The sequence below is a fragment of the Ruegeria sp. BK1 genome (assembly GCF_056535645.1).
Genome location: NZ_JBQFIS010000001.1, coordinates 1,468,050 through 1,578,441 on the forward strand (window position 1 = coordinate 1,468,050; position 110,392 = coordinate 1,578,441).

Annotated in this window: 118 protein-coding genes (2 of these 118 only partly in view); 51 read left to right on the top strand and 67 right to left on the bottom strand. The window is 58.5% G+C overall.

Annotation, left to right across the window (positions count from 1 at the left end; all coding sequences use genetic code 11):
• Both fabG and fabD read right to left on the bottom strand, forming a co-directional pair.
• Positions 1-297, bottom strand: the start of a protein-coding gene (gene fabG / locus ACR3E7_RS07295; protein ID WP_170782629.1) for a 3-oxoacyl-[acyl-carrier-protein] reductase. It extends 441 nt beyond the left edge of the window; 297 of the gene's 738 nt are visible here — the first part of the coding sequence; it begins with the start codon at positions 295-297; the stop codon falls past the left edge of the window.
• A gap of 41 nt (positions 298-338) precedes the next feature.
• Positions 339-1,277 carry an ACP S-malonyltransferase gene (gene fabD, locus ACR3E7_RS07300; RefSeq protein ID WP_480502567.1) on the bottom strand — a complete coding sequence of 313 codons (939 nt, stop codon included), beginning with the start codon at positions 1,275-1,277 and terminating at the stop codon, positions 339-341.
• Between the two features lie 171 nt (positions 1,278-1,448).
• Between fabD and ACR3E7_RS07305 the strand changes: the two genes are divergently transcribed.
• Positions 1,449-2,675 carry a cytochrome b/b6 domain-containing protein gene (locus ACR3E7_RS07305; RefSeq protein ID WP_480502568.1) on the top strand — a complete coding sequence of 409 codons (1,227 nt, stop codon included), beginning with the start codon at positions 1,449-1,451 and terminating at the stop codon, positions 2,673-2,675.
• A gap of 68 nt (positions 2,676-2,743) precedes the next feature.
• Here the strand turns inward: ACR3E7_RS07305 and ACR3E7_RS07310 are convergent, their stop codons facing one another.
• Together ACR3E7_RS07310 and ACR3E7_RS07315 are read right to left on the bottom strand one after the other, a co-directional pair.
• Positions 2,744-3,316 carry a YceI family protein gene (locus ACR3E7_RS07310; RefSeq protein ID WP_170770485.1) on the bottom strand — a complete coding sequence of 191 codons (573 nt, stop codon included), beginning with the start codon at positions 3,314-3,316 and terminating at the stop codon, positions 2,744-2,746.
• A 126-nt stretch (positions 3,317-3,442) separates the two neighbouring features.
• The gene (locus ACR3E7_RS07315; RefSeq protein ID WP_170770483.1) at positions 3,443-3,961 is read right to left on the bottom strand and encodes a hypothetical protein; all 519 of its coding nucleotides are present in this window, start codon (positions 3,959-3,961) and stop codon (positions 3,443-3,445) included.
• Positions 3,962-4,246: 285 nt separating this feature from the next.
• Between ACR3E7_RS07315 and rpsF the strand changes: the two genes are divergently transcribed.
• The 6 genes from rpsF (at position 4,247) to ACR3E7_RS07345 (ending at position 7,952) form a co-directional block, all read left to right on the top strand.
• Positions 4,247-4,600, top strand: a complete 354-nt coding sequence (rpsF, locus tag ACR3E7_RS07320) for a 30S ribosomal protein S6 (RefSeq protein ID WP_170354526.1) — start codon at positions 4,247-4,249, stop codon at positions 4,598-4,600.
• Between the two features lie 27 nt (positions 4,601-4,627).
• Positions 4,628-4,855, top strand: coding sequence for a 30S ribosomal protein S18 (gene rpsR, locus ACR3E7_RS07325; RefSeq protein ID WP_005608650.1), 228 nt, complete (start codon positions 4,628-4,630; stop codon positions 4,853-4,855).
• Positions 4,856-4,867: 12 nt separating this feature from the next.
• Positions 4,868-5,491: a 50S ribosomal protein L9 gene (rplI, locus tag ACR3E7_RS07330; RefSeq protein ID WP_170782632.1), complete on the top strand. Its 624-nt coding sequence runs from the start codon at positions 4,868-4,870 to the stop codon at positions 5,489-5,491.
• A 152-nt stretch (positions 5,492-5,643) separates the two neighbouring features.
• The gene (locus ACR3E7_RS07335; protein ID WP_480502569.1) at positions 5,644-6,120 is read left to right on the top strand and encodes a transglycosylase SLT domain-containing protein; all 477 of its coding nucleotides are present in this window, start codon (positions 5,644-5,646) and stop codon (positions 6,118-6,120) included.
• A gap of 175 nt (positions 6,121-6,295) precedes the next feature.
• The gene (locus tag ACR3E7_RS07340; RefSeq protein ID WP_170782633.1) at positions 6,296-6,997 is read left to right on the top strand and encodes a LuxR family transcriptional regulator; all 702 of its coding nucleotides are present in this window, start codon (positions 6,296-6,298) and stop codon (positions 6,995-6,997) included.
• A 97-nt stretch (positions 6,998-7,094) separates the two neighbouring features.
• Complete coding sequence (locus tag ACR3E7_RS07345) at positions 7,095-7,952, top strand: acyl-homoserine-lactone synthase (RefSeq protein WP_480502570.1); 858 nt, start codon at positions 7,095-7,097, stop codon at positions 7,950-7,952.
• A gap of 93 nt (positions 7,953-8,045) precedes the next feature.
• On the opposite strand, the gene tig is transcribed toward ACR3E7_RS07345, so the two are convergent.
• The 3 genes from tig to ACR3E7_RS07360 form a co-directional block, all read right to left on the bottom strand.
• A complete protein-coding gene (gene tig / locus ACR3E7_RS07350) occupies positions 8,046-9,377 on the bottom strand; it encodes a trigger factor (protein WP_170782635.1) in 1,332 nt (443 codons plus the stop codon).
• A gap of 184 nt (positions 9,378-9,561) precedes the next feature.
• Positions 9,562-10,686, bottom strand: coding sequence for a porin (locus ACR3E7_RS07355; RefSeq protein WP_170788827.1), 1,125 nt, complete (start codon positions 10,684-10,686; stop codon positions 9,562-9,564).
• A 290-nt stretch (positions 10,687-10,976) separates the two neighbouring features.
• Positions 10,977-12,572, bottom strand: coding sequence for an NAD(P)H-hydrate dehydratase (locus tag ACR3E7_RS07360; RefSeq protein WP_480502571.1), 1,596 nt, complete (start codon positions 12,570-12,572; stop codon positions 10,977-10,979).
• Between the two features lie 170 nt (positions 12,573-12,742).
• Here ACR3E7_RS07360 and ACR3E7_RS07365 point away from each other — a divergent pair, with 170 nt between their 5' ends.
• The 5 genes from ACR3E7_RS07365 to ACR3E7_RS07385 all read left to right on the top strand — a co-directional run bounded on the left by ACR3E7_RS07365 (position 12,743) and on the right by ACR3E7_RS07385 (position 17,226).
• Positions 12,743-13,081, top strand: coding sequence for a P-II family nitrogen regulator (locus tag ACR3E7_RS07365; protein ID WP_170354532.1), 339 nt, complete (start codon positions 12,743-12,745; stop codon positions 13,079-13,081).
• A 30-nt stretch (positions 13,082-13,111) separates the two neighbouring features.
• A complete protein-coding gene (glnA, locus tag ACR3E7_RS07370) occupies positions 13,112-14,518 on the top strand; it encodes a type I glutamate--ammonia ligase (RefSeq protein ID WP_170354533.1) in 1,407 nt (468 codons plus the stop codon).
• 100 nt (positions 14,519-14,618) lie between these two features.
• On the top strand, positions 14,619-15,248 hold the full coding sequence (locus ACR3E7_RS07375) for an MSMEG_1061 family FMN-dependent PPOX-type flavoprotein (RefSeq protein ID WP_480502572.1): 630 nt from the start codon (positions 14,619-14,621) through the stop codon (positions 15,246-15,248).
• 70 nt (positions 15,249-15,318) lie between these two features.
• Positions 15,319-16,107: a lytic murein transglycosylase gene (locus tag ACR3E7_RS07380; RefSeq protein WP_480502573.1), complete on the top strand. Its 789-nt coding sequence runs from the start codon at positions 15,319-15,321 to the stop codon at positions 16,105-16,107.
• A 198-nt stretch (positions 16,108-16,305) separates the two neighbouring features.
• Complete coding sequence (locus tag ACR3E7_RS07385) at positions 16,306-17,226, top strand: hypothetical protein (RefSeq protein WP_331252086.1); 921 nt, start codon at positions 16,306-16,308, stop codon at positions 17,224-17,226.
• 36 nt (positions 17,227-17,262) lie between these two features.
• On the opposite strand, the gene ACR3E7_RS07390 is transcribed toward ACR3E7_RS07385, so the two are convergent.
• Complete coding sequence (locus ACR3E7_RS07390; protein ID WP_480502574.1) at positions 17,263-18,003, bottom strand: heme-dependent oxidative N-demethylase family protein; 741 nt, start codon at positions 18,001-18,003, stop codon at positions 17,263-17,265.
• A 123-nt stretch (positions 18,004-18,126) separates the two neighbouring features.
• Between ACR3E7_RS07390 and dddP the strand changes: the two genes are divergently transcribed.
• A complete protein-coding gene (gene dddP / locus ACR3E7_RS07395) occupies positions 18,127-19,470 on the top strand; it encodes a dimethylsulfonioproprionate lyase DddP (protein ID WP_170788832.1) in 1,344 nt (447 codons plus the stop codon).
• Here the strand turns inward: dddP and ACR3E7_RS07400 are convergent.
• Positions 19,467-19,649 carry a hypothetical protein gene (locus ACR3E7_RS07400; protein ID WP_170788833.1) on the bottom strand — a complete coding sequence of 61 codons (183 nt, stop codon included), beginning with the start codon at positions 19,647-19,649 and terminating at the stop codon, positions 19,467-19,469. The two genes, dddP and ACR3E7_RS07400, sit on opposite strands and share 4 nt — an antisense overlap.
• Before the next feature lie 241 nt (positions 19,650-19,890).
• On the opposite strand from ACR3E7_RS07400, the gene ACR3E7_RS07405 reads away from it, so the two are divergent.
• Complete coding sequence (locus tag ACR3E7_RS07405) at positions 19,891-21,105, top strand: bifunctional alpha/beta hydrolase/OsmC family protein (protein WP_480502575.1); 1,215 nt, start codon at positions 19,891-19,893, stop codon at positions 21,103-21,105.
• 6 nt (positions 21,106-21,111) lie between these two features.
• Here ACR3E7_RS07405 and ACR3E7_RS07410 read toward each other — a convergent pair whose 3' ends face one another.
• From ACR3E7_RS07410 to ACR3E7_RS07430, 5 genes are all read right to left on the bottom strand, one after another.
• Positions 21,112-21,435: a hypothetical protein gene (locus ACR3E7_RS07410; protein ID WP_170770454.1), complete on the bottom strand. Its 324-nt coding sequence runs from the start codon at positions 21,433-21,435 to the stop codon at positions 21,112-21,114.
• An 11-nt stretch (positions 21,436-21,446) separates the two neighbouring features.
• Complete coding sequence (locus ACR3E7_RS07415; RefSeq protein WP_480502576.1) at positions 21,447-21,995, bottom strand: hypothetical protein; 549 nt, start codon at positions 21,993-21,995, stop codon at positions 21,447-21,449.
• A gap of 135 nt (positions 21,996-22,130) precedes the next feature.
• On the bottom strand, positions 22,131-22,718 hold the full coding sequence (locus ACR3E7_RS07420; protein WP_170770450.1) for a biotin transporter BioY: 588 nt from the start codon (positions 22,716-22,718) through the stop codon (positions 22,131-22,133).
• Positions 22,719-22,795: 77 nt separating this feature from the next.
• Complete coding sequence (locus ACR3E7_RS07425) at positions 22,796-23,218, bottom strand: DUF6314 family protein (protein WP_480502577.1); 423 nt, start codon at positions 23,216-23,218, stop codon at positions 22,796-22,798.
• Entirely contained in the window at positions 23,215-23,547 is a 333-nt protein-coding gene (locus ACR3E7_RS07430) for a hypothetical protein (RefSeq protein ID WP_170770446.1), read from the bottom strand. The genes ACR3E7_RS07425 and ACR3E7_RS07430 overlap by 4 nt, the downstream gene beginning before the upstream one ends.
• 89 nt (positions 23,548-23,636) lie before the next feature.
• On the opposite strand from ACR3E7_RS07430, the gene purB reads away from it, so the two are divergent.
• From purB to ACR3E7_RS07455, 5 genes are all read left to right on the top strand, one after another.
• Positions 23,637-24,944, top strand: coding sequence for an adenylosuccinate lyase (gene purB, locus ACR3E7_RS07435; RefSeq protein WP_480502578.1), 1,308 nt, complete (start codon positions 23,637-23,639; stop codon positions 24,942-24,944).
• Positions 24,945-25,059: 115 nt separating this feature from the next.
• Positions 25,060-25,212 carry an adenylosuccinate lyase gene (locus ACR3E7_RS07440; RefSeq protein ID WP_170788837.1) on the top strand — a complete coding sequence of 51 codons (153 nt, stop codon included), beginning with the start codon at positions 25,060-25,062 and terminating at the stop codon, positions 25,210-25,212.
• A gap of 103 nt (positions 25,213-25,315) precedes the next feature.
• Positions 25,316-25,858: a tetratricopeptide repeat protein gene (locus ACR3E7_RS07445; protein ID WP_170788838.1), complete on the top strand. Its 543-nt coding sequence runs from the start codon at positions 25,316-25,318 to the stop codon at positions 25,856-25,858.
• Positions 25,859-25,953: 95 nt separating this feature from the next.
• A complete protein-coding gene (locus ACR3E7_RS07450; protein ID WP_480502887.1) occupies positions 25,954-27,018 on the top strand; it encodes a flagellar motor switch protein FliG in 1,065 nt (354 codons plus the stop codon).
• A 106-nt stretch (positions 27,019-27,124) separates the two neighbouring features.
• Entirely contained in the window at positions 27,125-28,048 is a 924-nt protein-coding gene (locus ACR3E7_RS07455) for a lysophospholipid acyltransferase family protein (protein ID WP_480502579.1), read from the top strand.
• Between the two features lie 12 nt (positions 28,049-28,060).
• Here ACR3E7_RS07455 and ACR3E7_RS07460 read toward each other — a convergent pair whose 3' ends face one another.
• Positions 28,061-28,762 carry a DUF1223 domain-containing protein gene (locus ACR3E7_RS07460; protein ID WP_480502580.1) on the bottom strand — a complete coding sequence of 234 codons (702 nt, stop codon included), beginning with the start codon at positions 28,760-28,762 and terminating at the stop codon, positions 28,061-28,063.
• A 227-nt stretch (positions 28,763-28,989) separates the two neighbouring features.
• Here ACR3E7_RS07460 and acnA point away from each other — a divergent pair, with 227 nt between their 5' ends.
• Entirely contained in the window at positions 28,990-31,680 is a 2,691-nt protein-coding gene (gene acnA, locus ACR3E7_RS07465) for an aconitate hydratase AcnA (protein ID WP_170788841.1), read from the top strand.
• Between the two features lie 111 nt (positions 31,681-31,791).
• Here acnA and ACR3E7_RS07470 read toward each other — a convergent pair whose 3' ends face one another.
• The 10 genes from ACR3E7_RS07470 to yajC all read right to left on the bottom strand — a co-directional run bounded on the left by ACR3E7_RS07470 (position 31,792) and on the right by yajC (position 38,783).
• Complete coding sequence (locus tag ACR3E7_RS07470) at positions 31,792-32,331, bottom strand: DsbE family thiol:disulfide interchange protein (RefSeq protein ID WP_480502581.1); 540 nt, start codon at positions 32,329-32,331, stop codon at positions 31,792-31,794.
• Positions 32,324-32,482: a heme exporter protein CcmD gene (ccmD, locus tag ACR3E7_RS07475; RefSeq protein ID WP_170770430.1), complete on the bottom strand. Its 159-nt coding sequence runs from the start codon at positions 32,480-32,482 to the stop codon at positions 32,324-32,326. The genes ACR3E7_RS07470 and ccmD overlap by 8 nt, the downstream gene beginning before the upstream one ends.
• Positions 32,479-33,252 carry a heme ABC transporter permease gene (locus ACR3E7_RS07480; RefSeq protein WP_480502582.1) on the bottom strand — a complete coding sequence of 258 codons (774 nt, stop codon included), beginning with the start codon at positions 33,250-33,252 and terminating at the stop codon, positions 32,479-32,481. The genes ccmD and ACR3E7_RS07480 overlap by 4 nt, the downstream gene beginning before the upstream one ends.
• 61 nt (positions 33,253-33,313) lie before the next feature.
• Positions 33,314-33,970 carry a heme exporter protein CcmB gene (gene ccmB, locus ACR3E7_RS07485; RefSeq protein ID WP_480502583.1) on the bottom strand — a complete coding sequence of 219 codons (657 nt, stop codon included), beginning with the start codon at positions 33,968-33,970 and terminating at the stop codon, positions 33,314-33,316.
• Positions 33,967-34,581: a heme ABC exporter ATP-binding protein CcmA gene (ccmA, locus tag ACR3E7_RS07490; RefSeq protein WP_480502584.1), complete on the bottom strand. Its 615-nt coding sequence runs from the start codon at positions 34,579-34,581 to the stop codon at positions 33,967-33,969. The genes ccmB and ccmA overlap by 4 nt, the downstream gene beginning before the upstream one ends.
• 146 nt (positions 34,582-34,727) lie before the next feature.
• A complete protein-coding gene (locus tag ACR3E7_RS07495; RefSeq protein ID WP_480502585.1) occupies positions 34,728-35,081 on the bottom strand; it encodes an Mth938-like domain-containing protein in 354 nt (117 codons plus the stop codon).
• Between the two features lie 9 nt (positions 35,082-35,090).
• Complete coding sequence (locus tag ACR3E7_RS07500) at positions 35,091-35,849, bottom strand: sulfite exporter TauE/SafE family protein (RefSeq protein ID WP_480502586.1); 759 nt, start codon at positions 35,847-35,849, stop codon at positions 35,091-35,093.
• The gene (secF, locus tag ACR3E7_RS07505) at positions 35,830-36,798 is read right to left on the bottom strand and encodes a protein translocase subunit SecF (RefSeq protein ID WP_480502587.1); all 969 of its coding nucleotides are present in this window, start codon (positions 36,796-36,798) and stop codon (positions 35,830-35,832) included. Before secF ends, ACR3E7_RS07500 begins: the two co-directional genes overlap by 20 nt.
• 2 nt (positions 36,799-36,800) lie before the next feature.
• A complete protein-coding gene (gene secD, locus ACR3E7_RS07510; RefSeq protein ID WP_480502588.1) occupies positions 36,801-38,462 on the bottom strand; it encodes a protein translocase subunit SecD in 1,662 nt (553 codons plus the stop codon).
• 33 nt (positions 38,463-38,495) lie between these two features.
• Positions 38,496-38,783 (bottom strand): preprotein translocase subunit YajC, encoded by a 288-nt coding sequence (gene yajC, locus ACR3E7_RS07515; RefSeq protein WP_480502589.1) that lies wholly within the window; start codon positions 38,781-38,783, stop codon positions 38,496-38,498.
• 201 nt (positions 38,784-38,984) lie between these two features.
• Between yajC and ACR3E7_RS07520 the strand changes: the two genes are divergently transcribed.
• Positions 38,985-40,646 carry a mechanosensitive ion channel family protein gene (locus tag ACR3E7_RS07520; RefSeq protein WP_480502590.1) on the top strand — a complete coding sequence of 554 codons (1,662 nt, stop codon included), beginning with the start codon at positions 38,985-38,987 and terminating at the stop codon, positions 40,644-40,646.
• A 72-nt stretch (positions 40,647-40,718) separates the two neighbouring features.
• Positions 40,719-42,011, top strand: a complete 1,293-nt coding sequence (gene serS, locus ACR3E7_RS07525) for a serine--tRNA ligase (RefSeq protein WP_480502591.1) — start codon at positions 40,719-40,721, stop codon at positions 42,009-42,011.
• A 53-nt stretch (positions 42,012-42,064) separates the two neighbouring features.
• Here the strand turns inward: serS and ACR3E7_RS07530 are convergent, their stop codons facing one another.
• The 5 genes from ACR3E7_RS07530 to ACR3E7_RS07550 all read right to left on the bottom strand — a co-directional run bounded on the left by ACR3E7_RS07530 (position 42,065) and on the right by ACR3E7_RS07550 (position 47,414).
• Positions 42,065-42,637 (bottom strand): helix-hairpin-helix domain-containing protein, encoded by a 573-nt coding sequence (locus tag ACR3E7_RS07530; protein ID WP_480502592.1) that lies wholly within the window; start codon positions 42,635-42,637, stop codon positions 42,065-42,067.
• Positions 42,638-42,713: 76 nt separating this feature from the next.
• On the bottom strand, positions 42,714-43,700 hold the full coding sequence (locus ACR3E7_RS07535; protein ID WP_170782658.1) for a fatty acid desaturase: 987 nt from the start codon (positions 43,698-43,700) through the stop codon (positions 42,714-42,716).
• Positions 43,701-43,865: 165 nt separating this feature from the next.
• Positions 43,866-45,329 carry a ribosome biogenesis GTPase Der gene (gene der / locus ACR3E7_RS07540; protein WP_480502593.1) on the bottom strand — a complete coding sequence of 488 codons (1,464 nt, stop codon included), beginning with the start codon at positions 45,327-45,329 and terminating at the stop codon, positions 43,866-43,868.
• Positions 45,330-45,377: 48 nt separating this feature from the next.
• The gene (locus ACR3E7_RS07545) at positions 45,378-46,700 is read right to left on the bottom strand and encodes an outer membrane protein assembly factor BamB family protein (protein WP_480502594.1); all 1,323 of its coding nucleotides are present in this window, start codon (positions 46,698-46,700) and stop codon (positions 45,378-45,380) included.
• 42 nt (positions 46,701-46,742) lie between these two features.
• The gene (locus ACR3E7_RS07550) at positions 46,743-47,414 is read right to left on the bottom strand and encodes a hypothetical protein (protein ID WP_170770408.1); all 672 of its coding nucleotides are present in this window, start codon (positions 47,412-47,414) and stop codon (positions 46,743-46,745) included.
• Positions 47,415-47,641: 227 nt separating this feature from the next.
• On the opposite strand from ACR3E7_RS07550, the gene ACR3E7_RS07555 reads away from it, so the two are divergent.
• Together ACR3E7_RS07555 and ACR3E7_RS07560 are read left to right on the top strand one after the other, a co-directional pair.
• A complete protein-coding gene (locus ACR3E7_RS07555) occupies positions 47,642-48,874 on the top strand; it encodes an efflux RND transporter periplasmic adaptor subunit (protein ID WP_480502595.1) in 1,233 nt (410 codons plus the stop codon).
• Positions 48,871-52,659 (top strand): efflux RND transporter permease subunit, encoded by a 3,789-nt coding sequence (locus ACR3E7_RS07560; RefSeq protein WP_480502596.1) that lies wholly within the window; start codon positions 48,871-48,873, stop codon positions 52,657-52,659. Before ACR3E7_RS07555 ends, ACR3E7_RS07560 begins: the two co-directional genes overlap by 4 nt.
• Before the next feature lie 25 nt (positions 52,660-52,684).
• Here the strand turns inward: ACR3E7_RS07560 and ACR3E7_RS07565 are convergent, their stop codons facing one another.
• The 3 genes from ACR3E7_RS07565 to ACR3E7_RS07575 form a co-directional block, all read right to left on the bottom strand.
• Positions 52,685-53,080, bottom strand: coding sequence for a DUF2147 domain-containing protein (locus tag ACR3E7_RS07565; protein ID WP_480502597.1), 396 nt, complete (start codon positions 53,078-53,080; stop codon positions 52,685-52,687).
• A 36-nt stretch (positions 53,081-53,116) separates the two neighbouring features.
• Positions 53,117-54,922 carry an ABCB family ABC transporter ATP-binding protein/permease gene (locus ACR3E7_RS07570; RefSeq protein ID WP_480502598.1) on the bottom strand — a complete coding sequence of 602 codons (1,806 nt, stop codon included), beginning with the start codon at positions 54,920-54,922 and terminating at the stop codon, positions 53,117-53,119.
• Between the two features lie 78 nt (positions 54,923-55,000).
• Positions 55,001-56,356, bottom strand: a complete 1,356-nt coding sequence (locus ACR3E7_RS07575; protein ID WP_480502599.1) for a LysM peptidoglycan-binding domain-containing protein — start codon at positions 56,354-56,356, stop codon at positions 55,001-55,003.
• A gap of 126 nt (positions 56,357-56,482) precedes the next feature.
• Between ACR3E7_RS07575 and ACR3E7_RS07580 the strand changes: the two genes are divergently transcribed.
• Positions 56,483-57,046, top strand: coding sequence for an LOG family protein (locus tag ACR3E7_RS07580; protein ID WP_480502600.1), 564 nt, complete (start codon positions 56,483-56,485; stop codon positions 57,044-57,046).
• A 35-nt stretch (positions 57,047-57,081) separates the two neighbouring features.
• On the opposite strand, the gene ACR3E7_RS07585 is transcribed toward ACR3E7_RS07580, so the two are convergent.
• Positions 57,082-57,534, bottom strand: a complete 453-nt coding sequence (locus ACR3E7_RS07585; RefSeq protein WP_170788863.1) for a host attachment family protein — start codon at positions 57,532-57,534, stop codon at positions 57,082-57,084.
• Positions 57,535-58,252: 718 nt separating this feature from the next.
• On the opposite strand from ACR3E7_RS07585, the gene ACR3E7_RS07590 reads away from it, so the two are divergent.
• Positions 58,253-58,789 (top strand): calcium-binding protein, encoded by a 537-nt coding sequence (locus ACR3E7_RS07590; protein ID WP_480502601.1) that lies wholly within the window; start codon positions 58,253-58,255, stop codon positions 58,787-58,789.
• A gap of 192 nt (positions 58,790-58,981) precedes the next feature.
• On the opposite strand, the gene ACR3E7_RS07595 is transcribed toward ACR3E7_RS07590, so the two are convergent.
• Positions 58,982-59,581 carry a superoxide dismutase gene (locus ACR3E7_RS07595; RefSeq protein ID WP_480502602.1) on the bottom strand — a complete coding sequence of 200 codons (600 nt, stop codon included), beginning with the start codon at positions 59,579-59,581 and terminating at the stop codon, positions 58,982-58,984.
• A 121-nt stretch (positions 59,582-59,702) separates the two neighbouring features.
• On the opposite strand from ACR3E7_RS07595, the gene ACR3E7_RS07600 reads away from it, so the two are divergent.
• Positions 59,703-60,443 (top strand): FkbM family methyltransferase, encoded by a 741-nt coding sequence (locus ACR3E7_RS07600; RefSeq protein ID WP_480502603.1) that lies wholly within the window; start codon positions 59,703-59,705, stop codon positions 60,441-60,443.
• 23 nt (positions 60,444-60,466) lie between these two features.
• Here ACR3E7_RS07600 and ACR3E7_RS07605 read toward each other — a convergent pair whose 3' ends face one another.
• From ACR3E7_RS07605 to ACR3E7_RS07635, 7 genes are all read right to left on the bottom strand, one after another.
• Positions 60,467-60,772, bottom strand: a complete 306-nt coding sequence (locus ACR3E7_RS07605; RefSeq protein ID WP_480502604.1) for a hypothetical protein — start codon at positions 60,770-60,772, stop codon at positions 60,467-60,469.
• Positions 60,773-60,929: 157 nt separating this feature from the next.
• On the bottom strand, positions 60,930-61,409 hold the full coding sequence (locus ACR3E7_RS07610) for a hypothetical protein (protein ID WP_480502605.1): 480 nt from the start codon (positions 61,407-61,409) through the stop codon (positions 60,930-60,932).
• Between the two features lie 19 nt (positions 61,410-61,428).
• The gene (locus tag ACR3E7_RS07615) at positions 61,429-62,040 is read right to left on the bottom strand and encodes a hypothetical protein (RefSeq protein ID WP_480502606.1); all 612 of its coding nucleotides are present in this window, start codon (positions 62,038-62,040) and stop codon (positions 61,429-61,431) included.
• Between the two features lie 60 nt (positions 62,041-62,100).
• The gene (locus ACR3E7_RS07620; protein ID WP_480502607.1) at positions 62,101-62,667 is read right to left on the bottom strand and encodes a sarcosine oxidase subunit gamma; all 567 of its coding nucleotides are present in this window, start codon (positions 62,665-62,667) and stop codon (positions 62,101-62,103) included.
• Positions 62,660-65,689 (bottom strand): sarcosine oxidase subunit alpha family protein, encoded by a 3,030-nt coding sequence (locus ACR3E7_RS07625; protein WP_480502608.1) that lies wholly within the window; start codon positions 65,687-65,689, stop codon positions 62,660-62,662. The genes ACR3E7_RS07620 and ACR3E7_RS07625 overlap by 8 nt, the downstream gene beginning before the upstream one ends.
• A 43-nt stretch (positions 65,690-65,732) precedes the next feature.
• Entirely contained in the window at positions 65,733-66,062 is a 330-nt protein-coding gene (locus tag ACR3E7_RS07630) for a sarcosine oxidase subunit delta (protein ID WP_170788870.1), read from the bottom strand.
• An 87-nt stretch (positions 66,063-66,149) separates the two neighbouring features.
• Positions 66,150-67,394, bottom strand: a complete 1,245-nt coding sequence (locus ACR3E7_RS07635) for a sarcosine oxidase subunit beta family protein (RefSeq protein ID WP_480502609.1) — start codon at positions 67,392-67,394, stop codon at positions 66,150-66,152.
• 196 nt (positions 67,395-67,590) lie between these two features.
• Here ACR3E7_RS07635 and ccmI point away from each other — a divergent pair, with 196 nt between their 5' ends.
• From ccmI to ACR3E7_RS07650, 3 genes are read left to right on the top strand one after another with little or no spacing between them, the layout of a single operon-like run.
• Positions 67,591-68,811, top strand: coding sequence for a c-type cytochrome biogenesis protein CcmI (gene ccmI, locus ACR3E7_RS07640; RefSeq protein WP_480502610.1), 1,221 nt, complete (start codon positions 67,591-67,593; stop codon positions 68,809-68,811).
• Positions 68,808-69,272, top strand: a complete 465-nt coding sequence (gene ruvX, locus ACR3E7_RS07645) for a Holliday junction resolvase RuvX (protein ID WP_170788873.1) — start codon at positions 68,808-68,810, stop codon at positions 69,270-69,272. Before ccmI ends, ruvX begins: the two co-directional genes overlap by 4 nt.
• A 15-nt stretch (positions 69,273-69,287) precedes the next feature.
• Positions 69,288-69,521 carry a DUF1289 domain-containing protein gene (locus ACR3E7_RS07650; protein WP_480502611.1) on the top strand — a complete coding sequence of 78 codons (234 nt, stop codon included), beginning with the start codon at positions 69,288-69,290 and terminating at the stop codon, positions 69,519-69,521.
• Between the two features lie 249 nt (positions 69,522-69,770).
• Here ACR3E7_RS07650 and ACR3E7_RS07655 read toward each other — a convergent pair whose 3' ends face one another.
• From ACR3E7_RS07655 to ACR3E7_RS07680, 6 genes are all read right to left on the bottom strand, one after another.
• Positions 69,771-70,499: a SpoIIAA family protein gene (locus tag ACR3E7_RS07655; RefSeq protein ID WP_480502612.1), complete on the bottom strand. Its 729-nt coding sequence runs from the start codon at positions 70,497-70,499 to the stop codon at positions 69,771-69,773.
• A gap of 36 nt (positions 70,500-70,535) precedes the next feature.
• A complete protein-coding gene (locus tag ACR3E7_RS07660) occupies positions 70,536-71,315 on the bottom strand; it encodes a hypothetical protein (RefSeq protein WP_480502613.1) in 780 nt (259 codons plus the stop codon).
• Complete coding sequence (locus ACR3E7_RS07665; protein ID WP_480502614.1) at positions 71,315-72,139, bottom strand: sulfite exporter TauE/SafE family protein; 825 nt, start codon at positions 72,137-72,139, stop codon at positions 71,315-71,317. Before ACR3E7_RS07665 ends, ACR3E7_RS07660 begins: the two co-directional genes overlap by 1 nt.
• 39 nt (positions 72,140-72,178) lie before the next feature.
• A complete protein-coding gene (gene dusA, locus ACR3E7_RS07670; RefSeq protein WP_480502888.1) occupies positions 72,179-73,129 on the bottom strand; it encodes a tRNA dihydrouridine(20/20a) synthase DusA in 951 nt (316 codons plus the stop codon).
• A 210-nt stretch (positions 73,130-73,339) separates the two neighbouring features.
• The gene (locus ACR3E7_RS07675; protein WP_480502615.1) at positions 73,340-75,397 is read right to left on the bottom strand and encodes an adenylate/guanylate cyclase domain-containing protein; all 2,058 of its coding nucleotides are present in this window, start codon (positions 75,395-75,397) and stop codon (positions 73,340-73,342) included.
• Positions 75,398-75,585: 188 nt separating this feature from the next.
• Positions 75,586-76,188, bottom strand: a complete 603-nt coding sequence (locus ACR3E7_RS07680; RefSeq protein WP_170788878.1) for a TetR/AcrR family transcriptional regulator — start codon at positions 76,186-76,188, stop codon at positions 75,586-75,588.
• A gap of 142 nt (positions 76,189-76,330) precedes the next feature.
• Between ACR3E7_RS07680 and ACR3E7_RS07685 the strand changes: the two genes are divergently transcribed.
• The 6 genes from ACR3E7_RS07685 (at position 76,331) to ACR3E7_RS07710 (ending at position 83,825) form a co-directional block, all read left to right on the top strand.
• Positions 76,331-76,795, top strand: a complete 465-nt coding sequence (locus ACR3E7_RS07685) for a (2Fe-2S)-binding protein (protein WP_480502616.1) — start codon at positions 76,331-76,333, stop codon at positions 76,793-76,795.
• A 3-nt stretch (positions 76,796-76,798) separates the two neighbouring features.
• Complete coding sequence (locus ACR3E7_RS07690; RefSeq protein WP_480502617.1) at positions 76,799-78,985, top strand: xanthine dehydrogenase family protein molybdopterin-binding subunit; 2,187 nt, start codon at positions 76,799-76,801, stop codon at positions 78,983-78,985.
• Between the two features lie 111 nt (positions 78,986-79,096).
• Positions 79,097-80,416: a glutamine synthetase family protein gene (locus tag ACR3E7_RS07695; protein WP_480502889.1), complete on the top strand. Its 1,320-nt coding sequence runs from the start codon at positions 79,097-79,099 to the stop codon at positions 80,414-80,416.
• Positions 80,417-80,475: 59 nt separating this feature from the next.
• Entirely contained in the window at positions 80,476-81,156 is a 681-nt protein-coding gene (locus ACR3E7_RS07700) for a type 1 glutamine amidotransferase (RefSeq protein WP_170788881.1), read from the top strand.
• Entirely contained in the window at positions 81,156-82,514 is a 1,359-nt protein-coding gene (locus tag ACR3E7_RS07705; protein ID WP_170788882.1) for a glutamine synthetase family protein, read from the top strand. The genes ACR3E7_RS07700 and ACR3E7_RS07705 overlap by 1 nt, the downstream gene beginning before the upstream one ends.
• 6 nt (positions 82,515-82,520) lie before the next feature.
• A complete protein-coding gene (locus ACR3E7_RS07710; protein ID WP_480502618.1) occupies positions 82,521-83,825 on the top strand; it encodes an NAD(P)/FAD-dependent oxidoreductase in 1,305 nt (434 codons plus the stop codon).
• Between the two features lie 142 nt (positions 83,826-83,967).
• On the opposite strand, the gene ACR3E7_RS07715 is transcribed toward ACR3E7_RS07710, so the two are convergent.
• Complete coding sequence (locus ACR3E7_RS07715) at positions 83,968-84,957, bottom strand: formylglycine-generating enzyme family protein (protein WP_480502619.1); 990 nt, start codon at positions 84,955-84,957, stop codon at positions 83,968-83,970.
• Between the two features lie 184 nt (positions 84,958-85,141).
• Between ACR3E7_RS07715 and ACR3E7_RS07720 the strand changes: the two genes are divergently transcribed.
• Positions 85,142-86,356: a DegT/DnrJ/EryC1/StrS family aminotransferase gene (locus tag ACR3E7_RS07720; RefSeq protein ID WP_480502620.1), complete on the top strand. Its 1,215-nt coding sequence runs from the start codon at positions 85,142-85,144 to the stop codon at positions 86,354-86,356.
• A 3-nt stretch (positions 86,357-86,359) separates the two neighbouring features.
• On the opposite strand, the gene ACR3E7_RS07725 is transcribed toward ACR3E7_RS07720, so the two are convergent.
• The 4 genes from ACR3E7_RS07725 to ACR3E7_RS07740 form a co-directional block, all read right to left on the bottom strand.
• Positions 86,360-87,115, bottom strand: a complete 756-nt coding sequence (locus tag ACR3E7_RS07725) for a trypsin-like serine peptidase (RefSeq protein ID WP_480502621.1) — start codon at positions 87,113-87,115, stop codon at positions 86,360-86,362.
• A gap of 7 nt (positions 87,116-87,122) precedes the next feature.
• Positions 87,123-87,677 carry a polyhydroxyalkanoate synthesis repressor PhaR gene (phaR, locus tag ACR3E7_RS07730; RefSeq protein ID WP_170770347.1) on the bottom strand — a complete coding sequence of 185 codons (555 nt, stop codon included), beginning with the start codon at positions 87,675-87,677 and terminating at the stop codon, positions 87,123-87,125.
• Positions 87,678-87,811: 134 nt separating this feature from the next.
• On the bottom strand, positions 87,812-88,258 hold the full coding sequence (locus ACR3E7_RS07735; protein WP_170770646.1) for a phasin family protein: 447 nt from the start codon (positions 88,256-88,258) through the stop codon (positions 87,812-87,814).
• A gap of 131 nt (positions 88,259-88,389) precedes the next feature.
• Positions 88,390-90,192 carry a PHA/PHB synthase family protein gene (locus ACR3E7_RS07740; protein ID WP_480502622.1) on the bottom strand — a complete coding sequence of 601 codons (1,803 nt, stop codon included), beginning with the start codon at positions 90,190-90,192 and terminating at the stop codon, positions 88,390-88,392.
• A 112-nt stretch (positions 90,193-90,304) separates the two neighbouring features.
• Here ACR3E7_RS07740 and phaZ point away from each other — a divergent pair, with 112 nt between their 5' ends.
• Together phaZ and ACR3E7_RS07750 are read left to right on the top strand one after the other, a co-directional pair.
• The gene (phaZ, locus tag ACR3E7_RS07745) at positions 90,305-91,576 is read left to right on the top strand and encodes a polyhydroxyalkanoate depolymerase (protein WP_480502623.1); all 1,272 of its coding nucleotides are present in this window, start codon (positions 90,305-90,307) and stop codon (positions 91,574-91,576) included.
• Positions 91,577-91,581: 5 nt separating this feature from the next.
• Positions 91,582-92,166, top strand: coding sequence for a DUF6151 family protein (locus tag ACR3E7_RS07750; protein WP_480502624.1), 585 nt, complete (start codon positions 91,582-91,584; stop codon positions 92,164-92,166).
• On the opposite strand, the gene ACR3E7_RS07755 is transcribed toward ACR3E7_RS07750, so the two are convergent.
• The 4 genes from ACR3E7_RS07755 to ACR3E7_RS07770 all read right to left on the bottom strand — a co-directional run bounded on the left by ACR3E7_RS07755 (position 92,157) and on the right by ACR3E7_RS07770 (position 95,306).
• Complete coding sequence (locus ACR3E7_RS07755) at positions 92,157-92,873, bottom strand: alpha/beta fold hydrolase (RefSeq protein WP_170770339.1); 717 nt, start codon at positions 92,871-92,873, stop codon at positions 92,157-92,159. The two genes, ACR3E7_RS07750 and ACR3E7_RS07755, sit on opposite strands and share 10 nt — an antisense overlap.
• A gap of 68 nt (positions 92,874-92,941) precedes the next feature.
• Positions 92,942-93,556, bottom strand: coding sequence for a hypothetical protein (locus ACR3E7_RS07760; RefSeq protein ID WP_480502890.1), 615 nt, complete (start codon positions 93,554-93,556; stop codon positions 92,942-92,944).
• A gap of 20 nt (positions 93,557-93,576) precedes the next feature.
• Complete coding sequence (locus tag ACR3E7_RS07765; RefSeq protein ID WP_480502625.1) at positions 93,577-94,560, bottom strand: alpha/beta hydrolase; 984 nt, start codon at positions 94,558-94,560, stop codon at positions 93,577-93,579.
• Positions 94,557-95,306, bottom strand: a complete 750-nt coding sequence (locus tag ACR3E7_RS07770; protein WP_480502626.1) for an alpha/beta fold hydrolase — start codon at positions 95,304-95,306, stop codon at positions 94,557-94,559. Before ACR3E7_RS07770 ends, ACR3E7_RS07765 begins: the two co-directional genes overlap by 4 nt.
• Positions 95,307-95,523: 217 nt before the next feature.
• Between ACR3E7_RS07770 and thrS the strand changes: the two genes are divergently transcribed.
• The 5 genes from thrS (at position 95,524) to ACR3E7_RS07795 (ending at position 100,209) form a co-directional block, all read left to right on the top strand.
• Positions 95,524-97,482: a threonine--tRNA ligase gene (thrS, locus tag ACR3E7_RS07775; RefSeq protein ID WP_480502627.1), complete on the top strand. Its 1,959-nt coding sequence runs from the start codon at positions 95,524-95,526 to the stop codon at positions 97,480-97,482.
• Between the two features lie 220 nt (positions 97,483-97,702).
• Positions 97,703-98,005, top strand: a complete 303-nt coding sequence (locus tag ACR3E7_RS07780; protein ID WP_170770331.1) for a BufA1 family periplasmic bufferin-type metallophore — start codon at positions 97,703-97,705, stop codon at positions 98,003-98,005.
• A 73-nt stretch (positions 98,006-98,078) separates the two neighbouring features.
• Complete coding sequence (gene bufB, locus ACR3E7_RS07785; RefSeq protein ID WP_480502628.1) at positions 98,079-98,936, top strand: MNIO family bufferin maturase; 858 nt, start codon at positions 98,079-98,081, stop codon at positions 98,934-98,936.
• On the top strand, positions 98,933-99,691 hold the full coding sequence (locus ACR3E7_RS07790; protein WP_480502629.1) for an HvfC/BufC family peptide modification chaperone: 759 nt from the start codon (positions 98,933-98,935) through the stop codon (positions 99,689-99,691). The genes bufB and ACR3E7_RS07790 overlap by 4 nt, the downstream gene beginning before the upstream one ends.
• A complete protein-coding gene (locus ACR3E7_RS07795) occupies positions 99,691-100,209 on the top strand; it encodes a DoxX family membrane protein (RefSeq protein WP_170770325.1) in 519 nt (172 codons plus the stop codon). The genes ACR3E7_RS07790 and ACR3E7_RS07795 overlap by 1 nt, the downstream gene beginning before the upstream one ends.
• A 1-nt stretch (position 100,210) precedes the next feature.
• On the opposite strand, the gene ACR3E7_RS07800 is transcribed toward ACR3E7_RS07795, so the two are convergent.
• Genes ACR3E7_RS07800 through ACR3E7_RS07810 form a run of 3 tightly spaced genes read right to left on the bottom strand, consistent with a single transcriptional unit; the run spans position 100,211 to position 101,103 of the window.
• Positions 100,211-100,579 carry a hypothetical protein gene (locus tag ACR3E7_RS07800; RefSeq protein WP_170770323.1) on the bottom strand — a complete coding sequence of 123 codons (369 nt, stop codon included), beginning with the start codon at positions 100,577-100,579 and terminating at the stop codon, positions 100,211-100,213.
• Between the two features lie 41 nt (positions 100,580-100,620).
• Positions 100,621-100,938: an ArsC/Spx/MgsR family protein gene (locus tag ACR3E7_RS07805; RefSeq protein WP_170770321.1), complete on the bottom strand. Its 318-nt coding sequence runs from the start codon at positions 100,936-100,938 to the stop codon at positions 100,621-100,623.
• 30 nt (positions 100,939-100,968) lie between these two features.
• A complete protein-coding gene (locus ACR3E7_RS07810) occupies positions 100,969-101,103 on the bottom strand; it encodes a hypothetical protein (protein WP_269149773.1) in 135 nt (44 codons plus the stop codon).
• 50 nt (positions 101,104-101,153) lie between these two features.
• Between ACR3E7_RS07810 and ACR3E7_RS07815 the strand changes: the two genes are divergently transcribed.
• Positions 101,154-101,360, top strand: coding sequence for a cold-shock protein (locus ACR3E7_RS07815; RefSeq protein WP_008758035.1), 207 nt, complete (start codon positions 101,154-101,156; stop codon positions 101,358-101,360).
• Positions 101,361-101,472: 112 nt separating this feature from the next.
• Here the strand turns inward: ACR3E7_RS07815 and ACR3E7_RS07820 are convergent, their stop codons facing one another.
• Together ACR3E7_RS07820 and thyX are read right to left on the bottom strand one after the other, a co-directional pair.
• The gene (locus ACR3E7_RS07820; RefSeq protein WP_480502630.1) at positions 101,473-101,709 is read right to left on the bottom strand and encodes a hypothetical protein; all 237 of its coding nucleotides are present in this window, start codon (positions 101,707-101,709) and stop codon (positions 101,473-101,475) included.
• Between the two features lie 87 nt (positions 101,710-101,796).
• Positions 101,797-102,708 carry an FAD-dependent thymidylate synthase gene (thyX, locus tag ACR3E7_RS07825; protein WP_480502631.1) on the bottom strand — a complete coding sequence of 304 codons (912 nt, stop codon included), beginning with the start codon at positions 102,706-102,708 and terminating at the stop codon, positions 101,797-101,799.
• A 178-nt stretch (positions 102,709-102,886) separates the two neighbouring features.
• On the opposite strand from thyX, the gene ACR3E7_RS07830 reads away from it, so the two are divergent.
• From ACR3E7_RS07830 to ACR3E7_RS07840, 3 genes are read left to right on the top strand one after another with little or no spacing between them, the layout of a single operon-like run.
• Positions 102,887-103,315, top strand: coding sequence for a VOC family protein (locus ACR3E7_RS07830; RefSeq protein WP_170770314.1), 429 nt, complete (start codon positions 102,887-102,889; stop codon positions 103,313-103,315).
• The gene (locus ACR3E7_RS07835) at positions 103,312-104,016 is read left to right on the top strand and encodes a DUF1194 domain-containing protein (protein ID WP_480502632.1); all 705 of its coding nucleotides are present in this window, start codon (positions 103,312-103,314) and stop codon (positions 104,014-104,016) included. The genes ACR3E7_RS07830 and ACR3E7_RS07835 overlap by 4 nt, the downstream gene beginning before the upstream one ends.
• The gene (locus ACR3E7_RS07840) at positions 104,013-104,735 is read left to right on the top strand and encodes a DUF1194 domain-containing protein (protein WP_480502633.1); all 723 of its coding nucleotides are present in this window, start codon (positions 104,013-104,015) and stop codon (positions 104,733-104,735) included. The genes ACR3E7_RS07835 and ACR3E7_RS07840 overlap by 4 nt, the downstream gene beginning before the upstream one ends.
• Here ACR3E7_RS07840 and ACR3E7_RS07845 read toward each other — a convergent pair whose 3' ends face one another.
• The 3 genes from ACR3E7_RS07845 to ACR3E7_RS07855 all read right to left on the bottom strand — a co-directional run bounded on the left by ACR3E7_RS07845 (position 104,736) and on the right by ACR3E7_RS07855 (position 105,958).
• A complete protein-coding gene (locus ACR3E7_RS07845) occupies positions 104,736-105,233 on the bottom strand; it encodes a MarR family winged helix-turn-helix transcriptional regulator (protein WP_480502634.1) in 498 nt (165 codons plus the stop codon). It abuts the gene before it with no gap.
• Positions 105,234-105,311: 78 nt separating this feature from the next.
• Positions 105,312-105,569 (bottom strand): succinate dehydrogenase assembly factor 2, encoded by a 258-nt coding sequence (locus ACR3E7_RS07850; RefSeq protein WP_331252364.1) that lies wholly within the window; start codon positions 105,567-105,569, stop codon positions 105,312-105,314.
• Positions 105,566-105,958 carry a helix-turn-helix domain-containing protein gene (locus tag ACR3E7_RS07855; protein WP_480502635.1) on the bottom strand — a complete coding sequence of 131 codons (393 nt, stop codon included), beginning with the start codon at positions 105,956-105,958 and terminating at the stop codon, positions 105,566-105,568. Before ACR3E7_RS07855 ends, ACR3E7_RS07850 begins: the two co-directional genes overlap by 4 nt.
• Before the next feature lie 91 nt (positions 105,959-106,049).
• On the opposite strand from ACR3E7_RS07855, the gene ACR3E7_RS07860 reads away from it, so the two are divergent.
• Positions 106,050-107,252, top strand: coding sequence for a pyridoxal phosphate-dependent aminotransferase (locus tag ACR3E7_RS07860; RefSeq protein ID WP_480502636.1), 1,203 nt, complete (start codon positions 106,050-106,052; stop codon positions 107,250-107,252).
• A gap of 16 nt (positions 107,253-107,268) precedes the next feature.
• Positions 107,269-107,664 (top strand): hypothetical protein, encoded by a 396-nt coding sequence (locus ACR3E7_RS07865; protein ID WP_480502637.1) that lies wholly within the window; start codon positions 107,269-107,271, stop codon positions 107,662-107,664.
• Here the strand turns inward: ACR3E7_RS07865 and ACR3E7_RS07870 are convergent.
• A complete protein-coding gene (locus tag ACR3E7_RS07870; RefSeq protein ID WP_480502638.1) occupies positions 107,661-109,022 on the bottom strand; it encodes an MATE family efflux transporter in 1,362 nt (453 codons plus the stop codon). The two genes, ACR3E7_RS07865 and ACR3E7_RS07870, sit on opposite strands and share 4 nt — an antisense overlap.
• 102 nt (positions 109,023-109,124) lie before the next feature.
• Positions 109,125-110,048, bottom strand: a complete 924-nt coding sequence (ppk2, locus tag ACR3E7_RS07875) for a polyphosphate kinase 2 (protein ID WP_480502639.1) — start codon at positions 110,046-110,048, stop codon at positions 109,125-109,127.
• A 127-nt stretch (positions 110,049-110,175) separates the two neighbouring features.
• Between ppk2 and ACR3E7_RS07880 the strand changes: the two genes are divergently transcribed.
• Positions 110,176-110,392 carry the 5' end (the start) of an alpha/beta fold hydrolase gene (locus ACR3E7_RS07880; RefSeq protein ID WP_480502640.1) on the top strand. It continues 677 nt past the right edge of the window, so only the first 217 of its 894 coding nucleotides appear in the window; the start codon lies at positions 110,176-110,178; the stop codon falls past the right edge of the window.

Here is a 110,392-nt window from a genome sequence, read left to right on the forward strand (position 1 = left end):
CATACGCATGAACAGGTTGTCGCGGGTGATACCCGCGTTGTTGACCAGAATATCGACCGACCCCATCGCATCCGCCGCCTGCTTGGGCAGTGCGGCCACAGCCTCAGGGTCGCTCAGGTTACAGGGCAGCACGTGGGCACGGTCGCCCAACTCAGCGGCCAGCGCCTCAAGCGGTTCAATCCGTGTGCCGGAAAGCGCCACCGTAGCACCGGCAGCGTGCAGAGAGCGCGCGATCTCACCACCGATCCCGCCCGAGGCACCGGTGATCAGTGCGTTCTTACCTGTCAAATCAAACATTCTCTTATCCTTTAGCTACGCGCCACGCGACGCGCGGTGTCTTACGATTCGGCTTGTGTCACATTCTGCACGTCATCTGGCGTGCCGACAGCTTTACCCGCGATCGAACGGTCGATTTTGCGGATCATCCCGGACAGAGCTTTCCCTGCCCCGATCTCCCACGTCTCGGTCACGCCCTGCGCGGCCATAAACTGCACGCTTTCGCGCCAGCGGACCGAGCCGGTGACCTGCTCGACCAGTAACTGTCGGATCAGATCGGGGTCACTGACTGCTTCGGCGCGTACATTGGCAATCAGCGGCACGGCAGGCGCTTTGATTTCAACCCCTGCCAAAGCTTCGGCCATCACGTCGGCAGCAGGCTGCATCAGCGCACAATGGAAAGGCGCGCTGACAGGCAGCATGACGGCCCGCTTGGCGCCCTTTTCCTTAGCAATCTCGGCCGCACGTTCCACAGCGGCCTTCGCGCCCGAGACCACAACCTGCGTAGGGTCATTGTCGTTTGCAGCCTGACAAACCTCACCTTGCGCGGCCTCGTCCGCCACGGCGCGCACGGCCTCAAGGTTCAACCCAAGGATCGCCGCCATCGCACCTTCGCCCACCGGCACGGCGCTTTGCATCGCCTGACCACGGGTCCGCAGAAGACGCGCAGTATCTGCAACCGACAGCGCACCAGAAGCGGCCAGCGCGGAATATTCCCCCAGCGAATGCCCGGCCACAAAGGCTGCATCGGTGACTGAGACGCCCTCGGCCTCCAGCGCCCTCATTGCCGCCATTGACGTTGCCATCAACGCAGGTTGTGCGTTTTGGGTCAGGGTCAATTCAGCAATATCGCCGTCCCAAATCAGGCCGCTCAGCTTTTCGCCCAGGGCTTCGTCCACTTCGTCGAACACCGCCTGAGCAGCGGGGTAAGCCTCGGTCAGAGCTTTGCCCATTCCGATGGTCTGGGCGCCCTGCCCCGGGAAAACAAATGCGCGTGTCATTGCAACCTCTTGGATGACGTTAGGTTGCGGCGGGGTGTAAACTGTGTGATCGCGCGGCACAAGCATTGCCTGATCTCTGCACAAAGGCACCGTATCTGTGCGCCCTGCGCCCTTGAGTCCTGCCCTCACGGCGATAGGTTGAACCCAACCATCTTTTCGCCGGAGCACCCGATGCCCTCGACCAACACGTTTTCCAGCTATGGCAGCGTCACCAAGACCTTCCACTGGCTGACCGCCCTGCTGATCTTCACCGCCTTTCCGCTGGGCTATTTCGCCAATGATCTGGCGCAGGCCATATATGACCCGAACATCCCGACGACCGAGGATGACATCACCCGCGCGGCGCGCCTATTCTCACTGCACAAAACATTGGGCGTTGCCGTCTTTTTCGTAGCCCTTGCTCGCATTCTCTGGGCCCTGACCCAAACCAAACCCGGCCTACTGAACGCCGACAATAAGCCCGAGGCCTTTGCTGCCGAAACCGTGCATTGGCTGCTTTACGGCTCGTTGGTGCTGGCACCGCTGACCGGCTGGATACACCACGCCGCAGCCGAAGGGTTCGCGCCGATCCTTTGGCCCTTTGGTCAAAACCTGCCGCTAGTCCCCAAATCCCAGCATCTGGCCGAATTCACCGCCAGCCTGCACTGGCTGTTCGTCTGGACCCTAGGTGGCGCGCTTGTGCTGCATATTGCCGGGGCGCTGAAACACCACGTCATCGACAAAGACAGCACATTGCGGCGTATGCTGCCTGGCTCAGCCCAGGCCCCCGAGCCCCCGGCCCAACACCATTCGAAGACACCCGCGCTTGCCGCGCTCGTCGTCTGGGGTGCGGTTTTGGTCGGCGGCTGGGGCATCGGCGCGTTCAGCCATCACTCTTACGCTCAGGGCGAAGCCACGGCACTGGCCGAAGTCCAATCGGACTGGCAGGTTCAGGAAGGAACTCTGGGCCTTACCATCAACCAGCTGGGTAGCCCAGTCACCGGTAGCTTCCAGGACTGGACGGCCGCCATAGCCTTTGATGAGCCCGCCGAGCCCGGTTTGGCCGGTTCGGTCGAGGTGACGATCTCAATCCCGTCGCTCAGCCTAGGCACGGTCAGTGATCAAGCTATGGGCGCGGATTTTTTCGACAGCGCACAATATCCCACGGCGCTGTTTAAGGCAGATCTATTCAAAACCGAAACCGGGTATGAGGCACGCGGCCCCTTGACCATCCGCGACAAGTCCTTGGACCTTGTGCTGCCGTTCACTCTGGATTTGCAAGGTGACACCGCGACGGTTTCTGGTGAATTGGAGTTGAACCGCATGGATTTCGATGTGGGCACATCGCAACCCACCGAAGCTTCACTGGGCTTCGCAGTCACTGTAAGCGTCGAGCTGACTGCTACGCGCGGTGAATAGCGGCGAACAAACGAAAACCGCCGAGGCAAAAAGCTCCGGCGGTTTCGATTCTAGAATAGTAGCCTTATTTACTCGGCTTTCTGCGCCTCGACCGAGATCTGAACATTAACCTCGTCACCCACGAAGGGTGCGAACTGACCCAGATCGAAATCGCTGCGGATCAGAGTGGTCGTCGCGTCGAAGCCAGCCCACGGCTTGCCTGCCATCGGATGCTCACCCGCCTGGTTCAGCTTGGCGTCCAGTACGACCGATTTGGTTACACCATTCATGGTCAAATCGCCGGTGATATTGGCGGTGTTCTCGCCTGTCACTTCGATGCTGGTGGACGTGAAGGTGACAAGATCGCCTTCAGCGGCTCCGAAAAAGTCTTCGGTCATGAAGTGATCTTCGCGCGGTTTCCAGCCCGTGAACATCTCGATAACGGGCATCGAAACCGTCACGCTGGACGCAGCCGGGTTTTCCTTGTCGAACAGGATCTCGCCTTCAAAGCCCGAGAACATGCCATAGGTGGTCGAAAAACCAAGGTGGTTATAGTTGAAAATGACCTGGCTGTGGCTTGGGTCCAGAACGTATTTCTCGGCACTTGCAAACGCCGAAGTCGCCGACACGGCCAGTGCAGCAGCAAGAAGGATGGGTTTCATGACAAACTCCGCAATGTTGTGGATGCAAACCTGTTGGGTTGCTCGGCAACGAAAATGTGCCGCCAAGGGGCGGCACACAAGCTTTATTCGCTCACAACTTCTGTTCCTATATGAACAGAATAAAATTCAGGCGAAGATTGTTACACTTCCACTCAATTGACCCTTGAGCGCTCGGCTGACATCCGCCGACTGCAGGGGCAGCTTCATCAGCAGGCTGCCATCGACATCAAACAGTTCGACTTGATCATCGCTGAATTTGGCACCGCCTAGCGTGTCATAGCTGCGGCGCAGAACCGTTTGCGGGCGGCCGTTTTCGTTCTTTTGCAGAACGCGGACTTCGCGACGGATCGGGTCAAAATAGGCATCGGGACGCGAGTCCAGCATCTGAATGGTCAGCAGACTGACACCAACGATCAGGAAAGCAAGCGACGCTGCCATCTTGATCGGCCAAACTTCGGCGGCCATGGCCGAACCCGGTGCCAGCCACATGGAAAAGGACATCACGATCAGAAAGGCACCAACCATGCGCGCCAAAATCATGCGCACTTTCCAGTTCGGAGCGAATGTGATCAGAACTGGAACGGATTTCTCAAAACGCGCGCCGGTCGCCGACTGTTCAAGTGTATTCGTATTCATCGCGGTCATTTCTCTCACCCTGTTTCTCAGGTTGCCGTCGTGGGTCCGGTGTGTCCGGTCTGTCCCCGGTATGAAATTCAAGATCGACTTGAAAAGCGTCAGGAATTGGGCGGTGCAAAGGAAATAGCAGGACTTCACCAAGGCACGTGTGTCAGGTCTTGCCCCGCCGCCATAAACGTGTATACGGGGCCATCCTTCGCTAATCACATGAATCGCGCAGCCTCTCGTGGCAGGGTCGCGAAGGACCAAACGGCCCCGCCTATGAAATGCGCCTTGATATAAACAGGAGTGCACATGCCACTGTATGAGCATGTAATGATCGCGCGTCAGGATCTGTCCAACGCGCAGGCAGAAAGCCTTGTCGAACATTTCGGCACTGTTCTGGCTGACAACGGCGGCAACGTCGTCGAAAGCGAGTACTGGGGTGTCAAGACGATGGCCTACAAGATCAACAAAAACCGCAAAGGCCACTATGCCTTCCTGAAAACCGACTCGCCTGCTGGCGCGGTTCAGGAAATGGAGCGCCTGATGCGCCTGCACGAAGACGTCATGCGCGTTCTGACCATCAAGGTCGACGAACATGCCGAGGGCCCCTCGGTCCAGATGCAGAAGCGCGACGAGCGCGAAGGCCGCCGCGAGCGCCGCTGATCAACGCCTGACGAAAGGACATAAACCATGGCCGCAAAACCATTTTTCCGCCGCCGCAAGGTCTGCCCGTTCTCGGGCGAGAACGCGCCGAAGATCGACTATAAAGACACTCGTCTGCTGCAGCGCTACATCTCTGAGCGTGGCAAGATCGTTCCCTCGCGCATCACCGCCGTTTCGGCGAAAAAGCAGCGTGAACTGGCCCGTGCTATCAAGCGCGCCCGCTTCCTCGCCCTGCTGCCCTACGCCGTGAAGTAAGGAGAGACTGATATGCAAGTTATCCTGCTGGAACGCGTTGCGAAACTGGGTCAGATGGGCGACGTCGTTGACGTCAAGCCCGGCTACGCCCGCAACTTCCTGCTGCCCCAAGGCAAAGCTCTGAGCGCGTCCGAGTCGAACATCGCCTCGTTCGAAGCCCGCAAGGCGCAGCTTGAAGCGCACAACCTGGAAACCAAGAAAGAAGCTGAAGCACTGGCTGAAAAGCTGGACGGTCAGCAGTTCATCGTGATTCGCTCGGCGTCGGATGCCGGTGCTCTGTACGGCTCGGTCACTCCGCGTGACGCTGCAGAGGCCGCGACCGAAGCTGGCTTCACCGTCGACAAGAAACAGATCGCCCTGATCGCACCGATCAAGGAGCTGGGTCTGCATTCGCTGGCAGTCAAACTGCACCCCGAGGTCGAAGTTGAAATCAAGATGAACGTCGCCCGTTCGGAAGAAGAAGCCGAACTGCAAGCTTCGGGTAAATCGATCCAGGAACTGGCCGCTGAAGAAGAAGCCGCCGCTGAATTCGAAATCGCCGAGCTGTTCGACGATATCGGTTCCGCCGCGTCTGACGACGAAGACCTGATTGCCGAAGAAGCACCGGCTGCGGAAGAAGACGACGCGAAAGCGTAACCTTCAACCTGTGAACTTCGAAAAGGCCGCGCCATTTTGGGCGGCCTTTTTTCATTCACGAACTGGGCGGCATAATTCAGCCTGAATTTCCAGCTACCCTTGCGGCCAGAGACAAGTTTCCTAGTATTTCGTCCAAAACTCCGGAGCCCTTGATGACTCAGATCCCGCGCCGCAGTGTCTTAGCCCTTCTTCTTGCCGCACCGCTGGTGGCTTGCGGCACACCCGACACACCGACGCGTGCGGCCTTTGATCCCCCCCTTTACCCGAACGAAACGCCCGAGCTGCGGGCATCGATCAATAAATGGGCCGATCACTACGAATTGCCGCGCGAGCTGGTGCACAAACTGGCTATTCGCGAAAGTACGCATCGCCCCTGGGCCGTGAACCGACCCTATTACGGGCTGCTGCAAATCCTTCCGGCCACTGCACGGTCCATGGGCTACCAGGGCGATCCGCAGGGGCTCCTCGACGCCGAAACCAATTTGGAATTTGCCGGCAAGTACCTGCGCGGCGCATGGCTGCTGTCCGACGGCGATCAGCAACGCGCGATCTTTCTCTATGCCAAAGGCTACTGGCCCGAGGCAAAAGCACGCGGATTGTTGGTTGAAACAGGGTTGGTTCCCGAATAGCCCTCCGAGGCCGCCAAAAACCTTGTATTAATGCGTTATGACGTCGCGAATGGCGGATAATAACACTACACATGTGAACAAACTGCTTGCGCGCTGCCTTACGCCTCGTAAGATTTACTGATCATTAACGCCGTTAACCTCTGAACCGAGGTTAACCTCCGTAAAGGTTGAAAAGTTGAAGCTGATCGACTTGGCCGCTATCGACCACGAGGAAAAGTCAGCCGCTGACATAATTGACGCGGTTTGTTCCGAGCTTGGCTTTGATTACGCATCCTATGCGACATTCAACCCCGTAAAGGGAGATGTTCAAGGCTACGCGAACTATCCTGACGAATGGAAGATTCACTATGGTACGCAGGGTTTTCATAAATTTGACCCGACTTTGTATCAATCCGTGCTCAGTATCGCCCCCGTAGACTGGGGTCGCTTTAACCATGATGACAAGTTCCACACCGTGTTTCGGGACGCCCATGACTTTGGCATCACGACCCGAGGCCTTTCGGTTCCGGTGCGCGGCCCTTACGGCGAATGCGGGCTGCTGAACGTAACGCGTGACTGCTCGGACGACGAATGGGACAAGCTCAAGCGGCACGTGATGGGGGACCTGCAACTTGCCGCCGTGCACGCCCATGACACGGTCATGCAGTCGGGTTTGTTGGGCAAAGCACTATACCTACCTGCCCTGTCAACGCGCGAGAAAGAGATCCTTCAATGGGCAGCCGTGGGTAAATCTCAGCAGGATATCGGTGATATCCTGTCCATCTCTCACCGGACCGTCGAAGTGCATATGCGGTCGGGTCGCGAAAAACTAGGCGCATTGACCACGCCACAGGCGATCGGACGGGCCGTAAGTCTCGGCCTGATAGCTCCTGGTTAACAAAAAAACTAAAATTCTACGGGAATCCCCTAATAGTCTCAGATCACAACTTTGTTAATCCTCTGTTCACGGTAACCAATCTGTAGGGGGATGGAACATGATCATCGTGATTGATGGGATGAACCAACACAAATTCAAAGACATCTTGGATGAGATGTATCAACTGCGCGCACGGGTTTTCGGCGACCGCTTGGGATGGGACGTAACCATCCAGAACGGGCGCGAGATCGACAGGTTCGATACGCTCAATCCTGCACACGTGGTCAGTCTGAACGACGAGGGGAACGTCGTTGGCTGTATGCGTCTGCTGCAGACCACAGGGCCTCATATGCTGGCCGATGTGTTTAACGCGATCCTGGATGGCGAGCCGCCTGTGCGCAGCGCCCAGATTTGGGAGGCAACCCGGTTTTGTGTCGACACTAAAAAGTTGGGGCGCGGGAGGGGTGAGAATTCGGTCTCCTATGTCACCAGCGAGGTCATGATCGGTTCGTTCGAATACGCCAAGACAGCCGGAGTGCTGGACTCGATCGCTGTTATCGACCCGGTGATGAACCGCGTCCTGCAACGATCCGGGAACGCGCCTTATGACTATCTGGGCACCGCGAAACCCATGGGGAAAGTGGTGGCGATGGCCGCCCTCATGGATTGCTCGGACGAGCGTATTTCAGGAATTCGCGACTATGCTGGCATCGCCCATGACGTGTTTCTGACCGACGAACAAGCGCTCCAGCTTTTCGCCAAGTCCAACGTCAAACCACAACCCAAACCCGCAAACTTCGATCACAAGCCACTGAGTCAAATGGAAAAATACTTCGTAGAACAAATGAGCGCCGCAACCACCCGGGAAGAGTTCAATGCCGTATTGCGCTTGATAGAAGAACTCTCGGACAAGTTCACACCCGAGCAGAAGATAGCCCTGATGCGTTCCCCCCGTGCTCTAGCTCATGGGGCCTGACCCCCTCACCTCAGAAGTTAGAGCCACTTAGTCGGAGCCGCCTTTATCAGGCGGCTCCGTATTCTTTTGCCCGGCTACGCGGGCGACAAAGGATTATTCCTCGTCCAGCGCCTCAACAGCTTTTTGCAAGTCGTCTTTGCTAACTTCCTTGTCAGCAACCTGAGCCAGCTCGACGATATAGTCGATGACTTTGTCCTCGAAGATCGGCGCGCGCAGTTGCTGCTGCATCTGGGCATTCTGCTGCACGAACTCAAAGAACTGACGTTCTTGACCAGGGTACTGACGCGCCTGATTCATGATCGCCTGAGTCATCTCTGCATCGGTGACTTCAACCTCGGCCTTCTGGCCCAGCTCCGCCAACAGCAGACCCAGACGCACGCGGCGCTCGGCCAGTTTGTTGTGCTCGTCCGTGGGCTCGATCGGGTCGTGATCGTGACCTTCGACATCGGGGTTTTCCTCGTGCCACAGCTGGTGCGCGATTTGCTTGGCTTCGGCTTCTACCAGCGACGGTGGCAGGTCGAACGACACTTTCTCATCCAGCACGTCCAGCAGAGCGCGCTTCATCACGGCCCGCGATGCGCCGTTGTATTCGGCTTCCAGACGCTCCGAAATCTGACCCTTCAGCGCATCCAGATCTTCGGCACCGAATTTGGTGGCCAACTCGTCGTTGATCTCGGCGGCGACAGGCTCTTTCACTTCTTTGACGGTGCAGGTGAAAACAGCTTCCTTACCGGCCAGATGCTCGGCACCGTATTCGGTCGGGAAAGTGACGTTGACGTCTTTTTCCTCTTCGGCTTTCACGCCAACCAGCTGTTCTTCAAAGCCGGGGATGAAGCTATTCGAGCCCAGAACCAGCGGGTAGTCCTCGGCCGAACCGCCTTCGAATTCTTCGCCGTCTACTTTGCCAACGAAGTCGATCACGACCTGATCACCGTCCTTGGCTTTCGAGCCTTTACGGCGCGCTTTGAAATCCTGCGCGGTTTCAGCCAGGTTGTTCAACGCTTCTTCGATCGCCGCGTCGTCGGCTTTGACGACCAGCTTTTCCAGTTCGACCGATTTCAGGTCAACTTCAGGAATGGCAGGCAGCGCCTCATAGGACATCTCGACATGGACGTCGTCGCCTTCTTTCCAGTCCTCGTTGGTCATCTTGACCTCGGGCTGCAGCGCAGGACGGTCGCCGCTATCCTCAAAGTGCTTGTTCATCGCACCGTCGATGCTTTCCTGCATCGCTTCACCCAGCAGGCGCTGGCCGAACTGCTTTTTCAGCAGCGCCATCGGCACTTTGCCTTTGCGGAAACCTTTCATTTCGATTTCCGGCTGTGCCTCGACCAGTTTTTCATTCACTTTGTCGTCCAGCTCAGCTGCGGAAACGACAATATTGTAACCGCGTTTCAGACCTTCGTTCAGCGTCTCGGTAACCTGCATTATGGTAGTCCCCATAGGATTCGGGGCGCGCAAAACGGCGCGCCGGGCAAATTTGAGGCCTTCTATTTGCCCTGCCCCCAACGTGCAAGGGGCAACTGCCCGATCAGCCTTGTTTTGCCGCGGATTTGAAGAAAAAACGCCCCGGACTGGGCCGGAGCGTTTGTTGTTGGCTGCAACTGTCGTCTCAGAACCGCCAGCGCGCGCCCAGAGCCCAGGCTTCGTTCTCGTCGAAATCGACCATATCGTCAAAATCGTGGCGGCGGTATTTCAGATAGGCATCCGTGTTGATGCTGTCGATCCGCTGCACAACCGCGATGCCCCAGGATTTGGTGCTTGATCCTTCATTCTGGAAATCGGATCCGTCGAAATAGTCGATCCCGATACCGGTTTGCCCCCAAGACACCCAATCGGTCTCATAGGCGATCTTTGTGTACCAATAATCCGGATCGCTAGCCCCATCAGAGGTATTGTCCCGCGTCCCCAGAGCCGCCGTGAAACTGAACCCGCTCGGCAGCAGCACCGAGGCCGATCCGATCGTATCCCGACGTTCACCTGACCCATCATCAAAGTCGCGCACCGCATAGGCGATTGTGGCCGCAAACTCGATCCCATTTGTGAAGGTGTTTCCGTAAGATACTGCAATATCGTAATAATCGTCGTCGTCACTGCTGGACAAAATATTCTGACCATAGGCGATAGCGCCCGAGAACCCATTGTAACTAGGCGTGTCATAACGGATACGCCCGCGCCGCGCCCCGTCAAAGTTGTCGGCGGAATCTCCAACCGTGATGTCGCTCAGTATCCCGTCGGGCTGGCGATAGAAAAAGGCACCGTTCTCGTCATTGGTGAACGAATACAGCACAGTGCCAACATAGGACAGATCAACCTCGGCCGCGCCATCGGACGCCATGCTGCCCTGCCCTGCCGAGAATTTGCCATAGCTGCCTTTCAGGGCGAAATCGACGTGGCGAATATCTTCGCGCGACCAGCCATCATTATTGGTGCCGTCCTGATTGGCCGAACCGGTGCTGGGCAGCCCCAATCCGGTTTCAAACCAGAACGTGAACTCGTTGCTGCCATAGGGCTGCATCAGGCGAAGCCCCACACGGCTGTTCGACAGATCATTGTCGAGCAAACGGGTTTCCGTTTCTTCCCCGTCATCTACCGAGACGATGACCGGGTGAATCTGGCCGTAGAGCTCGACATAGCCGCCGCTGTTATTGTCGTATCGCAATTGCGCCATTGCCGGAACGGCAGTCGTTACGGCCAACACTGCAGCCAGAGAATGAATTCTAAAATTCTGGGTCATTTCAGTCACCATGAGAAAAACTGTTTTGGCGCTGCTCAATTTTTTGTCTTCTACCTGCCTAGGACGGGCGCTGAACGCACAAGTGATTCCTATTGCCTTCCGTAACGTACCTCACACCGCGTCCTCGAAATCTGGCTTCTTTTTAAATTCTTACTTCTCGCAAAACCTTCCCTTGCTTCCAGGTTGGTTCGTCCCAAGGCACAGACACAATTGTCGATTGGTCAGCTTCACCCTTCAGACGGCCATTACCAGTGCAGCAACCAGCGTTCGGCGACACGTCGAATATACAATCATATATCTATGTTTTTCAATACATATGGCAGTTGCTCAGGCAAATCCTCGGCGATCAAGCCCGGCCCAAAGCTGCGCGCGCATTCCACATGCAACCACGCCCCAGTTTCCGCCGCCTGCATAGGTGTGAACCCGCGGGCCAGCAAACCGGTGATAAACCCGGCCAGCACATCTCCAGACCCCGCCGTTGCCAACCAAGGGGCAGAACGGTCATAAAAAGCCGCATTGATCGAGCATCTACCATCCGGCGCCGCAATCACCGTATCCGGCCCCTTGAAAAGCACCACACACCCAGCACGCTGGGCCGCCTCTCGCGTGGCATCCACCTTCGAATAAGCCGGTCCCTTTGTCGGCGTCGCCGCCAGCTTTTCGGTGATATCCGGGAAGAGCCGCGCAAACTCGCCCCCATGCGGGGTCAGAACACACTTGTCGTGCAACTTCGAGAACAAAGCCGCCGGGTCACCCTCAAACGCCGTCAGAGCATCCGCATCCAGCACGGTCGCCCGCTTGGCCTGCAACGCAACCGGCACCAGTTCGCGCGCCCGCTCCACCCCCATTCCAGGCCCAAGACACAGCGCATTCAACCGCTCGTCGCCCAGCACATCCGCAAACCCCTCGGCCCCATCAACCCGTTGCACCATGAGGGCCGTCAGCTGCGCCGCCACCTCCATCTGAGCCGAGCCCGGCACCCCAAGCGTCACCAACCCAGCCCCAATCCGCAAAGCCCCCCGCGCCGCCAACCGCGCGGCGCCAGTTTTCGCCGCGCCGCCCGTGAGGATAAATGCGTGGCCGTGGGTGTATTTGTGGTCTGCGCGCCCCTTGAACACGCGCTTTGGAGCACCTTCGATCATTTTCAAAACCGGGCGCTCGGCCTGACTATTCCAATGCTCCGCCAACCCGATGGACTTGACGATCAAGCGGCCCGATTGGATGGCCCCGCGATCAAGAAAATGTCCACGCTTTGCAAGGTGAAATGCGACCGTCAAGGAGGCCACCGCAAACGGACCGAGTGACTTACCGCTATCAGAACAAAGCCCAGACGGGGTATCAACCGCGATAACTTTAACGCCCCCTAGCGCAATCCACGCATCCAAGGACTGCAAGACCTGCCCTAGTTCTCCTTCAATGGGACGCGCCAAGCCCGTACCGAAGACCGAATCCACGACGATGTCGGGCTTTGCCGCATTTTGAAGTGCGCCCTGTTTGCTCAAATGCTGAACAGCCCCCAACTCCACCCACCGCCCATAGTTCTCCCGAGCATCCGGCGGCAGTTTCTCGGCATCTCCATACAGAAACACGTCAACTGCCCAGCCCAGCCCATGCAAAAGCCGCGCTACAACAAACCCGTCGCCACCGTTATTCCCCGGCCCACACAGCACCACAGCGCGCAGCGGATCCTCTTCATCTGGCCCCAAATATCCCGGGGAGCGCGAGGGGCTGGCCCCTCGCTTGTCCAACTCCGGCCACTCCTCGAAAATCGCCTCGACGACGCCCTGCCCGGCACGCTCCATCAACTCCAGCCCGGTAACTTCACCAGACCCAATCGCGGCCTGTTCAATGGCCCGCATCTGCGCTCCGGTCAGCAATTCCGTCATCTTAAAACCCCATCCGGATTCAATTTTGATTACTTTTTGTGCAAATCGACCAAAATTTAACCTACAGCTTCTTTTCCAGACACCCAACCCAGACCAAATCCGTAATCCGATTGCCCACTGAACTTAGACGTGGTCAGTGCCACCCTGACAAGAGTTAAAGGGAGCCCGGTATGAAGAAGATCGAAGCGATCATCAAACCGTTCAAGCTGGACGAAGTAAAAGAGGCGCTGCAGGACGTAGGCGTCCAGGGTCTCAGTGTGATCGAGGTCAAAGGCTTTGGCCGTCAGAAAGGCCACACCGAACTCTATCGTGGCGCGGAATATGTCGTCGACTTTCTGCCCAAAGTAAAAGTCGAGGTCGTTTTGGACGACGATCAGGTCGATGCTGCCATCGACGCCATCGTTTCGGCCGCTAAGACCGACAAGATCGGCGACGGCAAGATTTTTGTGTCGCCCGTTGAGCAAGCCATTCGCATCCGGACCGGTGAAACCGGCTCGGAAGCGCTGTAATCGAACACTCCAATCAGAGGAAAATAGAGTATGAGCAAGGACGCAGTTCTTCAGCTGATCCGTGATGAAGACGCAGAATACGTCGACATCCGCTTCACCGACCCGCGCGGCAAGCTTCAGCACGTCACCATCATGTCGGACCAGGTTGACGAAGATTTCCTGGAAGAAGGCTTCATGTTCGACGGCTCGTCGATCGCTGGCTGGAAATCGATCGAAGCATCGGACATGAAACTGATGCCCGACACCGAAAGTGCCTATGTTGATCCGTTCTACGCGGAAAAGACCATCTGCCTGCACTGCTCGATCGTTGAGCCCGACACCGGCGAAGCCTATGAGCGTGACCCGCGCGGCACCGCCCAGAAAGCCGAAGCCTACCTGAAAGCTTCGGGTATTGGTGACGTTGCCTACATGGGCCCAGAAGCCGAATTCTTCCTGTTCGACGACGTCCGTTTCTCGAACAGCATCAACAAGGTATCTTACGAAGTTGATGCAACCGACGCGTCGTGGAACACCGACACCGAGTACGAGATGGGCAACATGGGCCACCGTCCCGGCGTCAAGGGCGGCTACTTCCCCGTGAACCCTGTTGACGAAGCGCAAGACCTGCGCTCAGAGATGCTGTCGACCATGAAGCGCCTGGGCATGAAAGTGGACAAGCACCACCACGAGGTTGCTTCCTGTCAGCACGAGCTGGGCCTGATCTTTGACAGCCTGACCAAGCAAGCTGACGAGCTGCAGAAGTACAAGTACGTCATCCACAATGTTGCACATGCCTACGGCAAATCGGCCACCTTCATGCCAAAGCCGATCGCAGGCGACAACGGCACCGGTATGCACGTGAACATGTCGATCTGGAAAGACGGCAAGCCTCTGTTCGCTGGCGACAAATACGCTGACCTGTCGGATGAAGCGATCTACTTCATTGGCGGCATCCTGAAGCACGCCAAGACCCTGAACGCCTTCACCAACCCGTCGACCAACAGCTACAAGCGCCTGATCCCGGGCTTCGAAGCACCTGTTCTGCGCGCCTATTCGGCCCGCAACCGTTCGGGTTGTGTCCGTATTCCATGGACCGAAAGCCCGAAAGCTAAGCGCGTCGAGGCTCGCTTCCCCGACCCAGCCGCGAACCCCTACCTGGCGTTTGCTGCTCTGCTGATGGCTGGTCTGGACGGCATCAAGAACAAAATCGATCCGGGCGAAGCCATGGACAAGAACCTGTACGATCTGCCGGCCGAAGAACTGGCCGACATCCCGACCGTATGTGGTTCGCTGCGCGAAGCGCTGGAAGCTCTGGCCTCCGATCACGACTTCCTGCTGCAGGGCGACGTGTTCACCAAAGACCAGATCGACGGCTACATCGCACTGAAGATGGAAGAAGTCGAAACCTACGAGCACACACCGCACCCGGTCGAGTACGGCATGTACTACAGCTGCTGATCCAAGAATTTTCGACGAAAATTCTTCCAAGGGCGCCCAACCGGGCGCCCTTGTTTCGTTTCGGGTGATCTTCCAGACTGCCTGCCAAGGAGGAGATCCCATGGACACCGAGTTTACGCATTTCGTGACCACCGCCGAAGAATTGGAACAGATAACCCGCGCGCCTCTGCCCCAGATCATCGCCAAGGAATTGCCCGCTCTGGATCAGATGTGCCGCGACTTTGTTGCAACCTCGCCGTTTTGCATCATTGCCTCTGCCAGTCCCGACGGACATTTGGATGTGTCACCGCGCGGAGACCCAAGCGGTTTTGTTCACGTGCTCTCGGACACCCTGATCGCCATCCCCGACCGTCCTGGCAACAAACGCGTGGACACGTTCCACAACATCCTGAAAGACCCACGCGTCAGTTTGATATTCTTCGTGCCCGGCAAGATGGAGACATTGCGCATGCGCGGAACGGCCCAAATCTGCGCCGACCCAAAGCTGCTGGACACCATGGCCGTGCAAGGTCGCGCGCCCAAGCTGGCCTTACTGATCAAAGTTCAAACCGTCTTCGCCCATTGCCCCAAATGCGTGATCCGCGCAAACCTGTGGAACCCTCAGGATTGGCCAGATTCGTCAAACCTGCCGAACATGAACGCCATGATGGTCAAGCACGCGCGGATCAACAAAACTCCGGATGAATGGTTCGAAACCCTCAAGCAAAGCGGAGAACTGGATCTGTACTGACCCCCTTTGCGGGACAGCTCTCGGTACGTAAGATGGGAATTGTTCTTTTCAGTCCATCAGGTTTTTCACCATGTTTCGTCTTGCCCTGCTTTTCGCCTTAATCCTTCCAACTCTTGCGATTGCTGCCCCCTGCGGTGACACAAGCGCCGATTTTGAGGCTTGGAAAAAGGACTTCGCGAAACAAGCCAAACGCGCGGGTGTAAAAAACAAAGGCCTCCAGGCACTCGCCCAGACGACCTATGCAACACGCACTATTGCAGCCGATCGCAACCAGAAGAGTTTCAAATATTCGCTGGACAAATTCATTCAGGTTCGCGGCGCCGACACGATTGTCGCGCAGGGACGCAGGCGCAAGGCGCGAAACCCGCAATTCTACGCGGCGCTCGAGCGGCAATATGGCGTTCCAGCGGGTGTTCTAATCGCCATTCACGGCATGGAAACCGGCTTTGGCGGCTTTATGGGCGACAGTCAGGTTGTTTCGGCAATCACCACCCTTGCCTATGATTGCCGCCGGTCGGAATTCTTCATTCCCCATGCGATCGGCGCACTGAAACTGGTGGATCAAGGCAGCATTACGACCGCGACACGGGGGGCGAAACATGGCGAATTGGGGCACACGCAGTTCCTGCCCGGCAACGCACTGAACTATGGGGTCGATGCCACGGGGGACGGCAAAGTGGATTTCTACAACATGACCGACGCGTTGGCCTCGACCGCGAATTTTCTTCGCAAAAAGGGTTGGAAACCGGGGCGCGGCTACCAGCAAGGGCAGCCAAACTTTGCCGTCATTCAGCAATGGAATGCTGCCACCGTGTACCAGCAATCCATCGCCATCATGGCCGCGCGAATCGACGGCTAAGGCTGGCCACAATCTCAGCACGCGCCTCCTTATTTCAGCCACATTCCTGCCACAGACATTTAATGGCCCTTAAATTGCCTAGGTTTCCAGACCGTAATCAATCTTTGCAATTTGTGATTTTTTTCCATTTTCGCCCAAATCTGCCCCATTTCTCTCACTAGACTGGAGTCCAAACAGGATGCGACAAAGGAATGCGCAGTGACTCCGAAGAACAGCTATCATGGTGGTTTGCAGTTTGACGGCGAGACCGATGGCGCGATCGAGCGGTTCAGCGCCATTGTTTCTGCAACGCTTGAAGATTACGGGCATCTGGTCGAACGCAAAAGCATTCGTGACGCGACCGAAGCCAGCATCGTCTGCAATCAATATCTGGTGCGTCTGACGCTGGACACACAGGTGCCCGTGGCTGAAGACCGGTTTGAGCGCATGAACCGCTCGGCTGGTTTGAAGACGCTGCAACGGCCCGTGGTGACGTTGCCGAAAAACCGGCTGACCATTACGATCACGCCGGTCTCACCGCTTCTGGACGACCGCGAGATTTCCGAGCTGATGCTGGTGGTTGTCCTGTATCGCATGGTCGACATCTGCGCCACGCAGCGGGTTGAATGGCTGACCCCCAACACCGTGCTGACCATCGAACAATTCATGAGTGCGTTTGACACTCTGCCCCCCGTTAAAAAAAAGAAGCGAAATAGAAAACAGATTTTCGAGGCAGTCTCAGGCCCGTTCGCGGAACTGGACACTATTGAGGAAGACCCACTGGACGAGCCACAAAAAAAGGCGCCGCCCCCGGCAGCCCGGCCGATCCAGTTGTCGGATGAGCAGTTGCTCAGCATCGCTTTTCGGACAGAACCTATCGAGCAGCCTTTGGATCGGGACGACACGCACCCCCTCGACCACGACGAACAGCCCAGTGATATCCTGCGACTGACCAGTTGGGGATTGACCGGTGCCGTGGCCAGTGTGTCTGTTCCGATCGCGGCCTCTATGGCCGCTGTGAACCTGATCCGGGGCGAAGATTTTCGCCTTAACACTCAGGTGCTTGCCTATTCGGTAGCGATCTCCGCTCTCAGCACAAGCGGGGCCTTCGCAGGTGTTGCCAACGTTTTGGGCATGTGATTCACGAACCTAAGACCCTCCTAGGAGGCCCCGCCATCAGGCGGGGTTTTCTATATTTGGCAAGCTGTACGCTTTCAGCACGTAGGTATGGATTGTAAATACCACCGCCTGCGTCTGCGGCAGCCGCAACAGTGTTTGCTTTTCGCTGCGCAGATAAGGCGCGGATCCGGGGTCTTTGATGTGACGTGGCTCCTGCGCGCTTCGGGGTTGGTGCAACTCGGCATCATCGTACCACAGCGCGTTGAACCTCCAGAGCGGCCGACCCGGCCGTATCCCGTCGAACAAGCGCTGGACACGGCGGGCGATGTCATCGTCATAGCTGTCGACCGGCACATGGATGTCGATCAGCGGGCGCATGAACTTCTCGGACAGGCGCCAACTGGCCGGAAAACACAAGACGGCCCCGGTCAGAACATGTTCTTCGCCGTGCTTTTGCAAGATACAGATATCCTCCTGCACCAGTTTGCATAGGGTCTCCATCGGCTGGGCTCGATCGATGACCACCTCTTGTCCATCGGGTCGGGTGACATGGTCGGAGCACCCCGGATAGGCGTGGTACAGCACAATATCTAGCAGCTCCTGCGCCGCCGGTTCAGCGCTTGGGTCCAGCGCCAGAACATCCGCCCGGCGGTCGCGCAACAAAGCTTCTCGGTGCTGCATCTGCGCAGCAAAGGCATCATCCCGGTGCAGCCATGTCTCCATACTGTCGGGCTGGATACCCGGCAGTGGGCGTTGATCTAGCGGGTTGTAGGGAATTGCGGTCTGAAAAATCGTCATAAGGCTGATCTATCACTGCAACGCAGAGCTGTCGGTCAAAAAGCGACGATCCGACCGTCGCAATTTATCGAGACTGCGCGGCAATGATTCTCCACGCTGAAAAAACAGGCAGAGAGGGCATCCATGAACACACATTACCGCGACGGCCGCAAAATCGACCCCACCAAAGGCGCGACCCTTGGTGATGGCACCCCGAACGAATTGGACCGGATCGAGATCGGTCCCACCCAACTAGCCTTTTCCGAGTGGGAGGCCGCCGGGTTGACCCTGCCCAACCTTGCCAACATGCGCGAGTATCGCTGGAAACGCCTGACGCAAGCGGTCGTGGATCGCGGCTATGGCGGGGTGCTGATGTTCGACCCGCTGAACATCCGCTATGCCACCGACAGCACCAACATGCAGCTTTGGAACACCCACAACCCGTTTCGCGCCGTACTGCTGTGCGCCGATGGGTACATGGTAATCTGGGACTATAAAAACTCGCCCTTCCTTTCGACCTTCAACCCGCTGGTGCGCGAACAGCGTTCAGGCGCCGACCTGTTCTATTTCGACCGGGGAGACAAGGTGGATGTGGCGGCTGATGTGTTCTCGAATGAGGTGCGGGTGCTGATCGAAGAGCATAGCGGCGGCAACAAACGCTTGGCCGTGGACAAGATCATGCTGCATGGGCTGCGCGCTCTCGAGGCGCAGGGGTTCGAGATCATGGAGGGCGAAGAACTCACTGAAAAGACCCGCGCGATCAAGGGCCCGGACGAGATTCTGGCCATGCGCTGCGCCCATCATGCCTGCGAGACCGCTGTTGGCGCGATGGAGCAGTTTGCCCGCGCCAATGTCGGCGACAGCAAGACATCCGAGGATGACATTTGGGCCGTTCTGCACGCTGAAAACATCCGACGCGGCGGTGAATGGATTGAAACCCGCTTGCTCGCCTCAGGGCAACGCACGAACCCGTGGTTTCAGGAATGTGGACCGCGGATCACGCAACAAAATGAGATTATCGCGTTTGATACGGACCTGATCGGTTCTTACGGTATATGTATCGATATCTCACGCACATGGTGGATCGGCGATCAGAAACCCCGCCCGGACATGATCTATGCCATGCAGCACGCGCATGAGCATATCATGACCAATATGGAGATGCTGAAACCCGGCGTCATGATCCCCGATCTGACGGCCAACTCACACAAACTGGACGACAAGTTTCAGGCACAGAAATACGGTTGCCTGATGCACGGTGTCGGCCTGTGCGATGAATGGCCGTTGGTGGCCTACCCGGACAAGGCGGTTGCCGGCGCTTACGACTATGCCTTGGAGCCCGGCATGGTCCTGTGTGTCGAGGCCGCCGTGGGCGAAGTGGGCGGTGACTTTTCCATCAAGCTGGAGGATCAGGTTCTGATCACCGAAGACGGGTATGAGAACCTGACAACCTATCCGTTCGACCCCCAGCTTATGGGTCTGGCCTAGTCCGGCCAGGTTGAGCGTTTGACATTGCCGTGCCAGTCTTCAGCGGTTTGCGCCGCGACCGGCGCGGCCTCGGGCCAGTTGTGACCCGCCGCAAAGCTAAGCAGCGCCGTCAGGGCAAGAATGATCAGAAGATCGGGGCGCAGCGCGGTGCTGCGTGGTGCGCAAGAAATGTGTGCCATCATGGCCTCCGAGATTGTGTGACGTGAACAAAGTCAATGTGGAGGCTCCAAACATATTTTTAAAACGAATATTATTTTGATACCTCATCACATAAATTGATGGTAATTGAAACCTACGTTCCGCTTCATGTACTGGATGACCGATCTGTTCTCACCTTCCCGTGACGCGCGTTACATATGGGTTGAGCGACCCGGTAGAAGCCCACAGTATTGGCGCCAACTTGCGACGTAAGGAACTGCCATGCCCACCGAACGCATTACCTTTGCCGGTCACGACGGCAACCAACTTGCTGCGCGCCTCGACCTGCCTGACGGGCCGGTTCTGGCCACAGCGTTGTTTGCCCATTGTTTTACCTGCTCCAAGGACATTCCCGCCGCCCGTCGCATCGCGGCTCGCTTGGCTGGAATGGGTATTGCCGTTCTGCGTTTTGACTTCACCGGTCTGGGTCACTCTGAAGGCGAATTCGCCAACACCACTTTCACTTCTAATGTCGAAGACCTGATTGCCGCCTCTCACTATCTTGCCGGGCGCGACATGGCGCCGTCGTTGCTGATTGGGCACTCGCTTGGCGGAGCTGCTGTGCTGCGCGCCCGCGCTGGCATTCCCAGCGTCAAAGCGGTGGTCACGCTGGGCGCACCTGTTGATCCGGGCCATGTCTCGCACCATTTCCAGGCCGCTCTTCCCGAGATCGAGCAGGAAGGCTCGGCTGAAGTGACGCTAGGCGGGCGTCCTTTCCGCATTGGTAAGGCCTTTGTCGATGACATATCGGAAACCGAACTGACCCCCGCCATCAAAGAGCTGAAAGCCGCGCTGCTGATCCTGCACGCCCCCTTGGATGAGACCGTGAGCGTCGACAACGCCAGCGCCATCTTTGTGGCCGCCAAGCACCCCAAAAGCTTTGTTACTCTGGATGATGCCGACCACCTGATCACGCGGGCCTGTGACGCTGAATATGCGGCCGATGTGATTGCGGCCTGGGTGACACGCTACATAACCCTGTCCCCACCAGCCCCACCGCCCGGCGCCCCCGAAGGCATTGTGCGCGTGACCGAGGCCGACCCCAGCGGTTTCTTGCAGGACATTCAATCCGGCCCCCGTCACCATGCGGTCGCGGACGAGCCTGCCTCGTATGGCGGCACCGACCGAGGCATGTCGCCTTACGGTTTCGTGTCTTCCGGATTGGGGGCCTGCACCTCGATGACAATTCGCATGTATGCGCGTCGCAAACGCTGGCCGTTGACGGGCATTGTTGTCGATGTCTGCCACAACAAGGTCCACGGGCAGGATGCGGGGCTAGTCGGCGACGGAAAGGTTGATCTGTTCCGGCGCAAGATCCGGCTCGAAGGTCCTCTGGACGACGAACAGCGCGCCAGGTTGCTGGAAATTGCCGACAAGTGCCCTGTTCACAGGACACTTGAGGGTTCGGCGGAAATTACGACCGAATTGCTGACCTGACGCACCTTACCGTCGCGGTGCCGGTCGATGGATCGGCGGCCGTGCTGTCGGGGGCCGAGCCACAGGTGGCCGGGGCCGCGCGGGCGGTTTGGCGATCGGTGGCTTGGGCCGTGCAGGCGGTTTCCCAACCGGCGGCTTCGGGCGAACCGGGCGATCTACGTCGATGTCCACATCTACGTCGTGGTAATAGTCGTTCCAAAGAAGCGAGTCGTAAAACGGATCATATCCGTATCCCACGCCAACAGTGACCCCATCACAGGCCGAAAGGGTAAAACTGGCTGCGCCCAGACTCAGGGCAAGACAGGTGCGTTTGATCAGTTTTCTGGCCATCTTCCCCCTCCTCACCGAGCAGCCCGGAACGAGGCAAACACTGCGTTCAGATCATCCAAATAGGCCGGATCGGCCCCATCGCGCAGAACGGCAACGGCCACGGCGACGCGGTCATTGGGCAGGTCGATCACAGTCGCAGTGAAGTTAACGCCCCGCCCATCACGGGTACCGGTGCCCCGGATCACTTGCGCGGGCAGCCCTCCGATACGAGTCGAAACATTGTCTGAGACCACTGGAGATTTGACCAGAAACTTGTCGACATCCTGAAGATACCGCAATCCTCCGTCGATCGAGGCGACGCCGGCGGGTGCGACAAAACCGATCCAGACGTTGTCATCGGTCACAGGCCGTATCCCCATGACACGAGCCACTGCGCGGGGATCTCCGAGTTGCGTATCCTCAATCTCGCGTGTGCCACCTGTCCGCACGGCCCAGAAATCGGGCACCGAAAAGCTGAACAAGGCGCGTCCATTATCCGTATACGTCACCGGGGTATCGGCCAACACTGGCGCGGCGCCAAGCCATATTGCCGCAATGGCAGAGCTTAATCGCAAAAACATATCATAATAACCTGTTGTTTCTGTTGGCTCAGAGTGGCCCGCGATGACCGGATTTGTCCAGTCTCATTCCATAACAAAAAAACCCGCGCCGGGATTGCTCCGGGCGCGGGTTTCGTTGTTCTCAAAAGCGGGAAATCAGGCGCGGGCGTCGCCCACCAGTTTCCACAGGCCAGGGATCAGCAGCGCCGCCAGCGCCAGTTTGATCGCATCACCCACCAGGAACGGCGTCAGGCCCCAGGCCAGGATCGGCTGATCCCAACCATACAGCTGACCCAGCCAAAGCAGGCCGGGGACGTAGATCAACACATTGGCCAGAACCAGCGCCAGCGCCAGCTTGCCAACCGAGCGGTCCCAGCCGCGCGCGGCCAGAGCACCCAGAGCCAGGGTCGCCAGCACATAACCCACCAGATAGCCGCCTGTGCCACCCATCATGTAAGTCAGCCCGAATTTCTCGGCCGACGAACCGGCGAACACATCAAAGCCCAGCGCGCCGATCAGCAGGTAACCCAGCATGGTCACCAAACCCAGACGCGCGCCATAGGCGGTGCCAATGGTCAGAACGGCAAAGGTGCCCATGGTGATCGGAACCGGCCACATCGGCACTTTGATTTTCGCGGCAACGGCCAAAGCAACGATGCCCAGCGCAACCAGGATCACTTGCTTAACACGCAGCGCCGTGCCTTCGCGCGGGCCAAACGCATTGGCCAGTACATTTGCATTCATCTTCATTTCTCCCCAATTCGGATCGGAATTCTGCGACAGCAATGCCCAATCCGGCCGCTCACTTCAAGGTGATTACGCTACCTTAGCACGTATTCCGTGTCCATTTCGTAGGATTTTCGTGGCCCGGAGACGATCCAGCGTACGCTCCATCGCGGCCAGGACGAGAAATCGTAGATAGCGTCATAGCTGTCTGGCGCGCAATCATGGTGATCCGACGTCTGCGGAACCCCCAGATTCAAACGGTGGAAATACCGCCCGTCGTCAAAAAAGACTGCTACGTCGTCGCGGTCCGCACGCCAAAGGTAGCGCCGGGCGCCTTTCACCTCAGCCTGGCCGGGTATGCGCAAAACCACTTCTTCGTCATAGATCAGACCGTCATCAGCAAGACGCAGATACGCCATCCCATCCGCCTGCACCACCTGCCCCGCTCTTGCGTCGCGGATGGTGCGCGTCAGGCCCCAGCAGCCTTCGAAATCGGACAGGCTGTTCGGAGCGATCATTCCGGCAGATACCCGTCCGTGATCCCGCCCCTGTCGTCGATGAACCGAATGATTACCCCGCTTTGCAAAACGTCATAGCAGGCCCAAAGCCCGGATGGTGGCCAGGTCGAGCAATACTGATCTCCGCGAACTGCCCACCGTCCACTGCTGGGTCGCCCCGAGAAATACTGCGTAGCCCCGCTTGCATCGAAGGTTTGCCAGACGCCTTCGCCATAGCTGAGTTTCTGCCCGGTCAAGGCCGACACGATTTCATTCCCGGTCAGTGGCCAAAACTCTGTCGCGGCCGAAATATCGGGCCAAAGGGCTAAAATCAGGGCAAACCGTCTCATCTGCGCACTCGCATCTTGTTCCCGTGGCGGGTCGGGTTTAAACCGCGCCGCAACGCCTCCTGCCAAATCACAATAAGGTGCTGCTGCCAATGATTCCACGTTATTCCCGCCCCGAGATGGTTGCCATCTGGTCGCCCGAAAGCAAGTTCCGCATCTGGTACGAGATCGAAGCCCATGCCTGTGACGCTATGGCCGATCTGGGCGTAATACCACGCGAAAACGCCGAGGCCGTGTGGAAGGCCAAGGACGTTGAGTTCGACGTGGCGCGGATTGACGAGATCGAAGCCGTCACCAAACATGACGTCATCGCCTTTCTGACCCACCTGGCCGAACATGTCGGCAGTGAAGAGGCGCGATTTGTCCATCAGGGCATGACCTCGTCCGACGTGCTGGACACCTGCCTGAACGTACAATTGACCCGCGCTGCCGACCTGCTGATCGCCGATCTCGAAGGTCTGCTGGCCGCCCTGAAACGCCGCGCGATCGAACACAAGGACACTGTCCGCATCGGCCGCAGCCACGGCATCCATGCCGAGCCCACCACCATGGGTCTGACCTTTGCGCGTTTCTACGCAGAGATGGACCGCAATCTGTCTCGCATGCGCGACGCGCGGGCCGAGATCGCCACCGGCGCTATCAGCGGCGCGGTCGGCACCTTCGCCAATATCGACCCTGCGGTTGAAGAGCATGTCTGCGACAAACTTGGTCTGGTGCCCGAGCCGATCAGCACGCAGGTCATTCCGCGCGACCGTCACGCGGCCTTCTTTGCCACATTGGGCGTGATCGCCAGCAGCATCGAAAATATCGCTATCGAAATCCGCCATATGCAGCGGACCGAGGTTCTGGAAGGGGCCGAGTTCTTCTCGATGGGTCAAAAGGGCTCGTCAGCTATGCCGCACAAGAAAAACCCGGTGCTGACCGAGAACCTGACTGGTCTGGCGCGTATGGTGCGTGCGGCGGTGATCCCTGCGATGGAGAATGTGGCACTTTGGCACGAACGCGATATCTCGCATTCCTCGGTGGAACGCATGATCGGGCCGGACGCCACGATCACGTTGGACTTTGCGCTGGCCCGTCTAACAGGTGTGATCGACAAGATGCTGATCTTCCCTGAAAACATGCTGGAGAACATGAACAAATTCCCCGGTCTGGTCATGAGCCAACGGGTTTTGCTGGCTCTGACCCAAGCGGGTGTCAGCCGCGAAGACGCCTATGCCATGGTTCAGCGCAACGCTTTGAAGGTTTGGGAACACCGCACTGATTTCAAAGAAGAACTTCTGGCCGATGCCGATGTCATCGCCGCCCTCAGCCCCGCGGAGATCGAAGAGAAATTCGACCTTGGCTATCACACCAAGCACGTAGACACGATTTTCGCGCGCGTGTTTGGCGAGGAATAAAGCCTAACGCACTAAACAAGGCCCGGACCGTATAGGCGGATTCGGGCCTTGTCCTTTTGTCAGGTTGCTCAAATTCGGATATGATGGGGTCGTTGTTCAGAACAGGAGACCCACCATGACCCGTACTCTTCTATGCGCATTGGCTCTGACCTGCTCTGCCTCGATCGCGATGGCCTGCAGCGGACATTCCAAGCAAACGCAATCCTGCGCGCCGGGCACCCAATGGGACTATGAGACCCAGAGCTGTACCAAAACCGTGAACAGCTAAGAAAATATTTCCTACTCGTGAATAAAAGCGAGCCGCCGATTGTTCGTCTTTTATCGGATCGCGCTATGCTTGATCAGAGCAGCCCAGAGAACGGAGTAGGAAAATGCGCCTAGTACTAGCCTCAGCAATTGCCCTGCAGGCATTCGCTTTCGCCCCAGTTGCCCACGCCGCTGGCGGTGGGGACAGCAGCCCGCCTAAACCGACGAACACGACCAAGAAGTGTCTGTTCGGTCGGGTCTATGACAAGGACGCCGGGCGCTGTGTGAAACCGAACAAAACAAATTTCACTCAGGACGAACTTTATGGCGCGGTGCGTGAGCTTGCCTATGACGGGCAGTTGGAAAACGCGCAGGACGTCCTTCGGATCATGGATCAGGATGATGACCGTGTTCTGACCTATTGGGGCTTTACCTTCCGAAAGCTGGGCGATCTGGAACAGGCCAATCTGTTCTATCAGGACGCTATCAGGGTCAATCCCGACAATATTCTGGCGCGCTCGTACATGGCACAAGGCTATGTCGCCGAAGGTCGCACCGATCTGGCCATCGAGCAATGGCGCGAGATCAAGGCGCGCGGTGGTGAAGGCACCTGGGCCGAGGCGTCTCTGCGCGAGGCAATCCGCACGGGGCTGACCTTCAACTACTAAGCTTCAGGTTTTTTTTACCCGAGTCTCCCTATTCTGCCCGTGGATCAGAATGATGGCACCGCAGGCAGATGCAGGACTCACACACATTGGTACAAATGGCGCCGGGGGCTTCGGCCCCCATTGCCGACAAAGAACAAGAAGCGCCGCGCGTGGTTCCACGCGCGCTGAGCAATCGACAAAAGGCGGCAGTGGTCGTACGGCTTTTGTTAAATGACGGCGCGGATATCCCGCTTGAGGATCTTCCCGATGACTTGCAGGAAAAGCTGACCCACCAACTGGGGCAGATGGGTCTGGTGGACCGGGTGACGCTGGACGCTGTGGCCGCTGAATTTGCCGAAGCGCTGGACAGTGTCGGGCTTTCCTTTCCGCACGGACTTGCGGGTGCGCTGGATGCTGTGAACGGCAAAATCGCTCCGGCCACCGCCGCGCGGCTGCGCAAAGTCGCAGGGGTGCGTCAAGTCGGCGATCCCTGGCAGCGCCTGCGCGAAGTCCCGACCGAGGATCTGGCCGACATGGCGCAGGCCGAAAGTATCGAGGTCGCGGCAGTGATGCTTTCGAAGCTGGAAACCGCGAAGGCCGCGCAGCTATTGGGCCACCTGCCCGGCCCTGTGGCGCGACGGATCACCTATGCGGTGTCGAAAACCGCCAATGTCACACCCGAGGCAGTAGACCGGATCGGATGGTCGCTGGCCGCGCAACTGGATCAACGCCCGACCATGGCATTCACAGATGGCCCCGGTGCGCGCGTGGGGGCCATCCTCAACCAATCCGCCGCCTCGACCCGCGACGGGTTGCTTAGCGCTCTGGATGAGGAGGATTCGGATTTCGCCAGTGTCGTACGCCGGTCCATCTTTACATTCGCCCATGTCCCAACGCGCATCCTGCCGCGCGACGTACCCGCTATCCTTCGGGGCGTGGATCAACCGGTTCTGGTCACAGCGCTCGCCGGTGCGGAGACCGAGGACGACAAGACAACGGTTGAATTTCTTCTGACCAACATGTCCTCGCGCATGGCCGACAATCTGCGCGAGGAAATGACCGAACGCGGCAAGGTCAAACAAGCTGAGGCGGAAGAGGCCATGACCCAGATCGTTGGCGCAATCCGCGATCTGGTGGATGGCGGCGCGATAACCCTTGTCGAAGAAGAGGCCGAGGAATAACGAGACGCCTCCGTGCCCTTGTAACCCATTCAGAACGCTTGTGGTCACTCGGTCGGGGTTGTATGTCTGGCCCGGCAACGCCCGCAATAGCCGCCGAGAGCCACAGATGCCCGTAGAAAAGTCAGAACTCAGCCGGATTGAGCTTGGCAAATATTACGTGACCGGCCTGTTCCTAAAAGGGTTGATTGGCGCGATGCGCCTGCTGCCCTATGAGCGCCGCATTGCGACAATGGGCGCATTGGTCCGCACGCTTGCGCCTGTGGTGGGGTTTTCGAAACGCGTGCGCAACAACCTGAAGCTGACCTGCCCCGACCTGCCCGAGGATGAAGTCAATCGCATCTGCCGGGCCGTCCCCGACAATGCTGGCCGTGCGATTATGGAACATTTCTCGCCCGAAGGGTTTACGGATCGACAGCGCCACGCAAAGGTTTCGGGTCCTGGTATCGCAGCGTTTGACGCCGCCGTGGCCGAGGGCAAGCCGGTGATGATGATCACCGCCCATTTCGGCCACTACCTTGCGGCGCGCATCGCGCTACAGGAACGCAGCGGCGAACCGATCGGTTGCCTCTATCGCCGGATGGCAAACCCCTATTTCAACGACATGTATGTCGACGCCTTTTACAAAACCGGCGCGCCGATGTTTGAACAGGGCCGCCGCGGCATGGTTGAGATGGTGCGCGCCCTGAAAAAGGGTGGGATCATCGCCATCGTATCGGACCTGCATGCCCATGGCGGCGAAGAGCTGACCTATTTCGGCAAACCCGCCGTGACCTCGGTTCTGAATGCCGAGCTTGCGATGAAGTACAAGGCGGTGTTGATCCCTTGCTATGCCGTGCGCCAGCCCAACGGTATCGACTTTGAGATCGTCCTGCACGACCCCGTCCCCCATACCGACCCCAAGACCATGACCCAGTTCACCAATGACGATCTTGAGGCGATGGTGCGCAAAAACATGGGCCAGTGGTTCTGGATTCACCGCCGCTGGAAAGCTTGGAATGGGCTGGGTGTTCAGCCGGAAGACATGGTTTAATGGGCGGTCGACCTATTTGACCCGCGCAGCGGCCACGATCGGGCCATGACCCGCCTCTTGAACCAGCACAACCGCAGGCAGGTCCGAAGTCAGCGCAACCGAATATTGCTGTGCCTGGTTGCCATCCCAGGATCCCGCCCAGTGCCAGGATTCCACCACATTGGCATAGTCCAGCTCATGCCCTGCCAGTTCCCCTCGGCGGATCGAGGCATGGCGCATCGGTGAATACTCCACCACCCGAATCTCATAGGTCGCCCCTTCGGGCAGTTCGATCGGCGTGACATCCACCGTGACATCATTCGCCGCCCGTGTTGCTGAGACCGATGCCTCTGGCGCAGCTTTCAGATGGGCGTCGATGATGCGATTTAGTTCATCAGCCTTGGCGCCCACAACATCCTGCTGCCCGTTGATCACCATCTGCGGCGTATAGATCATCGACCGCCCGCCCCCACGCGCATAGGCGCGCTGCCGGGTGGTGTGATCGGGATTGGCATATTCATCTTCCCATCCGATATAGTCCCAATAGTCCACGTGCAGCGCCAAGCCGATAACGTCGTCGCGCTTGGCAAGCTCATGCATCAGCTTGTCTGCAGGGGGACAGGAAGAACACCCCTGAGACGTGAACAACTCCACAACCACCGGGTCACTTTCCGCCATCGAAGACGAGGCAAGAAACAGGGAAACAAGCGCGGTCGCAGTAACGGTTCTGATCATGGGGCTCTCGGGATTTGTGGGATGCGAGACAGGTGTACATCTATCGCCGCTCAACCTCCAATCAAGGTTTCTTGAGAGCCGCGACAGCCAGATTTCAAAAAAATGTGTGCAATGGTATACAAAAATTGCCGCAGGTGGGCTGTTGGACCTTGAACCGGCGGCTTGGGTGATGCAGATACCCCTCAGCGAATCCCATATTCCACGTCATTTGAGAGGGAGGCCACTAGATGCCCATCAAAGTCGGACAGGATACCGCCAAGACACGCCGCAGCCTGAGCGTGAATGGCAAGTCCATTTCCTATTATTCCATCCCCGCCGCACAAGAGGCCGGTCTGGGTGATTTCTCAAACCTTCCCGCCGCGCTGAAAGTGGTGCTGGAGAACATGCTGCGGTTCGAGGATAACGGTTTCTCGGTCTCGGTCGACGACATCAAGGCCTTTGCCGAATGGGGCGCCAACGGCGGTAAGAACCCGCGCGAGATCGCTTATCGCCCTGCCCGCGTTTTGATGCAGGACTTCACCGGTGTTCCGGCGGTTGTCGATCTGGCCGCAATGCGTGACGGCATCAAAGGACTGGGCGGCGACGCACAGAAGATCAACCCACTGAACCCAGTTGATCTGGTCATCGACCACTCGGTCATGATTGACGAGTTTGGCAACCCGCGCGCGTTCCAGATGAATGTGGACCGCGAGTATGAACGCAACATGGAACGCTACCAGTTCCTGAAATGGGGCCAGAACGCCTTTAACAACTTCCGCGTTGTGCCGCCCGGAACCGGCATCTGTCACCAAGTGAACCTGGAATATCTGGCCCAGACCGTCTGGACTGACACCGATCAGGACGGCAACGAAGTCGCCTACCCTGACACGCTGGTCGGCACCGACAGCCACACTACCATGGTTAACGGCATGGCCGTACTGGGCTGGGGTGTTGGCGGGATCGAAGCCGAGGCCGCAATGCTGGGTCAGCCGATCTCGATGCTGATCCCAGAGGTTGTGGGCTTTGAGCTGACCGGCGATCTGGTCGAAGGCACTACCGGCACCGACCTGGTTCTGAAGGTCGTCGAGATGCTGCGTGAAAAAGGTGTTGTCGGCAAATTCGTCGAGTTCTACGGCGAAGGTTTGGATCGTCTTCCCCTGGCCGACCGCGCGACCATCGCCAACATGGCCCCCGAATACGGCGCGACCTGTGGCTTCTTCCCGATCGACGGCGAAACCCTGCGTTATCTGCGCAATACCGGTCGCGACGAAGACCGTATCGCGCTGGTTGAAGCCTACGCGAAAGAGAACGGCTTCTGGCGCGATGCGGACTACGCACCGATCTATACCGACACCCTGTCGCTGGACATGGGCACCATCGTTCCTGCGATCTCGGGTCCAAAACGCCCGCAGGACTATGTTGCACTGACCGACGCCAAGGCCGCTTTCACCAAGGAAATGGAAGAAACTTTCAAGCGTCCCATGGGCAAGGAAGTCGTCGTCAACGGCGAGGACTACACCATGGAATCGGGCAAGGTCGTGATCGCCTCGATCACCTCCTGCACCAACACTTCAAACCCCTATGTGATGATCGGCGCGGGCCTTGTGGCGCGCAAAGCCGCAGCGCTGGGATTGAACCGCAAACCTTGGGTCAAAACCTCGCTGGCTCCTGGGTCGCAGGTTGTGTCAGCCTATCTTGAGGCCGCTGGCCTGCAAGAAGATCTGGACAAGGTGGGCTTTAACCTCGTGGGTTATGGCTGCACCACCTGTATCGGTAACTCGGGACCCATCCAAAAAGAACTGTCCGAGGCGATTGCCGAAGGCGACCTGGTCGCCACGTCGGTGCTGTCGGGCAACCGGAACTTCGAAGGACGAATCTCGCCTGACGTACGCGCCAACTATCTGGCCTCGCCGCCGTTGGTGGTGGTCTATGCGCTGGCAGGCACCATGGATATCGACCTGACGTCCGAGCCGATTGGTCAGGATCAGGACGGTAACGACGTCTTCATGAAGGACATCTGGCCATCGGCCCAGGAAGTCGCTGAACTGGTTGAACAGACCGTTACGCGTGAGGCGTTCCAATCGAAATATGCCGACGTCTTCAAGGGCGATGAAAAGTGGCAGGGCGTAGATGTTCCGCAGCAGGAAACCTATGATTGGCCCGCGACATCGACTTACATCCAGAACCCGCCCTATTTCCAAGGTATGGGGGCCGAGCCGGGTACGATTTCGAACATCGAAGGTGCCAAGGTATTGCTGATCCTGGGTGATATGATCACCACCGACCACATCTCACCGGCCGGTTCGTTTGCGACGACCACGCCTGCGGGCAAGTATCTGACCGACCGTCAGGTTCAGCCGCGCGAGTTCAACTCGTATGGGTCCCGCCGTGGCAACCACGAGATCATGATGCGCGGCACCTTCGCCAACATCCGCGTCAAGAACGAGATGCTGGACGGTGTCGAGGGCGGTTACACAAAAGGCCCCGATGGCGAACAGACCTCGGTCTATGAGGCATCGATGGCCTATCAGGAACAGGGCACCCCGCTGGTTGTCTTTGGTGGCGAACAGTACGGTGCGGGTTCTTCTCGTGACTGGGCGGCCAAGGGTACGGCTCTGCTGGGCGTCAAGGCCGTGATCGCCGAAAGCTTTGAGCGTATTCACCGCTCGAACCTGGTTGGCATGGGCGTCATTCCGTTTGAGTTCACCGGCGGTGACACACGCAAGTCGCTGGGTCTGAAAGGGGACGAAACGGTCTCGATCCACGGTCTGGACACGATCCAGCCGTTGCAAGAGGTGCCCTGCACCATCGTCTACGGCGATGGGTCCGAGAAGACCATCACCCTGAAGTGCCGCATCGATACCGCGCCCGAAATCGAGTATATCGAAAACGGTGGCGTACTGCATTACGTACTACGGAACCTTGCAAAGGCCGGATGACCGGAATTTGTGCGTATAGAATAAGAAAGGACGCCTAAGGGCGTCCTTTTGTTATTTGCGAGGCTCTGCCTCGCGCTCCGAGGTATTTTTGAACAGAAGAACGGGCGGGCTTTATTTGCCTGCAGCTTTTTCCAAGGCTGGGCGGATGGTGCCTTCGATCACGCGTTGAGTGATGGGTCCGGCAAAGCGCAGGATTATGGTGCCTTCGCCGTCGATGACATAGGTCTCGGGTACGCCGTAGACGCCCCAATCGAGGCCCATTCGGCCCAGTTCGTCGCGACCGATGCCAGTGTAGGGATCGCCGAGTTCGGTCAGGAAGTCTTCGGCATTGTCCAGCTGGTCTTTGTAGTTGATGCCGTAAACCGGGATGCCTTCGTCGGACAGGGCCTGAAGGTTGGGGTGTTCCACTCGGCATGGGGCGCACCAGCTGGCCCAGTAATTGACCAGTTTGACATCCCCGTCGCGCAGCGTGGCGTCGTCGAAATTGGGTTTGCCTTGAAATTCGGTCAGGACGACCGGTGGCGCGGGCTGGCCTTCGCGGGCGGATGGCAGCGCGTTTGGATCGTCGCGGAACATGCCGATGCCGGCCAGAACGGCAAAGGCGCCAAAGATCAGCGGTGGCGCAATCATCAGAGGCGAGATTTTAGCCATTTCGGGTCATCCGTTCTTCGAGTTTTTCCATCTCGGTCCGAACCTTGCGGCCGCGCATCACGCTGAACAGGATCAGTGCTGTCAGAAGGCCGATTGAAACCACATAGGACCACAGCACCGTGTCGGCGTATTTTCCAAGATCAGGGATCATCCGTTTACCCTTTCCCGTGCCAGCAACGCCTTGATCCGGCGCGCGCGAATTTCCGTGCCCGTGCGGTAGAGCACCAGCGCGATGAACAGCAGAACAAACCCGATGATGCACAGAAGCAGCGGGTAGAAATAGATGTTACTGACCTTTTCCTCGGTATCCGCCCCGGTAATGGCAGCTGTACGCATCACCGATGCGCCCTGGTGTAGCCCCTGATTCCAGAAATTCACCGCATAGCGGCTGAGGATCGCAAAGACCGAGCCGACCAGACACAGGACCGAGGTCAGGTCGGCGGCAGTGTCGGGGTCTTCAATCGCTTCCCACAGGGCGACGTAGCCCAGATAGAACAGGAATAGGATCAGGAAGGAGGTCAGGCGCGGATCCCAGGCCCACCATGTGCCCCACATTGGTTGACCCCAAATCGCGCCTGTCGCCAGTGCGATCAAAGTCATCACGATGCCGATTGGCGCAGCCGCACGGGCCGCCAAAGCGCTGACATGGTGGCGGCGCACCAGCCAGACCAGCGAGGTCGCCAGCATCATCAGCCAGCAATTGATCGCCATCAGCGCCGCCGGAACATGCAGGTAGATGATCTTGACGGTCGAGCCCTGTTTATAGTCATCCGGTGTGAAGAAGAATCCCCAGATCAGCCCCACCACGATGCACGCGATAGAGGTGATCCAGAAAAACGGCATCACCCGTTCGCTTGTCGCGAGGAATTTGCGCGGGTTGGCGTATTCCCAGAGGGCGTTGGCTTTGGCTGCGATAGACATGGGCCTTATCTAGTCCGAGTCGGGTTCATTCTCAATTGACCTTGGTCAAAGTTTGAGCACGTCACCGAAGGTTGATACGCAAAACGGCGGCGCTGGCAAAGGGCAGCATCGCGATTGTGGCGGCGGTGATCCCGGCCAGCATGAGCAGCGGGGTTTGGGTTTCCATCCCCGTGGCGCCACGGCGCGCCACCTCGGCGCCGAAGATCAGCGTGGGGACGTATAGCGGCAGGACCAGCAGCGACAGCAGCAAGCCGCCGCGTTTCAGGCCGACGGTCAGGGCTGCGCCGAAGGTGCCGATGACGCTCATGGCGGGGGTGCCGATCAGCAGCGAGATCACCAGCCACGAAAAGCCCGGCACCGGCAGATTCAGCAGCACGCCCAGAAACGGCGCGGCCAGAACCAGTGGTAGGCCTGTGGTCAGCCAGTGCGCAAGCGCCTTGATCGTAACCACGGCTTCCAGCGGCAGCGGTGCCGTGGCCAGCAGGTCGAGCGAGCCGTCCTCCCAATCCAGCGCTAACAGGCGGTCGAGCGACAGCAGGCAGGCCAGCAGTGCGCCCAGCCAAAGCACACCAGGCGCGATAGTCGAAAGCAGAGAGGATTGCGGCCCGACCGAGAATGGTACCAGCACGGTCACGATCAGGAAGAAAGCCAGCCCAAGGCCGAAGCCCCCTCCGGCGCGGAAGGCCAGTTTCAGGTCACGCAGCAGCAAGGCGATCACAGAAAGCCTCCGTCGAAATCGTCGATGGGTTTGGGTTTGGCCTTGTTGGGGCCGACATCCAGAACCTCGCCGTCAAGGCCCAGGTCGATATGAGTGGCGATTAGGGCTGATCCCCCCTGCCCCAGATGCGCGCGCACGGCGTCGGCGAACATTTTCACTGCGTTCTGGTCCAGCGAGACGGTGGGTTCGTCCAGCATCCAGATCGGTCGCCCTGTAACCAGCATCCGCGCCAGCCCAAGCCGCCGTTTCTGTCCCGCCGACAGGTTGCCTGCGTGGCGGTCGGCCAGATCATTCAGAGCAAAGGCGTCCAGCGCCGGTTGTATGCCTTGCGTGCCAAAGACCGAGGCCCAGAAACTAAGATTTTCGACAACCGTTAGCGTGGGTTTCAGCCCGTCGGAATGTGAGGCATAGGCGATCTGATCCTCGGCCCCTTCGATGCGGCCATGCAGCGGCGGTTGTAACCCGGCAAGCGTACGTAGCAGGGTTGTTTTGCCGATCCCATTGGGGCCGCGCAGGATCAGTGCTTTGCCTGCAGGCAGTGTAAAGCTGAGCCCTTCGAGCACGGGAATGCCACCACGGGTGATGGCCAGATCGGTCACGGTCAGTGTCATAGCGCTCGCTTAGCGGATTGTGGGGGCGGACAAAAGGTCGGAATTGACGCAGAGCTTTAGACGGAACGCGATGTGGTTGGGGTGGGAGTGAGGGGCCAGCCCCTCACGCTCCCCGGGATATTTTTGGCCAGATGAAGGGAGATCCGTCAGGCCGTGAGCGCGGCAAGGGCGATGCGGCGACCTTCGGAGAGCAGGACGTTGTAGGTTCGGCAGGCGGCGGGGGAATTCATGATCTCGACCCCGATACCCGCATCTTCAAGCGTGTTACGCAGTTTGGCGGGAATATGTGCCAGCTCTGCCCCGGTGCCGATGAACAGGACGTCAATGTTGGCGGCAAGATCGAGGAGCGGTTGGGCATCCTCATAGCCCCGCCATTCCGAGGTGCCGGTTGGGCCGGTGAGAACCGCGCCGTGAAAGAGCGCGCCGCCCACGCGGAAGAAACCGGGGCCGTAGCCATCGACAGGGGTGGCGTTGGTATAGGTGATCTCGTTCAGGCGCATGGGTTCGTTCTAGCCCCAAAGTGGTAGGCCCGACAAGGCCGCAACGGCAATCACTAGATACGCGGCAGCGCGGTAGAGCCTTTCGTGTTCGGGGCGGAACAGTTTGCCGCCCAGCCAATTGCCGATCAGGTTTGGCACAGCAAGCAGCAACCCCAGAAGCGCGGCCATTCCGGTCACCCGCCCCATACCTGTGAGGTAGCCCAGTAGCAGAAAGTCGAAGGCAAATAGGAATAGTAGAATGGTGGCGCGGATGACCGTCACTTGCAGTGGGCGGGACATGTAGAACAGTATGACCGCTGGACCAGGCAGGCCTGCCACGCCTCCAAGAAATCCTGCAGCGCAGCCGATGCCGACCACCATCGTGCGGCTGACATAGCCGTGATAGCGCAGACCTAGGATCAGGACCACCAGCATCGCGATCGACAGGAGGCTAACCGCGTACCGAAAGACATTCACGTCGACCTGCGTCAAAATCCAAAGCCCAAATGGCAGGATCAGGGCGCACCCGGCCACCAGCCGGATCAAGTCGCCCCGGTCAACCTCGCGCCACGCACGGCGCAGGTTGGGGAGCGGACCGAAGATATCCATGATGGTCAGCCCAATCAGCGCGCCGAACGGGCCCAGAAAAGGCGTTGCGATAGGCAGGAAGATCAGCGCCGTGCCAAAGCCGGAAAACCCACGCACGATGCCGCTGAGGAAGGCGGCGCATAGAATAATGGCCAGCCCTGTGGGGGACTGGCCAAAAAGATCAGGCGTCGATGTTTGCAAACTGGTTGCCCGCCGTGTTCGACGGTTTGGACCAGTCGCGTTTGACCCCCAGCCACAGCAGGATGGTCGAGGCCACAAAGACCGAAGAATACGTCCCGACGATCACGCCCCAGATCATCGCGAAGACGAAGCCACGGATGACGTCTCCGCCCAACACATAAAGCGAGATCAGCGCCAGCAGGGTTGTGACCGAGGTCATGACTGTCCGGCTGAGGGTCTCGTTGATCGAGATGTTGAGGACCTCTTTTAGATCTTTCTTTTTGTATTTGCGCAGGTTCTCACGCACCCGGTCAAAGACAACCACCGTGTCGTTCAGCGAATAGCCCACGATGGTCAGCAGCGCAGCGATGATCGCCAGATCGAACCGGATTTGCAGTTCCGAGAAGATGCCGATGGTCAGGATCACGTCATGCACAAGCGCGGCCACCGCCCCCAGGGCAAACTGCCATTCGAACCGTAGCCAGATATAGACCAGCACGGCCCCAATCGCGAGGACAACGGCGATCACGGCGGTCTGGATCAGTTCACCCGAAACCTTGGGACCGACGGATTCAACGGACACAAATTGGATATCGGGGGCTGCCGCCTTCAATGCCTCTTCCACAGCCGTTACTGTTGCGGCCGAGACCGCTTCGGCTTCCGCCTGCGCCTGAATGCGGATCATGGCGACGTTTTCGTCCTCGTCAAAGGTCGGGTCGAAAATCTCGGTGATTGTGACATCGCCCAGTTCAAGCGGAGCGATGGCGTCGCGATAGGCACCCACGTCGATCTCTTGCGCCGATTGGGTGCGGATCGTGGTGCCGCCCCGGAAGTCGATGCCGAAATTCAGGCCCTGCAACATGAAGGACGTAAAGGCCAAGACCATCATCAAGCCGGAAATACCCAGCCAAACCTTCCAGCGACTGAAGAAATCGAACGAGGTTTCTTGAGGGACAAGTTTCAGTCTCATGATCAAACCTCGATCGTTTTCGGGCGGCGGCGTTCGAACCAAATCACGATCATCAGGCGCGTCACGAAGATCGCGGTGAAGACCGAGGTGAGGATGCCCAGACCCAGAGTGATGGCAAAGCCCCGCACCGGTCCGCTGCCCATGGCAAACAGGATTGTCGCCGTGATGAATGTGGTGACGTTCGCGTCCAGAATGGCCGACAGTGCCTTTTCATAACCCAGCTCAATTGCACGGGCCGGACCTCGGGCGGATTTCAGTTCCTCGCGGATACGTTCAAAGATCAGCACGTTGGCGTCCACCGCCATGCCGACTGTCAGCACGATCCCCGCGATCCCCGGCAAGGTCAGCGTCGCCCCGATTAGTGATAGAAGACCAAACAGCAGTCCGACGTTCAGGATCAGCGCGATATTGGCGAAGATACCGAACAAACCATAGCTGAGCGCCATGAAGACCAGGACAGCAACAAAGGCCACGATGGTGGCCACCTTGCCTGCGTCGATACTGTCTTGTCCCAGCTCGGGGCCGATCGTGCGTTCTTCAAGGAACTCCAGCCCCGCCGGCAGCGCACCTGCGCGCAGCAGGACGGCCAGATTGGTGCTTTCCTCAACCGTGAAATTGCCGGTGATGATGCCCGAACCACCCGGAATATGGCTTTGGATCACCGGGGCCGAGATCACTTCGTCATCAAGCACAATCGCAAAAGGCGCGCCGATGTTCTCCAGCGTGTAGTCGCCGAATTTGCGGGCACCGGACGTGTTAAAGCGGAAATTGACCGCAGGGCGGCCGTTCTGGTCGAACGCGGGTTGGGCGTCAACCAGTTCCTCACCCGTCACAACGGGGGCGGATTCCAGAATGTAGTACACACCGTCTTCATCAAGCGAAGGGACGACCTCTTGCCCGATGCCCGGCGCGGTATCCGCATCGGTCGTGCGGCCAGCAACCGGATTGAAGGTCAGTTGCGCAGTGGTTCCGATGATCTCTTTCAGCTCGCCCGCGCTGCCGATGCCAGGCACCTGGATCAGAATACGATCCGCGCCCTGGCGTTGAATGGTGGGTTCACGCGTGCCGACCTCGTCGATACGACGGCGGATGATCTCAAGCGACTGTCGAACGGTGCGATCGTCCGAGGCCAGCTTCTCGGCATCCGACAGTTGCACGACGATGGTGTCGCCTTCGGAGCGGGCTTCGATATCAGTGGCCCCTACCCCGGACAGCGTCTGCACCTGACGGGCCAGACCACGCACGACTTCCAGCGCGCGCGCCATGCCTTCGGGCTGACTGATACGCACCCGAATCTCATCGGGGGCCGAGTTCTGACGGCGGATGGTGCCTACGGTCGCCCGCTCATCCCGCAGCGCGTCGCGGATTTCAGGCCACATGGCATCCATACGGGATTCGTAGACATCGCTGACCTTAACCTCGGCCAGCAAGTGTGCACCGCCACGCAAGTCGAGGCCCAGATTGACCAAGGACGACGGCAACCAGTTTGGCCACTGCGCCGCTTCGGCCTGCATCTCGGGCGTGTCGATGCCAAGCTCGATCGCGGCCTTGGCATCGTTGGATTGTTCAACGCGCGTGTAAAACGCATTCGGCAGGGCCATCAGCAGGCCGGTCACGCAGACCAGCCAGATCAGAACCCGCTTCCAGGTATCAATGTGCAGCATTACCCTGCCTTTTCAAGGATTTGACGCGCGACGTTACTTCGCCGGTTCAGTCTTGCTCAGAACCTGCGCGATGGTCGATTTGACGACGCGAACCTTGACACCCTCGGCCAGTTCAACCTCGATCTCGTTCTCGCCTTCCTTGACCTTCGACACTTTGCCGATCAGGCCACCCTGCGTGACCACCTGATCACCCCGGCGCACAGCTTCGACCATGGCCTGATGTTCCTTCATCTTTTTCTGCTGAGGACGGATCAGCAGGAAATACATGATCGCAAAGATCAGGATCAGCGGGAGAAACTGGGCGATTGCGCCACCTTCCATGGGATATTCCTTTTGGTTTGGTGTTTGCGGAGGGCCCGCAAATTTTGCGAGAACCTATTCTTTGAACTGACTGTTTGCAAGGAATGGCGGTACAGGTTTTTGCACCGAAACTCAGATAATGCGCAAAGATTTGGCCAAGCGTTGCAGTTAAGTCCTAGAAACAAGCGCTTGCGTCGATATAGTTGAACCGCGGGAGGTCCAATGGCGCACATTCATCTGAAACTGGGATTGCTACTTCAGATACTGGTCACGACCCTGTGGGTTGGCCTTTGTGCGGCGCCTGCTTCTGGTCAGGAAACTGTCGAAGCACCTGTCGAAAACGAAGAACAATCCGAGACCTTCAAAGCACCCGTTATCGTCGACGGCGATACTCTGTTTTTCTTACGTGGTTCCAGCGCACTACCAGCATCGGAACGCGCCGAAGCAGTACAGGAAAAAATAATAGAAGCGGCCGAAGCCTCAGATAACCTTGAAGTCACAATCACTTATGAGGATACTGAACTCGGTACACGCATACTGGTCGACGGACTTTCGGTATCGGTTGTGACGGTCGCCGACGCGGAACTGGAGCAGATTGAACTGGAAGTTCTCGGTTTTCTCCATGGCGAGGCCATTGAGCAAGCGATCCTGGCCTACAGGTCCAATCGAACTGATCAAGCGCGAGTTTCCGGAGCGATCGAAGCCACCGCATGGACAATAGGCTTTGGTATCTTTGTTGCCATCATCCTTTGGCTGCATCGCAGGATCAGACGCAAGACGCTGAAATTCGTACAACGGCATCTGAAGGACGTGGAAAACGCCACCGCAAAAAGCGTTCAGGCTGAAGCGATTGCCGCACTGGTTCGATATACCCTGAATTTCGTCCTGCTGGTGATCTTCTTTCTGGGTTTCTACTATTATCTGTCCTTCGTCCTACTCGCCTTTGCCGAAACACGGTACTTCGCGCAGCTTCTGCTGACTTACCTGACCGAGCCTGTTCTACTGATCTTTAAGGGCATCCTTAGTTACATCCCCAACTTGATCATGCTGGGTCTAATCAGCTGGGTCACGGTTTATATCATTCGGGGCATGCGAGTGTTCTTTGACGCTGTCGAGGCCGGGTCATTCGATCTGGGGGATTTTGAAAAACACTGGGTGAGCCCAACCTTCAACATCGCGCGCGTCGTCGTCATACTAATCGCGCTGGTCTTTGCCGTTCCTTACATTCCGGGATCAGATTCGGCTGCCTTTCAAGGCCTGACCATTCTGGTGGGCGCAATGCTGTCGCTGGGCGCAAACTCGGTCGTTTCAAACATGCTGGCGGGGCTGTTTGTGATCTATCGGCGCTCGACCTCGATTGGGGACCGCATCCAGATTGGCGATCACATTGGCGACGTGGTGCAGATCAAGCTGATGGAGACGCATCTGAAATCCATCAAGAACGAACTGATCTCGATCCCCAACGCGCAGTTGATGAACTCGGACGTGGTGAATTTTTCCAAGAAAACCGATGGCAGCGGGCTGTTACTGCACACCACTGTCGGCATCGGATATGAGGAACCGCCCGAGAAGGTCGAAGCCATGCTGATCGAGGCCGCCCGCCGCACCAAGGGGATCAAGGCCAAGCCGGAACCCTTTGTTTTGTGGACTGCTTTGGCCGATTACGCGATCAATTACCAGATCAACGGCTATACTACGCGGGGCAGCATCATTCCAAAGATCCGTTCGGACCTGCACCGCAATATCGTGGCCGTGTTCAATGAGAACGGCGTACAGATCATGACGCCCTCTTACATGGCCGATCCGCCCGATCCGAAAATCCCCAGCGAAGACTGGGATGGCCATCTGGCGCATGAATCCCACGAGGACGCGGATAAGTCGTAACCGGTGCTACACCCTGCGGTTCAGATGGTGCATAAGCGGTCTCAGTGATTCACGCATTCAAGGATCTGAGACATGCACGACATCCGCGCCATTCGCGAAAACCCCGCCGCCTTCGACGCCGCCCTTGCGCGCCGTGGGGACGCGCCGGTGTCGTCGGACCTGCTTCGGCTGGACGAAAGCCGCCGTGCGAAAATTCTGGCAGCTGAGACCGCTCAGGCCGAACAGAACAAGGCCAGCAAAGAGGTCGGCGCCGCCAAGGCGCGCGGTGATGAGGCGGAATTCGAACGCCTCCGCGCGCTGGTCGCCGAGAAAAAGGCCGAGATCGCCCAAATGCAGACCGAAGCCAAGGATCTGGACGCTCTGCTGACGGATCAACTGATCCGCATCGCCAACCTGCCGGCCGAGGACGTGCCCGAAGGAGCCGATGAAAACGACAATGTCGAGGTCAATCGCTGGGGCACCCCGCGCGAGCTGGATTTTGCTCCGAAAGAGCACTTTGAGATCGACGCCGTGCAAAACGGCATGGATTTCGAGACTGCCGCGAAATTGTCCGGCTCGCGTTTTGTGCTGCTGTCCGGCGGCATCGCACGCATCCACCGCGCGCTGGCGCAGTTCATGCTGGACACGCATATCAACGAGAACGACCTGACCGAGGTCAACGGCCCCGTTCTGGTTCTGTCGGAAATGATGCAGGGCACTGGTCAGCTGCCGAAATTCGGCGAGGACAGCTATCAGACGCGCGAAGGCTGGTGGCTGATCCCGACGTCCGAGGTCTCGCTAACCAATATCGTCAACGACACGCTGATCGAGGAAAACTACCTGCCCCGCCGCTATACCGCGCATTCGTTGTGCTTCCGGTCCGAGGCCGGTTCGGCCGGCAAAGATACGCGCGGGATGCTGCGTCAGCACCAGTTCGAGAAGGTCGAGATGGTCTCCGTCACACATCCGAACAATTCCGACGACGAGCAGAAGCGCATGTTGCGCTGCGCCGAAGGGATTCTGGAAAAGCTGGGCGTGCCCTATCGCACCGTGATACTGTGTACCGGCGACATGGGCTTTGGCGCGCGTCGCACCTATGACATCGAAGCCTGGCTGCCCGGTCAGGATACGTACCGCGAGATCAGCTCGGTCTCGACCTGTGGAGACTTTCAGGCTCGTCGCATGAACGCACGCTTTCGTCCCGAAGGCGGGGGTAAGCCGGAATATGTCCACACGCTGAACGGCTCTGGGCTTGCTGTGGGGCGCTGCCTGATTGCAGTGCTGGAAAACGGCCAGAACGCCGACGGCACCGTCACTCTGCCCAAGGTGCTGGCTCCCTATCTTGGTGGCAAGCTGACACTGCAACTGGACGGCAGATTGGCATAAGAAAACCGGCGCGCTACAGCCGCCGGTTCGCAAATCTCAAAGGTGAGGAAGGGTTACTTCTTCGCCTTTTTCTTTTCTTTCTTCTTGTCTTTGTTCTTGTCGTCTTTTTTCTTCTTGTCTTTGGACTTGTCGTCCTTTTTGGACTTTTTGTCCTTCTTCGCCTTTGCCTTCACCTTGTCCTTGGCTTTCGAGAACACGGCCTCCATCTCGGCGCGTTTTTTGGCGGCCTTTTCCGCTTTGGCTTTGGCCTTGGCTTTTTTCCGTGCTTTGGCTGCCGCGGCATCTGCGGCTGCTTTTTCCTCGGCCGCTTTGCGGGCCGCCGCCTCAGCCGTTTTTTCGGCAGCGGCCACCGTCTTGCGCGCGACCGGTTTACGCGCCGCCGGTTTGCGCGTCGATGTTCGGCGTGCGGCTGGCTTGGTGGCAGCCGGCTTGGCGGCTGGTTTGGTCGAAATCGCCTCTTTCGCTGCAGCGATCAGCCGCGGCGCACGCGCGACACCAATTCGGGGGACCTTGACCAGATCGGCAGGGCTTGCCTTGGCGATGGCTTCTGCGGTTCTAAAACCGTTTGCCGTAAGCGCTTGTCCTAACGCTTCGCCCACACCTTTAACGTCGGTCACTGAGGTCATTCCTTGTCCTTTCTGTATTTCCAAGCAGATGTATATACACTGAATATACAGATCCGCAAGCCGTATGATCCCAGACCTAACTGCTATGGGCCAAGTTGGCTGTTTGTCGTTTCTTTGGGAACGGCACCAGGCGTTTGGCGTCTTCGTCCCACAGTTTGAGGTTCAATGCCGCCACCGCTTCGGGGAACTTGATCCGGCGCGGCGTGTATTCGGGCGGTAGGTTGTAGTGACATTCCCGCAGTCGGTAAGACGGGATACGCGCGTTGAAATGGTGGATGTCATGCAACGTAATGCAGGCCACCGCGTTGTCGAACCACCAACCGAAATCCAATGCGGACGACCCCTGCAAAGCCGCCAGTTTAGGGTCCAGGTCAGGGCGCCGATCCCAATAGGTATCCTCAAAATTATGCTGGAGATATACAAGGAATACGCCCAGCATCCCACCCAACAAAGAGAAGACAAGCCACACCAGAATGCCGGTACTGCCCGCTATCAGGTACAGCAGCCCCAGAAACACGATGATAGACAGGTTGTGCAGAACGACACCGGTCACACCGAACCGCATCGTGTTCTTGGGCCAGCGATAACGGATGAAATAGGTGAACAATGCGCCCACTGGGACAAGGATGAACGGATTGCGGTAAAGGCGATAGAACAAACGGGTTTTCCAGTCCGCCTTAGTCCACTCGCGCACTGTCATCGTGTGAATTTCACCGGTTTCGCGATGTTCCAGGTTTCCGATTCCGGAATGGTGCAGATTGTGGTTCTGCTTCATCACTTCGAACGGGGCAAAAGTGAAAGGTGACAGCCCATGCCCGGCCCATTCATTTTGTAGACGTGTTTCGAAAAGGGAATGGTGGCCGCAATCGTGCTGCAAGACATACAGGCGCACGGCGGCAAATGCGAAAACAATCCCGGCGGGGACCATAATATACCAGCGATCCACATAAGCGACGGCCAGCGCAAGCGATGCAAAATACACCGCGAAAGTCCCAAAATAACTGAGAGCCGCCAGCCGGTTGTCCTGCACCGCATATTGTCGCGTGTATTCTCTTAGATCCATCCAGCCCGCCCCTCACGATGGCCCGGTTTAATATCAATTTGAAATTAAGCGTGGAATTCTCACATGCAACCCGCACGCGCGAAAACAAATGCACGCCAGTGAATGCTAGCGTGCAGTTTGGGGCCTGTCACGCCCCTCAGCCGAAAATGCTGCGATTTGGCGCGGTTACGCGCGCCCTTTGAGATGTTTGGCCAAAGCACCGGCGTTTTTCTTACGCCGTCCTTTGTAGGGGTTCTTGTCGCCCTGGCCGCGCAATGTCAGGCGGATGGGCGTACCGGGCATGTCAAAATCCTCGCGCAAGCCATTGATCAGATAGCGGTTATAGCTTTCGGGCATCTTGTCGGGATGCGAGCACATCACGACAAACCCCGGCGGGCGGGTTTTGGCTTGCGTCATATAGCGCAGCTTGATCCGGCGGCCCTGCGGTGCCGGCGGTGGGTGCTGTTCCAGCATCGCAGTCAGCCAGCGGTTCAGCGCAGCCGTGGGCACACGGCGATTCCACACATTATGCGCACGCAGGATGGCCGCACGCAGACGTTCCAGACCCCGGCCCGTCTTGGCGGACACCGTGATCAGAGGCGCGCCGCGCAGTTGCGGCAGCAGCCGTTCAAAGGATTCCTTGAGGTCGCGCAGTTTCTCCTGCTTGTCCTCTTCAATATCCCATTTGTTCACTGCGATGACGACCGCGCGACCTTCGCGTTCAGCCAGATCGGCGATACGCAGGTCTTGCTGCTCAAATGGAATTGCCGCATCCAGCAAAACCACCACGACCTCGGCGAACTTCACCGCGCGCAACCCGTCGGAAACCGAGAGCTTTTCAAGCTTTTCCTGCACCTTGGCCTTTTTGCGCATGCCTGCCGTGTCGAAAATCCGCATCGGCGTGCTGTCGCCATCCGGGTCGGCCCAGTCTACCCGAAGGCTGATCGCGTCGCGGGTGATCCCGGCCTCGGGGCCGGTTAGCAGACGATCTTCGCCCATGATCTTATTGATCAACGTAGATTTTCCCGCATTCGGGCGACCTACAACAGCCACCTGCAACGGCTTAGCTGCGGTGATCAGAGGGGTTTCGCCCTCACCATCCTCATCCAGTTCGATATCGGTCTGGGGGGCGTCATCGACGGCCTGCTCCTCGGCTGCATCAGCCAGAGGCATCAACTGGGTATACAGGTCCGTCATCCCCTCGCCATGCTCGCCCGACAGTCGGACGGGTTCGCCAAGGCCCAGATTATAAGCCTCAAGCACACCGGCATCGGCGGCTGAGCCTTCGGCCTTGTTCGCCGCAAGGATCACATGTTTCGAACGTTTGCGCAGGATATCGGCAAACAGCTCATCGGTCGGTGTCACGCCAACCCGCGCATCGATCATGAACAGACAGACATCCGCCATGTCTACAGCGCGTTCTGTCAGTCGACGCATCCGACCCTGAAGGCTGTCATCGGTGGCGTCCTCAAGCCCGGCGGTATCAATCACGGTAAAACGCAGATCGGCCAGACGCCCTTCGCCCTCGCGCAGGTCGCGCGTCACGCCGGGCTGGTCGTCGACCAAGGCCAGACGTTTACCAACAAGGCGGTTGAAAAGGGTGGATTTGCCCACATTCGGGCGCCCCACGATGGCGAGGGTCAGTGACATGACATTCAACTTTCAAGACTCAGACGCGCCCTTTAGCGCATCTTTTCGTCAACGGAAAGCGTGTAGATCACCTTTGGTCGATACGACATACAAGGTCTGCCCCGCCACGACGGGTGCAGTGGTGGCCCCGCCGGGGACCTCGACCCGGTTGACCAGCGCGCCATCGACGGGATTAAAGAAGCGCAGGTAGCCATCATTCGAGGCGATTACGATGCGCCCTCCGGCCAGAATCGGGCCGTAATGAGCCACTATGGGACCACGACGGTTGGGTTTGTCCTTTACGAAGCCTGGCAAGTCCTGCGCCCAGACTACCTGACCAGTCGCTGCGTCCAGACGGATCAGCTGGCTGCGGTCGCTGACCTGGAAAATGCTGTTGCCCGCAGGCCAAACCGTATCAATTGCGCCTTCATCGGCGGTCCACTTTCGCTCACCGGAATCCGCGTCAAAGGCCACGGTGCGGCCCGAGTGGTTCCCAATATAAATCGTGTCACCCAACACCATCGGGCCACCGGTGACATCAACGATCTGCGCCGCCGCGCGTCCACGGCGCCCACCGGCCACCGAGGCGTTCCAGCGGCGGATGCCGCCACGACGGAACGTGGCCGACACATCGCCAGAGCCAAAGGCGAACACGGCAAATTCCTGCGCGATTACCGGAGCGGGCGCACCCAGGACGTTTCCGACGCTCGGCGTGGCTTGAATCTGCCAAGCGATCCGCCCGTCTTTGACATCCACGGCCCAGCCGGTCTCATCCCCGGCGACCAGATACAGCAAGCCGCCATTTACCAAAGGCGCGCCGCTGCCGGTGGCGTTCAACCGTTTCTGCCAGCGGGTTACGCCGGTTCTGGCATCCAGCGCGGTAAGGCGACCAAACCCAGATGACACATACAAAACACCATCAGCATAGGCCAAGCCACCGCCTGTGGCGTCCGCGTCGCCATCCTGTGCAGGGATCAGATTAACGCTCCAGACAGTTGCGCCTTGTGCGGATGTCGCGGTGACGTTGGCGCCAGAGTCCAGAGTGTAGATCAAACCGCCTGCTACGACAGGCTCGGCTGTGATGCGCTGTTTGCGCGAATCCCCCTTACCGATGGAATTCGACCATACCCGTTGCGGAGTCGCGCGCAATTGCGCATGCGTGGTGCGGAACGCCGCTGTGCCAGGACTTTGCGGCCAGCTTACATTAGCTTGCTGGGCCGGCAGGCTGATAGGTTTGGCTCCACGTGTCTCAACCGCCTCGGAATCCGCAGCGGGGCGGATATCCTCACGGGGGCCGACCAGGATCACCTCGGCTTCCTGACAGGCAGCCAGTACTGTCAGGGAAAGAACTGCGACCGACGCTCCGACGCGGGAAAATAGACTTGTTACCATGATATTGCGCACTCGCCTGTCCAATATGTGTTCCGCCCCGGATTAGCCCTGCCGGGCTATCAGCGGTTCGGGTTCACCCCCAAGGGCTACAATCAGTTGCGCAGCACGCTGTTGCAGGTCAACACCGATCTCGGCATCTTGGCGCAGCGCTTGCAACCGCGCAATCGCCGCGTCGACATTGCCTTCAGACACATCCAGCAGCGCCAACTGCTCCTCCGCAAGCAAGCGCAGCGGCGCACCCGGCGCAGCCAAGGCTTCGAATTGCTGGCGTCTGTCTGCGATGGGCAGGCTATCCGCTTGCAGCAACAAGGCTTTAAAAGCCGCAATCGCCCGGTAGATCTCAGGCAGGTCCCCCTGCACCGCAATGGTGTTCAGACTTGCAACCGCATCCGCCTCGGACCCGGCTTCAACCTGGGACGCCGACAGCAACATATTCAGGACTGCATCTCCACCCGGCGCCGCCGCCTCAACCTCCGACAGGGAAGCAGCACGTTCCGCCGAGTCGTTTAACGCCAGAGCCGCTAGAATCGAGTCGCCCAGATCCTGGGCCTGTCCGGTTGCCCGCGCCTTGCGCACCTCGTTGAAGGCCGCGCCGCCGACGATCAGAACCACGGCCAGCACACCGACCCAGCCCCAGCGCCGCAGCAGCAGGTAAAGACGGTCCCGGCGGACCTCTTCGGTCACCTCATCAATGAAACTGTCGGTGTCGCTCATCCCTGCCCTCCGGGGCTGTAATCCGTGGTGTATGGCGCCATGTCATAACCCGCCACATTTGCCAAGCCAAGGGTCCGAATTCGCACATTTCCCACTAGGCGGCACAGGCTTGCGGAAAAAAGTGAACCAAACTATTCAGTTTAGCGTGGAAAAGCTGCATAATCAGCCCCACATTTAAGTACGTGCATCAACACCATCTTGGCAAAAATTTCTGGGAGAAACCCTTTATGCGCTTGATTTCGCTGGTAAATGCGGTTCTGGTAACAGTCGCACTGTTCCTGCTGGTGTTCGAGCGCGATGCGTTGTTTGCATTCGCAGGGCGGGCCGAAGCCGACGAAACAAGCGCAACCGAGTCGCCTGAACCAACATCAGATGCTTCGGACAAGTTCGCCGTCAATGTGGTTGCCCTGCGTTCAGTCGCACGCGAGATTGACAGCGCTGTGTCGCTGCGGGGCCAAACAAAAGCCAATCGTCAGGTCGAAGTTCTGGCCGAAACCACCTCGACCGTGATCTCGGAACCCAAGCGCAAAGGCACCTTTGTCGAGGCCGGGGATTTGCTGTGTGAACTGGATCCCGGCACCCGCCCGGCCAGTCTGGCCGAGGCAATGGCCGCCAAGCTTGAGGCCGAAAGCCGCATCCCCGAGGCCGAAGCCCGCTTGGAAGAAGCCCACGCATTGGTGGCCGAGGCCGAGATCAACCTAACCGCCGCGCAAAGACTGTCGGAAACTGGCTTTGGGTCGGAAACGCGGCGGGTTGCCAGTCAGGCCGCCATGCGCACCGCCGAGGCGGGTATCAAAACTGCCGAGGCCGGTCTGGAAGCCACGCGCGCCGGTATCGAAGCCGCCATTGCCGAGGTCGAAGCGGCCCGGCGCGAGATCGACCGTCAAACGATCGAGGCCCCGTTCAAAGGCCTACTGGAAAGCGACACTGCCGAACTTGGCAGTCTGATGCTGCCCGGCTCGCTATGCGCCACAGTGATTCAGCTTGACCCGATTAAGCTGGTGGGCTTTGTACCCGAAACAGAGGTCAACCGCGTGATTGTCGGGTCTGAGGCGACGGCGCAACTGGTTACAGGCCTTCAGGTGGCTGGCCGGGTCAGCTTTCTCAGCCGGTCCGCGGACGAAACTACCCGGACATTCGAGGTGGAAATCACCGTCCCCAACCCTGATTTGACAATCCGCGATGGCCAGACGGCGGATATTCGTATCGCGTCCGAAGGCACCAAGGCGCACCTGCTGCCGCAATCGGCCCTGACCCTCAGCCGTGAGGGGCAAGTCGGTGTGCGCACCATTGCGGCGGGCAACATTGTCGCCTTCCAGCCGATCCAACTGTTGCGCGACACGTCCGAAGGTGTCTGGGTCGATGGCCTGCCTGAAACGGTGGATATCATCGTGATCGGGCAGGAATTTGTGACTGCGGGTGTGAAAGTCGCCCCCACCTACAGGAACCTGACCGAATGACCGGAATCGTCAGCTGGGCCGCTGGCCGGGCCCGGATGGTCCTGGCCTTTATCGCCATCTCGCTGGTGATTGGCGGCTATGCCTATATTGGTCTGCCCAAAGAAGGCGAGCCGGATATCGAGATCCCGGCCCTGTTCGTCTCGGTTCAGTTCCCCGGCATCTCGGCGGAAGATTCTGAGAATCTGTTGGTCAAGCCGATGGAAACCGAGCTGGCCGATCTTGATGGTCTGAAAGAGATGACCTCGACCGCCGCCGAAAGCTATGCCGGGGTCGCGCTGGAATTTGATTTTGGCTGGGACAAGACCGCCATCATGGCGGATGTGCGCGATGCGATGAACAGCGCTCAGGCCGAATTTCCGGAAAGGGCCGAGCAATATTCGCTGACCGAGATCAACTTTTCTGAATTCCCCATCGTCATCGTCAACCTAACCGGCGCGGTACCCGAGCGCACAATGGCGCGCGTCGCCAAGGACTTGCAGGACGATCTGGAAGCGATGGATTCGGTTCTTGAGGCCGGTATCGCGGGCAATCGGGACGAACTGCTGGAGGTCATCATCGACCCCTTGCGTCTTGAGGCCTACAACGTCACCGCAGCAGAACTGATCAACGTCGTTCAGAACAACAACCAACTGATCGCCGCAGGTGAGGTCGAAACCGCACAGGGTACATTCTCGGTCAAGATCCCCTCGTCGTTCAAAACGGCGCAGGATGTCTACGACCTGCCGGTCAAGGTCAATGGCGACCGGGTCGTGACCATGGGCGAGCTGGCGCAGATCAACTACACTTTCGAAGACCGCGAAGGCACCGCAAGGTTTAACAGCGAATCCACGGTCGCCTTGCAAGTGGTCAAGCGCAAGGGCTTCAACCTGATCGACACGGTCGAGGACGTCAAAAAGACCATTGCCACAGCTCAGGCCAAATGGCCCGACCAGATGCGCGCCACGATCGAACTGGGCACCTCGAACGATCAGAGCCGCATCGTTGGCTCGATGGTCAGCCAGCTTGAAGGCTCGGTCCTGACGGCGATTGCGCTGGTGATGATCGTCGTTCTGGCCTCGCTGGGCACGCGGGCGGCGCTGTTGGTGGGGTTTGCGATCCCGACCTCATTCCTGCTGTGTTTTGCCTTCCTTGCCGTGATGGGCGTCAGTATTTCCAACATCGTGATGTTTGGCTTGATCCTTGCGGTGGGGATGCTAGTCGATGGCGCGATCGTTGTGGTGGAATATGCTGACAAGCGCATCAAAGATGGCGTCGGGCCCATGCATGCCTATGTCGAGGCGGCGCAACGCATGTTCTGGCCTATCGTGTCGTCTACTGCGACCACACTCTGTGCCTTCCTGCCCATGCTATTCTGGCCCGGCGTACCGGGTGAGTTCATGGGCATGCTGCCGGTCACGCTGATCTTTGTTCTGTCTGCCTCACTGATCGTTGCGCTGATCTACCTACCCGTGATGGGCGGCGTGTCTGGCCGTCTGAGCCGTGTGTTCGACCATGCCGCAGACTGGCTGCGGGTCCGCCTGTCCTGGCGCGCACGTGTCGCGCTGGTACCACCTGCGATGCTGCTAATCTTTATGGGCGCCATGCAAGTCCTGAACCCGGCCTATCTGATGCCTGCTGGCAGCTCGGGCGGTTTGGTATTCGGGGCCATCCTGTTCACGCTGGGGGCGTTTGCCGGCTCTGTCACGCTCAGCGCCGCTCGGATTGAACGCGCGCCGGACCCGCATGTGCACACCGCCCGCGAACACACTCGCTTTGGCCATGTGATCAAGTTTCTAGTCGGCAATCCGATCATGCCGGTGGTGTCGATTCTTGTCGTAAGTGCCGCTGTTGTCATGGTCATGATCGCCTATGGCAACAACAATCGCGGGGTCGAGTTCTTTGTCGAAAACGAACCCGAACAAGCCACTGCCTATGTGCGCGCCCGTGGCAACATATCCCTGGCTGAAATGGACCAGATGGTTCTAGATGCCGAACGGATCATCGGATCGCACCCCGCTGTGGTCAATGTGTTCTCTTTCGCTGGAGAAGGTGGCCTGACGCAGAACAATGGCGGCGCGCAGGCCCCCGCTGACACCGTGGGCCGCGTTCAGTTCGAGATCATCCCATGGGAGGATCGCCCAACCATTTCCGAGCCAATCCTGTTTGGTCTGCTGGACCGTCAGACCATCGCGCCAGAGTTTGACGGCGATGTCGTTCTGGACGAGTTGAATGCCGAACTGGCTACCATTCCCGGCATCGTGGTCGAGATTCTGCCGCTGGAACAGGGCCCGGCCTCGGCCAAGCCGGTACACCTGCGCCTGAAGGGCGACAGTTGGCCTGAGCTGACTGCTGCCACGCAAACCGCACGCGGAGTGTTTGACGAAACGCCGGGGCTGATCAAGATCGAAGACACCCTGCCCCTGCCCGGTATCGACTGGCAGATCGACGTGGACGTTGCCAAAGCGGGCCGGTTTGGCGCGGATGTGGCGACCGTCGGTGCCATGGTTCAGCTTGTGACCCGCGGCCTACTGCTGGGTGAAATGCGCCCCGACACGGTCGATGAAGAGATCGAAATACGCGTCCGACTGCCCGAAGATGACCGCGTGCTGTCAACGTTGGATACCTTGAAAGTGCGCACAGCGGACGGTCTGGTGCCCCTGTCTAACTTTGTGACCCGCCAACCTGTCGCCAAACTGGCCGAGATCAATCGCGTCGACCAGCAGCGTTACTATGATGTGAAGGCGGATGTGGAACCGGGTTTGGTCGATATGGTCGCCATGTCGACCGACAGCGAAGGACAGAGCATCGAAGACAAGCGTCTTGCCTTGGTTCGCGAGGTTCTGGACGGTGCGTCCTCGTCGCTCAGTACGTTCGAAGGGGGCAATGGAAAGACCTACGAGGTCGTGCAACTAACCGGCGCTGCGGATATGCGAGAGTTGCTGTCCCAGGCTGAAACCGCGACCTACCGGCCCGTGACACCGAACGAGCGCATCGCGCTGCTGACCGAGTGGCTGGATAGCGATCCGTTTGGTCCCGCGATTGCTTGGGAATGGACCGGAGATCAGGAAGAACAGGCCGAATCCGGAGCCTTTCTGGCGAATGCCTTCCTGGGGGCGCTGGGGTTAATGTTTGTGATCCTGCTGGCGCAGTTCAACTCGCTCTATAACTCGGTGCTGGTGCTGCTGGCGGTGGTCCTGTCGACCACCGGGGTGCTGATCGGCATGATGGTGATGCAACAGCCCTTCTCGATCATTATGACCGGGACGGGCATCGTGGCTCTGGCCGGGATTGTGGTGAACAACAATATCGTTCTGATCGACACCTATCAGGAATACAGCAGCTATATGCCCCGGATCGAGGCGATCATACGCACCGCCGAATCCCGTATCCGCCCGGTCTTGCTGACCACGCTGACCACCATGGCCGGTCTGACGCCGATGATGTTCGGCCTGTCGCTGGATTTCATCAATGGTGGCTACTCGATCGACAGCCCGACTGCGCTGTGGTGGAAACAGTTGGCCACCGCCGTCGTGTTCGGGCTGGGCATTGCAACGGTGCTGACGCTGATCGTAACGCCCTCGATGCTGGCGCTGCGCGTCTGGGTCACGACCTACGCCCTGTGGCTAAGCCGGTTGCTGATGCGCGTCACGGCGGGTGAGAACAGCGCGCTTGCGCAAGAGGTCGCGATCCGGCGTGCTGCCCGTAAGGCGCAAGCGTCCGAAATGGTTTGGGATGATTCAACGGCAGATGACCGCGATCAGAAACCGGGGCATCCGCCTGGTCCACCGCTGAAAGCTGCCGAATAGAACTGGGTCAACCTACGGAAAGCCCTTATAACCGGGTCCAGGACTGGTGCGCGCAGATATGATGCTCGCACCCTTTGACCTTGAGCTTATCGCCCTGCAAGGTCATCTGCGGTACCGCGTCCACATTGATCAACGGCACCCAGAACTCACCGCCGCCATAGCTACCTCCGCCTTGGCTGGACACGTCCCAGAACAGCTTTTTGCCAATATTGGGCGTCTGCACCTCTTTCCCCGAGGAATCATAGGCCGACAGAATCTGACCGCAGAATTTGTCGCCGCACGCAGTGATCTTGATATGCGAGGTTAGGTTCTTGCGGTCCGGTTCAGTCTTCCACACTCCGACAATCGGATCATCTGACGCGAGCGCTGGCATCGCGCTCAAAATAATTGCGGTAACTGCCAGTTTCAAAGAAATACGCATCACCAGACCTCCAACCAATGGGGGCAGTATAACAGGTTATGCAGCTTGGGCATCCGATTGCTGACGGCTCCACAACTGGGCGTAGCGGCCCTGACGTTCCAGCAGCTCGTCATGGGTGCCCTGCTCCAGAATCTCACCTTGTTCCAGCACCACGATCCGGTCCGCTTCGGCGATGGTACTCAGACGGTGGGCGATGGTCAGAACCGTGCGCCCTTCGCCCGCGCGGGCTAGCGCATCTTTGATGTCCTGCTCGGTGTCTGTATCCAGCGCCGAGGTCGCCTCGTCCAGCAACAGGATCGGCGGGTTCTTGAGCAAAGTACGTGCGATCCCGACGCGCTGCTTTTCTCCGCCCGACAGCTTCAGGCCGCGTTCGCCGACCTTCGTGTCATAGCCTTCGGGCAGGGTCACGATGAAGTCGTGAATCTGCGCAGCCCTTGCGGCGGCCTCAACATCCTCTTGCGTGGCGCCATCGCGGCCATAGGCGATGTTGTAGCGGATCGTGTCGTTGAACAGGACGGTGTCCTGCGGCACCACGCCGATCGCAGAATGCAGGCTGGTTTGCGAGACATCCCGCACATCCTGCCCGTCAATCTTCAGCGCCCCACCTGTCACGTCATAGAAGCGGAACAACAACCGCCCAATGGTGGATTTGCCCGAACCTGTCGCCCCAACGATAGCCACCGTCTGCCCCGCCGGTACGGTCAGCGACACACCCTTCAGGATTTCCCGGTCTGCGTCATAGCCAAAGCGCACATCCTGCAACGTCACCTCGCCACCCGTCACCTTTAGCGCGGGCGCATTGGGCTTATCCGTCACCTCGGCGGGTTGTTCCAGCAGGTCGAACATCTGCCCCATATCGACCAGAGCCTGCCGGATCTCACGATAGACCGTGCCCAGAAAGTTCAGCGGCACGGTGATTTGGATCATGTAGGCGTTGACCATGACGAAATCACCCACCGTCAGCGCTCCATTCTGCACGCCGATTGCGGCCAAAACCATGACCCCGATCAGCCCGCAAGTGATCAAGAACGACTGTCCGAAATTCAAAAAAGCCAGCGAATACGCCGTCTTGAGCGCTGCCCCCGCATAGGCCTTCATAGACACATCATAGCGTTCAGCTTCGCGCGTTTCGGCGTTGAAATATTTGACGGTTTCGAAGTTCAGCAGGCTGTCTATGGCACGTTGATTGGCCTCGGTGTCCTGATCGTTCATCTCCCGGCGCAGTTTCACCCGCCATTCGGTCACGGCAAAGGTGAACCAGATGTAAAGCGCGATGGTGACGGCTACCACCACCAGATACCACACGTCGAACAGCCACATCAGAATGATCGCGACCAGCAACAGTTCGAGTATCAACGGCCCGATGGAGAACAGCAGGAACCGCAAAAGAAACTCGACACCTTTCACACCGCGCTCGATGATGCGGCTAAGGCCGCCGGTGCGGCGGGTCACGTGATAGCGCATCGACAGTTGGTGTATGTGCTGGAAGGTCTCTAGCGCCAAGGCGCGCAGGGCGCGTTGACCTACGGGTGCAAAGGCCGCGTCGCGCAGCTGCTGAAAGCCAACATTCATCATGCGTGCGATACCATAGGCAATGGTCAGTCCGACGGCCCCGAACGCCAGCGGCGGCACGCCGTCTCCGGCCAGGCTGTCCACCGCATCGCGATAAAGGATGGGTGTGCACACCGCGATCACCTTGGCCAGCACCAGCATGGCCATGGCGATCACAACACGCCGTTTCACCCAAGGCTCATTATCCGGCCAAAGGTAGGGCGCGACCTTACGGATCGTGCGCCAACCCGACCGTCGCTCGTCGGTTTCAGGCATATCTGCGGATTGCATAGGGGCTGCTCGTCTCATCACGTACCAGAACTGCGGTCAGAGATTGGCCCCTGACCCAAGAGGGTCAGAGGTACAGGATTATTCAGGAATGGTGAAGACCTGCCCCGGATAGATCAGATCGGGGTCTCGGATGGCGCTGCGGTTGGCCTCAAACACGCGCACAAACAACAGACCGTCACCATAACGTTCCCGCGATATCGCCCAGAGCGTATCACCCTCTTGCACGGTAACGGACCGGATAGCCGGGGCCTCAGCCGCGGCTGCGGCCGCGTTGGACGCCTCGGCCGCGCGCAGAACCTCCAGCGGTTCGCGTTTGAACGGCGTCTCCAGCCGGCTGACAACGGTGCCGTCAGAGCCCACCTCATCCACGCGCAGAGTATAGACGCCGGGATCGACATCCTCCAGCTCACTGCGCCATTTGCCGTCATCGGCAGGCGGCAGGTCATCCACCAACTTATTGTTAAGGTAAAGCCGAACGACCGAGCCATCCGGCACGCGCCCGGTCAGCTCCACATCTCCAGTGTCCGAATACCCAATCGTATCCAGTGCCACCTGATCCGCGTCTTCCTGAGGTGTTGCAGGCTGCACCAGCTCGACCCCATCTTGACCTGAACGCAGGATTGCAACCTGCTGTTCCGGTTCCTCTTTCTTGGGTTCCGGTTCCACTGCGGCGATTTGCTCATCCGCCGCTGGTTCTTCCGGAGCTTCAGCAGCCTGTTCTTCCTCCGACGCAGTGTTCTCGGCAATCTGTGTGCCTTCATCCGCCGGTGGCGCATCGTCTTCCTGCACCGTCGTCGGGGGTTCATCCTGGACCGGTTCAGCCTCCACCACAGGTTTGGGCAAGGCTGCGATCAGGTAGTCATCCGAGCGCACGGGCTGATCCTGCCCATCGGTTTCAAGCGTCAAACCACGCGCCGCACTGGAAAACGGGATCAGGACGAACTCGGCAAACTGTCCGCTGCGATCCACGGTGAAACTGTGCACCGTTTCACCATCCAGCAGCACTCGCACCACCGAGCCCGGCTCGGCATTACCCGACAGCACCGCGTTACCGTCGGGCTCGACAAAGATCTGATCAAGGCTGGGCGGGATTGTCTCAGGCGCGGCCTCGGCCACGTCTTCCGGTGCTGGCTCAGCCTCAGCCGGCGCAGCATCCTCAGCCACCTCCGGTTCTGACGGCGCGGTCGTCTCGGGCTGCGTTGAAGCGACGGGTTCTTCGGACGTAGCCGGTTCCTCCACCGCGACCGGCGCTTGCGCGCTTTCGGTCGGCGCGGGCTGTTCGGGGGTGGCTTCTGCTTGTGGCACTGGGTCCTCAGTCACAGGATCGAACACACCGGACAGATAAGCTCCGCCCGCCCCGATCAAAACCACTATTCCGGCGATCACCCCCCAGGTGAAAGTACCGGAGCTTTCGCGTCCAGACTGATCGTCCATTCTTTTCCTTCCACTCCGCAGCGCAAATGCTTTGACTTCCACGCATTCTGCCTGACGGTTGAGCCAATCTATCAATCTCGCTATCAGGGGTCAAAACCCCAGATACAACCCCGGAGAGCCTATATAATGACCCAGAAATCTGTCTGTGTGTATTGCGGGTCACGCAATGGTGTTAATGCGGCTTATGCGCAGGCTGCACACCGGTTCGGACAGTTGCTGGCACAAGAAGGCTGGCGACTGGTCTATGGCGCCGGAGATGTAGGTCTGATGGGCGAGGTTGCCCGCGCCACGCAGGACGCTGGTGGCGACACGTTCGGCGTCATCCCCGTGCACCTGCTGCAACGCGAGGTTGGCAAGACCGATCTGACCCGCTTTGTCGTGACCGAAACGATGCACGAGCGCAAAAAGGTCATGATCATGAACGCGGATGCGGTCGTTGTGCTGCCCGGCGGCCCTGGCTCGCTTGACGAGCTGTTCGAGGCGCTGACATGGCGGCAGTTGGGCCTGCATGACAAACCCATTCTGGTGATAAATGTGGATGGCTACTGGGACGCGCTGCACGATCTTGTGCAGCAGGTCATAGGTCAGGGCTTTGCTGATGCATCGCTGGGTGATTTCATCACATGGGTCGATGGGCCGGATGCAGCGATGACCAATCTGCGGCATTTATTGGAACCCAGCATAGGGTAAGCAGGCGACCACGTCACCTGCTTTCAAAACTCCACTTAAGTCGCTGGTTTCAAACGATTGATCAGAACCTGCTCGACCTTGTGGAGCGGATGATTTGTCAACGTCTTGTCGACCTCGGCGACCACTTTGCTCAGCACCTCTCCATGAAGGCGACGGCGCAACAGGCCCAGAACATGCGGACTGGCGACCAAAACAAGGCGTTGATACGCGCCTTTCAGCCCCTTGCGGTTCAACAGATTGGCCACATCCTGCACGAACAGGGATTTCGCATGCGCTTTCCACTTGGGTTCTTCAACGGCAGATTTCTGGTTCGGACCCGAATCCGCCCGCCGTCCCGCCCGGTCCGAGGGCTTGCTGCTGGCCCCATCGGTTTCTTCAACGGAGACAACCACCAGATTGGGGTCTTCGGCATCGGTGATATTCTCCATGAACAAAGCCTTTTCGCCATCTGCGATGACAATCCAAGTTCCCTGTGAAAGTGCAACCATCGTTTTCTCCTGCTATGGTTTTATGTGACCATCCCTTGTTCAACAGACATAGGCATCCCGTTGCGTACCAACGGTTTTTCGGCACGCTGCTTAAGTGTTTTTAGTAGATTGGCGGTTCTCTCCCTCCGCTCTATATAGCTAGGGACTAGAGCGGCCCGTACAATACGCATTCAGATTAATTCGAATTTGTCGGCGGGAAATTACCGGTCAGCAAGAGAGCAGACGTCAAGCAAATCCAAATGCTAAAACGTGAGCCGAAAAACAGATTGCGCAGCATTTTGTCTGGAAATCATTGTTCACATTGCGCGCATCTCTGTCAGTCGAGGAAAGCCTTAAGCCCACATTCTCAAATTTCCAAAGACTATTTCTGAACTTTGACAGGTACGTGAAACCCTCAAGCTCCGGCCGTCCGAAATCAATGCCGGTAGACGCAATCACACCGATGCTATACCGTTAGCCGAAGGCAGATCAGGCACAAGCAATTCCTTTCCATCTTCGAGGGAAATACAATGCCGCGAAAACCACCGAAAAACGATAGCGAAAGCTCTGTAGTTGACTTAGGCGTGCTTGCGTCAAAAAAGAATTTCGATAGCTTTATAGATCACCTTTTCACTGAAGAGGAGAATGTTCCTCACTTCGATTTTTTTCCGCCAAGGGAAAACAGGCTCCGGTTCATGTTATTGGCAGCGATGTCAGCGAGGATGTTATTCTCACTGACTTGGACGATGTCGCCGAAATGGGTGGCGGGAACGACGTGGTCGTCGGACTGTATGGGAATGACACGATCTCGGGCGGTGATGGTGGCGACTATTTGTTCGGAGATACGGATTGGGCAGTTGGTTCTGGCCAGAGCTCTGACGATATTCTGAACGGCGGAGCAGACGATGACCTGATCGTTGGCGACGCTCCGAACCTATACGGAGACACTGTCGGAGGGAACGATATCATTATCGGAGGGGCTGGAAACGACGACCTCTGGGGAGATGGTTCCCTCTTTGACGAGGCCGTGGGAGGAGCCGATAGTTTCGTTTTTAACCCGAATAGTGGGCTAGATACCGTCCATGACTTTGAAGTGGGTAAAGATAAACTGGACATTTCCGGCTATGGTATTGCCGAGACAGACTTCTTGTCGCTGAATATTCAAGAGATAGACGGTAACACGATCATCGACCTTGATGGCACCGCTTTAGACTTAGACGAAATTACACTGCTGGGAGTAGTCGGAATAAGTGCTGACGATTTCGTATTTGCCTAGTGTGGAAGATCGTTTGAACCACCATTGATGCAGTCATTCGCCGCGCTTGATCCAAACGTCTTCTTTGGGCTCAAACAGTCATCGAAAGAACTGCTGCGGCAACCCCTATCACCTTAAGCACTTGTCACGTAACGAAAAAGGCCTACTCACTTACGCAAGCAGGCCTTTCAAAACGTATAACCGATGAGCCGATTACATCCGCGAGGCGACGTTTTCCCAGTTGACCAGATTGTCCAGGAAGTTGGTCAGGTAGGCCGGACGCTTATTGCGGAAGTCGATGTAGTAGGAGTGCTCCCAAACGTCGCAACCCAGCAGCGCGGTCTGGCCAAAGCACAGCGGGTTCACGCCGTTCTCGGTCTTGGTGACAGCCAGCGAGCCGTCAGCGTTCTTGACCAGCCATGCCCAGCCCGAGCCGAACTGACCGGCACCTGCCGCGCTGAATTGCGATTTGAATTCGTCGACCGAGCCAAAGCTCTCAACCAAAGCCTTCTCCAGCTCGCCGGGCATGGCATTGTCGCCGGGGCCCATCATCTCCCAAAACTGGTTGTGGTTCCACAGCTGGCTGATGTTGTTGAAGATACCATTCTGGGCGACAGCATTTGCGTCATAGGTGCCCACGATGATCTCTTCCAGCGACTTGCCGTCCCATTCGGTGCCAGCGATCAGCTTGTTGCCGTTGTCGACATAGGCCTTGTGGTGCAGGTCGTGGTGATATTCCAATGTTTCCGCGGACATGCCCTTGGCTGCCAGCGCGTCATGTGCATAAGGAAGATCAGGAAGTTCAAAAGCCATCTCGGCCCCCTGTTGAAATGATTGTTGCGGTTCCAAAGGTTAAATGCTTTGGCAACGGCCATAGGTCAAGGGCAGAGATCACAAAACCGAAAGGTCCGCGATGCTTACACAAGCGCGCAAGATGTTTTACCGCGCCCGCGGGTACTATGCTGGGTCCCTGAATGGTGAAGCGTTTCACCTGGATCCCTATCACTCGAAATTCTGGCGCAAGGCAACTGCAGGAAAGTGGGAGCCAGAGACATTCGCGGTTCTGGATGAGCACCTTTCACCCGACCGCGACTATCTGGATATCGGTGCGTGGATCGGGCCAACGGTTCTGTATGGCGCACGCCGTGCACGGCAGGTCTGGTGTTTCGAGCCTGATCCCACGGCGTTCCGCTATCTGGCGTGGAACCTGGATCTGAATGACATCCGCAATGTCTCGGCCTTTGGGGTGGCCTTGTCGGATCAGTTCGGCGTCGCCCGTATGGCCTCAGTCCGGGGTGAGCCCGGCGATTCCACCAGCTCGCTGCTGCATGATGGCGCTCATGGTACTGACGCGCTGACCATTGCTTGGGATCAATTCCAGGCGGTGAATGACCTGTCCCAAGTGTCACTGGTCAAGATGGATATTGAGGGCGCCGAATTCACCGTGCTGCCCAGCCTGATATCATTTCTGGAGGAACACCGTCCGGCCCTGTACCTGTCGACCCACGCGCCTTTGTTGCCAGAGGAGCAGCGCGCCGACAGGATGGCAGCACTGGCGCAACTCTTGTCATTCTATAAGTCCTGCAAGGATGCGACCGGGGCCGAGGTCGGATTGCAGTCCTTTACCTCAGCCCCTGCCCTGACCGGTTTCCAAACATTCCTTCTGAACGGCTAAATGCCGATCTGACGTTCCTTCGTTCAATACAGGTTCGGACTGGGAACCGGCTTACACCGTCCGACACCACTGGGGCGGTTTACAACGTCCACCATTGGAAACCGGGCTGTCATGTCAAACCTGTTTGTCTTCGGGTCCAGACGCGCCATGTAGGACACCCGAAGCTTTTGGGTCGTGCTGGTCGACAGCGTCACTTTCCATTGCATCTGATACTGGTCTTTTCGGTTGACCTTGAATTTTGTGTCCATCGGTTTTTCATCCGACCAGCCTTTGTATTCGTTGTACGAGGCAATCGCCCCATCGTAGGCGCGCGCGCTTGTTGTCGGCATCCACGCTCAGCAATACCCGAGGGGGAATCCAGCCCTGCGCTTCCATGCTATGCAATTCACAGTCATAGTTTACAATTTCCGCCTGAGCCATTGTTCCGGCGATAGAAAATGCCAGTGCGACGAGTGCAACTTTCATCTATATTTTTCCTTCATTTGGTTAATTTGGTGTAGGAACTGCTCTGCAATTCCCCTCTGCGAAACCGGTACGTGAAAATACAGCAAGGTAGGATTCCGACCGGGCTGTCGCTTTCATATTTTTGCGATCCAAGAAAACCGCGAACTCTTGATCCTTCAGATCAACAACGTCCGAGCGTGATGCACTGGAAGAAAGAGTGCGCCCTGTATCAGAATAGACATAGTCTTTTCCAGACCACGCGATTGACAGGTTTCGGACGCCGTCGCGCTTGATGCGGGCGTGCCCAGGCAGTGTATCGACATTTGGCAGCTGCACCTCGTGAAGATAGGCAGACCGGCCATATTCATCGACTGAAAAGACAAGATGCTGAGGCGTAGGGCTGCTGACAATACCCGGACCGAAATCGCACTCGAACGTCTCTTTGAAAGTTTGAGAGAGTGAAGCGACCGGGATGATGGTTAAAGCACCAATGAGAGCAATTGCGCTCGAATTTGGCCTCACTTGCCAACCCTTTCGCTATTCAACTTGAAAACTCAATCTCAACGCAGGTCCCGTTCGCATTGCCATCATGGGACGTCTGTACATTGGATCTTGAACTCGCAATTGCGCGCATAGTCTGGCGATTCAAAAAGATTGAAAATTCTTGACGCCCAATATCCAGAACTTTGGTTCTGGGGTCGCCAACCCTGGTACGACGACCGTTTTCGGAAAACGTATACGGCTCGCCGAACCAACTGAATGAAAGTAGACGATAGCTGGTTCTGTTGATCGAAGCCCAGGTTTTCGGAGTATTGATGCCCTGCATTTCAACTTCGTGAAGCACAACCGAATGTTGACTTTCATCAACTGAAAAAACGACTCGCGTTGGTGTTGGACGGTTTACCAGGCCTTTACCGAAGACACATTCAAACGATTCTGCATATGTCTCGGAAGCGGCAAAGTTTGGCAGGCTCAGACCGGCAATGAAGCCATACACAAGTAATTTTGAAATTCTCATTACCGACGTCACTATTAATATTTCGTCTATTGCTACCGCATAGGTCAGGCACCCGCAATGGGGGAAAAGAACGTAGCACGGCACGACAATAAATTGTGCTGCAAAGTAGGCTTTACCGACTAATTGGGCGCTCAAAAAGAAAGGCCACCAGTACAAGACATGGTGGCCCTACTTCAAAACGATAAAGGTTCAGATTCAGTAGATCCCGACCTCGCTGCCCGGTTGTGCGGCCACTTTAAGCAAGTTGAACGCGTAATCCGCAGCCGAACGGAAACAGACAACGCGGAAAGTCTCAGTGTCGTCCATCCAGAACGCCCCTGCGATCTGTGCAAGGCGCGAGCGGCGGATTTGACCGGGTTGGAAGGCCTTGGCCGACAGCTCGACCGGGGCAATTTTTCCCAGAACCTCGCGGGCACTGGTGCCCGAGACACGGAACACAGCCCGCGCGTCCGACACGTTTACAGCCAACGAATGGGTGCCGCTTAGTGTCTTGGTCATGGCCGCCAGCTTGGCGTCGACTTCGGCATAGGGCACCAGCACTAGCAATTCGTCCGAGGACATCCAGCACACGCCGGACTCACCTTCCACGAAAGCTTCGCGCTGACCGGGCATTTTTTGCCCGGTTGCGTCTTTGACGGCCTTCGCCAGCGCCTTATAGGAAAGATCGCCGCGCAGCGTGATCATGCCTTGCAGGCCGCATTCTTCGACTTTGGCGATGCCCTCAAAGCTGGCGTGGTTCAGTGCGCTGATGGGTTCAGACATTCTGCTTCTCCCCGTCCTTGTCGTAAAAGATCGGGTCAACGATCTTGGCTTTGTAGGTTTTGCCGTCGGTGCCCGGGAACTCGACAATCTCGCCCATCCGGTCAGGACCGTGCTTGATCAGGCCCATGGCGATGCCTTTGCCCAGATTGGCCGAGTAATAGGTCGAGGTCACACGCCCGATCATGTTGCGCTGACCGTTGGCATTGACGCCTTCGCCCACCGCATAGGCACCATCGGGAAGGACAGAACCATCCACAGTCTCAAGCCCGACCAGTTTCCAGCGGTCCGGATCGGCCATGTGGCTGCGTGTATGAGCGCGCTTGCCCAGATAGTCCTCTTTCTTTTTCGACAGCGCCCAGTGCAGCCCCAGATCCTGCGGGATCACGGTGCCGTCTGTCTCGTCGCCGATCATGATAAAGCCCTTCTCGGCCCGCAGGATGTGCAGACATTCGGTGCCGTAAGGCATCACGCCGAATTCTTTGCCCGCGTCCATCAGAGCGTCCCAGAAGGCCTGACCCTGAGATGCGGGAACCGCGATCTCATAGGACAGCTCGCCCGAGAACGAGATGCGATAGGCTCGCGCGTCGAACGCGCCGATCTTGCCATCGCGCCATTCCATGAATGGCAGCGCCTCTTTCGACAGATCCATGCCGCCGCCCGCCTGTGCGTTCAGCTTGTCCAGCACCTTACGAGCGTTGGGGCCGACCACGGCGACCTGTGCGTATTGCTCGGTCACGTTGGCGACGTAGACTTTCCAGTCCCACCACTCGGTCTGCAGCCACTCTTCCATGTGACCATGGATACGCTCGGCACCGCCGGTGGTGGTGTGGCACAGCCACGTGTCCTCATTGATGCGGGCAACAACGCCGTCGTCGATCAGGAAGCCGTTTTCCGAGCACATCAGGCCATAGCGGCATTTGCCGACCTTCAGCGTGGACATCATATTGGTATACAGCATGTCCAGGAACTTGCCCGCATCGGGGCCCTTCACGATCAACTTACCCAGCGTCGAGGCATCCAGCAGGCCGAGGTTTTCACGGGTGTTCTTCACCTCGCGATTGACAGCGTCATGCACAGATTCACCGGGGCGGACATAGGCATAGGTCCGGCGCCAATGGCCGACCGGCTCCCAATCAGCGCCGTTCTTGTCGTGCCAATCATGCATCGGAGTCTGGCGGATCGGCTGGAACACCTCACCGCGCGCTTCGCCGCCGATCGACGCCAGCGAGATGGGCGTATAGGGTGGGCGGAAGGTTGTGGTACCAACCTTCGGGATTTCGGAATCCAGCGCATCAGCAAGGATCGCCAAGCCGTTGATGTTGCTTAACTTACCTTGGTCGGTCGCCATGCCAAGCGTCGTGTAGCGCTTGGTGTGCTCAACGCTTTCGTAACCCTCGCGCGCGGCCAATTGTACGTCGGATACTTTGACGTCGTTCTGGAAATCCAGCCAAGATTTCATCCGCAAACCGATCTCGGCATTGGCGGGCATCAACCAAACCGCCGCCATCGGAGCCTCAGCCGTGGTCTCACCGACCGGAGCCTTGGTGCGTTTCGCTGTGAAACCAGCCGCCTTGGCTGCTGCCTTGCCCGCTGCATCCGCGTCGGTCAGAACATCGCCCAGCGCCAGGGGACCATTCGACGAGCCCGCGGCCAGCACGAACCCTTCACCATCAGCGCCCAGAGGAGGCCGCGACGGGTCAGGCCGGAAATGCGCCTGCGCCTCATCCCAGATCAGTTTGCCGCCGCAATGCGACCACATATGAACGACCGGAGACCAGCCGCCCGACATGGCGACCGCGTCGCACTCGACCTCTTCGCGTGCACCGCCGATGCCTTCCTGATTGCACAGTTCGACCTTTTTGACGCGTTTGCCGCCCTTGACCTTGGCAATGGCTTTGCCCGGATCGACCTGAATGCCAAGCTGGCGCGCCTCGTCGGCCAGCGGTCCGGCTGTCGTGCGCGCATCCACGATACGCAGAACCTCGACACCGGCCTGTTTCAGGATGATCGCAGTGCGATAGGCGTCATCATTGTTGGTCGCAACGATTACGCGGTCGCCGGGGGTCACGCCCCAGTTCACCACATAGTCGCGCATGGCCGAGGCCAGCATCACGCCCGGCACATCGTTGCCCGCAAAGGACAGCGGACGCTCGATCGCGCCGGTGGCAGTTACAACCTGTTTGGCGCGGATGCGCCACAGCCGGTGACGTGGGCCCTGAGTGCCCGGCTTGTGGTCGGTCAAACGCTCATATCCCAGCACGTAACCGTGGTCATAAACCCCGGCCCCCATGCAACGATTGCGCATCGTGACGTTGTCCATTGCTTCGAGTTCGGAAACCAATTGTTCCACGAACTTATCCACAGGCTCATCATTGATCGTACCACCGTCAACCGGAGCCCGGCCACCCCAATGGGCAGTCTGCTCGATCAGCATGACTTTGGCACCGGACGCGGCTGCCACTTTCGCAGCCTGAAGACCCGCTACACCGCCGCCGATTACCAGAACATCGGTGAAGTGGTAGAAGTGCTCGTACGTGTCCGCATCGCGGTTGTCCTTGTCAGGCGCTTTGCCAAGACCCGCGGACTGACGGATGAACGGCTCGTAGACGTGTTTCCAGAACGGCTTGGGATGAATGAACATCTTGTAGTAGAAGCCCGCCGGCAAGAAGCGCGACAGGTGGGTGTTGATCGACCCGATGTCAAACTCGAGGTTCGGCCAGTGGTTCTGCGAGATCGAGGTCAAGCCATTGAACAGCTCGGTCGTGGTTGCGCGCTGGTTCGGCTCGAACCGGTTGCCCTGCCCCAAACCGACCAGAGCGTTGGGCTCTTCCGCGCCGCTGGCGACAACGCCGCGCGGACGGTGATATTTGAACGACCGGCCCATCATCATTTGATCATTGGCCAGCAGAGCTGAGGCCAGCGTGTCGCCCTCATAGCCCTGCATCGAGGTGCCGTTGAAGCTGAATGTAACCTGTTTCGACCGGTCGATCAGCCGGCCTTGATTTGCGAGACGGGTGCTCATGTTGCGGACCTTTCGCAGGCGGAATTACGGGTGGCAGGTTGGATCATTCGAACTCTCTCCAGGTCCAGCCGGGGCGCTTGGCGGTGATCGCCTCGCGAATTTCTTGCGGAGGCTCGGTGGTCTGAGCGGAATAGGTACCGAAGACTTCGAGCGTGTTGGTGCAGCGCGCCGCATGGAACCACTTGCCGCAACCATTAGCGTGGCGCCAGCGTTCGAAGTGAACGCCTTTGGGGTTTTCACGCATGAACAGGTAGTCGTGGAACTCATCATCCGACGAGCCGGGGCCATAGCGCTTGAGATGCGCCTCGCCGCCTGCGGCCAGTTCGGTTTCTTCGGCGTCGACGCCGCAATATGGGCAATTCAGGATCAGCATCTGGTCATCCTTTTGGCAGCAGGTACACGGCAGTGTCCTGCGAAATCAGCGTGTCGGGCGCGTAAGATTTTTCGACGAAAAATCTCATCAGTGCGCCACCCCGGCGGCGACGCTTTCGTCGATGAAGCGGCCCTCTTTAAAACGGTCCATCGTGAAGGCTTCGGTCAGCGGCGAATGACCCGTAGCCATCAGCTGCGCCATACCCCAGCCTGAGCCCGGAATGGCCTTGAAGCCGCCCGTGCCCCAACCAGCGTTGATAAAGCATCCACCCAGAGGCGTTTTCGACAGGATGGGTGAGCGGTCGCCGGTCATGTCCACAATACCGCCCCACTGGCGCAACATCTTCAGGCGCGAGATCATCGGGAAGGTCTCGACCAGCGCCCGCACCGTTTCCTCGATATGATGGAACGAACCGCGCTGGGTGAAGTTGTTGTAAGCGTCAGTGCCGCCACCGATGACCATCTCACCCTTATCGGATTGCGACATGTAGCCGTGCACAGTGTTGGCCATCACAACCACGTCCATGCAGGGTTTGATCGGCTCGGACACCAGCGCCTGCAGCGCCACGGCCTCAAGCGGCAAACGGAAGCCCGCCATCTCGGCCAGCTGACCGGAATGGCCCGCGACCACAATGCCCAGCTTGTCACAGTCGATCGCGCCTTTGGTGGTGTCGACGCCCACAACGCGGCCATTTTCCTGACGCACGCCGGTGACTTTGCATTGCTGGATGATGTCCATTCCCATGGCCGAACAGGCACGGGCGTAACCCCAGGCCACCGCATCGTGACGCGCGGTACCACCGCGTTCCTGCCAAAGACCGCCCAAAACCGGATAGCGCGGCCCGTCCAGATTGATGATCGGCACCAGCTCTTTGACGCGCTCGGGCGTGATCCACTCGGTCTTCACGCCTTGCAACGCGTTGGCATGGGCCGTGCGTTGATAACCGCGGATCTCGTGCTGTGTCTGCGCCAACATGATCACGCCGCGCGGGCTGAACATGATATTGTAGTTCAGATCCTGGCTCAGATCCTCGTAGAGGCTGCGTGCCTTTTCGTACAACGCCGCCGACGGATCCTGCAAATAGTTCGACCGGATGATGGTCGTGTTCCGGCCGGTATTTCCGCCACCCAGCCAGCCTTTTTCGATCACGGCGACATTCTGAATGCCGTAATTTTTACCTAAGTAATACGCCGTAGCCAAACCATGACCACCGGCACCGACGATTATCACGTCGTATTTCCTCTTAGGCTCGGGCGAACGCCAAGCGCGTTCCCACCCGGTGTGATAGCGCAGCGCTTCACGCGCCACAGCAAAGGCTGAATAGTGTTTCATAAGCGAATCCATCCGGTTCGGTGATTGTGCGAAGGTATGCCGCGTAACGACACTATACCCCTGCCGTTCAACGCCGTAATATCGCACTATTGCGACATAGCGCCCAATATTGCGTGTTGTAATCGTCTCGCGGCCATTTGTCCCTTTTTTCTACGCGCCTGCAGGTCTAAGTCAGGGCAGCTATACTGGAGCTGTCATGACTTTCTGGGCCCTCTTGATCCTCACCGCGCTGCTGATTGCCGCGTTCCTTGGCTATGCGATGTTCAGGGGGCGTAAAAACCGTGAACCCGCCGCAGCCTACGACCTGCGTGTGTATCGCGAGCAACTGGCAGGTGTTGATCGCGATCTGGCGCGGGGCGTCGTCAGCGAAGCGGACGCAGAACGTGTGCGAACCGAAATCTCGCGCCGCATTCTGGCCGCCGACGCGCAGATGCAGGCGCAAACGGATCAGGATGGACCGCCGCTCTGGGCCAATGTCGTCGCAATCTCGGTCGTTGCTGCCGTTTTAGTAGGCGGCGGATTCTGGATGTATCGCCAGATGGGCGCGGCCGGACTACCGGATCAGCCACTGGAGCTGCGCAAGGAGATGGCCGAAGCCTTACGGGCCGACCGCCCCAGCCAGGCTCAGGTCGAGGCCGACCTACCCGCCGCTCCACAGCCGCAACTGGACGAAAGCTACGCTGCCCTACTGGAGCAATTGCGTGAAACAGTCTCGACACGCCCCGACGACCTGCAAGGCCATATCCTGCTGGCGCAACATGAGGCAAACGCAGGGAATTTCCGGGCTGCCTACGCCGCGCAGCAGCGGGTGATCGAACTTTCCGGTGACGCCGCTCCGGCGGATGCCTATTCGCATCTGGCCGAGATGATGATCCTGTCGGCCAATGGCTATGTCTCGCCTGAGGCGGAAGAGGCGTTGAAGCAGGCATTGCAGCGTGATCCGCGTCATGGCCCTGCAAACTACTATCTGGGGCAAATGATGGTTCAGGTCGGACGTCCTGACATCGGCTATCGCATCTGGATCGACGCTCTGCGCGTCGCCCCACCCGGCGCGCCTTGGGTCGAGGCCATCTACGCCCAGCTTGACGATCTGGCTTTCCGGGCAGGCGTGTTTAACCCGCCAAATATCCCGGCACCGTCCGGCCCTAGCCGTGAAGACATCGACGCCGCCGCGGCTTTGACGCCAGAGGAACGGCAAGAAATGATCCAAGGCATGGTCAACCAGCTGTCAGATCGTCTGGCCACCGAAGGCGGTCCGGTCGAGGATTGGGCGCAGCTTATTGCCGCTTTGGGGGTTCTGGGTGAAGGCCAGCGCGCGATTGATATCATGAAAGAAGCCGTGGACATCTTTGCAGGCGATACCGAGGCGCTGGAACTGCTTGACGCAGCCGCGTTTCAGGCCGGGATCGCGCAATGATCCACGACGCGTTTGAAGATTTCGCATCGGCTCTTGCACCAATGACGGCGCTGATGGGGCTGGATCTGGGGGAAAAGACCATTGGGGTCGCGGTCTCGGACCGGATGCGCGGCGTGGCCAGCCCTCTGGAGACTGTTCGACGTAAGAAATTCACGCTCGATTCCGCACGCCTGCTAGAGCTGATTGCAGAACGTGAAATTGGCGGAGTTATTCTGGGCCTGCCAAAAAACATGGACGGATCCGAAGGCCCCCGGTGCCAGTCGACCCGCGCTTTTGCCCGCAATATGATGCGTCTGACCGATGTCCCCATCGGGTTCTGGGACGAACGCCTCAGCACTGTTGCGGCAGAAAAAGCACTGCTTGAGGCGGATACGACACGAAAACGTCGCGGACAGGTTATTGATCACGTCGCCGCCGGTTATATCTTGCAAGGAGCGCTGGACAGGCTGCGCTTTCTGTAAGGACGGATGACGCCTATGACAAACATGGTCTGGAAACGGAATGAGGTCGAAAGCCCTTGTGTCCAGATTTGCGTCGTGCACCCGACAGAGCGGATCTGCACCGGCTGCTATCGCACCATCGACGAGATCTCGCGCTGGTCCAAGATGGACAGTTCCGAACGTGCCGAGATCATGGATTCCTTGCCCGACCGCAAGCCGCAGCTTGCAAAACGGCGGGGCGGACGGTCGGCGCGTCTGAACAAATCCTGACCCTACCTCCCCGGTTCCCGACCCCTGTGCCGCGCCTGCGCCGTTGCAGGTTGGTCTGAACTCCGAGGGGGTCAAGTTCGAAGACATTTTGTGAGTGAGTGGCAACCCACAACGGCGCGTTTCGGCATTTTTGTTGCCCCGCGTGGTCGACGGGGCAAACATTGGGACACTAGATTTTTTCTGACTGGTCAATCAAGAACAACATGTCGCCAAATGGGCTGACTTGGCGTCAATCCGCCGATCCTGACACTAGCCAGCGGCAAGCCAGGTCTTTGCGTTATCTATCTCTTCTGCCGGGAAAAACTGGGTACGCGCACCCAGCACATGGCTTGCGACGCGTTGCGCCAGATGTTGCCACGCCTTGTCGCCCACGATAGCCGCGCGATCCAGCCGTCCGATATGGCCGCTTGCCAGTCGGAAATGCGCAGCTAAAGCCGTAAGGCCCCGCCAGCCGTCAAAAGCGCTGAGGTCGATCAGCAGACGAAACCCGATCTTGTCGCGCAGCAGATCGTCCAGATGCGCCCCGGCCTTTTGGTATTCGTCGGGGTCCAGCTTGCCCAACAGGCTGATCTGAACACAGGGTCCGCCCAAATCGGTCACATGGATCGAGCCCAGGGATTCGCGCAGCCACCGCCGCGCCTCTTCGATATCGGCCAGTTCGAAAACCTGCATTGGACAGGGCATGATCGGCGCGGCCAGACGAGTGCTGGTCTGCACCCACCCCTGATCAGCCACCACGGCGATCCGATCAAAGCCGCGCCAATGGCTGAGACCCAGCTTGGTATCCGACCACGCCGCCCCCAGGTTATAGCCCTTGAACTCGGGCTGAACGACGGCCATCAGGCGCACGGTCTCATGCTCTGCCAGCGCCGCTTCGATCGCTGGAACAAGCGTTTCGCTGTAATCGGTGCTGGTGACTTCGCCGGACAGCTCGACTTCGATCTGAGCTCCGTCCGAACTTGTGTGAACCGTAATCATACCCCTAAACCTCCAAACCAAAACAATGGCGGCAGGCTACGGAGATTCGATCCACTCGGCCACACCCCCTACGCATTCGGGGCGGAAATAGGCAATCATCCGACCGTCCGGCCCGGCATTTGCACCATCCGGCCACGGCGCGACCCCGTGCAGGCAGTGGCGATGCAGCAAATACGCCTCGCCAGGTTTGGCAGGCAGTTCGATACGCGGGCAGGTGTTGAACACCTCCCGTCGGGCGGTTTGGTAGATGTCGGTGATATCCACCTCGTGCAGCCTGTCGCGGGGGTGATCCATCAGCCCTTCTGCAAAAGCGGTGCGCAGGATTTTGTGGCTGCCCTCCCACAGAACCATGGGTGAGGCATCAGCACTGGCATCGGTCAGCGGTATTCCCAATATCCACGCGTGCGGCTCATCCACGCGGCGGCGGCGGTCCGGTCCCGTCGGGCGCAGACCATCCACATGCGCCGCATCCCGATTGCGTCGATACCGCGCTGCGGCCTCATTCTCGCCCCGGCGCGGTTTGGGATAGCCGGGATAGATTATCGAGACCTGACCTTTGTGCAGCGGCAGCGTTCCGTACTGTTCGACAATAAATCTCATGGCCTGCCCGGACAGGATATCCGACTGCCCGACCCGTCCCTGCGCATCATTGTCCAGCGCATCGACGCCGATGAACCAAGTGCCCTCGCAATCCACCCATTGGGCATGGGCCGGATCCGCCACCGAGGCGCGCGCCTGTGGTAAAGCGTGCCGCACCCAGTCAGCCAAAACCGGATCATACGGAAACTTCACCCAGCCCCTCTCGTGGAAATCCATCAAAGCCCCACCGCCTTGCGCAGCATGTTCAGCGCGACCAATGTCAGAAAGACCGCAAAGACCCTTTTGAGTGGTTTCGGGTCCATCGCATGGGCCAGTTTTACGCCCCAAGGCGCCGTAATCATGGTCATTGCGACCACGATGGCGAAAGCAACCAGATTGACCGCGCCGATGGTCAGCGGCGGGCGGTGTTCGGGCGCGATGCCCAGAAACAGAAAGCCGATGACCGACGGCACGGCGATGATTACACCAAACCCGGCAGCCGTCGCGACCGCACGGTGAATTGGCGTGTTGAACAGGCTCATAAGCGGCACGCCGAAACTGCCCCCTCCGATGCCCATCAGGACCGACAGGAACCCAACGCCCGGAGACAGGACCGCACGCCGCACGCCCTTGGGCATCGCGTCACCTAGCCGCCATTCCGACTTGCCCAACCCCAAATAGGCCCCTATTACCATCCCAAGTACGCCGAACAGCGCCTGCAATGCCTCGGTTCGCAGGGCCGACGCCACCATCACGCCGAGGATTGCGCCCAGCGCGATGCCCGGCCCCCAGCTTTGCAGGATCGACCAATCCACCGCACCTTTCTTGTTATGGGCCAGAACCGAGCGGATTGACGTGACAATGATTGTGGCCAGCGAAGTTGCAAGACACAGCTGCATCAGTTGCGGACCGCCATAACCAAGCGTTTGAAACGCATAGAAAAAGGCCGGAACCAGAACGATCCCACCGCCAACACCCAGCAATCCGGCCAACACGCCCGCGAACGCTCCGATCACAAGCAAAAGTGCCAGCATCTGAACCAGCAACATCGTCTCTGGCATCCTTCCCCCATCCCGACCCAAAGGCCGCGTTTTGAATTCTCACGCGTCAGTCAAAGGCGCAACGCGGTCGAGCGCCTGCAACATGACCTCAGGCCCTGCCCCGTCCTGCACGGCCCCTTCGGACAAGGCCCGTCGCCAGGCACGCGCGCCGGGACGCCCAGCGAACAGACCCAGCATATGGCGGGTGATCTGATGCAAACGCCCCCCCGCGGCAAGGTGCTGCTCGACATATGGCACGATTTTTTTGACCACATCGATCGGATCGGCGGCCTGCCCGACTCCGTAGATCAGCGGGTCCGCCTCTGCCAGAATATCGGCGGGCTGGTGATAGGCAGCTCGGCCGATCATGACACCATCCAGCCCTTGATCCAGATGCTCTTGCGCCTGTTTCAGCGAGATGATGCCGCCATTGATCGACACATGCATATCGCTGAACTGCGTCTTCATCCGGTGCACCAAATCATAATCGAGCGGCGGGATATCGCGGTTTTCCTTGGGGCTGAGCCCCTGCAGCCACGCCTTGCGCGCATGAATGGTGACGCGTTCGCACCCTGCCGCGCGTATGGCCTGAAGAAAGGCGGGCAGAACCTGCTCCGGGTCTTGATCATCAACGCCGATCCGGCATTTGACCGTGACCTCGACATCGACCGCCTCGCGCATCGCGGCCACGCATTCGGCCACGCGGGCCGGGTCTTTCATCAGCACCGCGCCGAATGTGCCCGATTGCACGCGGTCCGACGGGCAGCCGCAGTTCAGATTGATCTCATCGTACCCGACCTCGCCCCCCAGACGCGCGGCTTTCGCCAGTTCGGCGGGGTCCGACCCACCCAGTTGCAACGCCACGGGATGTTCCCGCGGGCTATGATCCAACAGATGCAGCGCCCCGCCGCGTACCAGAGCGGGGGCCGTGACCATCTCGGTGTAAAGCAGGGTCTCGGAGCTCAGCAGACGGTGCAGATACCGGCAATGGCGGTCTGTCCAATCCATCATGGGGGCCACGCTCAGGCGCGCTGCATTTCGTATTTCGTTCGTCACCGGGTTCGCCTTACACGCTCAAGAAAGGCACCTTTACATGTCATCTGGTGCCGAATTGCCGATTCGAGTGCGGCACCGTTTATCACATACACTCGAAACGAACAGCAGCAGGCGACGAAACACGGCGGCATTCGATCAAAGCGGGTCAACAGGGCGAAAGTCGCGTCAGTTCTTTTCCGTATGGGTCACAGCGCGCCACCCCTTGGGCAGAGGAGCGCTCAGCAACTCATGGGCGCGGGTTTTCATAACCACCGACGCGGGGTCGCCGCCACGCAGTTGGTCTGCCGCCTCAAACGCTGCAATCGCCTGCTCGAACCGTTTGGAGCGGTAATGTGCCAGCCCCTGTTCGTAGGCCACAATCCAGTCGTCAGAGGCGTCGCGCCCATCGCGCATGCCGATCAGTTCATAGACCACCAGCTCCTGATCCCGCCCAAAGAGGGTCAGTGTGTCCAGTTCTCGCACGACAATCGCATCGCCCGCCTCGTGCCGCGTTTCGGGGCCGATCAGGATCAAAGTGCCAAAAGACCGGTTCGCCCCTTCCAATCGGCTGGCAACATTCACCACATCACCGATGGCCGTATAGTTGAGCCGCTGTTCCGAACCGATATTGCCTACCAGAGCTTCACCGCTGTTCAAACCGATGCGCACACGCAGGGGGTGCCCAGCGTCGTCCACGATACCGGCCTCATCGACAGCGGCGATCAGGTCCAACGCGGCGCGGCAAGCATTTTCGGCGTGATCGGCATCGGTACGCGGAGCGCCCCAGAACGCCATTACCGCATCCCCCATGAACTTGTCGATGGTGCCGTCATGGCGAGTAATCGCGGTAGATGCCGCGCTGAAAAACGGCTCCATCAATTGTACGATGCGCGGACCCAGCTTTTCGGACAGCCCAGTGAAGCCGGTCACATCGCAAAACAGGACTGAGATCCGTTTGATGTCCCCGCCCGGTTGCGATTTGATGCCCTCGGCAACCAGCATGCGCACCAGATCGGTCGGGACATATTTGCGAAAAGCCGACAAACCGGCCGCCATGCTCGCAGTTGCAGCAGACAGATTGGCCAGTTCGGACAGCTTCGAGGGCCTGCGCGAGATTTCTTCGACGTCAAATCGTTCGATTTTGTTTAGGTCTTCGGCGATGCGCGCCAGCGGTTTGGCCACAATGCTGCGCGCCAGCCAGATCGTCGACCCGATGGCCAAAGTCACCACGACGATAAGAATATACAGCAGGTTGATCAGCGTCTTGTCGATCCCCGACAAGAACGCAGATTCCGGGATCACCGTGGCCACCCGCCAGCCATAAAACCCCAGCGGGGTCAGTGCGACCGCGTAGGGAACCCCGTCGATCACCACCCTCTGGTTCTGGCTGCCCGCCGCTTTGGCCTTGGAGCCGCCTAAAAGCTGTTCGCCCGAGATCATGGCAACTTCGTAAAGTTCGCCTTCGCCCATCCGCGCAGGCGTCACCTCATCCGCTTCTTGATCAGGAACCGCAATGACCTTGCCATCCGCATCCAGAATAAAGGCCGCCCCGAATTCACCGGGGTTCAAAGTGGCCAGAAAGCGCGAAAGCCGGTCCGTTTCGATCGCGACGGCCAAGACACCTTCGCGTCTGCGGTTCACATCGACAGGTCCAGCAAACGCGTAAACGGTTTTGTTGCTGCCCGGCAAATCACGTGCTTCGATCCACCCCTGAGAGTTCAGACCCATGAAATTCCCAAACCACGCGTGGTCACGGGGGTCATAAGTGGTCTCCGAAAAGGTGCGCGCCTCAAACTGAATGTCGCCGGGGATGAAAATATACTGGTCCTTGCGCAACATGCGGTCGTGGATTTGGTCGTCAATTTCGACCATCTCAAGCCCACCATCACCCAGACGATGCGAGGCAAAGAAATTGCCGTCCGGCCAGCCAAAGAAAATCCACGAGATGTTGGGCTGTGCCTGCAATTGCGACAGAAACACGAATTCGCGCTTATCGGCCTGACGGGTCTCAATAACGTTTTGCACAAAGATCGTACGTACCGCGGCCCAGGCGGCCTCGGCCGAGCCCAGCGTCGCTCCCACCTCGGTGCGCACGGTATTGGCGATCTGCGTGTTGATTTCTGCAGCCAGCATGCGGCTGTTATCGCGCGCCGTCGTCCACCACAAGGAATGGACCACAAACGTCGAGACGCCGATCGAGAAGGCAACCAGGATTGAGACAGCGATGCCGACGCTAAGTCGCATGAACGCTCCGAAAAAGTAACGTTTGACACAGTATTCCGTTCAGAACGGAAAAGAAGCAAAGCTTACTTTGATTTTGCGCGAAAATCTCACGCAAGTGTTAAAGATGCGTCATCACGCGTCATCGGCAAACCTGCAAGCAGAGGTAGAAACACCCGCGCAGGATTGCCACGCCGCAACCGCGCTGTGGATCACTGGCCATAGCGGCTCAGGATCATCTCAACGCTGCTGTTGATCGTGTCGGTCATTTCGGCCTCGCTCAGGACACTGCCGGTGAACACCATCGGCCAGAACGCCCGCGCCTTGATCAATCCGATGAACTCCTGACCTGCGGCGTCGGGGTCGTCGATTTGCAACTGGCCGTCCTCTGCCGCGTCCCGTAACATCCGAATGAACACCGAGGTCTTGTCCAGTTTGCCCTGCGCTGCCGCCGCAAGTTCGGGGCTGCGCAAAACTTCGCTGATCACCATACGCGACATTGCCATCACCTCGGGCAGCATCAGAATACGCCCTTCGGCCCAAGCCAGTTCAGTCAGTTGCTCGCGGATATCGCGGCCCTTTTCATAGCGGATATCCAGCACACCGGCGAACCGGTTCGACAGCTCCACCACGATGGACCGGAACAAATTTTCCTTGCTTTCGAAATACTTGTACAATGTGCGCTTGGACACTTCGGCGCGAGCAGACACACGGTCCATACTGGCCGCCGCGAACCCCTTTTCCTGGAACTCGGCGACGGCAGCTTCGATGATCTGAGCGTGTTTGGCCGCATTCGGCGCGCTTATGTCGTTCATATCTGCAAGCTATAAGCCCATTGACAGAGCAAGGTCAAACACTAGGTAAACGCATGGGTTTACAGAGATTGGAACGTCACCTATGGTAAACTCGCAAGTTTACCGATTCAGGTAGCCAGCCCAACATGGAGTATCTCCCCTCATGTCACTGACCTTGAAACTGAACGGCCAGACCCACACGGTCGACGCCGAACCCGGCACGCCCCTTCTGTGGGTGATCCGGGATGAATTGAAGCTGACCGGAACCAAATTCGGCTGCGGCGTCGCGTCCTGCGGTGCGTGCACCGTGCATCTGAATGGCGAGCCCGTGCGCTCGTGCCAGACCTACATCGAAGACGTCGAAGATGCTGAGGTCACGACGATTGAGGCCGTGGGCGACGACAAAATCGGCGCCGCAGTCCAGCAGGCCTGGGTCGAGCTGGACGTGGTCCAGTGCGGCTATTGCCAGTCGGGTCAGGTGATGTCGGCTGTCGGGTTGCTGTCCGAGAACCCAAAGCCCTCGGTCGAGGAAATTGACGAGTACATGTATGGCAACGCCTGTCGCTGCGCCACCTATCAACGCATCCGCGCCGGCGTCCAGCGCGCATCCGAGATTCTGGAGGCCTGATCTATGACCATCAACACCTCTCGCCGTGCATTTCTGAAAGGTGCCGCTGCTGCCGGTGCCGTGCTGCTGGTCGGTGCCCGCCCCGATGGCGTATTGGCGGCGGCTTCGTCCGAGTCCGCGCAGTTAAATCCCTTCGTGAAAATTGACGCGGATGGCACCGTGACCGCCATCGTAAAGCATTTTGAAAAGGGTCAGGGCCCGGCCACCGGCCTGCCGACGCTGATCGCCGAGGAAATCGGCCTGACCATGGATCAGATCGAATATGAATTCGCGCCGTCGGACCCGAATGTCTATAACAACCTTCTGTTCGGTCCCTTCCAGGGCACGGGCGGATCTACCGCGATGGCGAATTCCTGGCTGCAATATCGTCAGGCAGGCGCTGCCGCACGCGAGATGCTGATCAACGCCGCCGCCCAAAGCTGGGGCGTGGATGCGTCGGGCATTACCATCGAAGAAGGCATCGTCAAGGCCGGTGACAAGTCCGCTCCGATTGCGGAGTTCGTGGCAGCCGCTGCTCAGCTAGAAGCGCCGGCCGAGCCACGCCTGAAAGACCCGTCAGAATTCCGCCTGATCGGCAACGCAGCCGTGCGTCGCAAGGACTCGGCCATCAAAGGCAACGGTCAGGCGATGTATGCGATGGATGTGCATCTGCCGAACCAGATGGTCGCGATGATCAAGCGTCCGGAATCCAAGGGCGGTGTCGCACTTGGCTTCGACGACAGCGCATCGAAAGAGGTCAAAGGCTATATCAGCGCCGCTGTTCTGCCCAATCAGGCGGGTGTTGCGGTCTATGCCGAAAACACTTGGGCCGCGATCCAGGCGCGCGACGCGCTTGAGGTCGACTGGGACATGTCGGGGGCCGAGACCCGCGACTCGGATCAAATCAGGTCCGAGATCATGGCCGCGCTGGATGCTGAACCCACCTACAACGTGAACAAGGCGGATGTTGGAACGGTTTCGGCAGCCATCGACGGCGCGGATAAGGTGGTCGAAAAGACCTTCTACTTCCCACTGCTGGCCCACGCACCGATGGAGCCGTTGAACTGCACCATCGAACAAACTGCTGAGGGTGACATCGTCCTGCATGACGGCGCACAGATGCCGACGGGCCCTCATATGGCCTATCAGCAGATATTCCAGCTGCCACCCGAGAAGATCCACATCAAGACTATGCTGGCTGGTGGTTCCTTTGGCCGTCGCGCCACGCCCGATGCGGACTATCAGGTCGAAGCCGCGCTGGCCTTTGTGGTCACCGATCGCTCGCGCCCAGTGAAACTGGTCTGGACGCGGGAGGATGACATTCGCAGCGGTTACTATCGCCCCGCCTTTGGCCATAAAGTCCGTGTGGGTCTGGATACGGACGGTAATATCGTTGGCTGGCAACATCAGATCGCCGGGCAATCGGTGATAAAAGGCACCGCGTTCGAGGCCGTTCTGGTGCATGACGGCGTCGATCACAGCTCGGTCGAAGGTGTGGCTGACAGCCCATATGCCATCCCTGGAATGGCCGTTGGCCTGACCGACACACCCAAGGCGACAACGGTTTTGTGGTGGCGCTCGGTGGGTCATACCCATACAGCCTATGCGATGGAAACCATGATGGACCTAGTGGCCGAAGCCGCAGGTCGTGACCCGGTTGAATTCCGTCTGGCCCACCTCTCCGACAGCACAAACCCCGATCAACAACGTAAGGCCGCCGTTCTGAAACTGGCGGTCGAAAAGGCGGGTTGGGGCAACGTACCCGCGGGGCGCTCTCAGGGGATAGCGGTGCATAAATCCTTTGGGTCTTATGCGGCTGAAGTCGTTGAAATCTCGGGCGATCCGGAAATCGGCATCAAGATCGAAAAGGTCACCTGTGCCGTGGATTGCGGCATCGCGGTGAACCCCGACGTGGTCAAAGCGCAGATGGAAGGCGGCATAGGCTATGGCATCGGCCATGTGATGCGCGACCAGATCACGCTGACAAGCGGGGCGGTCGATCAGTCCAACTTCCCGGATTACGAGCCGCTGCGCATCAGTGATATCGCCGCCATCGACGTGCATATCGTGCCGTCCGCCGAGGCGCCGACTGGCGTGGGCGAACCCGGAACGCCCCCGTCCGCACCGGCGCTGGCAAATGCGATCCACGCGATGTCAGGCGTTCTGGTGGCCGAGCATCCGATGGCTGAAAACGGTGTCAGCTTCGCCTGACCCCCTGCCCCGCGCCGCCTGAACCCGGCGCGGGCTTAATTTGATCAAATTTCGTGACAAGGCGCGCCGTGTCGACTAAACCTCGGGAGAACCACAATGATGGAGCCCCCGATGGACCTGAGCGCCTTGCACAGTTTTCGCGTTGCAGCCTGTGACCTGAACGGTCAGTTGCGGGGCAAACGCGTGCCGCCCTCGTATTCCGACAAGCTGGACAAAGGCTCCGTGCGGATGCCGTTCTCGGCGCTGAATGTGGATCTGTGGGGCGCGGATATTGACGGCAGTCCGCTGGTGTTTGAATCCGGTGATGCCGATGGTGTGCTGCTGCCTACCGATCGCGGCGCGGTCCCAATGCCTTGGCTTGAGGTGGACACCGCACTGGTGCCCATGTGTCTGTACGACGACCACGGCACCCCCTTCGCCGGAGACCCCCGCCACGCGCTTGGCGCTGTGCTGGACCGTTATACCCAGCGCGGCTGGTCGGTAATCGCGGCGACCGAGCTGGAATTCACTCTGCTCGATTCCTCGGGCGCGCAGCCACAACCGCCGATGAACCCCATTACCGGGCGCAGGCTGGTGGATGAGGCTGTTCTGTCCATGGCCGAGATGGACGCGTTCGATGCCTTTTTCACCGAGCTTTACGATGGCTGCGCCGCGATGGGCATCCCCGCCCAGACCGCCATTTCCGAAAGCGGCATCGGCCAGTTCGAAATTAACCTGAACCATCAGGATGCGATGCGTTGCGCCGACGATACATTGCTTTTCAAGGTATTGACGCGCGGACTTGCCCGCAAGCACGGGTTTACCGCAACGTTCATGTCCAAACCCTATGCTGATGATGCGGGCAACGGGATGCATGTGCATTTCTCGGTCGTGGATCAGGCCGGTCGGAACGTCTTTGACAATGGCGGCCCCGAGGGGACGGACACGCTGCGCCACGCAGTTGCAGGGTGTCTGGCGGCGATGCCCGGTAGCACGCTGATCTTTGCGCCGCACGGCAATTCCTACACCCGGCTCGTGCCCGGTGCCCACGCGCCCACCGGTGCAAGTTGGGCTTACGAGAACCGCACCGCTGCCCTGCGCATTCCCGGCGGTGCCCCTGCCGCCCGCCGGATTGAACATCGCGTGGCAGGTGGCGACATCAACCCCTACCTGATGCTGGCCGCCGTTCTGGGTGCCGCGATGAACGGGATCGAGGACGCAGCTCAGCCGCCCGCCCCGATCACCGGCAACGCCTATGAAATCGGTGGCCTGCCCCAACTGGCGGGCGATTGGGAGGCCGCGATCACTACCTTCGAATCCGACCCCAAAGTGGCGCGCATCTTCCCTGCTGATTTGATCCGCTTTCTGGCGATGACCAAACGGCAGGAAGTCCGACGCTTCGCCGAGCGTCCCCCCGAAGAGCACTGGCTAAGCTACGTCGAGGCCGTCTGACCCCCCTTGCCCGGCCCCTTTGGGTTCGTTAGAATGAATTTGATCAAATTTGGTGACTCATGAAAATCGGCATCCTTGTAACCGGCCACCCCCCGGACGAACTGTACGGTGAGTTCGGCACCTATGACGGCATGTTCCGTGCCTTGCTTGGGGGGAACGGGTTCACGTTCGAAACCTACAACGTCGTTGATGGAGAGTTTCCCGCCAGCACGGATGCGGCTGAGGGCTGGGTCATCACCGGCTCGCGCCATGGAGCGTATGAGGATCACGCGTGGATACCCCCGCTGGAAAATCTGATCCGCGCGATCCGCGACAAAGGCCAGCCGCTGATTGGCGTCTGCTTTGGCCACCAGATCATCGCACAGGCGCTGGGCGGAAAGGTTGAAAAGTTCACCGGAGGCTGGGCCGTTGGGCGCACCGACTATGACCTTGATGGCCAGACAGTTACGCTGAATGCGTGGCATCAGGATCAGGTCGTCGCCCTACCCGACGGCGCGCGTGTCACCGGCACCAACGATTTCTGTCGCAACGCCATGGTGGCTTATGGCGACACGATCTGGACCGTACAGGCCCACCCCGAATATGGTGACCGTTTTATCCAGGGCCTGATTGAGACACGCGGCAAGGGCCTTGTGCCTGACGAATTGATGCAAGCGGCCACTGACCGCCTGCCTGCCAATGACGACAACCCCAAGATCGGGCAATTCATGGCGGAGTTTTTGAAGAAAGAGAGGGCCTGATGGCCGACTGGACAGACCAACTGCCGCAGGCAGCCCGCAGCTATTTCGACGGCCACCGATTGGATGAGGTCGAATGCATCATCTCGGACCTGCCCGGCATCGCGCGCGGCAAGGCGGTACCCGCCTCGAAATTTGCCAAGCAATCCTATTTCCACCTGCCCGACAGCATCTTTTACCAGACCATTACCGGCGATTGGGGTGAGGCCGCGGGTGAGGACGGGTTCATCGAACGGGACATGATCCTGAAGCCGGACTTTACGACCGCATCCGCCGCACCGTGGACCGGCGACTGGACGCTGCAGGTAATCCACGATGCCTACGACCGCGATGACAACCCGATCCCATTCAGCCCGCGCAATGTTCTGAAACGCGTGGTGCAACTGTATCACGACAAGGGCTGGAAACCGGTCGTCGCCCCAGAGATGGAGTTCTTTCTGGTTGCCCCCAACGTGGATCCCGCGCAGGAAATCAAGCCGATGATGGGCCGCTCGGGCCGTCCGGCGGCGGCGCGGCAGGCGTACTCGATGACAGCCGTGGACGAGTTCGGACCAGTGATCGACGACATCTATGATTTCGCCGAACACCAAGGGTTCGAGATTGACGGCATTACGCAGGAAGGCGGCGCGGGCCAGCTGGAGATCAACCTGCGCCACGGCAATCCCGTGAAGCTGGCCGATGAGGTGTTCTATTTCAAACGCCTGATCCGCGAGGCGGCGTTGCGCCACAACTGTTTTGCTACTTTCATGGCGAAACCGATCGTGGATGAGCCGGGTTCGGCCATGCATATCCATCATTCGATCATCGACATGGAGACCGGGCAGAACATTTTCTCGGGCCCGCAAGGGGGCGAAACGGACGCATTCTATCACTTCATCGCCGGGTTGCAGAACCACCTGCCCTCGGGTCTGGCGGTGATGGCGCCCTATGTGAATTCCTATCGCCGCTATGTGAAAGATCACGCCGCGCCGATCAATCTGGAATGGGCGCGCGACAACCGCACCACGGGCATCCGCGTACCGCTGTCGGGGCCCGAGGCGCGCCGGGTCGAAAACCGCATCGCCGGGATGGACTGCAACCCCTATCTGGGCATCGCCCTGTCGCTGGCCTGCGGCTATCTGGGCCTGGTCCAACAGGAACGCCCGCGCCGTCAGTTCTATGGCGACGCTTACGAAGGCGACGGCGATATCCCGCAGGTCATGGGCAATGCTCTGGACCTGTTCGATGAAGCGACCGCCTTGCATGAGGTTCTAGGCCCCGAGTTTGCCCGCGTCTATGGCATCGTCAAACGCGCCGAGTATGAAGAGTTCCTGCAGGTTATCTCTCCGTGGGAGCGTGAGCATCTGCTGATGAATGTCTGAACTGCGATGAACCTGCTTTATTCCAACGACCGCAAGGCTGAATATCCAGCCAGCTGGTACGCGGCCACGGTCAATCCGATCGACCGGTTTCCCGCGCTGACTGGCAATGAAAAGGCGGATGTCTGCGTGGTCGGCGGCGGCTATACTGGCCTGTCCGCAGCGCTGCATCTGGCCGAGGCCGGGTTCAGCGTGGTGCTGCTTGAGGCGCATCGCGTGGGCTTCGGTGCGTCGGGCCGCAATGGCGGTCAGTTGGGCAGCGCACAACGGATGGATCAGGAAGACCTTGAGCGGCTGGTTGGTGATGACGATGCGGTGAAGCTGTGGGATCTTGCCGAGGATGCGAAGGCACTGGTCAAATCGCTGATTGCGAAACACCAGATCGACTGCGACCTGAAACCGGGCGTTGCCGTTCTAGGCCTGTCCAGCGGAGAACAGCAGGAATTGCACGATCACGCGGCTCACTTGTCTGACCGCTATGGCTATGACCAGATGGAGCTGCTGGACGAAGGCGCGGGCCACGGTCTGTGTCCCTCGCCCGCCTATCGCGGAGGCTATCTGGACATGGGTGCCGCGCATCTGCATCCGTTGAACTATGCGCTGGGTCTGGCGCAGGCAGCAGCCAAGGCGGGCGTGCGGACTTATGAAAGCACCGAGGTGACGGGGGTCGAGGAAACCTCGCCCGCTATCATCCACACCGCGCAGGGCAAGGTCACTGCCGATCACGTCATTCTGGCCTGCAACGGATATCTGGGGGGCCTGAACAGCAAGGTCGCTGCGCGGGTCATGCCGATCAACAATTTCATCGCTGCGACTGAGCCTTTAGGCACAGATGCTGCCCGTGTTCTGACCCGAGACGTAGCGGTGGCCGATACGAAATTCGTGGTGAACTATTTCCGCCTCAGCGCCGACAACCGGCTGCTATTTGGTGGCGGCGAAAGCTATGGTTACCGCTTCCCTGCGGATATCGCCGCCAAGGTCCGCAAGCCGATGGTCGAGATTTTCCCGTATCTGCGCGACGTCAAAATCGACTATGCCTGGGGCGGCACGCTGGCGATCACCATGCGGCGGATGCCGTATCTGGCGCGGGTTGCGCCCAATATCCTGTCAGCCTCGGGCTACTCTGGTCACGGGGTCGGAACTGCCACCCATGCGGGGCAATTGATGGCGCTGGCCATTCAGGGACAGGCCGAAGGCTTCGACACCATGGCGCGCGTCCCCGCCCTGCCCTTCCCCGGAGGCCCCTCCCTGCGCAGCCCCCTGCTGGTGCTGGCAATGACGTGGTTTGCGCTAAGGGATCGGCTGGGATTGTGAGCCCAAAACCAAAACTCGAATTTTTGCGCGTCAAAGTACACTCAACTCTGTTTGGCAGGCGCTACAAGTAATGGGCACCGTAAGTGTGCCAAGATGTATCCGTTTCGCGAAATACTCAAAAAATTTGGCCAGCGCGGCAAATTCAGTTCATTTGACGAACGATGCGAAAACCGGAATACTGGCTGCGATGATTTTCCGGTCCCGAGCCTCGAGACGCTACTCGGACTGCGTCCATTCCCGTATTGAATGCACCTCCGCGATATACGCGCTTGCAACTCTCAACGTCGCTTTGGCGTAACCACTCACTTGAGGTGGACCAGCCAGCGTATTCACTGGTGTAGCAGGACCGCGTCTGTTCATTGATATTCCCAGACATATGTCGCACACCCCATGCGTTGGCCGCATCCAATTCATCCACCGGAACAGGCAGCATCCGAGAGAGTAAATCTGGGCGGGGAACACCGCTTAGGCGTTCCGTTCCGAGGCCGTAGAAGTTCGCTTGCTCGGACGTAAGCTCATCCCCTTGCGCAAAACGCGTCTGCGTCCCGGCTCGAGCCGCATATTCCCACTCTGCCTCTGTCGGCAAACGATAAGCTTGGACACCTATCTTTTCGTTTAGCCATTCGACATAGGTCTGCGCGTCCAGATAGGACACCTTCACGACAGGATGGTTACCATACACAGGGATCCTGACATGCTTTTCTTCATCATTGAGTTTTAAGATCACATTGTCAGGAGTATAACCGCCGCACCCGCCATCGTGGACACAGGCCATCCATTGATCATACGTGACTTCGTTGCGCCCCATGGCGATAGGAACATCTATTTCAACGGGGTGTAGCGGACGTTCATCTTTACCAATGGCCGGATGCCCGACCTCGACCAAGGCCAATTTGCCATCGAGCATGACCAGCCCATCAATCGAGTCACCGATCGGACCCCCCATCGTAAATTCACCAAGCGGCAAGGCAACCATCTCGGGGCAGACGTCGCATTCCTGAAACATCTCAAGCGGCGCGACTTCGGTTCCGTCGGACAGGACGTATTGCGCATGAGCTGGCAGAGCGAGAATGGACAGTGAAAAAGCAAGTCTAGCAAGCATGATGGCAACAACCCGGACCGTGAAATGCAATGTTTAGATTGTCCCATTGCCACCCGGGTTCCCCTACGGATGCAAGACGCAATCCGGCGGTCGGGATGCAATTGCCTTCAAATACAACAGTTCGGTGAAATTTCGCGGCATGGTCACGTAGGGGCTTGGATTGAAGTTCTTTTAGCTTTATCTTTTCCAAAGATAGAATTTGGGAAAATCAAATATGACGCTTCCTCCTAACGTTCATGACGCCGAACCCATCCCTGCCGCTGCGCGCGAGGCCATCGACGCCTTGATGCAATCGGGCGACCTGTTTCGCTATACCGCGCCACAGGATGCGCCGGTTTCGCTACTGGAAAGTGAGTTCGCGGCCCTCTTGGGGTCGAAATACGCGCTGGCGGTATCGTCCTGCTCGGCGGCCTTGTTCCTGTCGCTCAAGGCGTTGGGCCTGCCGCGGGATGCGCGGGTGTTGATCCCCGGATTTACCTTTGCGGCCGTGCCGTCCTCGGTCGTCCATGCGGATTGCATTCCGGTTTTGTGCGAAGTGGGCGAGAATTATCGCATCGACATGGCCGATTTCGAGGCCAAGCTGGACAGCGTTCAGGCCGTCATCATCAGCCATATGCGCGGTCATACTTCCGACATGGACGCGATCATGGCGCTGTGCGATGCGCGCGATATTCCCGTGATCGAGGACGCAGCCCATTCGCTGGGCACCACCTGGCATGGGCGTAATATCGGCACGATTGGCAAGGTCGGCTGTTTCTCATTCCAGTCCTACAAAATGATCAACGCGGGTGAAGGTGGTATCCTGATCACGGACGACGCCGACCTGGTGGCCCGCGCGGTGATTATGTCGGGCGCGTATGAGCATAACTGGAAGAAACACAAAACCCCGCATGGCGACAACTCGCCCGAATTGGAGCAAGCCTTTTCTCGCTGGCAGAACCAATTGCCGCTGTATAATTTGCGGATGAGCAACCTCAGCGCCGCCGTGATCCGGCCGCAGATCCCTGAGCTGGCGCGCCGCGTCAAAGACGGGCTGGCCAATCACGACTATGTGGCCGACCGATTGAACACCTCGCCTTATATCAACGTCCCTGCCCCGCTTGCGCCGGAACAACGTGCACCGGATTCGATCCAGTTCAACCTGGTGAACCTGAGCGATGATGATATCCGCGCCTTTGCCGCAGCATCCGAGGCGCGGGGCGTCAAGGTTCAGGTTTTTGGTCTGAGCGAGGACAACGCCCGCGCCTTCTGGAACTGGCAGTTTCTGCCCCAGCAGGTCGATCTTCCCCAAACACGCGAGATGCTGATGAAAGCGTGCGATGTGCGCCTGCCCGTCCGCCTGACACGGGAAGAGCTGGACGTGATCGCGGACATTCTGCTGGCCTCAGTCGGCGAGGTCACCGCCCCCGAGATGGCGTTCGGCACCTGAGCGTCAGCGCGAGGGTACGTAGACAACTTGACTGGACACAAACAGCGCCGCGATCCCTTCGGGGGTTGCGGCGACGCGCGATAAGACACCAGCCACAGCCAGCCCCGATGGCGTGTCAATCAATAAGGGCGCGCCGGAATCCCCCATCATTACAGGGCAACGCGCGATCATCAGCGCATCAGTCCGCCGAACAACCGGACATGGGTTCGCACGGCTGAGGACATGCGGCCGCACCCCAGCATAACCCGCGACCGATCCGGTCAACATATCCTGCTCTGTCAGAGGAAAAGAACCCAACGTCCGGCCAATCGGGTTCTCCAGTTCAAGCACCGCCCAATCCAGTTCAGGTCCGTAATTGAATGCAGTGCCTTGGCCTTCGGGCAGGACATAGCGCTTGGCGGTCGAGACCGCGGAGGCCTCCCCTCGCTGATACCCAGCAGCAAAGCGGATACTGGATGGCGGGATCCAGCGCTGACGCGCGGCATTGTAAAGGCAATGCGCGGCGGTCAGAACCAGATCATCCGCGACCAAAACGCCGGTGCAATGAGATCGCTGGGCCCTGCTGGCAAAATTGACTCGTCCGATTGCGCGCCATGGCGGTTCAGCCGCATCCAGTATTTCGCGGGCACGGATATCTGCGCAACCATCATCCGCAGCAGACCCAAGCGTGCAGATCGGCGACCACGGCTCAGAAAACTGCCCTTGCGCATAAACGAGCGTTGCCCAACACAGCACAACGCCCGTCAGCACCCAGCGCATGGCAGGTTCAGTTCAGTTTGGATAGTTTCTGCTGAAGCTCGGCAAGCTGCTTTTTGATGTCGTCCAGATCTTCTTTCGGTTCGGATTTGGCTTCATCTTCCTTGTCGGGGCCAGACCACTGGCCAGACAATCCGCCGGTCATCGCCTTCAGAAAAGCCTGTTGCTGCGCCTGCATCGCCTCGAACCCGGGCATCTGGGACATCGGGTTCATGGCGTTCATGTTTTCCATCATCTTGGACTGGCTTTCGCGCAGCATATCGAACGAGCTTTGCAAGAACTGCGGCATCATTCCACCTCCCGGCAGCATGTAACTGCGGACCAGATCGTTCAGCACGTTCACCGGCAGCACGTTTTCGCCCCGGCTTTCATGTTCCGCAATGATTTGCAGCAGATATTGCCGGGTCAGGTCGTCCCCGGTTTTCAGATCAATGATCTGCACTTCACGCCCGTCGCGAATAAATACCGCGATATCTTCCAGCGTGACATAGTCACTGGTCTCAGTGTTATACAGCCGACGGCTGGCATAGCGTTTGATCAGCAACGGTTTTTCTTGTTCTGACACCGTTAACCCTCCCCAAGGATGATGCGTTGCAGCAGAGATTATGCGAGTGCAGAACAAAAAGAAAGGGCAGGTCTTTCGACCTGCCCAACGCGATTGCACCAGATGGGAGGAATGGGTGCGCCTCGCGGCCTTACTTACTTGGCAGCTGTTGCTTTCTTGGCAGCAGCAGTCACCTCGTTGGTGGCTTTCTTGACAGCAGCAGTTGCGTCTTCTGCAGCGTCTTTACCGGCAGCCATCAGAAGCTCGACGGTTTCGCTCTGAACTTTTTTCGCGATTTCAGCGAAAGCAGCCAGGTTTTCAGCGGCAACTTCAGCCGACGCGCTTGCGAAGTCGGTTGCGGCTTTTGCGTAGTCGGCAGGCTCTGCCTTTGCTTTCGACATCTCGGTCAGTTTGGCCAGAGTGTCTTTGGTCCATTTGTTCGAGATTTCTGCCGATTTCTCTGCAGCTTCCAGAGCAACACCCGACAGTTTTTCGTTCAGGGTTGCGGTCGACTTGAAGGCACCTTCCAGAGCGGAAGTGTCAACGGGGAATGCGCCCATGATGTCTTTCAGGGTCGCGGTGAAGTCAGGGGTCTTTGCCATTGTCCAAATCCTTTTTGCCGAACCGGGCCCGCCCCGGTTTTCATCAGCTTGAGGACAATATGATTGCTGCATCGCAGCATTGCAAGATTTTTTTGCTGCAACGCAGAAAAAACTTCGGATTCCCTTATTAATCAATCAGTTGCTTTGGCCAAAACATAGGTACCGGGCGCGGGACACAGAGACGGGTGGTTCGAATCGCCCGGCTCACGCGCCGGAATCTGCTTGCCGGACCGCTTTCTCAACCACGCTTCCCAAAGCGGCCACCAGGACCCTTCATGGAAATCGGCATCCTTCATCCAGCTGTCAGCGTCCAGCTGCATGTCCGGGTTGGTGTAATGCCCGTATTTCTTTTTGCTGGGCGGATTCACGATGCCTGCGATATGACCCGATTCCGATACCACAAAAGTTTTCGACCGCGAGCCCATCTGCTGCACGCCGCGGTAACAGTCTTTCCAGGCCGCGATATGATCAGTCTCGCAGGTGATTGACATTAACGGCACGTCGACATCCCGGATATGCAGCTTGTGCCCCAGCAGTTCAAACCCGTCCGTGACAAAATCATTGCTTTGACACAGCCCACGCAAATACTCGACCGCCATGCGGCCCGGCAGGTTGGCCCCATCTCCGTTCCAGTACAGCAAATCAAACGCCGGAGGTGTTTCGCCCATCATGTAGCTGCGGATTGCGGGGCCGTAGATCAGGTCGTTGGAGCGCAGGAAGGACATGGTTCGCCCGATGACCCAGGCTTTTAGCACGCCATCCTTACCGATCTGGTCTTCGATGCCGTTGACGAAGTCGTTTTGCAGAAACGGGGTGAACTCTCCCTGTTCGCCAAAATCGGTCAGAGTGGTGAAGAACGTGGCCGATTTGATCGACTTGTCCCCGCGCTGCTTCAACAGCGAAAGCGACAGACTTAGTGTGGTGCCCGCGATGCAATAGCCGACCGCATTGACTTGCTTGACCTTGCAAATGCCCTTCACCTGCTCGATCGCGGTCAGGTAACCTTCTTCGATATAGTCCCCCATGCCGATTTCGGCGTGGGACGCGTTCGCATTTGCCCAACTGACGACAAATAGGGTGTAGCCCTGCTCTGTTACCCATTTGATCAGGCTGTTCTGGGCCTTGAGGTCCAGAATGTAGAATTTGTTGATCCAGGGCGGGAACAGGACAATCGGCGTTTCATGCACTGTCTCGGTTGCCGGTTTGTACTGGATCAGCTCCATCAACCGGTTGCGATAGACCACCTCTCCCGGTGTCGTGGCGATATTGCCGCCCACTTCAAAGGCGCTGTCATCCGCCAGTCGAACAACCATCTCGCCATCATTGGCCTCCAGATCGGAAACAAGGTTCTCCAGCCCTTTGATCAGCGACTGACCTTCAGTCTCCACCGCTTTTTCCAGCGCATCGGGGTTTGTGGCCAGAAAATTTGTCGGAGACATCATGTTGATGATCTGTTGCGAAAAAAAGTGAAGACGCTGCTTGTCTTTGGCATCCATGTCATCGACCGAGGCCACTGCTTCTGAAATCGCATCGGCATTTGTCTGGTATTGCTGGCGGACGAAGCGGAAATAAGGGTTAGTCTCCCAAAGCGGATTGGCAAAACGTTTGTCTTTGGCTACTGGTGCCGCCCCCTCAACTTCGCCCGTTGTCAGCGCCTGCTGCGCTTCGGCAAAGTTCATGACAGACTTGCTCCAATAGGCAATCTGGTGTTCCAACAGCTTGGCGGGATTTTGCCAAGCCTCGGCCATATATGCCGTTGCTGCTTTTGCGAAAAGCTCTTGATTCGGGCCGTCCAACGCGGGGGAATGCGCCTTCTTCCCGGCCATGACCTCGACCAGCCGCTTCGACAGCTCTTCGACTTTGTTCATATTTTCTTTAAGCCGTTCAAGATGTTCTGCGGACAATTCCTGCGCCTGGTCTTCACTTGTTGTCATTTTAACAATTCCCCCGTAATCTTTCTGCTATGCAGAATAACGTCGCGGCAGCCGCAGCGCAAAGCGACGAATGGTCCGAAATTTCGGGCTGACACTCAAGGAGGTTCGCCCGATGCGCTACATGATGACCTATGATCTGATGGAAACCATGCGCAACACCAATCAATGGATGGGTGCAACCGCAAGCGCGATGGCCTCCTACCCGGCTTTCTCGATGGTGCCCAACCCTGTGTTCGGCATGATGGCCGCCTGGGGCGAAGTGACCGAGCGGACGTTCCAGCGCATGGTCGTCAAACCGGATTGGGGCATTCGCACGTTCACCTGCGAGGATGGCAAGGACCACCTTGTCGATATCGTACCGGTGGTCGAGCGTGCATTTGGCGACCTGATCCATTTCCGCGTCAATGGTCGTGAGGAACAGCCCCGCAAGGTGTTGCTGGTTGCGCCGATGTCGGGCCACTATGCCACGCTGCTGCGCTCGACAGTCAAAAGCCTGCTGGTCAATTGCGAAGTTTACATCACCGACTGGCATAATGCGCGCGATATCCTCGTGTCCGAAGGCAAGTTCGACGTCGAGGATTATACCCTCTACCTTGTCGATTTCATGAAAGAGCTTGGGCCGGACACCCATGTCGTTGCTGTGTGTCAACCTGCCCCGCTGACTTTGGCAGCCACCGCCTATCTGGCCGAGGTCGACCCCAAAGCCCAACCCAGCACACTGACCCTGATCGGTGGGCCGGTGGATCCCGACGCGACCCCGACAGATGTCACCGATTTTGGCCGCCGCGTTACAATGGGTCAGTTGGAAGAAACCATGATCCAGCGTGTGGGTTTTAAGTACAAAGGCGTCGGCCGCATGGTCTATCCCGGCCTGTTGCAGTTGGCCTCGTTCATGTCGATGAACGGAGAGCGCCACAGCAAGGCCTTCACCGACCAGATCCAGCGTGTCATGCGGGGCGAGGCCTCGGATCATGACGCGCACAACCGTTTCTACGATGAGTATCTGGCAGTGATGGACATGACGGCCGAGTTCTACCTGTCTACCGTCGAACGCATCTTCAAAAACCGCGAAATTGCGCGGAATGAATTTGTGGTGGCCGGGCACAAGGTGGATATAGGCAAGATCACCGATGTCGCGGTAAAATCAGTTGAGGGCGCGAATGACGATATCTCGGCCCCTGGCCAATGTATCGCGGCCCTTGATCTTTGCACCGGTCTGCCCGATGCGAAAAAGGCCAGCCATGTGGAACCCGGCGCGGGGCACTACGGTATTTTTGCGGGCCGCAGCTGGCGCGACAATATCCGCCCGCTGGTGATCGACTTCATGAACGCCAACACACGCAAACCGCGCCGCCGGGCCGCCAACAAGAACAAAGTCGCCTGAGGCGCATGGTTCAAAGCCCGGCCAAGGACACTACCTTCGCCTGCACCTGCGGTGCTTTGAGTGGGCGCATTTCAGCCGCAGGGGTCGCTTCGTCCACACATGTGGAATGCTTTTGCCACGATTGCCGGGCCGCGCAGCTTTATTTTGGACAACCCGACCCTGCCCCTGGCCCGGTCGACGTGCTGCAAATGCTGCCCGAGGAGATCGTTTTTGAACAAGGCGCAGAACACCTTGCGCTGATGCAGCTCAGCCCCAAAGGGATGTTGCGCTGGTACGCCAGTTGCTGCAACGCCCCGCTGGCCACCACTTCACGTACACCGAAAGTTCCTTTCGCCGGGTTCATCGTGAACCGCATCCCGGACCCAAGCGACCTAGGGCCCGTACGTACACGCGGCTTTGTTCCTCGCCCCGGCGGAAAGCAAGCGCATGAAGGCTTGGGCCCTGCGGCAATTGGTCTGGTGACGCGCGTGCTGAAGTCCCGTTTGTCTGGCAGTTGGAAGAACACGCCTTTCTTCGATGCCTACACCGGGGAAACGTCGGCCAAACCGACCGTCCTAACGAAACCCGAGCGCGCAGCCCTCTACAAGTAGGCCAAACGCGCCGGAATGTTCAGCCAAGCCTCCAAGGCTTCGGTCACCGCGGCGGGGGCCTCGAGCGGCACCATATGGCCCGCCTCCTCGATCACACGCAGTTCGGCATTCGGGATCATCTCAGCCATGAAACTATGTTTGCGCACTGGAGTGATTTGGTCATGGGCCCCACACAAAACCAGAGTTGGCACGTTGATATGCCGCAACCCCCCTTGCTGGTCCGGTCGGCGCTGCATGGCTCGCATTTGCCGTTCGAACATATCCGGCCCTTGATCAATGGCCATGGCCATCACTTCGTTAAGGACGGGCACCCGCTCCGGCCCCGGCGCCAACGTGTCCGAACCGATCATGCGAGTCATCACATCCTCAAGCCGCCCGGATTTTGCCCCAACGATCAACTCTTCACGTCCCGCCGCGATCTGAGGGGTATCGGCCTGCGCATCGGTCGCCATCAGGCACAACCGAGAGACCCGGTCCGGCGCGCGGCGCGCGATCTCAAGCGCCACAACCCCGCCCATGCTGAAGCCGCCCAATGCAAACCGATGCGGCAACTGGTCCAGCAAGCCTGAGGCAATCTCTTCTATCCGTTCGCCGACCGACAGGGGCGCAACCGTCACCGCGCGGTAATGAGACAGGTACAAAATCTGAGCCCCGAACAGGCGCGCATCGCACATGAAACCGGGCAGTAAAACCAACGGCTCAATCAACAGAGCCTCCACAATAATCAACTTTCCCTGCAGGATGAGTGTTTTCCAGCACCCGGGCAAGGGAAAGTTCAAGGATAGTCGATGCCCCGAAAGGGTGGGAAATCCGCATAGCGCGCCTGCCGCTTGTCCCGGGGTTCATCAGGTTCCGCCCCAGCCCGCAACAGGCATCCGCGTGGCGCGATATAGCTATCGATCCGGCGATGCGGATTGGGTCTCCAGACCAGATTGAACGCGCAGAGCTTGGGAAAGAACCAGATCTCGGAATAGTCCAGATGATCATGCATCCACCACGCAATATCGCGCCAATCGCGCCCGGTTCCATATTGATCCGCGAACCACGGAATCACGATCGAAGCCCCCGCAATCCGGTTCTCGCCCGTGCCCCGATCCCAGATATGGCATTCCATCGGGTTATCATTGCGGGCACAGTTCAGTTTGTTTTCGTTGCCGAACCGGTTCAGCGACGGCGCGCGATAACCCGAGCGTACGGCGACGCGCCCAAAGGTCTCTTCCAAAGGGTCCAGCAGGGTTTGGCAAAAAGCGCGCCCCGTTTCGATGGCTAGATCAGGTTTTTCGGGGATGTTCTGTATCCCATGAAAATTCCCGATTTCGGAATACAGGAAGTCCCGCATGAAGAAATGCCGCGACAAGCGCACCCGGCCCAGCGTCTCAAGGCTCCACATACTGGCCGGTTTACGCATCGCTATTCGATCCCCACCGAGCGTAGCCACGCGAGCATGCCATCCACGGTGACTTCGGTCTGCCCCGGCGACATCAGCCGCCCGGCCACAACATGCGACGCAGGATCGTCATCTGCTCCCATCGTAACCAGATGAACCGTCGCAGGCCCGCCCCACGCCTGCGCCACTTCATGAGTCCGATCCGGTCGTACCACCTGATCGTCATCCGAGAACCAGAACAGCGCCGGAACCTGTGCTTGCGCAAAATCCTGCGCGTTCACCACATCGACCAGCCGGGTCATGGGAACAACGGCCTCCCACGGATAGCTCAGCGACCAGTATTTGTTCCGCTCCGGGTCGGTATCAGACACATCGCGGGTTTCCCCCATCAACAGCGGCAACCACTGCCGTGCCCAGGGCAGGCCGGGTATCCAAGCCCCCGGCGTATTGACCCCGAAATTCGGCGAAACAAAGATCATCGCGCCGACGCCCTGCACCATCTCGGCATCCAGCGCGGCAGCCGCAGCCAGCGTCCCCCCAGTCGAGGTCGAGATCACAACCACCCGGTCGCCAACCGCGCGTGCCGCAGCCAGACCTTCGACCATGTCCAACATCCAACCCGAGGCCGTCGCCTCAGCCATGGCCGTACCGCTGCGACCATGGCCTTGCAGACGCGTGTAGACCAGATTGGCACCCAACGCCTCTGCCAACAGATCCGGCACCGGGCGGATTTCCTCGGATGAGGCCGAGAATCCGTGAACATAAAGGATCGACACCGATGTTCGCTGTTCCTTGAATCCCTCTTGCCAGATCACCCGCTTTTCGACACCGGGAACGATGTCTTCGAAGGCGGATTCGACACTCTCGAAATAGACCTGCACCCCCTCGCCAAATTTGCGCGGCTCAAACGTGGGATGAAGGTCAACCTCTTCGCGCGGCCCCAACCAGAAGATCAGGCCGCCCAGAGCTGCCAGCACGACAATGAAACGCAGAACCAACCGGGTCATTCGGGGGCAAGCACATCAAGCACGGCGCGTTCGATGATCTCCAGGCAAGGCCCGTCCGAGAATCTGTGATCCGCATCCTTGACCAACAGCAATCGCATATCCGGTCCACTGGCATGGTCCAGCAACCGCACAGCCGTCTCGATTGACACCGCTGTATCCGCCGTGCCCTGCAAAAATCGCACGGGAAATGGCAAAGCCAACGGATCGCGCAGAACCAATCGCGTGCGCCCATCTTCGATCATGCGCTTGGTAATGATGTAAGGCTCCATGTAATCCGAGGGCAATTCCACATGCCCCACCGTCTCCAGAGCCGCCTTCTGTGAATCGCTGAACGAGGCCCAATAGCCATCTTCGGTAAAGTCCGGCGCGGCAGCGATTGCAACCATCCCGACAATTCGTTCCGGCATTGCCTTTGCCAACAACAACGCCTGCCAGCCACCCATGGACGACCCGACCACAATCAAGGACCCTTCGGTCAGCGCCTTGACCGCGGCAACGGTATCCTCATGCCAATCGCCAATGCAGCCTTCCTCAAACGTACCGGAACTCTCCCCATGCCCCGAATAGTCGAACCGCAAAAACGCCTGCCCACGTGCCTTTGCCCATGCTTCAAGATGCACCGCCTTGGTGCCTTCCATATCCGACTTCAGCCCGCCAAGAAAAACGACCGTGGGCCCAGACCCCTCACTTTTGTGATACGCCAATCGCCGCCCCTGCGCGGTCTCCAGAAATTCAGCCTCTGCCATAAAACCCTCTTTGCTTTGTCAACATCATGCACGTCCCAACCCCAACCGCAATTCCCCGATCCGACCTTCATCTGGCTAAAAATATCCCGGGGTGCGCGAGGGGCAGCGTCCCTCGCTCCCGCACTTGACACAATCCCCACCACCTGCCAAAGCAGCCAGACGCAAATAACCCGCAACCGGGCGTTCAGTGGGCGCCAAACCGACGAGGAGAGCCAACATGGCCCTGGATTCGAAATCCGTCTCTCTCACCTTCCCCGATGGCAATGCACGTTCCTATGACGCAGGCGTAACACCCGCGCAGGTGGCCGCCGATATCTCGACCTCGCTGGCCAAAAAGGCAATCTCGGCCACGGTCGACGGCAAGCATTGGGACTTGCAATGGCCTATTGAGTCCGACGCCCAAATCGCCATCCACACCATGAAAGATGAAGAGCAGGCCAATGAGCTGATCCGTCACGATCTGGCGCATGTCATGGCCCGGGCGGTGCAGGAAATCTGGCCCGCGACCAAAGTCACCATCGGCCCCGTGATCGACAATGGCTGGTACTACGACTTTGACCGCGAGGAACCCTTCACCCCCGAAGATCTCGGCCTCATCGAGAAAAAGATGAAAGAGATCATCAACAAGCGCGACCCCGTCACCACCGAGGTGTGGGATCGCGACCGCGCGATTGAGTTCTACAAAGCCAATAACGAGCCCTATAAGGTCGAGCTGATCGAAGCCATTCCGGGCGATGAACCGCTGCGCATGTACTGGCACGGTCATTGGCAGGATCTGTGCCGCGGCCCGCACCTGCAGCACACCGGCCAACTGCCCGGCGATGCGTTCAAACTGATGAGCATCGCGGGCGCCTATTGGCGCGGCGACAGCGACCGCGCGATGTTGCAGCGGATCTATGGCGTGGCTTTCACCGGCAAGGAAAAGCTGAAAGCCCACCTGCATATGCTGGAAGAGGCCGCCAAACGCGACCACCGCAAGCTGGGCCGCGAGATGAACCTGTTCCACATGCAGGAAGAGGCCCCCGGCCAGATCTTCTGGCATCCGAACGGGTGGAAAATCTACACCACCCTTCAGGACTACATGCGCCGAATGCAGGAGCGTGACGGCTATGTCGAAGTCAACACCCCGCAAGTTGTCGACCGCAAACTGTGGGAGGCCTCGGGTCACTGGGACAAATATCAGGAAAACATGTTCATCGTCGAAGTGGATGAAGAACATGCCCGTGAAAAGGCGATCAACGCGCTGAAGCCGATGAACTGCCCCTGCCACGTGCAGGTGTTCAATCAGGGTCTAAAATCCTATCGCGACCTGCCCCTACGCATGGCCGAGTTCGGGTCTTGCGCACGTTATGAACCCTCGGGCGCGCTGCACGGGATCATGCGGGTGCGCGGCTTTACGCAAGATGACGGCCATATCTTCTGTGCCGAGGATCAGATCGAATCCGAGACCGCAAAATTCATTGCCTTCTTGTCAAAGGTCTATGCCGATCTGGGCTTCCACGACTGGACGATTAAACTGTCCACCCGCCCGGAAAAGCGCATCGGGTCGGATGAAAGCTGGGATCTGGTGGAAAAGGCCCTTGGTGATGCCTGCAAGGCGGCCGGGTACGACTATGAGATCCTCGAAGGCGAAGGCGCGTTCTATGGACCTAAGCTGGAATTCACCCTGACCGACGCCATCGGCCGGACCTGGCAATGCGGCACGCTGCAGGTTGACCCCAATCTGCCCGAACGTCTGGATGCCAGCTTCATCGGCGCAGACGGTGCCAAGCACCGTCCGTTCATGCTGCACAGGGCAACGCTGGGCTCGTTTGAACGTTTCATCGGTATCTTGATCGAAGAGCACGCCGGCAAGCTGCCGTTCTGGCTGGCCCCGCGTCAGGTTGTTGTGGCCTCGATCACTTCCGAGGCGGATGATTATGTGGCCGAAGTGGTGGAAACGCTCAAAGCCGCCGGGGTTCGGGCCGAAGCGGATATCCGCAACGAAAAGATCAACTACAAGGTCCGCGAGCATTCTGTCGGTAAAGTGCCCGTGATTTTGGCCGTCGGTCACCGCGAAGTCGAAGACCGCACCGTCAGCGTGCGCCGTCTTGGCGAAAAACAAACACAGGTTCAATCACTTGAGGCTGTAACAATTGAGCTATCCAAGGCGGCGACTCCCCCCGATCTGCTGTAACATTCGGCGTCAATTCGCCTGCGATCCGGCCCTAAAACAGGGGCCGGATTGAAATATTTTCCATTTTCGATTTCAAAAACAATATGTTAACCTGCAAGAGGGCATGACAGTGCCTGACGGGGTTGTGAGACACGGGCTCGTGAATTTAACTGTCGCCTCTGAACGACTACCTTTGTCATTGTCAACACAGACATACGCAGTCACCAAAAGGATTACCGAGATGTCGAACACAGCTAAGTCCCTCGTTATCGCAAGCGCCGTTGCAGCCGCCGTATCGGGCATGGCCACCACCGCAACCGCACAAGCCAAAGAGAAATGCTATGGCGTTTCGCTGGCAGGCGAAAACGATTGCGCCGCAGGCCCCGGCACCACCTGCGCCGGTACCTCGACCGTTGATTATCAGGGCAATGCCTGGACTCTGGTCGACGCAGGCACTTGCGCCGATATCGAGCTGCCTAAAACCGCAGACGGTTCGGACCGCAAAGGCTCGCTGGAGCCGCTGGACCGCGATCTGCCGGCATAAGCCCGCGCTTAGGAAAAAACGAAGGGGCGGGCCTTGTCGCCCGCCTCTTTGTCGTGAACCGGAGACTATAACGATGCTGGACAATGCTATTCGTTCAAACAGACTGCCCGCCGCGCCGGGTGTCGGATATAAGCCCCAGCATTTTCAGCAAATTCTGGATCACGCGCACCCGGTGGCATGGCTGGAAATCCATGCCGAGAATTACATGGGCGATGGCGGACGCCCGCTGGCGCAACTGCGCCATTTGTCCGAACAATTCCCCATCTCTGTCCACGGTGTCGGCCTGTCCATTGGCGGCGAAACCCCGCTGGACCCCGATCATCTGGCCCGGTTGAAACATTTGGTTGGCTGGCTGAACCCTGCCAGCTTTTCGGAACATCTGGCCTGGTCGACCCATGACAGCCATTTCCTGAACGACCTGCTACCCCTGCCCTACACCGACGCAACTTTGGACCGGGTTTGTGAGCATATTGATCAGGTGCAAGAGGTTGTCGGGCGGCAGATGCTGCTGGAAAACCCCTCCAGCTATTTGGCGTTCGAGGAGAGCACCTGGTCCGAGCCTGATTTCCTACGTGAAATCGCGCGTCGCACGGGCTGTGGCCTGTTGCTGGACGTGAATAATGTGTTCGTGTCGGCCACCAATCTGGATTTCTCGCCGCAAGGCTATATCGACGCCTATCCGCTGGACAAAGTGGGTGAGATTCATCTGGGCGGCCACGACGAGGATGAAGACGACCACGGTCGCCCCCTGCTGATCGACAGCCATGGGCGCGAGGTTGTGGACCCTGTATGGACGCTGTTAGATTACGCTCTGGACCAGTCCGGCCCCAAGCCCATCTTGATCGAATGGGATACCGACGTTCCCGACTGGCCTGTACTGCGCGCCGAGGCCGATAGGGCTCAGGCGGCTTTGGACCGCGTTCCAGCATGAGCGTTTCTCAGACAACCTTCCACACGGCGCTTTTGGACCCGTCACAGGCGGTGCCCGACGGCCTTGTGGACGCGTCGGAACACCCTGCGGGACGTCGTTTCAGCGTCTATCGCAACAACGTCGCCGTGTCGCTGACCGAGGCAATGCATCAGGCCTTTCCGGTGATTACCAAACTGCTGGGCACGCAGAATATGGATGGTCTATCGGGTATTTTCCTACGTCAGCATCCTCCGACCTCGCCCATGATGATGTTCTATGGCGAAGCATTCCCCGAGTTTCTGGCCGGGATGCCGCAGCTTTCGCATCTGGGCTACCTGCCCGACATCGCTCGGCTGGAACTGGCTCTGCGTCAGTCTTACCACGCCGCCGACAGCACCCCAGCCCCAGCGGATGCGCTGGCAGTTGCGCCTGATGAGGTGATGCAGGCCACGCTTGAATTTGCGCCGTCGATGCGGGTGATCCGCTCGGAATGGCCGATTTATTCGATCTGGCGTTTCAACACGCTAGAAAACGCACCCAAGCCACAGGCTGGGGCCGAAGGCGTGTTAGTAACACGACCGGAATATGATCCCGCTCCGCATCTGCTGCCTGCCGGTGGTGCGGATTGGATTGCAGAGATGATGGCCGGTCAGACGATCGGTCAGGCGTTTAAAAACACCTCTGCAACCACCCCCGAGTTTGACCTTGGGGCTACTCTGGCGCTGCTGCTTCAAGGCGGCGCTCTTACTTCTGTGACTATCGAAAGGCTGGCATAATGACTGCCCTGATCTCTCTTCACAATAACGTCCTGGGACGGCTCGACAGTTCGGCCAATTGGCTGACCCCGACCCTGGCGCGGCTTGTTTTTGTTGCTGTATTGCTTGTGTATTACTGGAACTCGGCCACCCTGAAGATTGACGGGTCGATCTTCTCGGCGTCAGCCGGTGCCTTTGGCCAGATCTTCCCCAAAGCGGCTGAAGCCGTTTTGTACGACGTCACCCAGATGACCTTTTTCCAGCGCATCGTGATCTTCTTCGGCACCGTGGCCGAATTCGTCCTGCCTGCGCTTCTGCTGGTTGGTCTTCTGACACGCGTTGCTGCCCTGGCCATGATCGGGTTCGTCTGGGTCCAGACCATCGTTGATGTCGCCGGTCACGGCGTGAAACTGGGTGGATTGTTCGACAACGCCATCACTTTGATGGATCAGCGTGTGATGTGGACCTTCCTGTTCCTGGTCATCGTGATCAACGGCGCAGGCCCGATTTCCATTGACCGCGTCCTGCGCCTAAAATGATCTAGAAATGCGCCTTGGGCTCGTCCGGTTTACCTGCGGCCAGCCCGAGGACCCCCGCCACCCCGGCAAATGCGACGGGGAACATGGTAAAGGCATTGAAGCCAAACGCGTAATACATGCCGCCTGCTGAGACCAGCAACAATAGCCCCCCAACCAGTGCCCGCGCCTTGGCCATGGCACCACCGGCAATCGCCAGCAGAGGCGCAAGGATTGAGGCCGTCTGGATCAGTTGCGCGTTGTCGACCTGCTCGGCCAACCCGTCGATCTCACCGAACCGGTCGATCAGTTCGACATAGCCATAGCCGACAAAGCCGACCAACATGCCGATTAGCCCGGCAATCACACCCAAAATCATCGCTGCGTTACGCATCCTTCGCCCTCTTGCTTGCGCCCTTGCAGATAAGCATCCGCTCAGCCGACGCCAAGAGCCGCCTTCGTCGCCGCCGTCCAGCCGAGAAAAAGCTCCCCGTCACGCTCGATCAGCGGGCGTTTCATTAAGGTCGGATGATCGCGCAACAGCTCCAACGGTGCACGCGCGCGTTCGTCTTCGCTTAGGCCCCGCCAAGTCGTGGACCGGGTGTTGAGCAAAGCCTCGCCGAAATGTGTAAGAGCCTTTGAGAGCACTGTTTCAGGCACGCCATCAGCGCGGACGTCGATGAATTCAACATCCTGCAATGACTTCAATGCCTTACGGCAGGTGTCACAGTTCTTAAGTCCATATAGACGCATTTTCGGGGGCTTCCTGTGCTTGTGCGAATTTTAGGCAATTTCGCCAACGTGTTCCGGTAATTCTTGATTTTTTACTTCACCGTGCAATGTTGAAAAAGACGAAATACGCAATTCGGGCCGAAGCGTGTGGGCGCGGCGGTGATGAAAGGCGGTGGCGTCAATCACTTCCCCCACCAATTTGTGGGACAACGTGTAAGTAGAAGGAGACACGGGAAATGCCAACTGGCACCGTGAAATGGTTTAATACCACTAAAGGCTATGGGTTTATTGCCCCTGATGAAGGTGGCAAGGACGTATTTGTACATATCTCGGCTGTTGAACGGTCAGGTCTGACCGGGCTCGCAGACAATCAGAAAGTCTCATACGAATTGCAGGACGGACGCGACGGTCGCCAGATGGCCGCCGATTTGAAACCGTTGTAAGGCCCCCTCCCGACGGGAAGACAAAGCAGGGCAACGGCCAATTTCCGGCCGTTGACCAATAATGGTTCGACCAATGTTAACCGCGCGCCGGATCTGCGTCGACGTGCATGAATCAGTCTTGACCCATCGCAACGATGCAGGACGTGCCGGTCGAATAAGCGACAACCATCGTCCAATCACCTTTCTCGCTAGTCCAGACTTCCATGATCTGCTCAGGGCTGCGCACCCCAGAGGCTGCGCGTTGCGAGTCGAACTGACGTTCCAGCTTGTCATGCAACCGGGACGTCGGCTCACACAGCACCTCAGCAATAGGGGATTTGGCCAAAGCCGGAGCGCCAAGCAACGACATCAAGCACGCGTATCGGATACAGGAAAGAAAAGTCATGAAGCCAGTGTAACAGCTTCATGACGGTACGTATAGACAAACGATATGCGTTTAGTTTTCGCGAATGACCGCTTCGAACTCGCGCCATTCGCGGGCGGTCATGCCCGAGGTTTCCTGCGTCACGGCCTCTCCGGCGAGCATCCGCCGCAGGCTGTCGACCATCTGTGCCGACAGATTCACCGCGCCCAGACGATAATCTTCAAAGGCTTTGTAAGCGAATGGCAACCAATCGGCGACGATCTTGCACATCATATCTGCATATACCCGGATTTCGTACTGCGCATGCGGGTCGGCCCGTAAACGCAGGAAGTGGAACAGGTTGTGCAGGTCCACCTTCCAATACCACTGGGTGTAGATATTCGCCGGCAGGTTCATTCGCGCCAGTTCACGCGCCAGACCCTGCTGACCGTCCTGACTGATCATCGCCTCGTAATTGTCATAGCACCGGGCGCTGTCAGCCTTTAGTATCTCCAGAACCCGCGCGGCCTCTTCACCCTGTAATGCTTCGCCCCGACCCTGGTTATTCACCTCGGACTGCGCCGCCACATGGTCGGGCGCGGGAATATAGAACTCCCGATCCAGGATTGAGTAGCGCGCGGAGTATTCATTCACATTCGCCGTCCGGTGCCGGATCCATTGACGGGCCACAAAGACAGGCAGCTTCACATGCAACTTGATTTCGCACATCTCGAACGGGGTCGAATGCCAGTGACGCATCAGATAGCGGATCAGGCCTTCGTCATTCTGCACCGACTTAGTGCCTTTGCCGTAAGACACCCGCGCCGCCTGACAGATCGCGTTATCATCGCCCATATAGTCGATTACGCGCACAAAGCCGTGGTCCAGGACTTGATGAGCGGTGTACAAATGATCTTCCATCCCCGGAGCCACAACACGACGCGTTTGATGCGATTGCGCCCTTTGCGCTTCGATCTCGGCCAGTTGGTCAGAGGACAGCGGCATGAAATTTCCTTTCCATCGAATGAGTCGGCGACCACTATATCTCGGCAATGCAGCGACCGGAACCGCGATATGTACGCTTGTTTGTGCATTTTCCAAATTGTGTCCGCCGCGCCTCTCGACAGACTATGTTAGCGCGCTAAGGTGCTTGTCATCACCTGAACAAAAAAAGGAAACCGCAATGGGGCTGACATACCTCCACACCATGGTCCGTGTGAAAGATCTTGAGAAATCCATGGCGTTTTACGAACTGCTGGGGCTGCAAGAAACCCGCCGGTATGACAGTGAACAGGGCCGGTTTTCGCTGATCTTCATGGCGCCTCCGGGGCAAGAAGATCGCCCGATCGAACTGACATACAACTGGGATGGCGACGACGGATTGCCTAGCGATAGCCGGCATTTCGGTCACTTGGCCTACGGAGTCGATAATATCTACGAAATATGCCAACTACTTCAGGACAATGGCGTCGTGATCAACCGGCCGCCGCGTGACGGGCGCATGGCGTTTGTGCGCTCGCCCGACAATATCTCGGTCGAGCTGCTGCAAAACGGTGACGCGCTTGATCCGGCCGAACCCTGGGCCAGCATGGAAAGCACCGGCCACTGGTGATCCGCTGGCTGACAATAGCGGGACTGGCCTTACTGGCCAGCCCTCTGCAGGCCGAGACCTGCAGGCTGGCGCTCGCCTTGGCGATGGACATATCGACCTCGGTAGACGCATCCGAAGACACGCTGCAACGGCAGGGCCTGGCCGCAGCACTCGTCGCACCCGAGGTGACCGAGGCGTTTTTCTCGTCCCCCATGCCCGTGGCGCTGGCCGTTTATGAATGGAGCGGGCGCAGCACGCAGCACGTCATACTGAACTGGTCGATGATCCGCACGCGGGCGGACTTGCTGGCAGCGGCGACGACGGTGCAACAGTCGGTGCGGTCCGACAGCGGGTCGGCCACGGCGATGGGATATGCGCTGGCCTTTGGTGCGACATTGATGCAGCAAGCCCCGCCCTGCCTGTTCCAGACCATCGATCTGTCTGGGGATGGGTCGAACAATGACGGGTACGGACCAGACTCGGCCTATCGCCACTTTCCATTTCAGGACATCGTGGTGAACGGGCTGGTCATCAACGCCGCCGATTTCGAGGGTGAGCTGTTCCTGATCCCGTTTTTCGAGAACAATGTCCTGCATGGCCCCGGCGCTTTTTTGGAAGTTGCGCAAGGGTTTGAGGATTTCGAGCGCGCCATGCGCCGCAAACTTGAGCGGGAATTGCAGGGCCTGCAAATCGGCGCGCTATCTGGTGATGCGTTGAAATGATCCGCTACCTTGCCGCTGCCGCAACCCTTTTGGCAACGCCTGCGATGTCTGAGTGCAGGCAAGCGCTGGCCCTTGGGCTGGATGTCTCTGGTTCGGTCGATAGTACCGAATACCGGTTGCAGCTTGGTGGTCTGGCCGCTGCCCTGCAACGACCCGAAGTCAAGCAACTGCTTCTTTCGGGCCTTGGCCCTGCGGTGCGGTTGGCGGTATTCGAATGGAGTGAGCCCAGTCATCAGCGCATGTTGCTAGACTGGACAGAAATCCGATCCGAGGAACAATTGGATGGTATTTCAGACCTGTTGAACTCCGTGACGCGCAGCTCGGCGCCGCAGGGAACGGCGGTCGGATCGGCGATGCAGTTTGGCGCCGGTCTGCTGTGGCAACAACCTGAGTGCTGGAAGCACACGCTGGACCTGTCTGGCGACGGCAAACACAACATTGGACCCCATCCCCGCGAGGCCAAACAGGCGCTGCAAGCCAGCGGGATCACCATCAACGGTCTGGTGATCGGCCCGGATGACGCCAATGTTGGGGACAAGCGCGACGTGCAGATCAGCGAGTTGTCCGCCTATTACAATGCGTGGGTCATTCTGGGCCCCGATGCCTTTGTCGAGGTTGCCGTGGGGTTCGAAGCCTATGAGGACGCGATGGCCCGCAAGCTGATCCGCGAGCTTGAAGGCCTGGTCCTGTCCGATGCCGGGCCCTACACCCGGCCCTGATCAGTAAATATAGCGGATCTGGTCCGTCCAGTAGCGTTCAACCCGGCGGAGGGAAGTGGTGATGTCCTCAATCCCTTCCAGCTCCAATACGCCACGTGATTGCAACCCACCTGCGTGGCGCGCGAACAGTTCGGATACGATATTGCGGATCTCACGCCCCCGCGGCGTCAGACGCACGCGCACCGAGCGGCGGTCAATCTCGCAGCGTTGGTGGTGCATATAGCCCATCTCAACCAGCTTTTTCAGGTTGTAGCTGACATTGCTGCCCTGATAGTAGCCCCTGCTTTTCAATTCGCCCGCCGTGACCTCATGATCGCCGATATTGAACAGCAACAAGGCTTGCACGGCGTTGATCTCAAGCACGCCGACACGCTCGAACTCGTCCTTGATGACGTCCAGCAGCAGGCGGTGCAGCCGTTCCACCAGCGCAAGCGCCTCAAGATAGCTGGTCATGAAGCCCTTGGCCCCGTGCGCGGAGACCTGCATTTCCATACTCATCCGATCCTCCGATTCAATCGCGCCGTTTCAGGCAGCATGAATCGAAAAACCGAATATTCAGTTAAGCAGATTTCGCCCTTACTTTTGAAAGGTTTGCGCAATATCCGAAATCAGATCTGCGTAGGGATCGGGCGTGGAAACCTGTCCTGTCACCCATTGATACAGGTCCTGATCATTCTCGTGCAGCAGGGCGTCGTACAGGTCCAGCAACGCCTCTTCCATGCTGCCAAGATTGCGATCGGCATAGGCCGACAGGATCAGGTCCATCTCTTTGATGCCCCGGCGCATCGAACGCATTTTCAACCGCTTGATCCGCGTGTCCCGCTGCTCGGTCACTGGACTTGCTCAGCCATCTGTCGCAGACGCTTTTCCAGTTTCGCGGCTCGTTCCGCGCTGGCTCGCATCTCGCCCCGGATCGAGCGTAGCTCGGCCACGATATCCACAAGTTCGGGCATGGATTCTTCAGCTTCCGAGGGCGCATCCATGCCCTCGCCTTCCCCGGTCAGCAGCCACATGATCGAGACATTGACCATCCCGGCCAGCATCGACAGGCGGTTGGCGCGCGGCTCGGACAGGTCGTTTTCCCAATCCGCGAGGGTTGCTTTTTTCACGCCCAACCTGCGGGCCAGTTGTGACTGTGTCATCCCCGTAGCTTCACGCGCACCTGCCAGACGGTCGCCGAATGTCGCTGAATCCGGGCCGTACCAGTCGTTTTCGTCGTTCATCGGGGTCTCCAATTCCACAATTCATATCGCTTGATCGTCGTTCGGGCGCACCCTATGACAGACAGGTTGATCATTCAAACCGAGGGCCCCCATGAGTTTCCTGTCTGCGACACTGTCACGCGTAAAACCGTCGCCTACAATCGCCATGACGGCCAAAGCGGCCGAATTGAAGGTCGCGGGACGCGACGTTATCGGCCTGAGCGCCGGAGAACCCGATTTCGACACGCCGCAGAACATCAAGGATGCCGCCGTTGCCGCGATTGCGGCGGGCAAAACCAAATACACCGCACCCGATGGCATCCCCGAGCTGAAACAGGCCGCCTGCGCGAAGATGAAGCGCGACCACGGGCTGGACTATACGCCTGCGCAGATCTCGGTGGGCACGGGCGGCAAGCAAACGCTCTATAACGCGCTGATGGCGACGATGAACGACGGCGACGAAGTGATCATCCCTGCGCCCTATTGGGTCAGCTACCCCGACATGGTGCTACTGGCCGGAGGCACGCCGGTTGTGGTGGAAACGACGCTCGAGAACAGCTTTAAACTGACCGCCGACCAGTTTGAGGCCGCTATCACGCCAAACACCAAGTGGTTCATCTTCAACTCTCCGTCCAACCCAACGGGCGCGGGCTATAGCCGGGCCGAACTGAAGGCATTGACCGATGTGCTGATGCGCCATCCACATGTTTGGATCATGTCTGATGATATGTATGAGCACCTGGCCTATGACGGGTTCGAGTTCTGCACCCCGGCCGAGGTTGAACCCGGCCTCTTTGAGCGCACTCTGACTTGCAACGGCGTGTCCAAGGCCTATGCCATGACCGGTTGGCGGATCGGCTATGCGGCGGGTCCGGTCGAGTTGATTGCCGCGATGCGCAAGATTCAATCTCAGTCGACCTCAAACCCCTGCTCCGTAAGTCAATGGGCGGCAGTCGAGGCGCTGGAGGGCACGCAAGACTTTCTGGCCCCCAATGCCGAGACATTCAAACGCCGCCGCGACTTGGTAGTGCGGATGCTGAACGAGATTGACGGTGTATCCTGCCCCACTCCCGAAGGCGCGTTCTATGTCTACCCCTCGATCGCAGGGCTGATCGGCAAGACTACTCCGGCAGGCACGGTGATCTCATCTGATGAAGCCTTTGCCACGGCATTGTTGGAAGAAGCCGACGTGGCCGTCGTTTTCGGGGCTGCCTTCGGTCTGTCCCCAAACTTCCGCGTCAGCTACGCAACCTCGGACGCTGCGCTGACCGAGGCCTGCACCCGCATTCAGCGGTTCTGCGCCGCATTGACCTGATCGGAGGCTCTGAGCCGTGGATTTGCCCGAATATTACTTTCGCGTGCGCGAGAATGGGGCGGCGGTTTTTCGGATCGACACCGAAAACCGCCAACGCCGGATCGAGATGGACCAGATCGCGGTCATCAACATCCGCAACGGTGAGGTCAAGCCGCAGGGACAGCGCACCCTGACCGAGACCGACCAGGCCGCTATCGACAGCTGGATCGAAGAACGCTCTGCGCTGTTGGCGCAGCGCGATCTCGACGACATACATCGCGCGGTGGACTACCTGAACCTGACGACTCAGTGGGCGCAGTCCAAAGCGACAGATGCGCAGCTTGAGGATGTCACCGACCGGCTATTACTGGCGATGCACGATCTGCGCAGTGTTCTGGTGCGTAAAAAGGCGGATCGTCTGACCAAAGACTAACCTGCCACCGGGACCGAGCGGACCGACCGCATCCAGAACCGCGCCATCAGTAACACCGCTGCGAAGGCTAACCCAAGCACAAGGCCCAGCCACACGCCGATCCCGTCCATCCCCTGGACAAAGCCGAAGTAATACGAGGCCGGTATCCCCACGACCCAATAGCTGAGTCCTGCCATCACCATTGGCACTTTGGCGTCCTGCAATCCACGCAACAGGCCCAGCGCAATCACCTGCGCGCCATCGACCAGTTGGAACAGCGCCGCCATGGCCAGCAACCCGGTTCCGATCAGCAGGATTTGCGACCGCTGCGGGTCATCCGCCTCCATAAACAGGGAAATCAGCGGCTCGGCGCAGGTCAGGAACAGGATCACGGTCAGCACCGACATCACCAGCGACATCGCCGTCACAGCAATCGCGCCTTTTTCCAGATGTGCCCGGTCTTTGCGGCCCAGCGCATTACCTGCGCGGATCGTGGCCGCGTTGGACAGACCCAGATGCACCATGAACGTAGCCGAGGCCAGATTCAGCGCGATACCATGCGCCGCCAGCGGCACTTGTCCCAGCCAGCCCATCATGATTGCCGACATGGCAAACAGGCTGACCTCGGCCAATGTGGTCAGACCGATGGGCACACCGAGACGCAGGACGCTGAAGAAGAACTCCCAATCCGGGCGCCAAAAGCGCTGAAACAGGCTGTGTTCGGGCAAGACACGCACGGCGTAGATGACCACGAAAACCAGCGAGACAACCTGTGTCACGACCGAAGCGATGGCCGCACCGATCACGCCCAACTCGGGCGCGCCCCAATTGCCGAAGATCAGCGCATAGTTGGTGAAACCGTTGACCACAGCCGCCGTCACAGTGATCCACAGCACGATCTGCGTGCGTTCCAACGCCGCCAAATAGGATTTCAGGACCATCACGATCAGCGCCGGGAACAGGCCCCAGCCCGCGACCCGCAGATATTGCGCGGCGGTCCGGGCGACCACGGGGTCCTGATCCAACGCAATCAGGATCGGGTAGGACCACCACAGCAGTGGCATCATCAACGCGGCATAGATCAGCGACAACCACAGCCCCATGCGGGTCGAGCGGCGGATGCTGGTCTCATCCTCCTCGGCGGCGGCGGTGGCGACTATGGGCATCACCGCCCAGCCGAACCCGGCCCCAAACAGAAACAGCACGAAGTAGTAACTACTGGCCAGGGTTACAGCCGCCAGAGCTTCGACCCCGTACCAGCCCAGCATGATGGTGTCGGTCAGACCGATAGCAAACTGCGCCAGATGCCCGCCCACCAACGGTAGGCCCAGCACGGTAATGGCCCGGAAATGGCCGCGATATGTCATCACCTTGTTCATCGCCCCAGCCTTATGCCCGGCCCGAGGCCGGGACAAGACCAGATCAGCGAAATTTCAGGATGAGACTCTCGGTCCGGGGCCAATCAACAGCCCCGGATGACACTAACGCGCATCAGGGTGCAGTGCGCTGCCAAGGATGTGCTCGGACCGATGGATGACGTGATGCGCCTGTCCAACGATCAAGGGATCAGGCTCGCGGACCACATCATGGTTCTTGCCGGGGTAGTCCAGCGTCGACAGGAAATGCCGCATTGTGTTCAGGCGCGCACGCTTCTTGTCGTTCGACTTGATGATGGTCCATGGCGCGTCGGCGGTGTCAGTATAGAAGAACATCGCCTCTTTCGCCTCGGTGTAGTCGTCCCATTTGTCAAGGCTGGCCTTGTCGATCGGCGACAGTTTCCACTGTTTCAACGGGTCCGTCTCGCGGCTTTTGAACCTGCGTTGCTGTTCGGGCTGCGTGACCGAGAACCAGTATTTGTAAAGCTGAATGCCCGAGCGGACCAGCATCCGCTCAAGATCCGGAGTCTGGCGCATGAATTCCAGATATTCGTTGGGCGAGCAGAAGCCCATCACCCGTTCCACGCCTGCGCGGTTGTACCAGGACCGGTCGTAGAACACCATTTCACCAACGGTGGGCAATTCCTGAACATAACGCTGATAATACCACTGACCCTTCTCTTCCCAGGTGGGTTTGTTCAACGCAACCACTCGGGCCTGACGTGGGTTCAGGTGCTCCATGAACCGCTTGATTGTGCCGCCCTTACCCGCAGCGTCACGGCCTTCGAACAGCAACACGAACCGCTGGCCGGTTTCTTGCGCCCATATCTGAACCTTCAGCAGCTCAGCCTGCAACTCGGCCTTTTGCGCCTCATAGATCTTGCGCGCCATCTTGCGGCCATAAGGGTACTTGCCGCTTTCAAACGCGTGGCGAATTTTCTCGGGGCTGGGCTCAGCCGGGCCGGTCGTGGGCACCGGAACGCCGTTGGCGGAGGATTGTGTCTTTTCGATCCGCGCCGCTGTTTCCATGCAATCTCTCCTTGAAAAGCTGTCTGACCCAATGACTAGCAGAGACCACCATTTCGCGCTTTGATTGGTATCAAATTGCTGTAACCTTGTGGTTCTGTTTTTGGCTATGGCAGCAGAGGGTTAACGCGTGGACAGCAGATTTGTCGAACTGGACGGACAGCCGTTCTTTCTACGCAGTTGGGGCGATCCCAGCCTGCCGCCCTTGCTGATGCTGCATGGCTTTCCTGAATATGGCGGCACATGGGCTGATCTGGCCCCGCATCTAGCTGAACACTTCTATTGTATTGCCCCGGACCAGCGTGGTTATGGCCAAAGCTGGGCGCCCGAGGGGGTCGGGCACTATA

What these genes read in the sequence shown, in the direction of transcription:
- der (WP_480502593.1), bottom strand. Translation starts at nt 45,329, where the DNA reads ATGTCACTGACCCTCGCCATCGTGGGGCGCCCGAATGTGGGCAAATCC.
- ACR3E7_RS07805 (WP_170770321.1), bottom strand. Translation starts at nt 100,938, where the DNA reads ATGCGTCTATATGGACTTAAGAACTGTGACACCTGCCGTAAGGCATTG.
- glnA (WP_170354533.1), top strand. Translation starts at nt 13,112, where the DNA reads ATGAGCAAGGACGCAGTTCTTCAGCTGATCCGTGATGAAGACGCAGAA.
- ACR3E7_RS07580 (WP_480502600.1), top strand. Translation starts at nt 56,483, where the DNA reads ATGACCCAGAAATCTGTCTGTGTGTATTGCGGGTCACGCAATGGTGTT.
- ACR3E7_RS07655 (WP_480502612.1), bottom strand. Translation starts at nt 70,499, where the DNA reads ATGATTACGGTTCACACAAGTTCGGACGGAGCTCAGATCGAAGTCGAG.
- ACR3E7_RS07870 (WP_480502638.1), bottom strand. Translation starts at nt 109,022, where the DNA reads ATGAACAAGGTGATGACATATCGCGGCCATTTCCGGGCCATTACCGTG.
- ccmA (WP_480502584.1), bottom strand. Translation starts at nt 34,581, where the DNA reads ATGACACTGACCGTGACCGATCTGGCCATCACCCGTGGTGGCATTCCC.
- ACR3E7_RS07630 (WP_170788870.1), bottom strand. Translation starts at nt 66,062, where the DNA reads ATGCTGATCCTGAATTGCCCATATTGCGGCGTCGACGCCGAAGAAACC.
- ACR3E7_RS07625 (WP_480502608.1), bottom strand. Translation starts at nt 65,689, where the DNA reads ATGAGCACCCGTCTCGCAAATCAAGGCCGGCTGATCGACCGGTCGAAA.
- ACR3E7_RS07520 (WP_480502590.1), top strand. Translation starts at nt 38,985, where the DNA reads ATGGCGCACATTCATCTGAAACTGGGATTGCTACTTCAGATACTGGTC.
- ACR3E7_RS07675 (WP_480502615.1), bottom strand. Translation starts at nt 75,397, where the DNA reads ATGCGACTTAGCGTCGGCATCGCTGTCTCAATCCTGGTTGCCTTCTCG.
- ACR3E7_RS07860 (WP_480502636.1), top strand. Translation starts at nt 106,050, where the DNA reads ATGAGTTTCCTGTCTGCGACACTGTCACGCGTAAAACCGTCGCCTACA.
- ACR3E7_RS07665 (WP_480502614.1), bottom strand. Translation starts at nt 72,139, where the DNA reads ATGCCAGAGACGATGTTGCTGGTTCAGATGCTGGCACTTTTGCTTGTG.
- purB (WP_480502578.1), top strand. Translation starts at nt 23,637, where the DNA reads ATGATTCCACGTTATTCCCGCCCCGAGATGGTTGCCATCTGGTCGCCC.
- ACR3E7_RS07720 (WP_480502620.1), top strand. Translation starts at nt 85,142, where the DNA reads ATGACGCTTCCTCCTAACGTTCATGACGCCGAACCCATCCCTGCCGCT.
- ACR3E7_RS07705 (WP_170788882.1), top strand. Translation starts at nt 81,156, where the DNA reads ATGGCCGACTGGACAGACCAACTGCCGCAGGCAGCCCGCAGCTATTTC.
- ACR3E7_RS07740 (WP_480502622.1), bottom strand. Translation starts at nt 90,192, where the DNA reads ATGACAACAAGTGAAGACCAGGCGCAGGAATTGTCCGCAGAACATCTT.
- ACR3E7_RS07695 (WP_480502889.1), top strand. Translation starts at nt 79,097, where the DNA reads ATGGACCTGAGCGCCTTGCACAGTTTTCGCGTTGCAGCCTGTGACCTG.
- ACR3E7_RS07790 (WP_480502629.1), top strand. Translation starts at nt 98,933, where the DNA reads ATGAGCGTTTCTCAGACAACCTTCCACACGGCGCTTTTGGACCCGTCA.
- fabD (WP_480502567.1), bottom strand. Translation starts at nt 1,277, where the DNA reads ATGACACGCGCATTTGTTTTCCCGGGGCAGGGCGCCCAGACCATCGGA.
- ACR3E7_RS07375 (WP_480502572.1), top strand. Translation starts at nt 14,619, where the DNA reads ATGGACACCGAGTTTACGCATTTCGTGACCACCGCCGAAGAATTGGAA.
- ACR3E7_RS07355 (WP_170788827.1), bottom strand. Translation starts at nt 10,686, where the DNA reads ATGACCCAGAATTTTAGAATTCATTCTCTGGCTGCAGTGTTGGCCGTA.
- dddP (WP_170788832.1), top strand. Translation starts at nt 18,127, where the DNA reads ATGAACACACATTACCGCGACGGCCGCAAAATCGACCCCACCAAAGGC.
- ACR3E7_RS07725 (WP_480502621.1), bottom strand. Translation starts at nt 87,115, where the DNA reads ATGCGCTGGGTGCTGACGGGCGTTGTGCTGTGTTGGGCAACGCTCGTT.
- ACR3E7_RS07795 (WP_170770325.1), top strand. Translation starts at nt 99,691, where the DNA reads ATGACTGCCCTGATCTCTCTTCACAATAACGTCCTGGGACGGCTCGAC.
- ACR3E7_RS07650 (WP_480502611.1), top strand. Translation starts at nt 69,288, where the DNA reads ATGACAAACATGGTCTGGAAACGGAATGAGGTCGAAAGCCCTTGTGTC.
- ACR3E7_RS07575 (WP_480502599.1), bottom strand. Translation starts at nt 56,356, where the DNA reads ATGGACGATCAGTCTGGACGCGAAAGCTCCGGTACTTTCACCTGGGGG.
- ACR3E7_RS07605 (WP_480502604.1), bottom strand. Translation starts at nt 60,772, where the DNA reads ATGCCGACAACAAGCGCGCGCGCCTACGATGGGGCGATTGCCTCGTAC.
- ACR3E7_RS07760 (WP_480502890.1), bottom strand. Translation starts at nt 93,556, where the DNA reads ATGTGGAGCCTTGAGACGCTGGGCCGGGTGCGCTTGTCGCGGCATTTC.
- ACR3E7_RS07690 (WP_480502617.1), top strand. Translation starts at nt 76,799, where the DNA reads ATGACCATCAACACCTCTCGCCGTGCATTTCTGAAAGGTGCCGCTGCT.
- ACR3E7_RS07360 (WP_480502571.1), bottom strand. Translation starts at nt 12,572, where the DNA reads ATGACGGAATTGCTGACCGGAGCGCAGATGCGGGCCATTGAACAGGCC.
- ACR3E7_RS07455 (WP_480502579.1), top strand. Translation starts at nt 27,125, where the DNA reads ATGCCCGTAGAAAAGTCAGAACTCAGCCGGATTGAGCTTGGCAAATAT.
- ACR3E7_RS07840 (WP_480502633.1), top strand. Translation starts at nt 104,013, where the DNA reads ATGATCCGCTACCTTGCCGCTGCCGCAACCCTTTTGGCAACGCCTGCG.
- ruvX (WP_170788873.1), top strand. Translation starts at nt 68,808, where the DNA reads ATGATCCACGACGCGTTTGAAGATTTCGCATCGGCTCTTGCACCAATG.
- bufB (WP_480502628.1), top strand. Translation starts at nt 98,079, where the DNA reads ATGCTGGACAATGCTATTCGTTCAAACAGACTGCCCGCCGCGCCGGGT.
- ACR3E7_RS07405 (WP_480502575.1), top strand. Translation starts at nt 19,891, where the DNA reads ATGCCCACCGAACGCATTACCTTTGCCGGTCACGACGGCAACCAACTT.
- ACR3E7_RS07815 (WP_008758035.1), top strand. Translation starts at nt 101,154, where the DNA reads ATGCCAACTGGCACCGTGAAATGGTTTAATACCACTAAAGGCTATGGG.
- ACR3E7_RS07560 (WP_480502596.1), top strand. Translation starts at nt 48,871, where the DNA reads ATGACCGGAATCGTCAGCTGGGCCGCTGGCCGGGCCCGGATGGTCCTG.
- ACR3E7_RS07440 (WP_170788837.1), top strand. Translation starts at nt 25,060, where the DNA reads ATGACCCGTACTCTTCTATGCGCATTGGCTCTGACCTGCTCTGCCTCG.
- ACR3E7_RS07390 (WP_480502574.1), bottom strand. Translation starts at nt 18,003, where the DNA reads ATGACGATTTTTCAGACCGCAATTCCCTACAACCCGCTAGATCAACGC.
- ACR3E7_RS07770 (WP_480502626.1), bottom strand. Translation starts at nt 95,306, where the DNA reads ATGGCAGAGGCTGAATTTCTGGAGACCGCGCAGGGGCGGCGATTGGCG.
- ACR3E7_RS07305 (WP_480502568.1), top strand. Translation starts at nt 1,449, where the DNA reads ATGCCCTCGACCAACACGTTTTCCAGCTATGGCAGCGTCACCAAGACC.
- ACR3E7_RS07335 (WP_480502569.1), top strand. Translation starts at nt 5,644, where the DNA reads ATGACTCAGATCCCGCGCCGCAGTGTCTTAGCCCTTCTTCTTGCCGCA.
- ACR3E7_RS07430 (WP_170770446.1), bottom strand. Translation starts at nt 23,547, where the DNA reads ATGAGACGGTTTGCCCTGATTTTAGCCCTTTGGCCCGATATTTCGGCC.
- ACR3E7_RS07450 (WP_480502887.1), top strand. Translation starts at nt 25,954, where the DNA reads ATGGCGCCGGGGGCTTCGGCCCCCATTGCCGACAAAGAACAAGAAGCG.
- ACR3E7_RS07845 (WP_480502634.1), bottom strand. Translation starts at nt 105,233, where the DNA reads ATGAGTATGGAAATGCAGGTCTCCGCGCACGGGGCCAAGGGCTTCATG.
- ACR3E7_RS07310 (WP_170770485.1), bottom strand. Translation starts at nt 3,316, where the DNA reads ATGAAACCCATCCTTCTTGCTGCTGCACTGGCCGTGTCGGCGACTTCG.
- ACR3E7_RS07545 (WP_480502594.1), bottom strand. Translation starts at nt 46,700, where the DNA reads ATGGTAACAAGTCTATTTTCCCGCGTCGGAGCGTCGGTCGCAGTTCTT.
- ACR3E7_RS07780 (WP_170770331.1), top strand. Translation starts at nt 97,703, where the DNA reads ATGTCGAACACAGCTAAGTCCCTCGTTATCGCAAGCGCCGTTGCAGCC.
- ACR3E7_RS07635 (WP_480502609.1), bottom strand. Translation starts at nt 67,394, where the DNA reads ATGAAACACTATTCAGCCTTTGCTGTGGCGCGTGAAGCGCTGCGCTAT.
- yajC (WP_480502589.1), bottom strand. Translation starts at nt 38,783, where the DNA reads ATGGAAGGTGGCGCAATCGCCCAGTTTCTCCCGCTGATCCTGATCTTT.
- ACR3E7_RS07460 (WP_480502580.1), bottom strand. Translation starts at nt 28,762, where the DNA reads ATGATCAGAACCGTTACTGCGACCGCGCTTGTTTCCCTGTTTCTTGCC.
- ACR3E7_RS07425 (WP_480502577.1), bottom strand. Translation starts at nt 23,218, where the DNA reads ATGATCGCTCCGAACAGCCTGTCCGATTTCGAAGGCTGCTGGGGCCTG.
- ACR3E7_RS07600 (WP_480502603.1), top strand. Translation starts at nt 59,703, where the DNA reads ATGTTTTACCGCGCCCGCGGGTACTATGCTGGGTCCCTGAATGGTGAA.
- ppk2 (WP_480502639.1), bottom strand. Translation starts at nt 110,048, where the DNA reads ATGGAAACAGCGGCGCGGATCGAAAAGACACAATCCTCCGCCAACGGC.
- ACR3E7_RS07800 (WP_170770323.1), bottom strand. Translation starts at nt 100,579, where the DNA reads ATGCGTAACGCAGCGATGATTTTGGGTGTGATTGCCGGGCTAATCGGC.
- ACR3E7_RS07410 (WP_170770454.1), bottom strand. Translation starts at nt 21,435, where the DNA reads ATGGCCAGAAAACTGATCAAACGCACCTGTCTTGCCCTGAGTCTGGGC.
- ccmI (WP_480502610.1), top strand. Translation starts at nt 67,591, where the DNA reads ATGACTTTCTGGGCCCTCTTGATCCTCACCGCGCTGCTGATTGCCGCG.
- ACR3E7_RS07685 (WP_480502616.1), top strand. Translation starts at nt 76,331, where the DNA reads ATGTCACTGACCTTGAAACTGAACGGCCAGACCCACACGGTCGACGCC.
- phaZ (WP_480502623.1), top strand. Translation starts at nt 90,305, where the DNA reads ATGCGCTACATGATGACCTATGATCTGATGGAAACCATGCGCAACACC.
- ACR3E7_RS07315 (WP_170770483.1), bottom strand. Translation starts at nt 3,961, where the DNA reads ATGACCGCGATGAATACGAATACACTTGAACAGTCGGCGACCGGCGCG.
- ACR3E7_RS07380 (WP_480502573.1), top strand. Translation starts at nt 15,319, where the DNA reads ATGTTTCGTCTTGCCCTGCTTTTCGCCTTAATCCTTCCAACTCTTGCG.
- dusA (WP_480502888.1), bottom strand. Translation starts at nt 73,129, where the DNA reads ATGATGGATTGGACAGACCGCCATTGCCGGTATCTGCACCGTCTGCTG.
- ACR3E7_RS07765 (WP_480502625.1), bottom strand. Translation starts at nt 94,560, where the DNA reads ATGACCCGGTTGGTTCTGCGTTTCATTGTCGTGCTGGCAGCTCTGGGC.
- ACR3E7_RS07480 (WP_480502582.1), bottom strand. Translation starts at nt 33,252, where the DNA reads ATGTCTATCGCAGCCAAAGCCAACGCCCTCTGGGAATACGCCAACCCG.
- ACR3E7_RS07620 (WP_480502607.1), bottom strand. Translation starts at nt 62,667, where the DNA reads ATGTCTGAACCCATCAGCGCACTGAACCACGCCAGCTTTGAGGGCATC.
- ACR3E7_RS07445 (WP_170788838.1), top strand. Translation starts at nt 25,316, where the DNA reads ATGCGCCTAGTACTAGCCTCAGCAATTGCCCTGCAGGCATTCGCTTTC.
- ACR3E7_RS07550 (WP_170770408.1), bottom strand. Translation starts at nt 47,414, where the DNA reads ATGAGCGACACCGACAGTTTCATTGATGAGGTGACCGAAGAGGTCCGC.
- ACR3E7_RS07595 (WP_480502602.1), bottom strand. Translation starts at nt 59,581, where the DNA reads ATGGCTTTTGAACTTCCTGATCTTCCTTATGCACATGACGCGCTGGCA.
- ACR3E7_RS07855 (WP_480502635.1), bottom strand. Translation starts at nt 105,958, where the DNA reads ATGAACGACGAAAACGACTGGTACGGCCCGGATTCAGCGACATTCGGC.
- rpsR (WP_005608650.1), top strand. Translation starts at nt 4,628, where the DNA reads ATGGCCGCAAAACCATTTTTCCGCCGCCGCAAGGTCTGCCCGTTCTCG.
- ccmD (WP_170770430.1), bottom strand. Translation starts at nt 32,482, where the DNA reads ATGATCCCTGATCTTGGAAAATACGCCGACACGGTGCTGTGGTCCTAT.
- secD (WP_480502588.1), bottom strand. Translation starts at nt 38,462, where the DNA reads ATGCTGCACATTGATACCTGGAAGCGGGTTCTGATCTGGCTGGTCTGC.
- ACR3E7_RS07710 (WP_480502618.1), top strand. Translation starts at nt 82,521, where the DNA reads ATGAACCTGCTTTATTCCAACGACCGCAAGGCTGAATATCCAGCCAGC.
- ACR3E7_RS07345 (WP_480502570.1), top strand. Translation starts at nt 7,095, where the DNA reads ATGATCATCGTGATTGATGGGATGAACCAACACAAATTCAAAGACATC.
- ACR3E7_RS07830 (WP_170770314.1), top strand. Translation starts at nt 102,887, where the DNA reads ATGGGGCTGACATACCTCCACACCATGGTCCGTGTGAAAGATCTTGAG.
- ACR3E7_RS07415 (WP_480502576.1), bottom strand. Translation starts at nt 21,995, where the DNA reads ATGTTTTTGCGATTAAGCTCTGCCATTGCGGCAATATGGCTTGGCGCC.
- ACR3E7_RS07495 (WP_480502585.1), bottom strand. Translation starts at nt 35,081, where the DNA reads ATGCGCCTGAACGAGATCACCTATACCAACGCCACCCCTGTCGATGGC.
- ACR3E7_RS07570 (WP_480502598.1), bottom strand. Translation starts at nt 54,922, where the DNA reads ATGCAATCCGCAGATATGCCTGAAACCGACGAGCGACGGTCGGGTTGG.
- ACR3E7_RS07565 (WP_480502597.1), bottom strand. Translation starts at nt 53,080, where the DNA reads ATGCGTATTTCTTTGAAACTGGCAGTTACCGCAATTATTTTGAGCGCG.
- tig (WP_170782635.1), bottom strand. Translation starts at nt 9,377, where the DNA reads ATGCAGGTTACCGAGACGCTGAACGAAGGTCTGAAACGCGGTTACAAT.
- rpsF (WP_170354526.1), top strand. Translation starts at nt 4,247, where the DNA reads ATGCCACTGTATGAGCATGTAATGATCGCGCGTCAGGATCTGTCCAAC.
- acnA (WP_170788841.1), top strand. Translation starts at nt 28,990, where the DNA reads ATGCCCATCAAAGTCGGACAGGATACCGCCAAGACACGCCGCAGCCTG.
- ACR3E7_RS07470 (WP_480502581.1), bottom strand. Translation starts at nt 32,331, where the DNA reads ATGGCTAAAATCTCGCCTCTGATGATTGCGCCACCGCTGATCTTTGGC.
- thyX (WP_480502631.1), bottom strand. Translation starts at nt 102,708, where the DNA reads ATGCCGCTGTCCTCTGACCAACTGGCCGAGATCGAAGCGCAAAGGGCG.
- thrS (WP_480502627.1), top strand. Translation starts at nt 95,524, where the DNA reads ATGGCCCTGGATTCGAAATCCGTCTCTCTCACCTTCCCCGATGGCAAT.
- ACR3E7_RS07530 (WP_480502592.1), bottom strand. Translation starts at nt 42,637, where the DNA reads ATGACCTCAGTGACCGACGTTAAAGGTGTGGGCGAAGCGTTAGGACAA.
- ACR3E7_RS07420 (WP_170770450.1), bottom strand. Translation starts at nt 22,718, where the DNA reads ATGAATGCAAATGTACTGGCCAATGCGTTTGGCCCGCGCGAAGGCACG.
- ACR3E7_RS07700 (WP_170788881.1), top strand. Translation starts at nt 80,476, where the DNA reads ATGAAAATCGGCATCCTTGTAACCGGCCACCCCCCGGACGAACTGTAC.
- ACR3E7_RS07750 (WP_480502624.1), top strand. Translation starts at nt 91,582, where the DNA reads ATGGTTCAAAGCCCGGCCAAGGACACTACCTTCGCCTGCACCTGCGGT.
- ACR3E7_RS07535 (WP_170782658.1), bottom strand. Translation starts at nt 43,700, where the DNA reads ATGGATCTAAGAGAATACACGCGACAATATGCGGTGCAGGACAACCGG.
- ACR3E7_RS07365 (WP_170354532.1), top strand. Translation starts at nt 12,743, where the DNA reads ATGAAGAAGATCGAAGCGATCATCAAACCGTTCAAGCTGGACGAAGTA.
- ACR3E7_RS07680 (WP_170788878.1), bottom strand. Translation starts at nt 76,188, where the DNA reads ATGAACGACATAAGCGCGCCGAATGCGGCCAAACACGCTCAGATCATC.
- ACR3E7_RS07735 (WP_170770646.1), bottom strand. Translation starts at nt 88,258, where the DNA reads ATGGCAAAGACCCCTGACTTCACCGCGACCCTGAAAGACATCATGGGC.
- ACR3E7_RS07820 (WP_480502630.1), bottom strand. Translation starts at nt 101,709, where the DNA reads ATGTCGTTGCTTGGCGCTCCGGCTTTGGCCAAATCCCCTATTGCTGAG.
- secF (WP_480502587.1), bottom strand. Translation starts at nt 36,798, where the DNA reads ATGAGACTGAAACTTGTCCCTCAAGAAACCTCGTTCGATTTCTTCAGT.
- serS (WP_480502591.1), top strand. Translation starts at nt 40,719, where the DNA reads ATGCACGACATCCGCGCCATTCGCGAAAACCCCGCCGCCTTCGACGCC.
- ACR3E7_RS07585 (WP_170788863.1), bottom strand. Translation starts at nt 57,534, where the DNA reads ATGGTTGCACTTTCACAGGGAACTTGGATTGTCATCGCAGATGGCGAA.
- ACR3E7_RS07400 (WP_170788833.1), bottom strand. Translation starts at nt 19,649, where the DNA reads ATGGCACACATTTCTTGCGCACCACGCAGCACCGCGCTGCGCCCCGAT.
- ACR3E7_RS07660 (WP_480502613.1), bottom strand. Translation starts at nt 71,315, where the DNA reads ATGGATTTCCACGAGAGGGGCTGGGTGAAGTTTCCGTATGATCCGGTT.
- rplI (WP_170782632.1), top strand. Translation starts at nt 4,868, where the DNA reads ATGCAAGTTATCCTGCTGGAACGCGTTGCGAAACTGGGTCAGATGGGC.
- ACR3E7_RS07555 (WP_480502595.1), top strand. Translation starts at nt 47,642, where the DNA reads ATGCGCTTGATTTCGCTGGTAAATGCGGTTCTGGTAACAGTCGCACTG.